The sequence below is a fragment of the Kiloniella laminariae DSM 19542 genome (assembly GCF_000374005.1).
Classification (GTDB): Bacteria; Pseudomonadota; Alphaproteobacteria; order Kiloniellales; family Kiloniellaceae; genus Kiloniella; species Kiloniella laminariae.
Genome location: NZ_KB893134.1, coordinates 459,809 through 574,808 on the forward strand (window position 1 = coordinate 459,809; position 115,000 = coordinate 574,808).

Genomic DNA, 115,000 nt, shown 5'->3' on the forward strand with positions numbered 1-115,000 from the left:
ATCGGCGCACTGTTTCATGAGCAGTTTGCCAATCGGGGTTGAGCCAGTGAAGGTCAGTTTCCGGACCAGGGTACTCTCAGTCATGGCTTTGCCAATCTGTTTGGCAACACCTGTAACAATATTCAGAACGCCTTTGGGGATACCTGCGCGGTGAGCCAGTTCTGCCAGGGCGAAGGCGCAAAGCGGAGTGTCTTCGGCAGGTTTGACGACCACGGTGCAGCCAGCAGCGATGGCTGGTGCACATTTGCGGGTGATCATGGCAATAGGGAAATTCCAGGGAGTGATTGCCGCGACGACGCCAATCGGCTCTTTGGTGACAACCAGACGTCGCCCGGGGAGATGTTCGGGGATGGTATCACCGTAGACCCGCTTGCACTCTTCGGCAAACCACTCGACAAAGGACGCGCCATAAGCCACTTCACCTTTGGCCTCGGCCAGAGGTTTTCCCTGCTCCATGGTCATAAGAAGCGCAAGATCATCTTGATTGGCCATAATCAGCTCGTACCATTTGCGCACGATGTTGGCGCGCTCTTTTGCGGTGCGGTCTTTCCAGCTGGCAAAGGCGGTCTGGGCTGCTTCGATGGCGCGATGCGTTTCTGCCTCACCCATGCGGGGAACCGAAGCTATGGTTTCGCCATTTGCCGGATTGGTAACAGGAAAGATTTCGCCGCTGTCAGCAGAAATCCAGCTGCCATCAATGTAGCATTTGTCTCGCAGTAATGACGGGTCTTTCAATTTCATAGCGGCCTCGCGCACAGGATTTAGTAAAAATGAGGAGCATCATAGGCACAGCGTTATGCGTTGGACAACGGCTATTCCCCTGTTTTCTGACTGTACGAGGGTAATATAGGCCAGTCTGCAAGTGCCGCAGGGCTGGGTTTCTCCTCGCTCAGGGCTTGAGGCCTTTGCTTTTTTGCTCTCTTGCGCTATACCAGTGCCGCGCTTTTACGAAAAACTGGAGCCATCAGCGCACTGTCAGGTTCCCCGGTCGCAGCCTACCCGGTAGAAAAACAAGGATTGGAATGTATGAAAACACTCGTCATCTGTTCAGGTGGCTTGGACTCAGTTACGCTCGCGCACAAGGTTGCTGCCGAGGCTGAGTTGACGCGCCTGATTTCTTTCGATTATGGCCAACGCCACAAGAAAGAACTCGATTATGCCCGCCGTTGCGCCGAGCGCCTGGGTGTCCCGCACAATATCATCGATATTGCCAATGTAGGCGCTCTGCTGTCGGGCTCTGCTCTGACTGATGATCTCGCAGTGCCAGATGGACACTACGCTGAAGAGAATATGCGTGTAACGGTGGTGCCGAACCGTAATGCCATTATGCTGGCCATTGCCTTTGGGGCAGCAGCAGCCGAAGGGGCCGATGCTGTCGCTGCAGCGGTTCACGGTGGGGATCACTTTATCTACCCCGATTGTCGTCCGACCTTTATTGATTCTTTTGAAGAGATGCAGCAGCATGCCCTTGAGGGTTACGCATCGGTGAAGCTCTATACGCCGTTTGTTCACAGCCCGAAAAGCGACATTGCTGCGGAAGGAGCCCGACTGGGAGTTCCCTTCGCCGATACCTGGTCCTGTTACAAGGGCTATGAGCAGCATTGTGGTCGCTGTGGTACCTGTGTTGAGCGGCGCGAAGCCTTCCATCTGGCCGGGGTCGAGGACCCGACGGTGTACCAGGACCCGGATTATTGGCAGGAAGCAGTTGCCCGCGAAGCCGCATCCCGTGTTGGAGAGGCGGAATAATGTACAGAATTTCCAAACAGTTTGCCTTTTCGGCATCGCACCAGCTTTTTGGTGTTCCCGAAGGCCATCCCTGTTCACGCTTGCACGGGCATAATTATATCGTCGAGATCGAGCTTTCCGGAGCAACACTCAATCAGGCCGGCTTTGTCCGGGACTATCTGGAACTGGGTGCTTTGAAGAGCTACATCGATGATGAACTGGATCACCGCCATCTTAACGAGGTGCTCGGAGATGATCTGGTGACGGCTGAACGGCTGGCAAAACACCTGTTTGACTGGGCTTTTTCCCGTTGGCCGGAAGTCACAGCCATGCGGGTGAGTGAAACGCCGAAGACCTGGGCCGAGTACCGGCCATGATCAGCCGTTGTTCCAATGACAATTCTTCTGGAATGAGACCTTCGGCGACGGAACGCCCCAATGCAGGTACGATCAGAGTTAGTGAAATCTTTGGCCCGACGGTTCAGGGCGAGGGTGCGGTGATCGGTCAGCCAACGGTGTTCGTTCGGACAGGTGGCTGTGATTATCGCTGCAGCTGGTGTGATACCCTTTATGCGGTTGATTCGAGCTTCCGTGAGTTATGGAGACCGCTTTCGCCAGAAGCGATCATGGCGGAAGTGAACAAGTTGTCGGGCAACAAACCGTTGCTGGTTTCCCTTTCAGGTGGGAATCCGGCGATTCAGCCGCTGGGCGGACTGATCGATATGGGGCATGAACAGGGGTACCGTTTCGCGCTGGAGACCCAGGGGAGTGTTACCAAAGAATGGTTTGCAAAGCTTGATAATCTGACATTGAGCCCGAAGCCGCCATCATCCGAAATGGAAACCGATTGGGATATTCTGAGTGCCTGCGTGGCAGCTGCGGGATCTGACACGGATACCGCGCTCAAGATTGTTGTCTTTGATGATGTTGACTACGCCTATGCAAAGGACGTCAGTCGACGTTATCCACAGTTGCCCGTCTTTTTACAACCGGGGAACCATACTCCGGGGACTGTTGATGACGAGGCCCCTGGGGTTGACATGAAGGGTATTCTGGAGCGGATGCGTTGGCTGGTTGACAAGGTCGTCGAGGATCAGTGGTTTGAAGCAACCGTTCTGCCCCAGTTACATGTGTTGATCTGGGGCAATGAACGTGGGGTTTAGCTTGTTCGGGATACTACGGGGTCGCAAGAGAAAACGAGACAGGCATAACCTGTTTAATGGAGTTAGATCAAAATGAACGAAGAAAACATCTACGCCAATCTCACCCAGCTGGGTGGAGAGAGCAAGTTACCCAATTCCCCTGAAGAAGCCGTCCTCGAGCGGGTGAGCAACCCGCAGAAGGGATCGGGCTATGTGGTCCGCTTTACAGCTCCGGAGTTCACCTCGCTTTGTCCAATCACCGGACAGCCTGATTTTGCCCATCTGATGATCGATTATGTTCCAGGTGACTGGCTGGTTGAAAGCAAATCGCTAAAACTGTTCCTTGGGTCGTTCCGTAATCACGGGGCTTTCCATGAAGATTGCACAGTCTCAATTGGCAAGAAGCTTGAAGACTTCCTGAAGCCACAGTGGTTGCGGATTGGAGGTTACTGGTATCCCAGAGGCGGTATCCCGATTGATGTGTTCTATCAGAGTGGTCCGGTGCCTGCTGGAATCTGGATTCCGGATCAGGGCGTTCCGCCCTATCGGGGCCGTGGCTGATCGTAAATAAATCGGGTTTGTTGATTTTTCTTTAGCAGCTTGGCCCGTCTGCATTGGGGCCAAGCTTGGTCTCCTCAGGCGAATGTCCAGACGAGAACAATGTGGCAAGAAGTGGGTGTGAAATCCAGTCCTGGTAAGGCCAGATCCGGAATTGCCCGGTTTCTTTGGTTTTTATGTGTTCGATATCGTGGTCCCAGACCCGTTCCCGGCAACAGAACAGCATATCAATATCGACGTCATTACTGGAGAGAGGCCAGATACAGCAGATAAACGGCAACTGTTGCTGACTATCAAGGAAAAACGAGGGATAGGCGACGGGCTCGCCACTGCTCAAGACATGCCGGTAAGCCATAAACATCTTGTTGAGAGAACCGGTTTCGGGGAATTCCTACAAGTATTCCCGGGTAAGCGAACGTCCGATCCGGGCCTGAATGTTCGAACCAAGAAGTCTTATCCTGAACTGCCCGGTCTTCCCGGTTTCGTTCTCGACATCAATCAGGGAAACATCCCCCAGCGCGTACCAGAAATCCAGTGGATCTAGATCCTTGCGGGAAGGAAAAGCTTTCCCGGATTTCTGCGTGCACCAGTAGTGGTGAAGTTTCTGCAGCTTTAGCATGCGGACCAAGTTATTGTTTTAATCCGCTGTCCTGTCAGGCGCAGCAAGATCTTTTGTGGCGAGCATCAGAACCGAGAAATGTAAACAGTTGGTAAAAATCGGACTGTTTTAATCCGATTTCCTCTTGAAATACGCGTTTTACTTCCTTTGATTGTATAAAGCAGAGGCTTTGCCGAGCATAACCTGTTTGTATCAGCATTTTATTTGTGGTCCGTGAGAAGTTCAGGCGGAAACAGCGACCTGTTTTTGTTGTCCGAGACCTTCGATTCCCAACTCCATTGTCATCCCCGGCTTGAGGAAAAGCGGGTCCGGCTTTAAGCCCATGCCCACACCAGCGGGGGTGCCTGTCAGGATAATATCCCCGGGCAACAGGGTCATGAAATGGCTGAGATGGCTGACAATAACTGGAACGGAATGGACCAGATTCCGGGTGTTACTGTTCTGGCGGCGCACGCCGTCGACCTCAAGCCAGATGTCGAGATTGTGTGGATCAGGTATCTCGTCCCGGGTTACGAGCCAGGGACCGAGGGGGCAGAAGGTGTCATGGCTCTTGCCTTTGACCCACTGACCGGAGCGCCGCATTTGAAAATCACGCTCGGAGACATCATTGGCGAGGCAATAACCCGCAATATGATTGATGGCATCGGCCTCAGTAACATATTTGGCTTTTGTGCCAATCACAATTGTCAACTCGACTTCCCAGTCGGTCTGGCTTGAGCCGCGGGGGATCTCCACATTGTCATTCGGTCCGCAGATGGCAGAGGAAGCTTTCATGAAAATGCGGGGTTCCGGGGTTGGCTGTGCACCGACTTCGGCAGCATGATCATGATAGTTCAGACCGATACAGATCACTTTGCTGACATTGTTGACGCAAGCCCCGATCCTTGGATTGCCTTCCACCAATGGCAGGTTTTGGGGATCTTTTGTCCGAAGCAGGTCAAGCGTCTGGTCATCAAGGCTTGCGCCATTAATATCTGGAACCACTCCTGAAAGGTCCCTGATTTCTCCTTCGGGGCCGACAAGCCCGGGTTTTTCCTGCCCCATAGGGCCGTAGCGCAGAAGTTTCATTTTCCCCTCCCTGTGATGTGGTGCTTCCAGGCCGGATAGCCTGTTGCCGCTGTTTCGGGCAATTCTGCTGTTATGACGAGGAGCTTGCCATGACATTTCAGACTTGCCACGAAAAATCACCTGTGACCAAAGGGATAAGCTGCAACAGCAACTGGACAGCCTGACTCCCCCAGCTGAATGCTGGTGGCGCCAGGCTGCCTTGATCAGAAGTCGATAACAACCTCGCCCAGTGGGTTGGAGCAGCAGGCCAGAATAAAACCGTCATCAATCTGGTCCTGGGTGATGCCGCCGTTGTGCACCATATGGATGTCACCAGAGACCTTCTTGACTTTACAGGTGCCACAAACACCGAACTGACAGGCACTGGGGATATGCAGACCGGTTTTCTTGGCAGCCGTCAGAATGGTATCGGACTCCTGGCAGCGGGTTTCTTTCTTTGAACGGGTGAAACTGACGCGGGAGGCGGCTTCAGCATCAATAATCACATCATCATGCTCGGGACGATCTGATTCTTCCTTAATCGGAGAATCAAAACTTTCCTCGTGATAGCGATCCATATCGAAACCGGCAGCATTGAGAATATCCCTGACCGCCTGCATGAAAGGGGCTGGGCCACAGCAGAAAATTTCCCGTTCCTGATAGTCGGGCGAGATCAGCTCAAGCATCAGCTGGTTTACCCGTCCGGTATAGCCCGTCCAGGCGCCGTAGGGGTCGGGTTTCTCGCAGGCAAAAGCGACCTTGATATCACCCAGGCGGGCACTCATGCTTTCCAGTTCCCGGCGGGCAATAATATCTGACGGGGTGCGGGCGCAGTGAATGAAATGGACGTCAGTGTGCAGTCCATAGTCGAACAGCCAGCGGGCCATGGAAAGGGTCGGGGTGATACCGGCTCCACCAGAAATGAAAAGGTATTTCTCTGCCATGTGATCGTGCAGGGTAAAGATCCCGGCGGGACCGTAGGCCTTGATCTGATCACCTTCCTTGAGGTTCTGGTGCAGCCAGTTGGAAACAAAGCCGCCTTCGGTCGCCTTTACCGTGATGGAGATCGAGAGCGGCCGGGAGGGGCTGGAGGATAGTGTATAGGTTCGCAGAACCGGCTTGCCTTCAATTTCCAGTTCAATGGTGATGAACTGGCCGGGAAGATAGCGAAACCAGCTGTTGTCCGTTGTCTGAAAGCAGAAGGTTTTAACATCGTGTGTGTCCTGGAGGATCATCACACATTCCAGCCTCTGAGAATGACTGTCCCAGGGGGTGGTTGTGTTTAAATCTCTGATTACCTGTTTGACAGCCATTGTCTCTAATTCCCAAATCGTCGCGGCCCTTATGGGCTTATTGTCAGTAGAAAGAGCGCAACCCGGGCTGCGTTCTTTGTTGTCTTTAGCGGTTATTGGCTGGCAGCAACCTGAAACCTTGCGGGATCAAAAAGCTGTTTCAGCATTTCCGAGCTGTACCAGTTAATGAAGTTGATCACGCCGAATTCGGCTTCCTGGGCATAGGGGCCGGGCTGGTAAGCACGGGAGTTGATCCCGAGCTGATTGTTTTCGGCCAGTTCCCGGTCCTGATGGTTGGTGGCATTCCAGACGGCAACCATTTTCTCGATGTCGTAGTCTTTGCCTTCAACCGCATCTTCGTGGACGATCCACTTGGTTGTGACCAGTGTTTCCTGTGGACCAACCGGCATGACGCGGAAGACAATGGAATGATCTCCCATAAAATGGTTCCAGGTATTGGGCAGGTGCAGAAGGCGCATGGAGCCCATATCCGGATCGTTCAGATCTCCCATCAGTTTCTGACAGGCGGGTGTGCCGTCCATGGTCATGGAGGTGGTGCCGTTTGCCAGCGGCATGCGCACAGCGCGGTACTGGAGGTTATGCGGTGTCGACTCGTGGGCAATGCCGAGCTGATCCCACTCCCGCGCCTTGCGGCTCACCAGCTGCTTGAATTCCGGGGTGGCTCTCGGGTCATCCGTGTTGTCAAATTCCAGCAGGCTGTTCAGCAGTTCCGGATGCGACCCGTTGCAGTGGTAACATTCCCGGTTATTTTCGATCACCAGTTTCCAGTTGGCCTTTTCCCGGATGGTGATTTCGTGGGCAACCTTGGCCCGGTCAAGGGCGTGAGGACGCAGGAAAGGCTCAACGGCCAGCTTGAAGCTGTCAAAAGCAGGCGGGTTTTCGGCAAGGCAGACGAAGATCATGCCACCCGCGATACCGATGTTTGCTTTTTTCAGCGGGTAATCGGCTGGTTTGAAACCCTCGCCCATATTGCCGGCAAACAGCAGATTGCCATCCAGGTTGTAGGTCCACTGGTGGTAAGGGCAAACCAGCTTGGCGGTACTGCCTTTTTCGGTCAGGCAGATTTTTGAACCGCGATGGCGACAGGTGTTATAGATGGCGTGGATGTCATTGTTGTCATCCCGGACGATAACCAGCGGGTCGTCGCCAATAGAGAGTGTGAAAAAGTTCCCTGGCTTGGGGATGTCGCAGACCAGTCCTGCAAAGATCCAGGACTTGCCAAACACATGGGTCATGTCGAGCTGGAAGAATTCCGGATCGTTGTAAAATTCACGGGGCAGACTGTAGTTTTGTTTCTTGCTGCGAAGCAGATCAAACATCGTGTCGTGGGCGGACATGCGCACATCTCTCATTCGTGCACCTTGAAGGGTGCGGTTGGGACTTGCAGCAGGAGAGAGGACACGTTGACAGCGGTATGCTTCGGCGCAGACCTTTGCCAGATCGTTCCAATCGCCCACCGCGATTATCGACTTTTCTGCAGGCTGGTTTCCGGACTCGAGAGGAGGGTCTTGTGCCCTGATCCGTTTCCTTCCCAGAGATATAATCTCCAGTGGCTCTGGCGGATCTTGTCCTCTCCTACCGTTGCGGGGGCAGTGTCGGCATCGTGCGGGGAGAGTTGCACACCGACTTCCCAATTATCCAGATGATCTCAACCGCTTGAAATGATCTGGCACCTGAAGGAGTTATCGTATTGTTGTTACCTGCTAGAATTTATGAGATTCCCTGTGGGGTTCATCTTGAAAAACGACGGGCTGACCAGCGTTTGCGACAAGGGCTGTTATTGCTGTCTTCAAAGGTCGTAAGCGTGGTAAAACAGGTCGCGGTTATTCATTGTTCAGGAATTTTTTTATGAAATCTCGACACCTGCCGATTTCGGCGCAGCTGCAGGATTACCTGATTGAGCAGGGTGTTCGCGAAGATGATCTCTTGCGGCGCTTGCGGGCGGAAACCCTGGCGATGAGATTCGGCCATATGCAGGTCAGTCCGGAACAGGGCCAGTTTCTCGCCTTTCTGATCAAACTTCTGGGTGTCACAACGGTTCTGGAAATCGGAGTGTTTACCGGCTACAGCAGCCTTTGTATGGCGCGGGCTCTGGATGATGAGGGATCGTTGCTCGGTCTGGATAATCAGAAGCGCTTTACCGATATTGCCGAGCAATACTGGGCAGAAGCCGGGGTAGAGGAAAAAATTGAACTCAGGCTTTGTGATGCGCTTGCCGAACTGGATCGGTTACAGAAAAAGGGGGCGACCTTTGACATGATTTTTCTGGATGCCGACAAGGAAAGGTATCCGGCCTATTACGACGCCTGTCTGGAGGTTCTCAATCCGGGGGGATTGCTGGTGATTGATAATGTGCTCTGGTACGGACATGTTGCCAATGCAACTACGACAGAACCGATTACCCAGGCGGTCCAGCAACTCAATCAGACGATTGTGTCGGACAGCCGTGTTGAAATGGTGATGTTGCCTTTTGCCGATGGCATGACACTGGTGCGCAAACCCTGAAATGTAACGGGGGTGTCTGTGACAGGTTAGCTCTCAAGCAGCTTTTTCAATCCGGCGACCACTCTGGCAAAAGCGGCTGCTGCCCTCGGGCTTCGGTGCCGCGCCCGGAGCCAGCCGTGCATTAGTCCGGGTTCAACCAGATATTTGGCCTTGCTCCCGGTGGCGATCAGCTTTCGGGCATAATCGGGCACATCATCGGCGAGAGGGTCAAGTTCGGCTGCACTCAGAAACGCAGGAGGAAGATTTGAGAAATCTCTGGCCTGAGCCGGAAAAAGACGAGGGTCTTTTTTGTCTGCATCGGTCACTGCCCGGCCCAGATAATACCGGAGGTAGATATCCATCTCTTCTGCGCTAAAGAGCGGCGCCTTGGCCTGGGTTATACGCGAAGGCAGGGTCTCGCTTGATAAAGCGGGATAGATCAACAGCTGGCCTTTCAGACCCGCAGTGAAACCGGGGACGGTGTTTCCCTTCTGTTGCTCTCGAAGCAGCAGGGTAAGGGCCGCGGCCAGATTGGCACCAGCGGAATCCCCGCCAAGCACAAGCCGCTGGATATCGACAGCAAACAATTCGGGTGCTTGCAACAGGCTGTGCAAGACTGTCCAGCAGTCATCAACAGCGGCAGGAAAAAGATGTTCGGGAGCCAGGCGATAATCGACAGCGATGACCTGGATATTGGCTTCTTTTGCCAGATCTGCCGCAATGGAATCGTGGCTTTCCAGGTCGCCGACAATCCAGCCGCCACCGTGGAAATAGAGCAGGGTCGGGCAGGGAGATGAAAGGTTGGCAGGACGATAGACCCGAACAGGAATATCGCCCGCCAATCCTCTAATGGCACTATTCTCGATCAGTAAACCTTCAGGATGCGGTGCCTGAAAGTGTTGAGCCATCCGGTTATAACCTTCACGGATAACAGTAAAATCGTTTGTTGCGGGTCCGGAAAAGCTCTCGGTTTCCGAAACAAAAATATCCAGCTCAGGATCCAGAAGGGTCGCCATTTATATCCAGATTACCCGATTAGAGAAGGCAATGTTTGGCAAAGTCTGTCGCTTCGTTGGCTGACCAGTCACCTTTGGGTTTTTCTTTCAGAGCATCACACCATTCCTGGCTGCCAACCTCGGGAGAGCAGGCGGAAAGGGCAGTGATAAAAAGAGCTGCGAGAGCAAGCTTAAGGTAGGTCATGGAATTTTCCCCGGAAGAAATGATAGTGGATTTAAAGAAATGATACTGGATTTATAGATGGTTGTGGTGAGGATAGTACGATAGTCCGCCGCAGGGCTCAATACCACTTCGGGGTAATACCTATCTTTACAGAGACTGTCTCAAGGGTGTTTTGTCTTTTGCCATAAAGGAATCTTTTCTCAGTTGGGCCTTGTGATAATCTGGCAGGATGGCAACAGCAAAAGCGCAGACAGACAAACGAATACTTAAAGTGATGCTCTTCTGTAAACGTGTCCTTCTTTGGGGCGTTTTGGGGCTGCTTCTCTGTGCCGGGGGGCTGGTTGTCTTTCGGGTCGATCTGGCGCAATGGGGCCTGGAGCAGACGGCTTTACAGGCAAAAGTGCCTGCCTTCTCTGCCCGGGTGACGGATATAAGCTTTGATCGTGTGGCTGTGGAAAATATAACTGCAGGGCAGGAGGAAGAATTCCGGCTCGGGTCGCTGGTCGTGAGTTTTGACTTGCTGGAATTATGGGAGGGAGGGCCGCTCCAGGTCGTGGCGGACGGGCTGCGTCTCAAGCTCGACCTGACGGGAAAGCAACCCTTTCTCGGGTCGCTGGAACCGCTGCTTGGAGGATCTGGCAGTTCAGGGGCTTCCTCGGATATTTCTCTGCCGTTCCGACCGGAGATCCGTCTGAATGACGGGGCGCTGGAAATCCTGTCGCAACAGGGGCCGGTCACTTTACCCTTTGCCGCAGAGCTTGTCGGAACCAGAGAAGAGGACATCCAGGGCTGGGTGAACTTTCTTGGGGGCGACTTTGCCGGGCATCAACCCGAGCGGCTGGATCTGGGGATGATCTTCAGCGCTTCGGATGTACAGCTTGACTGGGATATTGATTGGCAGGAACTCGGCCTGCAGGGCGAGGGAGCTGCGGCACTCTTTCTGGATGTAGCCGGGCTTGACAGGGCTGGAGCCAGCTGGAATGTGCAGGGAAATCTGACGGGCGAACTGCCGCTTGCCCTGTTTGCACAGGAAATGCCGGAAAACGTCAAGATCCGCTCTGCCGCTGCGACGCTTGAGCTGGATGGCACAGGCGTTATCCCGGTTAAGGGCGCACAGCCGCAGCAGTGGCAAGAAGCTCTGGTGCCCCTGCTGGAAGGGATAGGACAGGCCAGTGCTTCTTTGTCCGTGCATATCCAAAGCAGGGTTCAGCTTGATGACGGCGGCCTTCTGCTTGGCGATTTACCCCTCCTGTTGACGGCGGACCGAAAAACTTTCCAGATCGGGCTTTCGCAAGGAGCGTCGCTTGATTTTTCCGGTTTTGAAAAGATGCCTTTGCCGCCTGAGGTTCGGGATATACTCGGCCCAAGGGCCAGGATCGAAATCGCCAAGGACGAAACACAGCTGCTGGTTCCGCTGCAGGGCGAGGACCAAAGCCTTGCTCACCTCTCCGGACGACTTCGCGGGCGAGAAGATTTCTCTCTCGGTTTTCAGGTTGATGCTGCGGGAATTTTCAATCTTGCTGAAGGAAAGCTGCGTGAGCCCAGGGCAGATATCGAGATATCCGGAGACGCATTTTCACTCTCCCGTGCGGATGGCAGCAGGATAAAAGGACAAGGGTTGAAGGCGCACCTTTCCGCTGCTCGGGCAGAGGTGAGCGACGATAAACTTGATACAGGCGCGGCATGGCAAGGGGCATGGCAGATCGCGCTTGCCGGAGGGGAATTCCGCGAAGGGGCAAGACGGGCCAGCCTGTCCAAACTGGCGCTTGAGGGGAATTATCTTGCGGGATCTTTGCTCTCCCTTTCGGGCACGCGTGGAGGGCTGCAACTTGATGCGCTTTCTCTCCCGGATCTGCTCGAGCTGAAAAAACCCACCCGTCTTGAGCTGCAGGACCTTTCCCTGTCGGCTGGTCTTTCTGGCAAAGAAGATGCCGGGCCAGACCATAAAACTTTACCTGCTTTTCCTGAGATCACAGCTTCGGCGACGATAAAACAACTGGATCTGAACGTTCTTGCCGAGCCGCAGGAGGTAAGGTTATCCGGTATCGGGCTCGATCTTCAGGGAGACGTAACAGGGCAGTGGAAAGCAAAGTTTTCCAGCAAGGAAATCACGGCTCCGGCCCTTGAGGTTCAGATAATAAATCTGCAGGGACAGGCTTCGACAGATCTGGCTTTTGCGGAACCTGAGAAGGGGAGCGCAGTCTTTGATCTGGAGGCTTTGCCCTTTTCAACAACGCTGTCCGGGGGAGTTGAGAGTCTGAACCCGGAGAGATATTTCCCGCCCCTGACGTTCAAGGGGGAAAGCAAGGGCAACCTGAAGACCCTGAATGTTTCCGCGGCTGTGGCGCTGAGCGAAGGGGCGACATTGTTAAATGCAACGGGAAGCTTCGCACCAGAGAGGGGAGACGGAGAGTTTGATCTGACGCTGCCTAAATTGCTTCTGCTTGAGGGAGGGCTGCAGCCTGAAACCTTTTCGCCCCTGCTCTCGGGCATTCGCATTATTGATGGCAGCCTTGATGGACAGGCGAAGATCAGGCTTGCCAACGGGGTTCCTGATGGCGAGGGTTATCTGAACCTCGATCTGGCAGAGAGCCTGGTCAATGGCTTTGCCATGAAAGGTTTCGAGGGACGGTTTTTCTTTCAGGGCATTGACCAGCCGACTTTGCCGCCGGGCCAGAGTATCAGGATCGCGGAAATTGACGCAGGACTGCCTGTTACCGGGGTGGAGCTGCTCTGGGGCGCCTTTCTCGAAGAGGGCGAGCCGATTGTTGAGTTAAGGAAAGCAGGGCTTGAAATTACGGGCGGGACGCTGGCCCTGTCACCGGGGAAAATTCCCGTAACCGGAGAACGTCAGAGCCTTGAGTTACTGATTGAGTCTCTTGATGTGAAGGAGCTGTTTGAACTGATCGGTCAGGACAACCTTGGGGGAACCGGACGCTTGTCAGGAAGTATTCCAATGATCATTGAGGGTGAATATATCGCTGTCGGTCCGGGGCACCTTGCAACAGATGGTCCCGGCGTGCTGAGGATCAGATCAGAGATAATTGCCGATGCCCTCTCTTCCGGGGGTGAGCAGGTTGAACTGCTGGTCGAAGCCCTGAAAGATTTCCACTATAGCGAACTCACTCTTGATATCGAGAAACCTTTCAATGCGGCCAGCGAAGTAAGGCTCGGGATCAGCGGCGCCAACGAAAAGGTACTTGATGGCCATCCCTTCCGCATAAATGTCAATCTGGAAACCAGGATCGAACCACTGCTTGAGGCGCTGCTACAGGGGCAAAAGATATCGCAAGGACTGGTTTCCGGCTTCTTCAAACGGCCGTGATAGGGGAGATTCATGTGACTATTGATTTGGGGCGCCAGTTTCTCGGTTCATACAAGCGAATAACAGGCATTTAGAATGGCAAAAAAGCTATCCTCGTCCTTTCATGATTGGGAAATCACGGGGCTGGATATAAACAGGGAAAACAAGACGCTTGCGGTTAAGCTCTGGTTTCCAGATACAGATGAAAAGGTGCACTTGCTTCTTGAAGGCGTGAGCCGATTTTCTTGTTCAGGGGCAATGTTGCAAAATGTGATTCTTGATTTTTTGGTGTTTGAGAAACATTCTGAATCAAACTACCTCAAATATTGTTATAAAGTCTTAGATATTGATTCATCTGTTTTTTGTACCCATGGCTCAGATGAAAATAACAAAATTCTGTTCATCGAACCCTCAGTCGGAATGGAACTGGCATGTTGTTATCAATTGCTGACACAGGAAATAGAAGAGTTCCGATAAACGTAAATCTGGAATCGTTAATATTCTTATGAGACCACGATTACGATCAGTTATGCATCAACATCAGAGTTCTCGTGATGATGCCGAGGAAATCTTACTTTTTAATTCCATTAAAAAAGGGGGATTACCGGGAGAAATGGGGAGAAATAAATCTCCCCAAACCTGAAAATGCCTTTCCCTTGCCATATTTGAACGCCTATTGTTCTGGCAGAACGTTTTATTCTGAACAGAGGATACAGCCTTGGTCTGCCTTCAGAGAGATAGTTATTACAAGCGTTATCTGCTTTTGTGCGCGATGGCAGTTGCCATACAGGCCTGTACCCCGACGGTACAGGTGGCGGCACCAAAAGAGCCGATCACCATCAACCTCAACATCAAGCTTGATGCAGATGTCAGGGTTCGTCTGGAAGAAAAGGCGAAAGAAGATATCAACAACAATCCGAATCTGTTCTAGGTTGTGGCGCAGGAGATATAGATATGGTTCTACATGGCATGAAAATGTTGAGAGTTTTGCTCGTCGCTTTGGCCTTCACATCAATCAGTGCCCCTTCTTGGGCGCAGGATCTGGATGCCTTGCGTAGCAGTGGCGCGGTTGGCGAACGTTTTGACGGCCTGGCTGTTGCCCGGGATGCTTCTGCGGCCAGTTTTGTTGCATCGGTTAATGCTCAGCGGTCCAAAATCTATCAGGAACGGGCCGCCAAAGAAGGTGTCCCTGCCGAGCAGGTCGGGATGGTGTATGGCAAGGAGATCAGAGGTAAAGCTCCGGCAGGTACCTGGTTTTTGCTGCAGGATGGTTCCTGGGCGCAAAAATAGCGTCGCGGTGATGCGGCTGATATCGTCGGGTGTCAGAATTCTGGCAGATATGATTAAGCTTAAAAGGCTCCGTTGATTGGCGGGGCCTTTTTGCTGTCGAAAATCTGAAGCTTGATGCTGCGGTGCAATATTAATCTGTGCCGATTATTCATATATATTTTCACATTGAAGAACTGGTGGAACTTATACTTAGGTGCTCCCCAGCAGTATTTTGATTCTGTCTAATATTTAAAAAAATGTGTCGTTCGTGGCGTATAGCTTTCCTGCCTTTTCGGCCTAAATGGACTGTGAGAGGATATTTTGACCTTATTTTGAAGACATAATGGCACAGGTAATTGGTAAAATGCCTGCATTTACCATCATTAATTCTAAGGTTAAGTATAAGTAGCCTCTTTAATAGAAATAAATGCACCTTCCCGGGTTTTATTTGTCCCTTCTGCTTTTGCAGGAAAATTCGGGGAAACAGAAAGAGTTAAGCGCAGACGACGGTTGGTCCAACTGCACTCTCTGTCTGGGTGTGATAACGGCAGTGAGGATTAACGCAGTGGATATTCATGAGTATCAGGCAAAGGCTCTGCTTTCCGACTTTGGGGTGAACATTCCCCAGGGTGGGTTGGCCTACAGCCCGGAACAAGCCGCCTATCGCGCCCGCGAAATTGGCGGCGACAAATGGGTGGTCAAGGCACAGATTCATTCCGGTGCCCGCGGCAAAGCCGGGGGTGTGGTCTTCTGTGACAAGGAACAGGCGGTCTGGGATGCGGCAGACGATCTGTTGGGCAAGCGTTTGGTGACCCACCAGACCGGGCCAAAAGGCAAGGGTGTCTATCGGCTTTATGTCGAAGAGGCGACCCAGATCCGCAACGAGATTTATCTGGGTTTTGTGCTGGATCGCAGCAGCGACAGGATCCTCGTGGTTGCCTCGGCTGAAGGCGGGATGGAGATCGAGGAGATCTCGGCGAACCGGCCGGGCTCAATCGTGCGGATGTCGGTTGAGCCTGCGGTTGGCATGCAGGCTTTTCAGGCACGGGAGATTGCTTTCTCTCTCGGTTTGCCGGGCAGTCTGATCAACCAGATGGTCAAAACCATTATGGGCTGCTATCGCGCCTTCCGTGAACTGGATGCCACGATGGTCGAGATCAACCCGCTGGTTGTGACCGAGAACGAAGATATCATCGCGCTGGATGCGAAGATGACCTTTGACGACAACGCGCTGTTTCGTCGTCCGAATATCTCTGAACTGCGGGACAAGTCCCAGGAGGACCCGCGGGAAACCCGGGCCGCTGACCGGGGGCTCAGTTATGTCGGGCTTGATGGCAATATCGGCTGCATGATCAACGGTGCCGGGCTGGCCATGGCGACCATGGACATGATCAGCCATGCGGGCGGTGAGCCTGCGAATTTTCTCGATATCGGCGGTGGAGCTTCACCGGAACGGGTGGCCAAGGCTTTCAATCTGGTTCTGGCCGATGAAAACGTCCAGGCCATCCTTGTGAACATTTTTGCCGGGATCAACCGTTGTGACTGGGTCGCCCAGGGCGTGGTTCAGGCGATCGAGAAGATTGATCTCAAGATCCCTCTCGTTGTGCGTCTTTCCGGCACCAATGTCGAAGAAGGCCGTCGTATTCTGGAGCAGTGTCGCCAGAAGGTGATTACGGCGGATACTCTTGCAGAAGCAGCGGAAGCTGTGGTCGGGGCCTGGAAAAAAGCACAAGCGGGACAGAGGGGATAGAACAATGGCGATTCTGATCAACGAAAAGACCCCTGTGATCGTGCAGGGGCTGACAGGAAACATCGGCTCCTTTCACGCCAAGGAAATGATTGAATACGGCACCAATGTTGTCGGCGGAGTTACGCCGGGCAAGGGTGGGCAGATGCATCTGGGCGTTCCGGTGTTTAACTCGGTCAGCGAGGCGGTGCGGGAAACCGGGGCCGAGGCCAGCATCGTGTTTGTGCCGCCGCCCTTTGCTGCGGATTCAATTATGGAAGCTGCCGATGCCGGAATCCGGACCTGTGTGTCCATTACCGACGGTATTCCGGTGCAGGACATGATTACAGTCAAGCGCTATATGATGCGTTACAAGCGCGAGAACCGTATGTGCCTGACCGGGCCGAACTGTGCGGGAACCATCAGCCCGGGCAAGGCGATGCTGGGCATTATGCCGGGGCATATCTACAAGCCGGGCAAGGTTGGCATTATCGGACGTTCGGGCACGCTTGGCTATGAAGCGGCTTCACAGATGAAAGCCCTGGGCATTGGCATCTCGACCTCGGTCGGGATCGGGGGAGACCCGATTAACGGCAGCTCCTTCAAGGATATTCTGGAAAAATTCGAGGAAGACGACGAGACCGTCGCCGTCCTTATGATCGGTGAAATCGGCGGACCACAGGAAGCAGAGGCGGCGCAGTTCGCGAAAGAGAACATGCGCAAGCCTGTTGCAGCCTATATCGCCGGTTTGACGGCGCCCAAGGGGCGCCAGATGGGGCATGCAGGTGCGATTGTTACGGCATTTGGCGAAAGCGCAGGGGAAAAAGTAGAGATCCTGCGTCAAGCCGGTGTTCTGGTCGCACCGAACCCATCCGAAATGGGCTCGACAGTTGCCGAGCTCCTGACATCAGTCGGAGCATTCTAGCTTTAATTGATGTTCTTTTAGTCTGGGGAAATAACTCGGGGCGTGTGGCAGGTTCACACGCCCATTTTTCTTTTGGGCCCGTTGCCGCTTCTGGACATCTCAAGGGCAGGGTTCCCCGGAATTGTGACAGGACACGATAATTACTGACATAACGCTGTAATGCTTCTGTGCTCTTCCTGGAGGTTGTGACGTCCAATAAAAGACTACAAAGGGGTGCCGAAATGAAGGCGATAGAGGTAGAAATCAAATTGTTGTTCCAGCCGGAAGAGCTGGTTGTATTCCGTCGCTCGCCTTTTCTAAAAGATATAACGCTTGGCAAGGCAACGCTTCATCGCCTTCTGACTCGCTATTTTGATACAGCAGATCATACGCTGAAAGAGACAAAAATGACCCTGCGGGTTCGGCGCGAAAACGGGCAATGGGTCCAGACCCTCAAAAGCAAGGATGCAGATGGCGGAATTGTAAAGCAGCGGGCAGAGTTCACCGTACCAGCTGTTGCCGGGGAGCCAGACCTAGAGTTGATTGATGACAGAAAGTTGCGGTCAAAACTGGAAGGTGTGCTTCAGGGACAGCCGTTGGAGGAAATCTGTGTTTCAGATATCCGCCGCGTACATCGCTTGATTCAATACCGGGACAGTAAAATAGAAATGGCGATTGATACCGGGAATATCCGAGCAAAAGAGAAGAGCGAGGAAGTTTCTGAAATCGAGTTGGAGCTTCTCGAGGGAAGCGCTGAGGACATGCTTGATTTTGTCTCTTTGCTGCAGGAACACTGCAGCTTTGCAATTGGCACCAATTCCAAAGCCAGCCGGGGATTCGATCTGGCGCGTCACGGGCATGGAATTGAAGAAGGGCATGCTGATCTGCAGCGGGAGGTCAGCTTTAAAAAAGGCACGCCGGGATGGGCCGTGGTCCAGGAAGCTGTTCTGTCCGGGATCAAACAGTTGCTCGAAAGTATTTCCCGACTTCATGGCCCGGAGAGCCAGCAGGCGACCGAGGGTGTTTTTGTTGCGCTGTCCCGACTGGTGGTCGGGGTCATCGTTCTGAAAGATCTCTTCCCGAAAGAGGTCAGGAAGAAGGCCTTGAAACGGGATCTGCTCTGGTTGTGTAAGCTTGCCGGTTCTGTCCGGGATCTTGATTACCTGATTGACAAAAGACTGCTGCCCTTGTCGGCAGAGAATACCACTTGTGTCGAGCTTCCCCGCTTAATTGGGCTGGCAGGTGATCGTCGTGATCAGCTCCTGCGTGAACTCTCTGTAGCTGCGACCTCAAGCCGCTTTATTGAACTGGTTATCGCGCTTGAAAAACTGTTGGTGATCAGGGAAGGATCCCGGGAAGGGCAGCAGAAAATCAGCAAAACCTATGGCGGAATTTTGGGGGATCGACGGGCTGAAATTCTTTATGCGGTGCCAGGTGATGTTGCTCTGCTTGGCAGTGATATGCGCGATGCGATGCGGCAGGATGTTCAGTATCTGCGCTATTGTGCCGAGTTTTTTCAGCGCCTGTGGTCGAAGAAAGACGAAAATGCCTTTTTACGACGGTGTCGCAAGCTGGAGAAAAACCTGGATCTGTTCCACTCCCGCGAAACGCTTGCTCAACTAAAGCAGAGCTTGGAAAGTCTCATTCATGGTGATGCTGCTGAAGCGGCCCAATCTGACGGGATGGCGACTGCAACCCTGGACAGAGATGGCCTTGTGTTGAGCGAGGCCCTTCACCTGGCTGAGAAAAGCTACAAAGTGACACGTAAAAAAGACATGGCATCTCTTGATAAGGCTTGGCGCAAGTTTTCGACCTGTGAGCCTTTCTGGAAAGATTAATCCGGATTTTTAGATACCCATCAAAAGAGGACGCAAGGAAAAGTTCATTTTCCGTGCTTTTCGATCTCCAGGACAGTCATTCTGACTTGAGAGTTACATAAAAGCGCAACGTGAGGCTGCTATGGATTTTAGGGCCGGGAGTTTTGTTTCTACCTTCAGCGGAGGGTGAAATGAAAAGTTCCTGGCCCTAATTATTTGATAATGTGCCTGGCGGAAAAATGACCAATCAAATGACAGTTAACCTGCTTGAAGCCCCTGTGTTCCCAAAGGGGGCAAAGCAGGGCAGCTATGAAGAGGTGACGGAGCGCCCGGCTGCTGGCAAGTGGGTGGAAAACAAAGATCCGCGGCGCTTTATTAACCGCGAACTGTCTTGGCTTGCCTTTAATTCGCGTGTTCTGGAAGAGGCCAGTAATCGGCAGCACCCTCTGTTGGAACGCCTGCGTTTTGTTTCGATCTCGGCCAATAATCTCGATGAATTTTACATGGTGCGTGCGGCAGGCCTGAAAGGGCAGGTCGCTGCCGGGGTTACCAAACTCAGTCTCGATGGCCTGACACCGGAAGAACAGCTGATCGCGATCTCCCGGGATGCACGGGCTTTGATGGAAGAGCAGCAGAAAGTGTTGCTTGAAATTCTCGCGAACCTGCGGGAAGAGGGGGTGTTCCTGCTTGAGCAGGACGAGTTGACGGAGCCTGAGAAAGTCTGGCTGGGCGAATGGTTCAAGACCCAGGTCTATCCCGCACTGACACCCCTGGCTGTCGATCCGGCTCATCCTTTCCCCTTTATTCCGAACAAGGGGCTGGTTCTGGCACTGGAACTTCTGCGCTCGAAAGACAGCCATCTTCATAACGGTTTGATCCCGATCCCGCACAACATTAAACGTTTTATCAAGTTGCCGGGGGAGGGTTGCCGCTTTATTGCGCTGGAAACCGTGATCCGGCTGTTTTTTGATAAGATTTTCCCCGGCTTTGAGCTTTTAGGAGATGGTCTTTTCCGGATTATCCGGGATTCGGATGTTGAGGTTGATGAGGAGGCGGAAGATCTGGTCCGGACCTTTGAAAGCATGCTGCGCCGCCGCCGCAGGGGATCGGTTATTCGCTTGCAGCTACATTCAAGAATGCCGGAAAGCCTACGGAATTTTGTTAGCAAACAGCTTCATGCCGAGGAAACAGACGTCTTTGTTCTGGACGGCATGCTGGGTCTTTCTGATGTTTCCCAGATGATCATGTCAACCCGGCATGACCTGCTGTTTGAAAGCTACACGCCCCGTTTTCCCGAGCGGATCAAGGATTTTGGCGGCGACTGTTTCGCGGCAATCCGGGCCAAGGATTTTATTGTTCATCATCCCTATGAAAGCTTTGATGTCGTCGTTCAGTTTCTCAAGCAGGCGGCACATGACCCGAATGTCATTGCGATCAAGCAGACACTTTATCGGACCTCAAGCCAATCGCCCATTGTCAGGGCCCTGATTGATGCGGCGGAAGCAGGGAAATCGGTTACGGCCCTGGTTGAGTTGAAGGCGCGTTTCGATGAGGCGGCGAACATTCGTTGGGCCCGTGATCTTGAGCGAGCAGGGGTGCAGGTGGTTTATGGTTTTGTTGATCTGAAAACCCATTCCAAAATTTCGATGGTGGTTCGGGATGAAGAAGAGGGCCTGCGTACCTATGTTCATTTTGGAACAGGCAATTACCATCCAATCACAGCCAGGATCTATACAGATCTGAGTTTCTTTACCTGTGATCCGGCCCTGGCGAGAGATGCCAGTTGTCTTTTTAACTATACAACGGGCTATGCCGCGCCGGTGGGGATGGAAAAGCTGGAATTTGCCCCGGATACCCTGCGCCCCCGGATCATGACCGAAATTGCGGCAGAAATTGCCAGTGCCAAAGCAGGGAAGCCCGCGGCGATCTGGATCAAGGTCAACAGCTTGGTCGATCCGGCAATTATTGACGGTTTATATGAAGCAAGTGCCGCTGGTGTTGAGGTCCAGATTGTTGCACGGGGGATCTGTTGCCTCAGAGCCGGAGTGCCGGGGCTTTCAGAAAATATCCATGTGCGAAGTGTTGTCGGCCGCTTTCTGGAGCACAGCCGGATCTTCTGTTTTGGCAATGGCGATGCTCTGCCCTCGACAAAGGCCAAGGTCTATATCTCGTCGGCTGATCTGATGCCACGCAATCTTGATCGGCGGGTTGAAACCATGGTGCCGATTGAAAATGAAACCGTTAAACGCCAGATTCTGGATCAGGTCATGTATGCCAATCTGCACGATGAGGCGCAAAGCTGGATCATGCAGCCTGATGGTTCGTTCAAACGGGTTGAACCCGCAGGGCAGGGCTTTAGTGCCCATCGTTTCTTTATGACCAACCCGAGCCTTTCAGGGCGTGGCAAGGCCTTGAGAAAAGCCATGACCAAACGCCGAAGCAAAATGCCATAGGTTTTTCCCCAGGGCAGGATGCCTGAGCAAAGTTCTTCGCAAAGTTCTTCGAGGCAGGGATTATTTCCTCTGGGTACGTTGAATCGCCAGATCCCATCCCGAGAGGTTGTGTTCTCTGGTGTCGGCAGACATTTCAGGGACAAAGCGTCTTTGCAGATGCCAGTTCTGCTTGATGTCTTCCAGTGATTCGTAGATGCCGTGCTGCAATCCGGCGAGGTAGGCCGCACCGAGAGCGGTTGTCTCGCTGACCTCCGGGCGATCGACAGAGAGATTGAGTGTGTCGGCCAGAAACTGTAGCAGCCAGTCGTTGGAAACCATGCCGCCATCAACCCGCAGTTCTTTCGGCGTAAGCCCGTCATCGGCCATGGCCTGGAAGAGATCGCGGGTCTGATAACAGACGGCCTCAAGTGTTGCCCTGACAATTTCGGCCGGGCCACTGTCCCGGGTCAGTCCAAAGATTGCGCCACGGGCATGAGGATCCCAATAGGGCGCGCCAAGTCCGGTAAAGGCAGGAACCAGATAAACTCCCTTGTTATCGTTGAGGGAACTTGCAAGCGCTTCGGTTTCTGCTGCGGATTTGATGATTTTTAGGCCATCACGGAGCCACTGTACCGCCGCACCGGAAACAAAGATTGCCCCTTCCAGCGCATAGGAGGTCTGGCCTTTGACGCGATAGCCGATTGTCGTTAGAAGACGATTTTTTGAGGCCAGTGGCTTGTTGCCCGTATTCAGCAGAACAAAGCAGCCGGTGCCATAGGTGCTTTTGATTGACCCCGGTTCAAAGCAGGTCTGACCGAAGCTGGCGGCCTGCTGATCTCCGGCGATGCCTTCTACCGGGATCGGAGTGCCAAAAATCTCAGGAGCGGTCTGGCCAAAGTCTGCAGCAGAGTCTTTGACTTCCGGTAAAATCGAAGCCGGGATGTTGAACAGGGCAAGCAGTTCTGCATCCCAGGTCAGCTTGTGGATGTCAAAGATCATGGTGCGGGAGGCGTTGGTCACATCTGTTGCATGAACTGCTCCTCCGGTCAGGTGCCATAACAGGAAGGAGTCTACCGTGCCGAAAGCCAGTTCTCCCTTTTCTGCCCTGGTCCGGGCTCCTTCAACATTGTCGAGAATCCAGGCGATCTTGGTGGCGGAAAAATAGGGGTCAAGGAGCAGACCGGTACGGGCCGTGACCAGCTCCTCGTGTCCGGAAGCTTTGAGTTCCGAGCAATAATCTGCTGTTCTGCGATCCTGCCAGACAATGGCGTTGTAAACCGGTTTTCCAGTGGTGCGGTCCCAGACAATGGTGGTTTCACGCTGGTTGGTAATGCCAATGGTCGCAACCCTTGCGCCTTTTGCGGTCGCCTCATCGAGAGCCGCGCGGCTGACGGCCAGTGTGGAGGACCAGATGGTTTCAGGATCGTGTTCAACCCAGCCATCATCAGGATAAATCTGGGGGAATTCCTGCTGGGCCTTGGTCAGGCTTATGCCGCTTGTGTCGAAGACAATAGCGCGGCTGCTGGTGGTGCCCTGGTCGATGGAAAGGATGTACTTTTTGTCACTCATTAACTCTACCCCTTGGATTTTCAGCTTTACTTTCGTATGTTCGTTTACGAAAGTAAAGTGAACATCGGTTTCTTTTTGACAGGAAATCGGTAAAAAGAGAAATCATGATGTTCCCCTGTTGTTATAAACAGGCGCAATCAGGCGCAATCAGACGGGGGATATCAGGATCAATCTGAAAGAGGATGGCAGATGAATCTCAATAGTCTCAGTCGGCGGCAGCGCCAGATCCTTAAGCTGGCAAAGGATCAGGGGTTTGTGTCAATCGACGCCATGGCTCAGGATTTTGCTGTCACAACCCAGACCATTCGCCGTGATATTAACGAGCTTTGCGAAGCAAAGTTTCTCAATCGTTTCCATGGCGGCGCAAGCTTCAGTTCTTCGGTTCTTAATCTTGACTACAACCAGCGCAAAACCATCAATGCCGAAGAAAAAGAAGGGATTGCCCAGCTTGTGGCACAGGAAATCCCAGACAATGCTTCGCTCTTTATCAACATGGGAACAACCAATGAGTCAGTTGCCCAGGCCCTGATGCGTCACTCGGGCTTGCGCGTGATTACCAACAGCCTCAGCGTTGCTCATATCATGAGTCCGAATCCTAGTTTCGAGGTGATCGTGGCTGGTGGAGTGGTCCGCAGCCTTGATCGCAGCATCATTGGTGAGGCGACGATTGATTTCTTCCGCCAGTTCCGGGCCGATTACGGAGTTATTGCCGTCGGCGGAATTGATGAGGATGGAAGCCTGCTTGATTATAACTACGGCGGTGTTCGGGTTTCGCAGGCGATTATCGAAAATGCCCGCCATACTCTGCTGGTCGCGGATAGCAGCAAATTTGGCCGTAATGCGCTGGTCCGGCTTGGGCATCTGTCGCAAATTGATACCCTGGTTACGGATTGTTTGCCCAAAGGGCCTCTTGCTGCTGTCGTTAAGTCGCTGGAAATTGAGGTTCTTACGAAACCAAAGGCTCCCCAACCAAAAGACTGATCGTTTTCTGAGCCGATAGTGATAAACTGACTTAAGCACGTTTGTTTAATCATAAACGGAAAAAGTGCTTTAGCTATTTGGTTTGTCGCCTTCTCTTCTCTTTTGACGGTTTCCGGTCAAAAGGAAATTTTTTTAATCAGTCTCATCTCGGCAACTAGGCTCTTAATTACCCTTTTGGATTCTGCGTGATCTCTCTTTTTTCACGGTGTTGAAATTCAGTTTTGAAAAATTGAACCTGAAATGTTGGAGGGCGTTGGAAGAGAATTTCTGTTGAGGGATTGGTTTGTATCTATCTGATTTTAAATTGGTAATTTCATATTTTACCTAAAATTTTCTCTGATTTTCTTTGATTTATGGCGTGAATTTTCTGTGATGATTTTCTATATTTTTCATTAAATTTTCATTTATTAAAAAATATACTTGCGTTTAGGTTCGAAAGTGAACATTTATGAAGGCAAGAGATTGTCGTATCAAACACGTAAGGAACAAAAAATGGCAGTTCGCGTCGCTATTAATGGTTTTGGCCGGATTGGTCGCCTTGTACTTCGGGCCGTGATTGAATCCGGACGTGATGATATTGAAGTTGTTGCGATCAATGATCTGGCTTCGGCACAGGCAAATGCCCATCTGCTGAAATATGATTCCGTGCATGGACCCTTGCGCAAAGACATCAAAGCAGAAGATGGCGCGCTGATTATTGAAGGCAAGCGTATTGCGGTTCTTTCCGAACGCAACCCGGCTGATCTACCTTGGGGCAAGCTGGATGTTGATGTCGCTCTGGAATGTACCGGGCTGTTTACTGACCGGGCTAAGGCTGCTGCCCATCTTGAGGCCGGTGCCAAGAAGGTATTGATCTCTGCTCCTGGCAAGGATGCGGATCTGACGGTGGTTTACGGTGTGAACCACGACAAGATCAAACCTGAGCACACAATCGTTTCCAATGCGTCCTGCACCACCAACTGTCTCGTGCCTGTTGCGCATGTGCTCAACCAGCTTGTTGGGTTGGAAGAAGGCTTCGTGACGACAGTGCATGCCTATACCGGTGATCAGAATACTGTCGATACAATGCATAGTGATTTGCGCCGTGCCCGTGCTGCCGCACTTTCCATGATCCCGACATCAACTGGCGCTGCCAAGGCTGTTGGTCTGGTGCTGCCCGAGCTTTCCGGCAAGCTGGACGGCACATCGGTACGTGTTCCGGCGGCAAACGTGTCCCTGATTGATCTGGTATTCACTGCCGGGCGCGAAACAACCGCTGAAGAAATTAACCAGGCAATGCGTGTTGCGGCTGAAGGACCCTTGAAAGGGGTGCTGGATGTTAACGACGAGCCACTGGTTTCCTGTGATTTTAACCACTCGCCTGCGAGTTCGACCTTTGACCTGACCCAAACCCAGCTTGTGGGTAAGCGGACAGTTCGGGTTTTGAGCTGGTACGACAACGAGTGGGGGTTCTCCAACCGTATGGTTGACACTGCTGTCGCCCTGGGGCTTAGCCTCTAGGTCTACTTGATCAGGAGGAGGTAGAGGGCCTCCTCCTGATCATTTTTTTGCAGTGGAATTACGGGAAAACTACAGAAAGAAATTTATCAACTGGCACGTCGTAATCGCGTGCCAGTCTGCGTATGTCAGGATCGCTCAGGCGGCTGGTGATGATCTGACAATGTTATAGACAAGCGAGAGACAATGAGGACTGAAGATCTGTTCGACATCCTGGTTATTGGCGGTGGCATCAATGGTGTCGGTATAGCGCGGGATGCAGCCGGGCGGGGTCTGAAGACCCTGCTGTGTGAGAAAGATGATTTGGCAAGCTGGACTTCCTCTGCCAGTACCAAACTTATTCACGGCGGTTTACGCTATCTCGAGCATTACGAATTCCGTCTGGTCCGGGAAGCGCTGAAAGAGCGCGAAGTCCTTCTTGCTTCTGCGCCCCACATTTCCTGGCCGCTTCGTTTTGTGCTTCCACATAATAAAGATCTTCGTCCGGCCTGGCTTATTCGCCTGGGGTTGTTTCTTTATGATCATCTGGGCAAGCGGGAACGTTTGCCGGGCTCCTGTGGCGTTGATCTGACCAGGCATTGTGTCGGCACGCCCCTTGTTGATAACCTCACCAAGGGTTTTATCTATTCGGATGCCTGGGTTCAGGACGCGCGCATGGTGGTGTTGAATGCCATGGATGCCCGCAACCGGGGGGCTGAAATCCGGACACGCACGCGCTGTATCGGGGCGATCCGCCAGCAGGACCACTGGGAGGTAAAGCTTGTTGACGGTTTTACCAGCGAGATCTCGGTGGTCAGAGCAAGGCTGCTGGTTAATGCAGCAGGGCCCTGGGCGCAGGCACTGCTGACCGGGGAAATCGGCCTGAAAAGTGACAAGAGGCTGCGGTTGGTCAAAGGCAGCCATATTGTTGTGCCGCGCCTGTTCGATCATGATCATGCTTATATTTTCCAGAATCAGGACAAACGGATTGTTTTTGCGATCCCTTATGAAAATGATTTCACGCTGATTGGCACGACTGATGTGGATCATGAAGGTGATCCAGCGGATGTAAAGATCTCGCAAGAAGAGATTTCCTACCTTTGCCAGTCTGTAAGCTGCTATTTTAAACGGCCAGTGAAAGCTGCGGATGTTGTCTGGAGTTACGCAGGGGTTCGGCCTCTGTTTGACAATGGAGAAGCGGATGCGTCACAGACCACCCGGGACTATGCGGTTGAGCTTGAGAGTGAGCCAGGCAAAGCTCCTGTGCTCAATATTCTTGGTGGCAAACTGACGACATATCGTAAGCTGGCTCAGGCATCGCTAAGCTTGATCAGCGATGTCTTTGGAATTGCGGATAAAAGCTGGACGGCTGGTTCTATTCTGCCGGGCGGGGATATCCCGAATGAGGATGTAAACCTCTACATTGGGCAGATGATGGCCAGGTATCCTTGGTTACCGGTTAAACAGCTTGAGCGTTATGTGAAAACCTATGGGACCAGAGTGGAGCAAATTCTTGATGGGACAAGCTGTCTTGATGGTCTGGGGAGCTGTTTTGCCGGGGATCTTTACGAGGCTGAAGTTCGGTATCTGGTTGACGAGGAATGGGCCCTGACGAGTGAGGATATTCTTTGGCGGAGAACCAAGCTGGGTTTGCATCTTCCGCAGGACGTCGGAGGTGATCTGGATGACTGGCTGGCGCTCTATACAAAAAAACAGCTGCAGCTTGCAGCCGGATTTTCACTCGCATCATGAATGCGCTATGGAGTCTGCTGTGAGTTGAGCGTTTTCATAAAAAGGCTTCGCGAAAGATCAAGTTTTTGTAATAGAAAGCTGATATTGCACAGATTGCAGGATATACTCCTGCCTAGAAATAATAATAGAAAAGGTTGTTCGGGATGAAGCGCAAACACCTCTGCAAGATTGTTGCCACACTCGGCCCGGCAAGTTCGGATAAAGAGACAATTGCTGCGCTCTTTAAATCGGGAGTGGATACTTTCCGTCTGAATTTTAGTCACGGGACTCATGAAGATCACAAAAAGCGCTATGACCTGATCCGTGAAGTGGAGCAGGAAACCGGTCGACCAATTGCGGTGTTGATGGATTTGCAGGGACCAAAACTGCGTGTCGGTCGGTTTGCCGAAGGCTCGGCTGAACTGAAAACCGGCGCAAGTTTTCGACTGGATATGAAGGACGAGCTTGGTGATGCCACGCGGGCAACCTTGCCGCACAAGGAAATTTTTGACGCTATTGAAGCAGGAACCGATCTCTTGCTTGATGATGGTCGTATTCGTTTGCGGGTCCGTTCAGTCAAGGGTACCGAAGCTGAAACCGAGGTTGTTGTAGGCGGTGTCCTGTCAAACAATAAGGGCGTGAACGTCCCAGGTGTTGTTCTGCCTCTGTCTGCCTTGACGGAAAAAGACCTCAAGGACATGGAATTCGGGCTTGAGCTTGGCTGTGACTGGTGTGCGCTTTCTTTTGTTCAGCGTCCTGAAGATGTGATGGAAGCGCGCAAGCTGGTGAATGGCCGTGCGGGCGTGATGGCCAAACTGGAAAAGCCCTCTGCTATTGAGCAGCTCGAGGCGATTGTTGCCCTGACCGATGCGGTTATGGTGGCACGTGGAGATCTCGGCGTTGAGTTACCGCCGGAAAACGTGCCTGTCCTGCAGAAGCGTATTATCCGGATCTGCCGTGAATATGGGAAACCGGTGATTGTTGCTACCCAGATGCTGGAAACCATGGTTACCTCGCCGACGCCGACAAGGGCGGAAGCTTCTGATGTAGCAACAGCGGTTTACGACGGCGCGGACGCTGTTATGCTGTCTGCTGAATCAGCCAGCGGCGCCTATCCGCTGGAAGCGGTCAGCATGATGAACCGGATTATTGAGACCATCGAGCAGGACCCTCTGTACCTGAAGCTTGTTCATGCCGACGAACTGGAGCCAAACCCGACAGAAGCTGATGCGATCAGTGATGCGGCCAGCCAGGTTGCAGACCTGCTTGGTGCCAAGGCGATCGTTACCTTTACGACAACAGGCAGCACGGCTTTTCGTGCTGCGCGATGCCGCCCGAACACACCGTTACTTGGCTTGACACCTGACCTGAGGGTTGCAAGACGGATGTCTCTGATCTGGGGTGTGCATTCCGTGAACACCCGGGATGTTAACAGCTTTGCAGAAATGGTCGGGAAATCCACCCGGATTGCGCGCCGTGAAGGCTTTTGTGAAAACGGCGACAAGATTGTTGTGACTGCTGGTATTCCTTTTGGTACGCCAGGCTCGACCAACAATCTTCGGATTGCCACTGTTGGCCAGCATGAAAAAACGGATCCGAAAGATCGCTGATTGAATTCCGTTAGAGGCGACATGGTGAGTTAACAGGTAGTTCTCTGGTGATATTGATAAAAAGCGGCTTCTGTTTGAGGCCGCTTTTTTCTTACAGGCGATTAAGAGGAATTTTGAGGTAGTGATTGCCGTCAGCCTCGGCTGGGGGGAGGTCGCCAGCGCGCATATTTACCTGGATAGAGGGGAGCAAGAGAGCAGGCATGGCGAGTTGTCGGTCTCTTTCAGTGCGCATCTTGATGAATTCGTCACGGGTGATGCCGTTGTGGACATGCAAGTTATGCTGCTTTTGTTCAGCGATGGTTGTTTCCCACGCGATCTTGCGGCCATTGGGGGCGTAATCATGACAGGTGAAAAGTCGGGTACTGTCCGGCAAGTTGAAAATTTTCTGGATTGAATCGTACAGGGCGCCGGCATCTCCGCCCGGAAAGTCGGCTCTGGCCGTTCCAAAGTCTGGCATAAAGAGGGTGTCGCCAACAAAAGCGCAATCGCCGATTACATAGGTAATACAGGCAGGTGTATGCCCTGGTGTGTGCAGTACCTGGCAGGGAATGGTTCCCAGTTTAAAATCTTCTTGATCGGCAAAGAGATAATCAAACTGTTCACCGTTGGTCTGGAAAGCGGGTTCTGTGTTGTAGATAGCCTTGAAAGTTTGCTGGACGGCTGAAATTTGATTGCCGACGGCTGTTGTCCCGCCAATCATCTTCTTTAAAAAGGGGGCAGCAGAGAGGTGGTCGGCATGAACATGGGTTTCGAGAATCCACTGGCAAGACAGCTCTTTCTGCTGAATTGTCTGAATAATCGCATCGGCACTTTCGGTTGAGGTTCGGCCTGCGCTGGGGGCATAATCAAGCGCGGAGTCAATAATGGCACATTTCAGGCTTGCTGGATCCCAAACCAGATAGGAAAGGGTGTTACTTGCTTCGTGAAAAAAAGCTTCTATCTGGGGTGTCATTCCTGTCTCCGTTTTTCCCGGTAGTATATCAATTGACAAAAATATAGCAAATTTGATATGTATTGATTTATGAATTTATCGGATATGCAAAAATCTGTAGGTAAAGCAAGTGCCTTGCTGCGGGCTTTGGCCAATGAGCGTCGACTGATGATCCTTTGCCAACTGGTGGAGGGAGAGAAAACAGTCGGAGCATTGGCTGAAAACCTTGATATCGCCCAGGCTATGATTTCCCAGCAACTCTCGATTTTGAGGAGAGAGCAGCTGGTTTGTTTCAGGCGTGAAGGGCAGAGCATTTATTACAGACTCGACCACCCGGCAGCAGCAGGAATATTGCAGGTCCTCTACGATAGCTACTGTCCGAAATAGCTGTCAGGCATGTGAGATCCATTTTATCAGGAGCAGAGCGATGGAAAAGAAGATTGTATCTATTTCGCCACGGGATCTGGAGAAACGGTTGCTGGCTGAGGAGGTGGAGCTGATTGATCTTCGTGGGGGGCTGGAATTTGCCCAGGAACATATCAAAGGTTCCCGGCTGATCCCGCTTGATAAAATTGCGTCATATGATTTTTCCGATACTTCCGGCCAGGCTGCTGTATTCCTCTGCCGAAGCGGACAGCGAACCTTGATGGCCTCAGAGCTTTTAAGCCTGATGCCCTTTAAAGAGATTATGATTCTCGAAGGTGGTTTGATGGCCTGGATTGCGGCTGGTCTGCCGACAAAAAAATTAACAAAAGCCCCGATTGATATCATGCGGCAGGTCCAGGTTATTGCCGGAAGCCTTGTCTTGACGGGTATTCTGTTGGGTTTTGTGGTTCATTCAGGTTTTCTCTTCATCGCAGCCTTCGTCGGGGCTGGCCTGACTCTGGCGGGCTTGACAGGCTTTTGCGGAATGGCCCGTATTCTGGCGGTAATGCCCTGGAACAGGGTCAGCTCAGGTTGAAGAAAGTACCTTCCCCTAAGGTGGAACTCTTAATCTTTTCATAACCTACTGAGGGATAAAGTAGTTCGATGATTAGCGCCTGTAGGCAGGAAGGTGCATGGTGCCTTGATTCGGGGGAATGGGTGTCATGTTTAAGATGAAACTTGAAGAATGATCATGAATATAGGCTGACGCCTGTTGTCCTTTTGAGTGATGACGAGAATTTTTCCTCTGATTTTCTCGGAGTGTTACGGGATGCGGGTTTTCAGAATGTTTCCAGCTGCACGGGATCTCATTCGGATGAGAAGGCTGCTCCCGGTCTGCTGTTTTTTGATTCCGGAACCAAGCCGGGTCCCGCACGGGAGTTGCTCAAGCAGATTCTTGCCTTCCCTTCTGGGCAGCGGTGTCCGGTTGTCTATCTGGAGCAAGATGCCCAGAAGACAGAAGTAGACGGATCGGATCTGCGTTGTGATGACATTCTTCTCTATCCCCAGTCATTGTATCGACTTGAAACTTGCTGCCGAACTCTTTTGCAGATGGCACAAGAGCGCCAAATGTGGGAAGAGAAAAAGCGTCAGCTTGAATCTGAATTGGAGAAAAAATCAGAAAAAGCTGATCAGGCATTGATTTTACTGCAGCAGGCCGAGAAACGCTTGCTGCAGCAAAATCCTGGCCTGACGAGTCAGAACCAGGACAGGGATAATCTTGTTGCTGATATGAGCCATGAACTGCGGACGCCGCTCAATGCCATACTGGGTTTCTCCGAAATTATGAAGGAACAGGCCTTTGGAGCCCTGGGACATGAAAAATATCTGGGTTATGCGGGGGATATTCATAAAGCCAGCCAGCATTTGCTCGGAATCGTTAACGATGTGCTTGATATTGCCAAAGCTGATTCCGAAGGCCCGGTTCTCGAGCTTTCTGATGTTTCTGTAAAAGATGCCGTTTCTGACACCTTTCGTATGATGGCTGTTCTGGCTGAAGAGGCGGGAGTGGAACTCTCTTTTAATATACCGTCTGACTTCCCGGATTTGAAAACAGACGAGCGCCGCTTCAAACAGGTTCTGACCAACCTGGTTTCCAATGCTGTAAAGTTTACGCGCCCGGGAGGCCGAGTCTCGGTTGAGGGCTTCTATAGTGATGAAGACGGGGCTATTTTGATGATCATCCGGGATAATGGAATTGGAATGACCTCGTCGGAACTTGCTGTCGCGCTGACCCCCTATGGGCAGATAGAAAAAGCCCAATCCAACACGCATGTCAGGGGAACGGGACTTGGACTGCCAGTATCGAAAAAGGCTGTAGAAGCCCTGGGAGGAGATTTTCATATTACCAGTGAACCCGGCTTGGGAACGGCGGTTACTCTGAGATTTCCTTCTTATCTCGTTGTGGAATAAGCTGCCCGAAGAAACTTAATTTTGAAGTTTCTTCTTGCTCCGCAAAGTTCGGAGCCCTTTTTTTAGATCTTCATTTTTAGATGTGATTTCTGTCTCTGTGCTGGAATCAAGGCGCAGGAGCTTGTTTTTGTTTTGCTCTGCTTTCACCTGTTCAAGAGTCCGTAACGGCCTTGCAAGATAAGGGCTGGAAGTGACGGAATGAAAAGTTTTCATCATCTTATCCACAGATTTGTCCACAAGATGTGGTGTTGTGCCTGAACAGGTATACACAATTGAAGGGGAAAAACCAAGAAATAAACGCAAAGATGGTGTAGAATTGATTTGTCCTCCCTATGGGTGTGGTTTCTAGATTTTTCAGGGCCGGGGAGAGCGATTTTACTGCCTGCAGACTTGACCGGAGGTGGTTCTCCCACCAAATATAACAGGAGTTGTGGGGCTGAATGATTCAGACCATAGAAACAAGGGCCGCCTTTTGGGGGGCTTTACAGAGTTGAGCCTTGCTCTGCCGAGGAGGTAACGATGTCGCGTTTATCACTTTTTAACAGCCCTCTGATGCTTGGTTTTGAGCAGTTTGAGCAGGCCGTTGATATGATTACGAAAACTGCTGCCGATGGCTATCCCCCATACAATGTAGAAAAGATTGGTGAAAATCGAATTCGCATCACACTGGCTGTGGCGGGTTTTGCGCCTGAAGACATGCAGGTGCAAATTGAAAGCAACCAGCTTGTCATTCGTGGGAAGGCCAAATCAGACGATGACCGGATTTACCTGCACCGGGGAATTGCGGCCCGTCAGTTTCGCAGAGCCTTTGTTTTGGCAGATGGCATTGAGGTCCAGGATGCAACTTTGGACAATGGGCTGTTGCATATTGATCTGGAAAAGCCGCTTGTTGATGTTCCGATCAGGAGCATTGCAATTCAGACCCTGAAAAAGGCACCTAAAAAGACGATAATTGAAGAAAATTGATGTAAATTTCTAAAAAAGAAAACGAGTTGATGCTTCCTTAACATTAGGGAAGTATGGTGGCCTTTAGAACAGTTGCCTTTGAGCTGCACCCTGTAGCAGGCAGAAAGAAGTATGATGGTAAAGCAAGTAATTTCAGAGATTATGACTGAACAGGACATGACGGCCCTGGGATTGGAAGCTGTGGCTTATGTCAAGGCTGTCGATGTGGACGGAGAGGCTTGCTTTGGTATTTTTGCCGCTGATGGCACAGAAATCACAGTTGTAACCAATCGTGATGTTGCCTTTGCTGCTGTACGCCAGCAGGATCTGGAGCCCTTGAGTGTGCACTAAACCGTGACGCTTGGGCAGGGGTATTCTCTGTCCTTGTCCGGGAGTGCTTCTTCTGGCGTTTGGAATAAATTGATGTTTGAAATAAAAAAGGCCCCCTTTCGGGAGCCTTTTTCAGTTTATATCCTTATCAGGCAGCGTGACTTGTTGCAGTCGCACTCAGAAGAGCATAGATGCCGTCATCACTCTCTGTGCCCCGAAGTTTTTCGCAGGTTGCAGCATCTCTCAAGAGGCGTGACACTCTGGCCAAGGCTTTGAGATGGTCTGCTCCAGCGGTTTCCGGTGCGAGAAGAAGGCAAATGAGATCTACCGGTTGTTCGTCTATGGAATCAAAGTCGACTGGGCGTTCCAGCTTGACAAAGAAGCCATAGAGTCGATCAAGGTTTGGCAGTTTCCCGTGAGGAATCGCTATTCCTTGCCCGATACCTGTCGTGCCGAGTTTTTCCCTTTCAATCAGAACGTCAAAAATATCACGTTCTTCCTGTCCGGTAATTTCCGCGGCACGTTTTGCCATTTCCTGAAGCACTTGCTTCTTGCTGTTGGCACGCAAGCCGGCGGCCACAGCATTAGGGCCGATAAGGTCGGTTATTTCCATAGTACAATCAGGTCTTTAGCTGTTAATTTCTCTGACTTTTTGTTGGATCAACCCAGCCAATGTTTCCGTCAGAGCGACGGTAGATCATATTCAGACCACCGTGTTTGCTGTTGCGGAACATCATCGCAGGCAGATCTTCCAGGTCCATCCGCATCACGGCGAGACCTGCTGTCAAAGTCGGGATTTCTGTTGGCATTTCTGCCACAATCAAGGGGCTGTTGTCGTCGTTGTTAACGGCATCAACAGCGTCGTCTTGGTCTTCATCATGCTCGCCAGACAGAATGTAATGCTGGGCATGAGTTGCTTCCTTACCACCTTCTGCATGATCGTCGCGGAGCTTCCGCTTGTGACGACGCAGGCGTTTTGACAGGCGTTCAGCAGCCAGGTCAAATGCGGGATAGGGTTCGCCAGCCTCACCATTGGCTTCGAGGCGAATATTTTTGCCCACATGGGCAACAATTGTTGCCCGATAGAGATAGGCGTTTCTGGACAGGGTGACATTCACATCTATCGCGTCACCAAAATATTTATCCAGTGTTGAGGAAAGGTTTTCTTCGATATGTGTGCGCAGCGCGTCGCCGACGTCGAGCTGCTTGCCTTTAACGGAAAGCTGCATGTGAACATATTCTCTGAATTGTTAAGGGGTTTTGTGTAATGACAATCCGTGCCATTCATGCCCCGCTATCTGGGGCGGCACCATAGTGTCGTCGTCTATTGGAGTCAAGGACAGTAGGTAGAACCATATTTTCCCTCCCGTTTTCGTAAACGACCTATACAGTATATCACAGTCTTTGGCGCTGGGGAGACTTTGTTACATCTAAATTATAAAGAGAGTGATTTTTCCCGGCGTCTCTGTACAGATGATGAAATTCCAAGGGCTTCACGATACTTGGCCACGGTCCTCCGGGCGATATCGATCCCTTCCTGCTTCAGTTTGGTCACGAGAGCATCGTCGGACAGGATTTTTTTACTGTCCTCCTGATCAATCAGGTTCTTGATTCTGTCCCGGACTGCTTCGGAAGAATGGTTGTTCCCGTCTTCTCCGCCAATAGAAGAGGTGAAAAAATACTTCATTTCATAGGTGCCGCGCGGGGTTACCATATACTTGTTCGAAGTTACCCGGCTCACAGTTGATTCGTGCATCTCGATAACTTCGGCAATATCCTTGAGGGTCAAAGGTCGCAGAGACTGGACCCCCTTTTGCAGAAACTTTTCCTGCTGCCGGACAATTTCTGATGCGACCTTCATCACCGTGGTAGCGCGTTGGTGCAGTGCTTTTACCAGCCAGTTCGCCGACTGGATTTGTTCGGAAATATAGGTTTTCTCTTCTTTGGTCCGGGCGAGTTGGGACACGTTGTTGTAATAGTGATTGTTGATCAGGACTTTTGGCAGGGCGTCTGTATTAAGTTCAACATGCCAGCCCCCAGCACGATCGGGTTTGACAATGACTTCGGGGATCACTGATTCAACGTCGCTGGTGTCAAACGACGCGGCAGGTCGCGGGTTTAAGGCCCGGATTTCGGCGATCATATCGGTTATGTCTTCGTCATCGACATGGCAGACCTTGCGCAAGCCAGCGAGGTCCCTTTTTGCCAGAAGATCCAGATTGTCGAGCAAGGCCTGGATGACTGGATCAAGCCGGTTTTTCTCCCGGAGCTGGATCGCAAGGCATTCTGCTAGATCTCGGGCACAGATTCCTGAGGGGTCAAAAGTCTGTAGTGTTTGCAAAACACTTTCGATCAACTCGATTTTGCAGCCGAGCTGTTCTGCCAGTTCCCCAAGATCGGCTTTCATATAACCGGATTCATCAAGGTTATCGATCAGGTGCAGCCCAATGATCCGTTTGGTCGGATCGTCGATCTCCATCACCAGCTGTTCACGAAGATGAGCGCTTAGAGTAACGGTTTCTTCCAGACGATTTTCAAGCGAGAAGGACTCGTCGTCAAACCGGGTATTGCCGCCGGGACCCCAGCTGGAAAAGGAGGTGCTGTCCTCGCTCCACTGGTTGTCGGGACTGCTGTCATAATAGCTGTCGAAATCAGTGTCGAGCGGGGACTGGTTACTATCCGGCAGGGTTTCTGCGTTCCCGAGCTCAAGCGAGTCGGGGGAATTGCTGTCGTTGCCGGAAGAAGATTCTGCCGCGGCGTGCAGGTCCCCGGCCTCGCGTTCCTGCCTCTCGGCGTTACCCGTGCCATCATCCCTGTCTAAAAGCGGGTTCTGTTCCAGTTCCCGTTGAACATATTCAGCCAACTCTATATTCGACAGCTGCAGTAATTTGATGGCCTGCTGCAGTTGCGGGGTCATGACGAGGCTTTGACTTTGCCTCAGCTCAAGTCTTTGAGATACCGCCATAGGTTAACCTTTAGAGGCTAAACCTTTCACCTAAGTAAACGCGACGTACATCGTCGTTATTGACGATCTCGCCAGGAGTGCCTTCCATCAGCACCATGCCATCGTGAATGATATAGGCCCGGTCCACAATATCCAATGTTTCCCGAACATTATGATCCGTAATTAGGACGCCAATACCCCTGTCTTTGAGGTGCATGACCAGGTCACGAATATCACCAACTGCAATGGGATCAATCCCGGCCAAGGGTTCATCAAGCAGGATAAAGCTGGGATCGGATGCCAGTGCACGGGCAATTTCGACACGACGTCGTTCCCCGCCCGAGAGGGCAATGGCAGGTGTTTTGCGCAGGTGGGTGATGGAAAATTCGGCCATCAGGCTATCAAGTTTGGCTTCCCGCTTGCTGCGAACCGGCTCGACCACTTCCAGCACACCCCGGATATTCTGTTCCACCGTCAGTCCCCTGAAGATCGATGCTTCCTGAGGCAGGTAGCCAATGCCCATCCGGGCCCGTCGATACATGGGCAGATCGGTGATGTCCTGGTTGTCCAGGGTGACCCAGCCGGAATCCGGGGCAAGCAGTCCGGTGATAATGTAAAAACTGGTGGTTTTCCCTGCTCCATTGGGACCGAGGAGGCCGACAATCTCGCCGCGCTGGACCTTCATGGTCACAGCTCTGAGTACGGGGCGTTTCTTGAAGCTTTTACCAAGATTTGTTGCAATGAGCCCCTGATTGTCAGCAATCAAGGTTGGCTTGTTTTCCTGGCTCGCGGTGTCGGGATGCTTCTCAGTCATTAAATTTGTTTGCCGTTAAAAGTGGTGCCGCGTAAATATCTTGAATGTATCAGGGTTTCTTTTTCTTACTGGAGGGAAGGATGAGGCCTGTTACGGGTTTGCCACCTGCGCTGGTCAGCTTGCTGACACCTGTAGCAAGATTGAATTCAGCCTGATCCCCGTTCATCTGGTTTTCCCCCTGGGTTATCTTGACATTACCGATGAGGTTCGCCAACTCCTTCTTGACATAATAGATGCCTTTGTCACCGGTCGCGTATTCAGTTTTGGTTGCAACCCGGACATCACCAAAGGCGTCAATACGTTCGATTTCCAGTTTTTCCTGAGCATTTTTAACGAAGTGAGCCGTCAGAATATTACCGTGAACCCTTTTGTCTTCGCGGATCGCAACAGCATTGCCGCGGGCAACGGCGAGCTGCTTTGCTTCCCAATATTCCAGGCTATCTCTGGCCGTAATGGTATCGGCCCCACTGATCATGCGCAGGTCTTTGCCTGTGAGGACCATGACCTGCTGATCGATATCGTAAACGCCATTGTCGCCATAAGCGGTTTCCCCAGGTGAAATGATCTGAACGTTGCCAACGGCATCGACCCTGTAGATTTCGGTTCCGCCTTCTGCGCCTTCGCGGTAATGGGCGATCAGTTGGTCGCCACGAACCTCCAGCTCGCCCTGTGCCGCACGGGCGTTGCCACTGGCGACGTACTGTTTCTTGTCCCGGCGCCATTCAATCCCTTCATCGGCATTGATTTCAAGCGGTTCTTTGCCCTGACCCAGGCCTTCGGTCAATCCCTGCGCCAGAGATGCAGTGTGTGGTGCAAGTGCCAGGAAGAACGCGATTGCCGCTGTGACCGGAAGAATGGCCGATGTTAGGCGCCTCATTTTTTTAACGTCTCCTGTGCGTCGGAAAGAATGACCAGCCGGCTCTTTCCGGTGAAGGTGATACGCTGTCCCCGGTCTGTAATGACAAAGCCTTCTGACACGACTGTTCCGGCTGGACCGTGTCCGTTGACTTCACTCTGACCATAGGCCGAGCCTGCATTCACATCAATCATGGCTTCTTGGGTTATGATTTCAAAGCCTTGATCCTGAAAGATATTCACGTTTCCATCAAGGGTGAGGTATTTTGCATCCTTGTCGTAGAGCCCGGAACGGGCAGACAGTGCGATCCAGCTGCCGTCCTGTAAGGAAATATCTGCCTTGGGCAGTGTGAGGAAGATCTCGTTTTCCCGTTCGCGGGACTGTTCGGCCAGGTCGGCGATAATGGTGTAGGGTTGCTCCTGATCATCAAGACCAAGGTATTTGGGATTGAGCGCGCTGAGTGTATCAGGTGCATCGCCAAGAATGCTTTTGCCGATGGCTGTACCCTCTGCGATGACCTGTTCTTCAAGCTGGGGCCAGACGATAACCAGCAGGATCAGGATGATGGCAAAAAAAGGCAGAGCGATTTTGGCGATGCTGACAAAAACGCTGTAGCCATTTTTCCCAGAAAAACTGGGTGGTTTTACAGCTTCAGGGATAGTGACTGCCGCGGGGGAGGCGGTGGTGGCCGGCGCCTGGTTCTTTGCGGAAGTTTTTGAGGACATTTTTTCCATTGTGCCTCAGGCAATTCCGGCGCGAAGGCAGTCATGGATGTGAATGATACCGACTGGCCGCTGGTTGTCTGTGACAAAAAGGCTGGTGATGGAGCTTTCATTCATCTGTCCCAGTGCCTCGGCGGCGAGGGCTGCGGGGCGGGTTGTTTTGGGTGAAGCGGTCATCACGTCTTCGGCTGTCATGGCAAGGATGTCAGAATCCATATGTCGACGCAGATCTCCATCGGTCACAATGCCCTTTAAAAGGCCTGCGGCATCGGTAACGCCAATGCAGCCGAAAGCCTTTTGAGTCATGATGAGAATGGTTTCCGACATGCGGGTGTCACCAGAGCAGAGTGGCAGGTCTTCGCCGTGCATAAGGTCGGACACCTTGAGCAGCTTTGTCCCGAGTGCGCCGCCGGGATGGAAAACCTTGAAGTCCTGTGCCTTGAAATCCTTTTGTTCCAGCAAGGCGACAGCAAGTGCATCGCCCAGAGCGAGAGACATGGTCGTCGAAGTCGTTGGAGCAAGCCCGTGGGGGCAGGCCTCGGGCAGATTCGGCAAGATCAGAGCGACATCTGCAGCCTCTGCAAGGGCAGAAACTTTGCGGCCAGTCATGGCAATCAGGGGAATCCCATATCGACGTGTATAGGTGATCAGATCGCCCAGCTCGGCAGTGTTGCCGGAATTGGACATCGCCAGTACGGCATCATTGCGGGTGATCATGCCGAGATCCCCGTGGCTGGCTTCGCCGGGATGAACAAAGGAAGCCGGTGTGCCTGTTGAAGCCAGCGAGGCTGCAATTTTCCGGGCGATATGTCCGCTTTTTCCCATACCGGTAATGATCACGCGCCCGGTTACAGCCATCAGGATTTCGATTGCTTTCGTGAAGCTGTCATCAAGCTCCTGACTCAAGGTGTGTATGGCTGTGGCCTCCAGCTCAAGTACGCGCCGGGCCGAGATCAGGGCTTGTGAACTGTCAGATTTTTGTTGCGACATTTCTGGCTCGATATTGCGAACTCTATTGACCATTTTCTATACTTGCTACTCAGGCGCCCCACAGGAAGCGATGGTTGGGTCTATATCAGGACCATTGGTAACACGGAAAACATCAGCAAGTAAAACTGCCTCGCCGAGAAAATGCCGCTAAATGATGACCATATAAAGGCGGTCATCTGCGTGAAGATGTCTCAGGGGAGGGTATTTTTACGCGTGAGCAAAAATATCACTCTCCGGCCAACCGGCGAGATCAAGCTTTGCGCGCCAGGGGAGGAATTGAAAACAGGCACGGGCCATTTCCAGCCGTCCCTCGCGTGCCAGCCGCTGATCGAGGATCTCAACCATTTTATGGAGGTAAAGGACATCAGAAGCAGCGTAGTTCAGCTGATCCTGAGAGAGATCAGATGCCCCCCAGTCTGATGACTGTTGCTGCTTGGAGATATCGACACCAAGAAGCTCGCGGCAGAGTTCTTTGAGTCCGTGGCGGTCCGTGTAGGTGCGAATGAGTTTGGAGGCAATCTTGGTGCAGTATACGGGATTGCAGGTTACGCCGAGATAGCGTTCGATTGCGGCAAGATCAAACCGGGCAAAATGAAAGATCTTGGTGACATCCTGGTTGGTAAAGAGCGCGCGGAGATTGGGGGCGTCATAGTTGCCGTCTTTGAACTGGACGAGATGGCAAACGCCGTCTCCTGCAGAGAGCTGAACCAGACACAAGCGATCACGTGATAAATTGAGGCCCATCGTTTCCGAGTCAACAGCAACAGAGCCGCCAAAGTCTATGCCGTCTGGCAGGTCTGTCTGATGCAGATGGATTGTAACTTCACTCACGTATCTCTCCCGGGTTGCCGTATGGTGCAGGACTGTATGATGCCTGTTTCGCTTCGGTCTCGATTACAAATATGGGCTGCATTCTCTCTGGCGGGATGATTCTGTCAAGTGAACATCCGTCTTGTTCCTATGTTACTGCGGCTTGTTAGGAAAAAGCCAGCCCAATGCTGTATAGTAGGTCTTCACGAGAGGAACTGCAGGTTTGAACAGTTAACACAACGGCAGGGCGAAGATGCGAGAACTGAAACGAAGAGAAGAGCAGGTTGTTACAATATTTGGCGGATCGGGTTTTATCGGGCGTTACGTTGTGGCCGTGCTGGCGCGTGACGGATGGCGGATCAGGGTTGCTGTCCGGGACCCGCAAAAAGCGGCTTTTCTGAAAGCCTGTGGTGATGTCGGACAAGTTGTTCCCCTTGCGGTCGATGTATCCGACCCGGCATCAGTTGCCCGAATTATTCAGGGCAGTTCTGTCGTTATCAATTTGATCGGAATTCTTCTGGAACAGGGAAAGCAGCGCTTTGATCTGCTTCAGTCCAAAGTACCGGGTATTATTGCTGTGGCAGCACGGGAGGCCGGTGCGAAGGCCCTGATCCAGATGTCCGCCATTGGGGCTGATTTGAACTCGACATCCAGATACGGGCAAAGCAAAGCGGAAGGGGAGGCCGCGGCGCGGATGGCTTTTCCGTCTGCTGTGATTGTTCGACCCAGTATTGTTTTTGGCCCCGAGGATGATTTTTTTAACCGCTTTGCAAAGATGGCACAGGTCAGTCCGTTTCTGCCTCTGGTGGGCGGTGGGCATAACCGGTTTCAACCCGTTTATGTAGGGGATGTTGCTAAGGCTGTCCGGCAGATTGTTCTGCAGCCGGAAAAATATTCAGGAGAGATCTGTGAATTGGGTGGTCCGCGAGTGATGACATTCCGGGAGTGCCTTGAGTTGTTGTTGCGGGTAACCGGATTGAACAGATTATTGGTCAACCTGCCCTTCTGGCTGGCAAGGGTGATGTCGATTTTTATGACTGTTTTGCCAAACCCGCCTCTGACACTGGATCAACTGAGAATGCTTGAGAAGGACAACATTACGTCTGATCACGTGAAGAATTTTGGCGATCTGGGCATAAGGCCTGTAGATCCAATTTTAATCGTGCCTGGATATCTTTCGCAATATCGCCGTGGTGGAAGATAATTTCTGAATAAGAGTTTTAGTTTATATATCTTATTGAAATTTAATAAAAATAAAAGTCTCAAAATGGAACTAAATTAAGTAATTTTTATCAGGAATTTTGATTTTTCATTGTGTTATTTTGAGTGTTATTGACATTTAGGTCAAATATGATTACCTATATTGCCTATCGGTCAAAGCTATTCAATTAAAGAATCGGGTATCAAGAGGCGTAAAGCCCTTTGCAAGCTACGGTATGAAGCCTTGCGCCCGCTGCGGGAGAGATACATGTCTGACAAAATGCTGCAATTCGTCCGGCAAGGGCGAGAGATGCCTGAAAAGCGCGCTGTACCACAGCGACGTGAAGACTTTCGGGAAATTTACGATGCCTTTACTCCGGCTGCAGCTCAGACCCAGGCCAGCCGTTGTTCACAATGTGGCGTGCCTTTTTGTCAAATCCACTGTCCGCTTTCCAATAACATTCCAGACTGGTTGATGCTGACAGCCAATGATCGTCTGGAAGAGGCGTATGAACTATCCCAGGCGACCAATAATTTTCCAGAAATATGCGGCCGGATTTGTCCGCAGGATCGTCTGTGCGAAGGCAAGTGCGTTATTCAGCAGTCAGGCCATGGAACGGTCACGATAGGTTCTGTCGAAAAATATATTACGGATACGGCTTGGGAAAAAGGCTGGGTCAAGCCGGCAAAGCCGCAACGCGAGCTTGCAGAGACTGTCGCGATCATCGGCGCGGGCCCCGGCGGGTTGGCTGCAGCAGAACAGCTGCGCCGCAAGGGCTATCAGGTTCATGTCTATGACCGGTATGACCGTGCGGGTGGTCTGCTGGTTTATGGAATTCCAGGGTTCAAACTGGAAAAGAATGTGGTCGAACGACGGGTTGATCTGCTGGAACAGGCGGGTATTCATTTCCATCTGGGCCAGGATATTGGCGGGACAGTTTCCTTTGCTGATATCAGGAACAAACATGATGCCGTACTGGTTGCTACAGGTGTCTATCAGGCGCGGGATCTGAGCCTGCCCGGCAGTGAACTGCGCAATATTCTGCCAGCGCTCTATTACCTTACAGAAGCCAACCGGAAAGATCTGGGTATTGCTTCTGACCACATGAGTGATGAGCTGAACGCCCAGGGCAAGAATGTTGTGGTGATTGGCGGCGGCGATACTGCGATGGACTGTGTGCGTACTGCAGTTCGTCAGGGGGCCAAGTCGGTTAAATGTCTTTATCGCCGCGACAAGAGCAACATGCCCGGATCGGAGCGCGAAGTACAGAATGCGGAAGAAGAGGGGGTGGAATTTGTCTGGCTCTCGGCCCCGGAAGCTTTTGTCGGAGATGAAGTCGTCCGCGAAGTGCTGGCTTCAAAAGTACATCTTGGTATTGCTGATGCCTCTGGCCGTCAGGTGCCGCAGATTGTACCGGACTCCCGCGAAGCCATTCCAGCGGATCTGGTGATCAAGGCGCTTGGGTTCGAACCCGAAAATCTGCCAAAGCTCTTTAATGAACAGGGGCTGGAAGTGAGCCGTTACGGGACGCTGCAGGTTGATGAAACAACCATGATGACAGCTCTCGACGGTGTTTTTGCCGCCGGTGATATCGTGCGCGGAGCTTCCCTGGTTGTCTGGGCAATCAAGGATGCCCGGGATGCTGCTGAACAGATGCATGCTTTTATAAAAAACAAGAATACAGCTGCTGCTTAAGGAGAGAGTCCATGGAAAAGAATGATCCGATTGCCCGGTGGGAACAGCTGGCAGCACACTACGAGAAAAACGGCCTTTATAACCCGGAAGATGAACATTCTTCCTGTGGTGTCGGCCTTGTGGCCGCCATTGATGGCACCCCCCGACGTTCTGTGGTTGAAGCGGGTATCGATGCCCTGAAGGCGGTTTGGCACCGTGGGGCAGTTGATGCAGACGGCAAGACTGGCGACGGTTGCGGAATCCATGTAGAGATTCCCCAGGACTTCTTTCGCGAACATATTGAACGTATTGGCCACAAAGCAAAGCAGGGACAGCTGGCGATCGGGATGGTGTTCCTGCCGCGTACTGACTTTGCCTCTCAGGAACGCTGTCGCGTTATCGTCGAGCGTGAAATTCTGAATTTTGGTTACTCGATCTATGGTTGGCGACAGGTTCCGGTCAATACCTCAATTTGCGGGGAAAAAGCAGGTTTGAACCGGCCCGAGATCGAGCAGATCATGATTGCCAATTCTGCCGGGGTTGATGACGAGCGCTTTGAAACCGATCTCTATATTATCCGTCGCCGGATTGAGGCCGCGGCAGAGCGTGACTCGATCAAGGATTTTTACATCTGTTCGCTGAGCTGTCGGTCAATTATCTATAAAGGGATGGTTCTGGCCGAGAATCTCTCGGATTTTTACCCAGACCTGCTGGACGAGCGGTTTGTGTCCAGCTTTGCGATCTTTCACCAGCGTTTTTCGACCAACACCTTCCCGACCTGGCATCTGGCCCAGCCTTTTCGGGTGATTGCGCATAACGGCGAGATCAACACCCTACGCGGCAATGTGAACTGGATGAAGTCGCATGAGTGCCGGATTGATCATCCGAAGTTTGGATCCCACGTCGAGGATCTGAAACCGGTCATCCGTCCCGGCAGTTCTGATTCAGCGGCGCTGGATGCGGTGTTCGAGCTGATGATCCGCTCTGACCGTAGCCTTCCCATGGCCAAAACCCTTTTGGTGCCGGAAGCCTGGAGCAAAAATGATGCGGTGCCGCAACATCACAAGGAGCTTTACGCCTATTGTAACGCGGTGATGGAACCCTGGGATGGTCCGGCAGCGATCTGTGCTTTCTCCGGCCCCTGGGCATTGGCTGGGACAGACCGGAACGGCTTGCGTCCGCTTCGTTACGCAATCACCAATGATGGATTGCTTTTTGCCGGGTCTGAAACCGGAATGGTGCACATTGATATCAGCCGGATTATCGAGAAAGGTCGTCTTGGTCCCGGACAGATGATTGCGGTGAATTTCAAGGAAGGCCGTCTGTACAAGGATCACGAGATCAAGGACCGCCTTGCGGGCCAACAGCCTTTTGGTGACTGGCTGAAAAACATTATGGTGATCGAAGACCTGGTCAAGATTCACAAATACAGCCAAAAACCGCTCAATCGTGAAGAGTTGCGTCGTCGCCAGCTGGCATTCGGCCTGACGATCGAGGATATGGAGTTGATCCTCCATCCAATGGTCGAGCTGGCAAAGGAAGCTGTTGGTTCCATGGGCGATGATACGCCACTGGCCGTGCTTTCCGACAACGTTCGCCCGATGCACCATTTCTTCCGCCAGAATTTCAGTCAGGTGACCAACCCGCCGATTGACAGTCTGCGGGAAAAGCAGGTGATGTCGCTGATTACCCGTCTTGGCAATCTGGGCAACGTGCTGGATGAAGAAGAGGGGCAGGTAACGATCCTGCAGCTTGATTCCCCGGTTCTGACCAATTCCGAATTTGTTGCTCTCTCGAAACATATGGGCCGCAGCGTTGGGGTTGTCGACTGTACTTTTGATGCTAACGGCAAGCCGGGCAACCTGCGCAACGCCTTGCGCCGTATCCGCCGGGAAGCGGAAGAGTTCGTCCGCGAAGGTTTCGAGCATGTAATTCTTACCGATGAAACCCAGAGTTCCGAACGGATTGCGATCCCGATGATCCTGGCAACCGGGGCTGTGCATACGCATCTGGTTGCCCAGAAACTGCGGTCATTCTGCTCGATCAACGTCCGCAGTGCCGAATGTCTTGATGTGCATTATTTTGCCGTCCTGATCGGTGTGGGGGCGACGACGGTTAACGCCTATCTGGCGGAAGAAGCCATTGCCGACCGCCATCGTCGCGGCCTGTTTGGGGATCTCAGTTTTGATGATTGCATGAAGCGCTATACCATTGCTGTGGATGAGGGCCTGCTCAAGATCATGGGTAAAATGGGGATTTCGGTTATCTCCTCCTATCGCGGTGGTTATAACTTTGAAGCTTTGGGGCTTTCCCGCACGCTGGTCGATGAGTTCTTCCCGGGTATGCCAAGCCGGATCTCCGGAATTGGGATGAGCGGGCTGGAAGAGAAAGCGCTGGAGCTGCACAACAAGGCCTGGGGCGGAGATTCAATCGCATTGCCCGTCGGGGGGTTCTATCGCTACCGCGCCGGACAGGAACTCCACGCCTGGGAAGGTCAGCTGATCCATACCATGCAGACGGCTGTGACCAATGGGTCCTACTCGCTGTTTAAAAAATATACCAAGGGACTGCAGGAACGTCCGCCGATCAATCTGCGTGATCTGCTGGATTTCAAGCGCGATGCCAAGGGCGGATTGGATGTGGAAGATACTGAATCCATTACCTCAATCCGCAAACGCTTCATCACACCCGCCATGTCGCTGGGGGCGCTGAGCCCGGAAGCACACGGGACCCTGAATATTGCCATGAACCGGATTGGTGCGAAGTCTGATTCCGGCGAAGGGGGGGAAGTTCCTGAACGCTATGTGCCCAAAGCCAATGGCGATAACGAGAACTCTGCCATCAAACAGGTTGCCTCGGGTCGTTTTGGTGTGACGGCGGAATATCTCAACAAGTGTCGGGAAATTGAAATTAAGGTTGCCCAGGGTGCCAAACCCGGTGAAGGGGGGCAGTTGCCCGGTTTCAAGGTAACCGAGCTGATTGCCCGTTTGCGCCATGCCACTCCGGGTGTCACCCTGATTTCGCCACCGCCGCACCACGATATCTATTCGATCGAGGATCTGGCGCAGCTGATCTATGACCTGAAACAGATCAATCCTGATGCCAAGGTTTGTGTTAAGCTGGTGGCTCGTTCCGGTATCGGGACAATTGCTGCAGGTGTGGCCAAGGCCAAGGCTGACGTTATTCTGATCTCTGGCAATGTAGGCGGCACAGGCGCTTCTCCGCAGACATCTGTCAAGTTTGCCGGTATCCCCTGGGAGATCGGGCTGAGCGAAGTCCATCAGGTCCTGACGCTGAACGGTCTGCGTAACAAGATCACCCTGCGGACCGATGGCGGTCTGAAAACTGGCCGGGATATTGTCATCGCCGCCCTGCTCGGGGCTGAGGAATATGGTGTTGGTACGGCATCCCTGGTGGCCATGGGCTGTATTATGGTGCGCCAGTGCCATTCCAATACCTGCCCGGTCGGGGTCTGTACCCAGGATGACGATCTGCGGGCCCGCTTTGCTGGTACCCCGGAAAAGGTGGTCAATCTTTTCAGCTTCATTGCCGAAGAGGTTCGGGAAATTCTGGCATCCCTTGGTTTCAAAACCTTGAACGAGATTATCGGCCGTACTGATTTGCTCAAACAGGTGAGCCGTGGGGCGCCGCATCTTGATGACCTGGATCTCAACCCGCTTCTGGCACTGGCGGATGCAGGTGATTCCGAGCGGTATTGCACCGCCGTTGAGCGTAATCCCGTACCGGATTCACTCGATGCCCAGATCATCGAAGATGCGAAACCGTTTTTTGATGTCGGTGAAAAGATGCAGCTGCTCTATAACGTGCGCAATACTCACCGGGCGGTCGGGACAAGACTGGCGTCAATGATTACGCGCCGTTTTGGTATGAAAGGGCTGCAGCCGGATCATATTACGGTGCGGATGCGCGGCTCGGCAGGCCAGTCCCTTGGAGCCTTTGCAGTTCAGGGGATGAAACTGGAAGTTTTTGGAGATGCCAACGACTATGTCGGCAAGGGGCTTTCTGGCGGTACGATTGTGGTGCGTCCTCTGGCTTCAAGCAAGCTACAGACCCAGGACAACACCATTATCGGCAACACGGTTCTTTATGGTGCGACAGCGGGCAAGCTGCTTGCTGCAGGGCAGGCGGGCGAGCGTTTTGCGGTCCGGAACTCTGGTGCGGATGTGGTGGTTGAGGGCTGTGGCTCTAACGGTTGTGAGTACATGACGGGCGGAACCGCGGTTATCCTCGGGGATGTCGGTTTGAACTTTGGCGCTGGCATGTCCGGCGGGATGGCTTTTGTCTATGATCCCAACCGGTTGCTGCCGAAACGGATCAACAGTGATACGGTGATCTATCAGCAGATCGAAACCGAGCACTGGGAAGGAGTTCTTCTGGATCTGATGCGGGAGCACCAGCAAGAAACCGGATCGGTCTATACCGAACGGCTGTTGAATGACTGGCAGAGGATCAAGGGTGATTTCTGGCAGGTTATCCCAAAGGAAATGCTGGCACGTCTGGCGCATCCTGCTTCTGTTGAAACCGAACTGAAGACGGCCTGACAAAAGAAGTCATAAAGATGGAGCGTAGAAAAGGGTCGGCTGTCCGGCCCTTTTCTTTTGGGAGGTCAGGACTGGATTTCGGAAAGGTAGTTTTCAACTGCCTGGCAAAGCTTTGCGGGGATTTTTTCAGGGAGGTGAACCATCAATTCCTGAGCGCCAGATCGCTTGCCGCAGCCCGGGACGGGAGTAAAGCGTCCTTTATTGTCTGTAAATTCAAGTAGTCCTTCCCGAAAGCAGCGGTTCTGGGTTTCGCCTGTGACAGACATAGAGACGAAAGACAGACGCTGAAGATACTCTTCCGAGAATAGCAGCCAATGGAACCGTTCGGATTTTTCTGCGGTATCGGGCAGGCTCAGGCGTTTGATTTCCAGAATATTTACTGTCTCATTCGATAGATGAAAGAGCACTTTAAAGCTTTGTTTGTTCACGGTAAGACTCTGGCTATTGCAGTGGGTTTCAGCTGTGTTATTCATTCGCAACAAGAAGAGCGAATCGCTTGTCTAGAGTGCCTGTGTTCTTTTTGCTATCCGTATTTTCCGAGGTTTTCTCCTCGGGTTCGCAGGGTTATAGTCGCGGCAATGAGAACACTTTATCATCTTCCACTCGATCCGGGCTGTCGCAAGGTTCGCATGCTCTTGCGCGAAAAGCAGCTGGAATGTGAGTTACATGCAGAAAAGATCTGGGAACGGCGGGATGAGTTCTTGAAACTTAACCCCGCGGGTGAGGTGCCTGTGCTGGTCGAAGAAGACGGCACTACCATCACCGGTGGCGCTCAGGTTGTTGCCGAATACCTTGAGGAAGCCTATCCGGAGAATCCTCTGCTGGGAGACACACCGCTTTGCCGGGCGGAGGTTCGTCGACTGATTGCCTGGTTCGATCTGAAATTCTGGCGTGAAGTCACCGCGAATCTGGTCGAAGAGAAGATGCTCAAGCGCTTTCTCGGCCTGGGGCAGCCGAATTCTTCTGCGATCCGGGCAGGCCATGCAAATATCCACTATCATCTGGAATATATCGCTTGGCTGAGTGACAGAAGAAACTGGCTTGCCGGAGAAGATTTTTCCCTCGCCGATATTACTGCGGCGTCTCATATTTCGGCGCTGGACTACATTGGTGATGTGCCCTGGCAAATGCATCCGGGCGCCAAAGACTGGTATGCCCGGGTCAAGTCCCGTCCCTGTATGCGCGGGGTCCTCGGCGACACCATTGCCGGTGCGCCGCCAGTAAAACACTACGCTGATCTGGATTTTTAGGCAGAGCGGGGCTGACCAGATCAACTCCGCTCTTGATCAGAAAAATTCTGAATCAGTTCACGGTTACATCCAGCTTTTCAAGGTTGAGCTGAGCCGCATCGGCCGCGGGGGTGCCAAGAGCCTTGTTGACGATTCGGAGCCAGTCTTCCCTGGCACCGGCATCATCACCCTTGAGGCGTCGCAAAATTCCACGCTCAAGCAAAGCTTCCATGTTATCGGGGTTCAGGGACAGGGCTTTTTCTGCGTCTGTCATCGCGTCGGCATCATTACCGAGAAAACGTTTGGCCGAGGCGCGGAGAACGAGCACATCGTCGCGTTCCGGTTCAAGGCTATGGGCCACTTCAAGATCAATCAGAGCCTCGTCAAAGCGGCCCTGTTCTGCAAGAATTTCGGCGCGGTCGATATAATAATCTGTGCCGTCGGGATAGATCGTTATTGCCGTGCTCTGGACGGCAAAGGCCCGGTCAAGATCGCCATGACTGTACCAGGCACGACCCGCCTGATGCAGCAGCTGTGACTTGAGCAGGAGATCGTTGCTTTTCATGTCCTGCGCGAGTTTTTCCAGACGGGTTGCGGCAGCATCATAAATCTTGAGCGCATAGAGTGCCTGGGTCGCACAGTGTTCTGCTGCATAACCACCGCCCTGTGACGCCCAGCTTAGGGCAGCCTCGAAGGCGGAATCCGGTCGGCTCTCAACCAGTCTGAGGCAGGCTTCATACTGTTCTTCGTGGTTGATCGGGGCTTTCTGCTCTGCTGCCGAGGCACCTGAAGCTATTGCAATGGTTGTCAGAAACAGAACAAGGCTTGTTGAAATCCGGTTTTTTGTCATCATGGGCATATTTGGCTCATAGAACGTGATTTTGGCAAGGGGCACTTTTTTATTTCTGCGCGGAGCCTATAGTGTGATTCAGGCAATTTCGAGATCGACTTTTATGACAGAGACAAACAAGCATCTTTTCTGCTTCGGCCTAGGCTATTCTGCCCTGGTTTTTGCCCGCAGGCTTTTGGCAAGGGGATGGAAGGTGTCCGGCACGGTTCGCCCCGGAGCAGATAAGGACCGGGGCAAGATCGACAGCCTGCAGGCTGAAGGGATCACGGTCTGGCCTTTCGACCGGGAAGCGGTGATATCAAACGTGGATAAGGCATTAGAGGGCGTTACACATATCCTTACTTCCGTGCCGCCGGATGCTGAAGGTGATACCGTGTTTGATCACCATGCAACGGATATTCTGGCTTGTAAGAGTCTGAGCTGGTTTGGGTATCTCTCAACAACCGGTGTCTACGGGAACCGGGATGGCGGCCTTGTTCATGAAGAGGATTCTCTGCACCCCAGCAGCACCCGGAGCCAACGCCGGGCAAAGGCAGAGTTGCAGTGGCAGCAGCTTTTTCATGATGAAAATCTGCCGCTGCAGATCTTCAGGTTGGCCGGGATATACGGACCCGGACGTAGCCCGCTGGAGGGTTTGAGAAGTGGCAGGGTGAAGCAGCGTATCAATAAACCGGGCCATATTTTCAGCCGGATTCATGTGGAAGATATCGCTAACGTGCTTGAGGCCTCTCTGGAGAAACCGGATCCTGGTCGAATTTATAATGTTTGTGATAATGTTCCGGAAGAACCCTGGCGGGTGACCACCCGGGCCTGCGAGTTGATCGGGATCACTCCTCCCCCGCTGGTTGCTTTTGAAGAAGCCGAAATGACCCCGATGGCCCGATCATTCTGGCTGGATAACAAGCGGGTTGATAACAGCCGCATACTCCATGAACTGGGGGTTGTTCTCCAGTACCCGGATTATGAGACTGGGCTGCAGAGTCTCTTGTAGGCAGATTCAGCCTTGCTCAGGCGAGCTGATCTTCGATACTGCGGGTGCGTTCGGAAACCACATCCCCGGTATGGGCGGTGCTGACAGGTTCAATTAGCATGATCCAGCACTCTTCTGCCGCGACAGGATTGTGGAGAACGCCCTTGGGGACCACATGCATGTCGCCTTCTTCAAGGGACACAGCCCTGTTTTCGTACTGCATCACCAGACTTCCCTTCATGATATAAAAGAGCTCGTCCTCGTTATCATGTTTATGCCAGACAAATTCCCCCTTGAGTTTGGCAATCTTGACGTACTGGTCATTGACCTGGGCAAGGACTCTGGGGGACCAGTGTTCACTAATTTGATCGAAGTGCGTGGAGGGGTTGGTTACTTCAGCAAGTTTCATCTGGATTTCCTTATCATAACAAGAGGTCTCGAAGATTCAGAGTAGCCATTTGAAGAGGCCAAAGGCCAGCATGCCGACGATGATTGTGGTCAGGAGATCCTTGCGGACCAAGCCTGTGATCACAGCAACGACAGCAGCAAGAAGTGCCGGGTTCTCAAGGTTGAATTCAATAGCGTTGCTGTTGGGAATAAGCACGGCTGGAAAGATAATGGCCGTGAGGACGGCGGGGGGAACAAAATTCAAACCAGCCTTGGCCCAGCCTGGAAAGGAGAAATGTCCCGCAGAGGCAAGCAGTATATAGCGGATACCAAAAGTTACGGCGGCCATTCCGGCGATCATGAGGATTTCAGTCATTTGTTTTCCTCTTTTGTTTGCATTCCTGCTGTATCTGTCTCTTTTGATCTCGCGGTTTCCTTTTTTCTGCGGCTGGCAAGGTGAAAGGAAAGTCCGACGGCAATTGCCGAAATGGCAGAAACCATCAGGCCGAGCTTATGCGGCAGATCAGCGGTTCCCAATGACATGGCCCCGGCGACCAGCACACAGGCCAGCATGGGGCGTGTGGTGAGGTACGGTAAAACCATGCCGATGAAGGTCGCGGACATGGCAAAGTCCAGGCCCCAGCTGTTCATTTGGGGGAAAAGTTCGCCCAAGGTAATGCCAATAACAGTGCAGAGAATCCAGTTGCCATACATGGTCAGAAAAGAGCCGAGATAAAACCACTGCAGGGAACCAAGGCGCCAGTTCTCGTCTGATTTCCGGATCTTGTCGGCCAGAATGGCGAAACTTTCATCGGTCAGGCCAAAAGCAATAACAGCACGCCAGGGGCCGGGCAGATGCTTGACGTCATCAACGATTGCTGCGGAATAGAGCAGGTGGCGCAGGTTCACGATAAATGTCGTTGCGATAATGATCAGAGGCCCTGTTCCGGCGCTGAGCAAGCCAAGGGCAATGAACTGGGACGAGCCGGCAAAAACAAAAACTGACATGGCAATTGCCCCAAGCGAAGAGAGGCCACTTTGTTCAGCCAGGGTGCCAAAGATGATGCCAAAAGGGATCGCACCAACAATCATCGGGATTGTGGCGCGACTTCCGGCAAAAACCTCTTTGAGGCGGTTTGGGCAACTTTGGCTTGTCCCGGTGCTGGCAAGGATTGTCGGAGAGGTACAGGCACCCGGATCATGCAGGTTTGTCATGTCATATTTCTCGTTGGGTCTTGAATTGTATCAGAGCTAAAGGGTTAGGATCATGTAGATATCAGAGCGTTCGTATTCAGATTTCCCCAGGGGGTGTGCAGTTTCACAGAAGCCGAGTTTTCGATAGAGTTTCTGGGCATGGAGCAGTTTCCTGTTGCTTTCGAGGAAGACCTGTTTCGCCCCAAGTCGTCTGGCTTCGGCCAAAGTTTCCAGCATCAGCCGACGCCCTATTCCTTTTGACTGGGCAGAAGGCGTGACACCTGTTTTCGAGATTTCAAAAAGATCGTCACTGACCCGGGCCAAGGCGCAGGTGCCAACAGGAACGCCATTGATCAGGGCAAAGAAAATGGAGCCGCCACGAGAGAGGTAATAGCCCCCCGGATTGCCAAGAGACTCTTTATCGCGCTCGGCCTGCTGGTCGGGAAAGTAGTAATCTAGCCATTCCTGATTTAACAGCTTGAAGGCCTCGGCGTACTTCTGGTCCCAGTTGACAATGGTTATCTCGCCGTTAAGCCGGGGGTCATTGAGCCTCTCGAGGACCTGTTGACTGAGGGGTATTTCTCTCAGGCGTTCTTCAATTGTCAGAATATGTCCGGTCAAGGTCGCAGCCTCTATGCCCTCCTGCAGTTGATCTACTGCCTTGCTCAATTCTGCCCAGACGGGCTTGAGTTTGGGCAAGAGGCTTTTTGACTGCGCTGTGAGGGACAGTTTCTGGGTGCGCTCGTCTTCAGGGTCGGGCGTTTTAGTGATCCAGCCTTCCCGGATCATTTTCTGTGCCATCTTGCTGACCGCGGGATGGCTGACACATAAAGCTTCGGATGCATCTGTAACCGATACGGCCCCCTGTCGGAACAAGAGATAAAACAGCGGGAAGTGGCTTGGCTGTAAAGAAATTCCCGCTTTGTCATAGATTGTCGTGACCTCTTGAAACAATTGATCACTCAGTCTTTTCAAGCGACTGCCAAGGGAAAGGCTGCCAAAAGATGCCATGGTGTCCATGCAGGTTATCAATCCCGAATCCAAAACCAATTACGTAACTGATTACATAACTGGTTTTGGATTGATAAAATGGCAAGGCAAAAAATGAATCGAGAACGGGTTCCCGTTATCGAAAACGCGGTCCGGAATTTTGTTCAGGCTGAGTGAGCACAGGCCCGACGATCAAGAGTAGCGGGATTGCTCGTTGAACGATCAGAATTTCTGGTGGCTGATTTCCTTGACCACTTTGAACAGGCGCTGGAGATCTTCAGGTGTGGAGAGGCGGTGATCGCCGTTTTTCACCAAAATCACCTCGATATCATCACTTTGCAGTGATTCTGATATTCGTGTTGCTGTTATCCAGGGAACATCGAGATCCTCAATTCCCTGAATAAGCCTGACGGGACAGGAAATTTTCTGCTTTTGTCTTAAAAGCAGATGCTTGCGCCCTTCCTCAATCAGCTGGAGTGTAAGGGGATAAGGTGCATCCCCGTAGTCACTGGGCTGGTGGTAAACACCTTCCTGCAGCAGTGTTGCCTGAATCTCCGGTGAAAATTTTTGCCACATGAGATCTTCGGTAAAGTCTGGAGCAGCAGCTATTCCAACAAGACCTTTGATCCGTTCCTGTCTTTGTAAGGCGACGTTCAGCATGATCCAGCCACCCATGGAGGAGCCGATCAGGATCTGGGGTCCTTTGGTGAGTTGATCTACAACGGCCAAGGCATCCTGGCTCCATTGTCCAATGGTGCCGTCTTTAAAGAGGCCGGAAGATTGCCCATGGCCGGAATAGTCAAACCGCAGGAAGCTCTGTCGCCTGTCGCGGGCGAAATTCTCCAGTGCGACAGCTTTCGTGCCGGTCATGTCAGACATGAAACCGCCAAGAAACACAAGTCCGGGTAAATCCTTATCGCCTTCTGTCTTTATATAGGCTATACGCTGCCCATCAGGGCGTTCGAGAAATGCTGGTGGCTGGGTGCTGGACACTGTATTTTGAGCGGGCGTTATGATTTTGTCAGACATAAATAAAACAGGACTCCTGAAGTAACCGTTATGACGGATGGTTCTTACATTAACACTTTGTTATCGCAAGCTGCTACCCCCGAGCTTCCTGTTCTGGTCAAGCCGGATGGAACAGCCATGACCGTGCTCCAGGTGGTTCCGGCCATGGATTCCGGCGGAGTTGAGCGCGGGACGCTGGATATGGCCAAAGCTATTGTCGAAGCCGGTGGCAAGGCCATTGTCGCCTCGCGTGGCGGACAGCTGGTCACGCGCTTGAACATGGCGGGCGTTGAACATGTTGAGCTGCCGGTTCATTCCAAAAATCCCTGGACCATGTGGCGCAATACCAGCCGTCTTTTGAAAGTTATCCGCAAGCATGGTGTTGATCTTGTTCATGTAAGATCACGTGCGCCTGGACGGCCTGCCCAGAGAGCCGCCCGAAAGGCAGGGGTTCCTTTCGTTACGACAGTGCATGCGCCTTACAATATCGAAAACCGTTTCAAACGCTATTACAACTCGGTAATGACCCGAGGTGATATCGTGATTTCGATCTCTGAATTTGTGTCGGAATATATCCGGAGCAACTATGAGGTTGATGAGAGTAAAGTCCGGGTTGTTCATCGCGGGATGGATACAGACAGTTTCAGCCCCCATACCGTCAGTGCCGAACGGGTGATCCAGCTCTCGACCAAATGGCGCCTGCCAGACGGCGTGCCGTTGATTATGCTGCCGGGACGCTTGACCCGCTGGAAGGGGCAGGCAATTTTGCTGAAGGCTCTAACCCATCTGCACGATCTTGACCTTTGCTGTGCGTTGGTAGGTTCCGACCAGGGGCGGTCGGCCTATCGTGAAGAGCTGGAAAAAATGATTGCAGATTTAGGCCTGAGCGAGCGGGCTTTCATCATGGATAACTGTGATGACATGCCTTCGGCCTACATGCTTTCCGATGTGGTGGTTTCTGCCTCTACCGATCCGGAAGGCTTTGGTCGGGTCGTCAGCGAAGGGCAGGCGATGGGACGCCCCGTGGTTGCCAGTAATCATGGTGGGGCCAAAGAACAGCTGCTGCCGAACGAAACAGGTTTTCTGTTCGAAAACGGGGATGCCGAGAGCTGTGCAAGAGCTATTCGTAAAGCGCTAAGTCTCAATGCCCGGGAGAGGGAAATTCTTTCGCGTAAAGGGCAGGAACGGGTCCAGCAGTTTTTCACCAAGAAGCTCATGTGTGCCAAGACGCTGTCAATCTATAGCGAGCTTATCAATGCGAAGGGCAAGAAAGCAGTTTAGATCACTGCTTCGCCGATTGATTATCCAGGGGATTGACCGTCAACTTTTTACGCTTTCCGGTAATCCTCTGGTAACTCATTGATGAATTCCAGCGAGATGAGTTTCTTTCAGGTTTTTGCCGGGCAAAATCTCCAAGCTGAATAAGGCAAGTGTAAACCGGGCAGGGTTCGAATGGTTTCCCTGGGGCGCTATTAAAAGAATCGGCCTGTTTGCGCTGATTCCCCTGTGCTGTGCTTGACAGTACAGGGAAACATTCTACAGTGCCGAAACCCTATAAAATTTCAATTTCTTCTACGTAAAACAGTAACTGAGAACGGTTTCCTATGGTCACGATTACATTGCCTGATGAAAGTCAGCGCAAATTTGACGGTCCCGTCACAGGGCATGAGGTGGCTGCATCCATTGGTCCGCGTTTGGCCAGTGATGCTTTGGCTGTGGTTGTTAATGGCGAGTTGCGCGATACTTCCTATACCATCACCACCGATGCGACCCTGGAAATTGTGACCCGGAAACACGCCGAAGCCCAGGCGCTGTTGCGTCATGACTGCGCGCATGTAATGGCGGAGGCCGTGCAGGAACTTTACCCGGATACGCAGGTTACCTTTGGGCCTTCGACAGATACCGGATTCTACTACGATTTTGCCCGCAAGGAGCCTTTCTCGTCTGATGATCTGGAGAAGATCGAGGCGAAGATGCATGAAATCATTGCCCGGGATCTGCCTTTCGTCCGCGAAGTCTGGGACCGGGCGACGGCCAAAGAGTTCTTCCTTGCCAAAGGCGAGAAGTACAAGGCTGAACATGTTGACAATATTCCCGGTGATGAAGACCTCACGATCTATCGCCAGGGAGACTGGCTGGACCTGTGTCGCGGTCCTCATGCTCCCTCGACCGGGAAGATCGGCAAGGGCTTCAAGCTGATGAAGGTCTCCGGTGCCTATTGGCGTGGCGACAAGGATAATGATCAGCTGCAGCGGATCTATGGGACCTGCTGGTCTGACGAGAAGGAGCTGAAGAAGCACCTGCTCATGCTTGAAGAAGCCGAAAAGCGCGATCACCGTCGTCTGGGCAAAGAACTCGGCTTGTTCCATCTGCAGGAAGAAGCTGCGGGCTCCGTATTCTGGCACCCAAAAGGCTGGGCACTATATCGCTCGCTTGAAGACTATATGCGCAAGCGTCTCAACGTGGCGGGTTATCAGGAAGTGAAAACGCCACAGCTGATTGATCGCTCGCTTTGGGAGGCATCGGGCCACTGGGAGAAATTCCGCGAAGGCATGTTTATTGCCAGTTCCGAAGATGACCGCACTCTCGCGGTCAAGCCGATGAACTGTCCTGGGCATGTACAGATTTTCAAACAGGGTCAAACCAGTTATCGCGATCTGCCGTTGCGGATGGCCGAATTTGGTGCCTGCCATCGAAACGAGCCTTCAGGAGCACTCCACGGTCTGATGCGTGTCCGCGCCTTTACCCAGGATGATGCACACATTTTTTGTACCGAAGACCAGATCAATAGCGAGACAGTCATTTTCTGTGACTTGCTCAAGCTGGTGTACAAAGATCTTGGTTTTGAAGACATCGTTGTCAAATTCTCTGACCGTCCGGAAAAGCGTGCGGGTACGGATGAAAGTTGGGACAAGTCGGAGGCAGCCCTTCGTGAAGCTGTTGAAGAGGCAGGCCTTAGCTATACAATGAACCCGGGTGAGGGAGCATTCTACGGTCCAAAGCTCGAATTTGTGCTCAAGGATGCAATTGGTCGGGACTGGCAGTGTGGAACGCTGCAGGTTGACGTGATCCTGCCAGAGCGCCTTGATGCTTCTTACATTGGTGAGGATGACAAGCGTCATCGTCCCGTTATGCTGCACCGGGCGATTCTTGGGTCCTTCGAGCGTTTTCTAGCCATCCTGATTGAACAGTATGCAGGCAAGTTTCCACTTTGGCTGGCGCCGCAACAGGTTGTGGTTGCCTCGATCACGACGGATGCCAACGACTATGCGCTTGAAGTCCGGGACAAGCTTAAGGCAGCTGGTCTTCGGGTTCAGGCGGATCTGCGTAATGAGAAGATCAATTACAAGATTCGCGAACACAGTCTGAGCAAAACACCGGTTATTGCCGTTGTCGGACGTCGGGAAGCAGAGGAAGGGAAAGTTGCTCTGCGTCGTCTTGGTGGCAAGGACCAACAAATTATGACTTTGGAAGAGGCACTTAGCTCACTCGCAGAGGAAGCCAGGTCTCCTGCTGAAGGATAAGCGATAAAAAATAACTTTCTGGTTGCCGACCACTGGGGGTTATTGGCATTATGCCGGGCGTAATGGTAGAATACGGTCGGAATTTTTAAGATAATGATCTGCTGCTGGTGCCAGCTACCAGCGATTTTGGGATAACAGGAATAACGGGAGCACGACAATAGCACGCCCTCCAATGACAACACCCCCGCGCATCGATGGTCCGCGGGTAAATGAACGAATCACAGTCAATTCTGTCCGCCTTGTCGATGAAGAAGGCGAACAGGTTGGTGTGGTGTCAACAAGAGACGCGATGAAACGCGCGCTCGATGCCGGACTGGATCTTGTCGAAGTTTCTCCAAATGCGGAGCCACCAGTATGCAAGATCATGGACTATGGCCGTTTTCGTTTTGAGACGCAGAAAAAGAAAAACGAAGCTCGCAAGAAACAAAAGATTGTTGAGCTCAAGGAACTTAAGGTTCGCCCCAACATCGATACGCATGACTATGATGTGAAGATGCGGGCTGCGAACAAGTTTATTTCTGCGGGTGACAAGGTCAAGGTGACGATGCGTTTTCGTGGCCGTGAAATTACCCATCAGGACATTGGTCTTGATGTTCTCAAGCGTATCGAGACGGATCTTGACGAGATCGCTAAAGTCGAATTGCGGCCCAAGATGGAAGGCCGTCAGATGATTATGATTTTGGCTCCGAGATAAGAGCCAGATCTGGATCGTACAAAAAAAGCCGCTCGTTTCCGAGCGGCTTTTTTATTGCCTGTAAGGTATCGGTTTTGTCGATGGAGGGTATAGCTGTGAAAAAGGCTTCGCTTGTCGTAATCGGAGGCGGAATACTGGGCTGTTCAACGGCCTACCACCTTGCAAAGCAGGGCAAGGAGGACGTTCTTTTGCTGGAACGTCGGGATCTTGCTACAGCTTCCTCTTCGCAAGCTGCTGGGCTTATGTTCAGGATATCTTCTAAACCTGCTGTTGATTGTCTGAGTCGCAGGACATTTGAACTCCTGTCTGAATTGGAAGAAATCACAGGTGATGGCCTTGATTTTAAAGCTGTTGGCAGCTTGAGAGTTGCAGAGAGCGAAGCCAATAAAGCCAGTTTACTGAAAATTCTGAACCGCGCGGGAGCAGAAGGGATCTCTGTCGAAACGGTGGACCGGCAGTGGCGGTCTGAAATGTTGCCCTGGTTTTCTGCAGCAGATGATGCCCTGACGGTTTTTTTCAAAGAAGAAGGCTATATTGATTCCTATCGTTTGACCCGTGCCTATGCAAAAGCGGCAAGATTGTTCGGGGTGGAGATCAAAACGGGTGTATCTGTGCGGGGCATCAGGGTGGTAAATGGTGTTGTTACGGGTGTCGAAACTGACCAGGGGGTGGTTGCCTGTGACAGTGTTGTTGTCGCTGGTGGGTCCTGGTCGAATGATCTGACCCTTCCTCATGGTATTGCATTGCCGATGGTTCCCACCCGAAGCCACTTCTGGATCGCTGCAGCAGAAATAAATTTCGGAGAGCGCCAGCCAATGATGATACATGGAGATGCCGGGGCTTATACCCGGCCTGAGGTGGGCGGTCTGTTGCTTGGGGTTCAGGAGGCGCATTCCCGTACTTTTGATTATCGGCTTCTCCCGGAGGATATATCGTCTTTTGCCGTCACCGATGAGGGAGGCGAATGGGACGCCTTGATCGAGGCAGAGGCAAGAGTCTCAAACTTCTTCCCTGGTTTGGCAACGGCCCGTTTTGAGCACTATATGGCCGGACTCTCAGCTTACACCCCGGATGGTCACTTTCTTTTAGGGGCCGCAAAAGCCGTTCAGGGGGTGTTCGTAGCAGCTGGATGCTGTGGTTCCGGAGTGATGGCTTCGGGTGGTATTGGAGATGCTCTTGCCGAACTGATTACACAGGGGCAAAGCCAATATGACCTAGCGCCTTTTGATCTGCAGCGGTTTGGTGACGTGGCGCCTGCTTCAGAGGCATTTCAGCTTCTTTGTGCCAGTGCTCGGGCGAGAAAGGCGAAGTAAAGCCATAGGGGCCAAAATTCCTATTTTGGCCCCTATGGCTTTGTATTATTTTGCCTCGGTTCTCCAAAACTTCTTGTTAGCGGCTTCCCGTAACGACTGGAAGGCAACGTAGAGTGCCGGGATAAAAAGGATGCCGATGGATGTGGCAGCAACCATGCCTCCGAAGACTACGAAGCCGACAGCAACCCGGCTGGCAGCACCGGCACCAGAAGCAAAGATCAGTGGCAAGACCCCAAGGATGAACGAAAGAGCCGTCATCATGACAGCCCGGAAGCGTAATGAGGCGGCCTCAAGGGCAGCTTCACGGATAGCGAGGCCTTCTTCACGACGTACCTTGGCAAACTCGACGATAAGAATGGCGCTTTTACTGGCAAGGCCGATCAACATAACCATCCCGATCTGAGCGTAGAGATTGTTGTCGAGAAAGGGGAGCAATGCCATGGGCAGCAGAGCGCCGAACCCGGCAATGACAACCGATACAATGACCGAGAGAGGGGTAGTCCAGCTTTCGTACTGGGCCACAAGAAAGAGGTAGGCAAAAACCAATGCCAGAGAGAAGATGATGGCAATGTAACCACCCGCTTCCTGCTCCTGCTTGGAAGTCCCTGTCCATTCCAGACCGTAGCCATCAGGAAGGGCCTGCGCTGCAGCTCGTTCCAGTGCGGTGATCGCATCACCGGTACTGTAGCCTGTTGCAGGAGAGCCCGAGAGCGATGCGGAGCTGAACTGGTTGTATCTGGCGACAGACAAGGGGCCCAGGATCGGCTTTATCTCAACCAGACTACGCAGGGGAACCATATCCCCATTGGCATTTTTGACATGGATGCGGCCGATGTCATCTATGCTGTTTCGATATTTGGCTTCAGCCTGGATCTGGACCCGGTAAACCTTGCCATAGAGATTGAAGTCGTTGATGTAGGACGAACCAAGATTGGTTTGCAGGGTCGAGAAAATATCGGCGATTTCAATACCCAGAACTTTGGCTTTTTCTCTGTCTACCTCAAGAAAAAGTTGAGGTATGTTGGCTGAATAGGTGCTGAAAACATTGCTTAGTTCGGGTTGCTGATTGGCTGTAAAGGCAAGACTGCGTACGGCAGATGCCAGTTCCTGCGGTGTGCGGCCGAGATAATCCTGCACCTGGGCTTCAATCCCGCCGCTGGTTCCAAGTCCCATGATCGGAGGGAGCGGGAAGGCGAAGGCCTGGGCCGAGGCAATGCTTGCAAGTTTGGCGTTTATTTTGCCGAGGATCGCGTACCATTTTAGCTCCGGGCTCGTCCGCTCGTCCCAGTCGCTGAGGATAGGAATAAGCAGGGCAGAATTTGAGGCAGAGCCAGATAACAGGCTGAAGCCTGTAACAGAAATGACATCCGTTACACCTTCTTCAGCAAGAAGCATGTCTGTGATTTCTGCAGTCACCTCGTTGGTTCTCTCCAGAGAGGCACCGTCGGGTAGCTGTGCGTTCACAAAGAAAACGCCCTTGTCTTCCATGGGGATAAAACTGGTTGGGACAACTGAAAACATATAGCCAGTAACAACTGCAAAAATCCCGAGAACGGCCATGGAAAGAAGAATTCGACGTATCATCAGCGCCACGATACGGACATATCCGTTTCGGGTTTTGTCCACCATGGTCGCGAAGAGTTTGAAAATCCCGCGGGCTTCGCCTGAATCAGATTTTAACAGAAGGGCACAGAGTGCCGGGGAGAGGGTGAGGGCATTGATTGAGGACAAGACAACGGCAACCGAGATTGTCACCGAGAATTGTTTATAGAGCTCGCCCGTGATTCCGGGCATGAAAGAAACAGGAATAAAAACAGCCAGGAGCACCAGTGTTGTCGCAATAACCGGGCCTGTAACTTCTTTCATGGCCAAACGCGTGGCTTCGGGGGCAGATTTGCCGGTTTCCTTGATGATACGCTGTACATTCTCGACAACAATAATGCTGTCATCAACGACGACCCCAATTGCCAGGATAATGGCAAAAAGGGTGATCATGTTGGCGCTGAACCCAACTGCGTAGAGGACAGCGAAAGTCCCGATCAGCGATACGGGGATTGCCAGGGTTGGGATCAGGGTTGAGCGCCAGTCGCTTAGAAACAGGAACGTTACAGCAACCACCAGACCAAAAGTGATCATCAGTGTCTGGAGCACTTCCTCGATTGATGCCCTTACTGAATTGGTGGTGTCATAGAGAATTTTGTATTCCATTCCCTGGGGGAAGCTGACCGAAAGCCGATCCAGTTCGGCATAGATTTCATCGGCGACATCCAGTGCGTTTGCACCGGGCGACTGATAAACTGCAATGGCAGCGGTCGGGCTGTTGTTCAGCTTGGAAGCAGCTGAATAGCTCTGGGATCCAAGTTCGAGGCGTGCAACATCCTTGAGGCGGATAAAGGAGCCGTCATTGTTAGCGCGGACAATGATATCTTCAAATTCTTCGGGGGAGGTAAGTCGGCCTTTTGCCTGTAATGTGTATTGGAACTGGGGTGTACCTTCAAACGGGGGGGCACCCAGTTGTCCGGCAGTTGCCTGTATATTCTGGCTTTCAATGGCTGCGGCGACATCTTTTGTGGTCAGGCCGAAAGCTGTGAGTTTGTCGGGATCAATCCAGACCCGCATCCCGTAATCAAGGGCACCAAACTGGGATACACTTCCCACGCCGTTAATTCTGGCCAGATTGTCCTGGATATAAATTGAGGCATAGTTGCTGAGAAACAGGGTATCCTGGCTGTTGTCCGGCGAGACAAGATTGATGACCAGAAGCATCGAGGTTGATTGTTTTTGCGTGATAACACCTTGCCGGATAACATCCTGAGGCAGAGAAGCATTCGCTGTGGCGACCCTGTTCTGTACATTCACTGCAGCAATGTCAGGATCAGTGCCGACAGCAAAGGTTACTGTCAGTTCATAGCCCCCGTCATTGTTGCTGGTTGATGACATATAGAGCATGTCATCAACCCCGTTGACCTTTGCTTCGATTGGGGCTGCGACAGACTGTTCCACGACGGTGGCATTCGCACCGGGATAGGTGGCTGTAACCTTAACCTGCGGCGGAGTGATTTCGGGGTATTCGGCGACAGGCAGGCCCTTGAGGGCGATGATACCAGCAAGAACAATGACGATGGAGATGACGAGGGCAAACTTTGGACGATTGATGAAAAAAGCTGAAAACACGCTCAGGCTCCCTCTTCAATCGGGTTGACCTGCATGTCGGGTCTGACCTTCTGTATTCCCTGAACGATGATCCGCTCGCCCTTAAGCAGCCCGTTTGTGACCACCCAGTCATTCTCAATCTGTTCACCGACTTCGATTCGCCGCACCTCGACCTTGTGGTCCCGGTTAACAGCTAAAACAAAGTAGCCCTGCTGATCTTTCTGAACGGATGATTGGGGGATGACGAGGGCTGGACGGGTTTCTTTTGCCCGGACGGCAACGTTCACAAATTGCCCAGGCACCAGAAGATGATTTGGATTGGGGAAAACAGCCCGGGTGGTGATCGAGTTGGTGTTTTGGTTTACTTCCGTGTTGATGAAATCAAACTCACCCGGGAATTCATAGGCTTTTCCATCAGACAAAGTAAGTGTCGGGGTGACTGTCGGTTTAGTGATCGAGCCATTTCGACGAACCTCAAGGATGATTTTGTCACTGACAGGAACGTTTACATAAATCGGGTCCATACTGGTAATAGTCGCCAGCGGTTCGCTGCCCGGATTGACCAGATTTCCGACACTATAGCGGGAGCTGCCGATCTGGCCGTTGATCGGGCTGTGGATTTCGGTGTAGCTCAGATTCAGCTCTGCCTTGCGAAGAGAGGCTTTGGCCTGCATGACACTCGCCTGGGCAGAGGTTTCATTGGCGAGCGAGGTATCAAGTGATGCTTCTGAGACGACTTTCTTTTTTCTCAGCTCTTCTTTGCGACTGAGATCTGAACGGGCATTTTTCAAGGTTGCTTCTGCACCTGCCAGATCTGCCTGGCTTTGAGCTACGGTGATTTCATAGGGAGCTTTCTCAAGGACATAGAGCAGGTCTCCTTCTTTGACGAGAGCCCCTTCAGTGAACAGGCGCTGTTCAAGAAAACCTTCCACTCTGGCCTGAATGAAAACTTTTTCCTTGGCTTCGACCCGACCGATAAAGCTGAGTTCCGGAGCGATATCCCGCTCGGTAACGGTGGTTACAGTCACACTGGGGAGGGGGGCTGCGCTCTCTTGGGCCAAGGTCTGTGTACTATGGAGAAGGTTGGTTGCTGCTGCAGAAATCAGAGCTGCCAGACTCCAGGGGGTGAATTTGCGCATGGGTTTCTCTCGCTGTTGTCGGTCTCAGAATCTGACTTTTTGTAATAACTGTCCGGGATAAGTATTGTCTTGAAATTATATTTCAATACCCTTCGGTATGTTTTGTGTGGTTTTGCTGTTGCGGAAATAAGACTATACATGATCAAACGATGAAAATTGTTCTTAATTTTCAAGAACGATTTCGAGCAGGATCTATTCAGTCCAGCCGGGGCTGTGGGAATGTCGTCGTTCCAGAATCTTAAGTCTCTTGCCTTTGTGGGGAAAGGGTACTATAAACCCCGCCATTGTCGGGTGGCATGTGCCAAAGGGTATGCCTAGTCACTCTGAAAAGAACCTGTTATTTAAAGGAAAGAAAATGCCCAAACTTAAGACGAAATCTGGCGCGAAGAAACGCTTCCGCCTGACCGGAACTGGTAAAGTCGTTGCTGCCCAGGCAGGGAAACGGCACGGGATGCGCAAGCGTTCACAGACAATGATTCGTAACGCTCGCGGGACGACAACTCTCTGTGAATCAGATGCTCGCATCATCAAACGTAATTTTCTCGTTAACAGTTAAGGTTAGGGAAGTAGCAATATGGCTCGTGTAAAACGGGGCGTGACTGCGCGCGCACGCCACAAAAAAATTACTAAACTTGCTCGCGGCTTCCGTAGCCGTGGTAAAAACGTCTTCCGGGTTGCCGTACAGCGGCTGGAAAAAAGCTGGCAGTATGCTTACCGCGATCGTCGCGTTAAGAAACGCACTTTCCGCGGTCTGTGGATCCAGCGTATTAACGCCGGTGCCCGCATGCACGGTATGACCTATTCCCAGTTCATGAATGGTGCCAAGAAAGCCGAAATCGGTCTTGACCGTAAAATTCTGGCGGATCTTGCTGTTCGTGAGCCAGCAGCTTTCGCAGCTGTCGTGGAAAGAGCAAAAGCAGCTCTGGCGTAATTAAAAGCGCCAGGCTCTGCGATAGGTGACTATCCGAAGGCAGCATCCGGTATCCGGATGCTGCCTTTTGTCTTGGTTGCCCAGATAACCCCGAAGCCTGTTTTCCCGGGCTGTTCCCTTGTTCTGCCCACCGCGTGTGGTGGGCTTCATGATGTTGTTAGCGCACAATGTTCTCTCTCCGAACCTTTGTTTCCCTGCTGTTTGGCCTGTTTTTTCTGACAAGTTGTAATGAGGGTGAATATTCCCCTGATACTTTTGTCGTGCGGCAGAGAACGGTGGACGGGCAGACAATAGGAGATCTGGTTGAGGAACTTGCGGGGCGAAGCGGGAAAGTCACTTGGCTCTCCGAGCCTTGGGATGCTAAACAGTCTGAAGAGGTAATCCGGGTCACGGCAACGGTTCGAAAAGAACTGGACGGTATCGAGCGAGAGCTGATTTTGCTCTATCGTTTTGACAAAATTTCCCGGGATATTGTCCTGGATCAAGTCCTGTTTGATGGCCGGATACAGAGTATTACCGGTGGTGCGATGGCCATGTTGGCGATGAAGCTTGAATAGAGATAGAGGGGGAATTCCCCCGCGACTGGAAGTAGTGGAATGGAAAATCTGGAAGAACTCCGTGGTGCCTTGCTGCAGCGGGTAGAAGAAGCAGCCGACCTTGAGGCTCTTGACAATGTACGGGTACAGGCTCTGGGTAAAAAGGGCGAGATCACTCAGCGGATGAAAACCCTGGGTGGCCTTGATCCTGAAGCGAGAAAAGCTGCCGGGCAGGCCTTTAACCTGATCAAACAGGATGTGGCCGATGCCCTGGATCGTCGCAAGGAAATCCTGCATGAAGCGGCTTTGTCTGAACGTCTCGCCCGTGAGACTATTGACGTTTCCTTGCCTGCACGCCCGGTCACAATTGGAAAAATGCACCCGATCAGCCAGACACTGGAAGAGCTGGTGGCGATCTTTGGCGAGATGGGGTTCTCTGTCGCACAGGGGCCGCATATCGAGGATGATTTTCACAATTTCACGGCCCTGAATATTCCGCCAGAACATCCCGCACGTCAGGAGCTTGATACCTTCTATATGCCCGAACGGGAAGATGGTACCCGTTCGGTACTGCGAACCCATACATCTCCTGTGCAGATCCGGGCTATGCAGAAGACGACCCCGCCGATCCGGATTATCGCACCGGGCCGTACCTTCCGTGCTGATCACGATGCGACACACTCCCCGATGTTTCATCAGGTAGAGGGACTCGTGATCGATGAAAAAACCAATATGGGACATCTCAAGGGTGTTCTGATCGAATTCTGCCGGGCCTATTTCGGAGTAGAGGATCTGCCTCTGCGTTTCCGCCCGAGCTACTTCCCTTTCACAGAACCTTCTGCTGAAGTGGATATCGGCTGCAGTCGTGCAGACGGGCAACTGAAAATCGGGGCTGGTAATGACTGGCTCGAGATTCTCGGCAGCGGGATGATCAATCCGAAGGTTCTTGAAAACTGCGGCATTGATTCAACCAAATATCAGGGATTTGCCTTCGGGATCGGGATCGAGCGCCTGGCCATGCTCAAATACGGTATTCCCGATTTGCGGACTTTCTATGAAACAGATCTGCGCTGGATGAAACACTATGGGTTCCTGCCCATGGAAATGCCCAGCATGGTACGTGGTCTGTAAGGAAGGATTGAGGTAATGAAATTCACATTGAACTGGTTGAAAGATCACCTCGATACAGATGCTTCCCTTGAAGCGATTGTCGAAAAACTTTCTCTGATCGGCCTTGAAGTTGAAGGCGTAGAAAACAAGGCTGAAGAGCTGAAAGCCTTCAAGACAGCGCGCGTTGTCGAAGCGGTGCAACATCCCAATGCGGATAGATTACGTGTCTGTCAGGTGGAGACTGCTGAGGGGACGAGCCAGGTGGTTTGTGGGGCCCCCAACGCCCGTACAGGTATGATTGGTGTGTTTGCGCCAGTTGGCAGCTTTGTGCCGGGGATCGATCTGTTGCTCAAGCCTGGCAAGTTGCGCGGGGAAGAGTCCAACGGAATGTTGGTTTCCGAGAGAGAAATGGGGCTTTCCGACGAACACGACGGTATTATTGATCTGCCTGATAATACCAAAATCGGCGTGCCGCTGGCGGAAATTCTTGGCCTTGATGATCCGGTTATCGAAATTGCGATTACACCGAACCGCGGAGATTGTCTGGGGGTGCGTGGTGTGGCACGTGATCTGGCTGCGGCCGGGTTGGGTAAACTCAAGCCACTGAAAACTGAAAAACTTGCCGGAACCTTCAACAGCCCGATCAGCTGGAAGATTGATGCTGAAGTAGCAGACAAGGTACCCTATGTTGCCGGACGTTATTTCAAAGGGCTGAAAAATGGCCCAAGCCCCAAATGGGTTCAGGATCGTCTGCGCGCGATTGGCAACCGTCCGATCTCGGCACTGGTTGATATCACCAACTATGTTTCTTTTGATCTTGGCCGACCATTACACGTGTTTGATGCAGACAAGTTGTCTGGTGATCTGGTTATGCGTAATGCAAGGGATAACGAAGAATTCCTCGCCCTTGATGACGAAACCTACAAGCTTGCTGATGGCATGGTTGTCATCGGGGACAATACAGCTGTCCAGGGCATTGGCGGCGTTATGGGCGGCCTGAATTCAGGCTGCAGCGAGACAACCAGCAACATGTTCCTGGAAGTAGCCCTGTTTGATCCGGTTTCTGTTGCGGTCACCGGGCGCAAGACCGGAATTAATTCCGATGCGCGCTATCGTTTCGAGCGCAGTGTTGATTCCGCTTCGGCTGACTGGGGTATTGATGTTGCGACCCGGATGGTGCTTGATCTTTGTGGTGGTGAGGTAAGTAGCCTGACCTCTGCAGGTGAAATCCCTTCTGCCAAACGTGTTCTTGAGTTGCGTCCGGAACGGGTCGAACAGCTTTGCGGTGTTGCGATCGCCAAGGAAAAACAGGTCGAAATTCTCTCCGTCCTCGGCTTCGAGGTCGAGGAAAAGGATACTGTTCTCTCGGTTGCGGTGCCAAGCTGGCGCAATGATGTGGAGATGGAAGCCTGTCTGGTTGAGGAGGTTCTTCGTATCCATGGGTACGAGAATATTCCCGAACTGCAGATGTCGAGTGATCACTATCTGCCACAGGGTGTTCTGACCCTGGCCCAGCGCAGAGTTTCAAATGCGCGGACGGCCTTGTGCTGGCGCGGGCTTGACGAGGCCGTTACCTTCTCTTTCGTGTCCCGTGCGCAGGCTGATCTTTTTGGCTCTGTCCCTGATTGTTTGCGGGTGGCCAACCCGATCTCGACAGATCTGGACACCATGCGTCCCTCTGTCCTGCCGACGCTTTTGGCTGCTGCGGCAAAGAATACAGACCGTGGGTATAGCGATAATGCCCTGTTTGAAGTCGGACCACAGTATCAGGATGATACAGCAAAAGGGCAGCTGGAAATGGCCTCTGGCCTGCGCTCGGGCAAGGCTTCAGAACGGCATTGGGAAAACGCACCGCGCCCGGTTGATCTTTTCGATGCCAAGGGGGATGCGCTTGCCGCACTCTCAGCTGCAGGGGCCCCGGTAGACAATCTTCAGGTCTTTACAACAGCGCCTTCCCACTACCACCCCGGTCGTTCAGGAGCTTTGGGGTTGGGTCCGACGAATGTGCTGGCCTATTTTGGGGAATTGCATCCTCGGGTTCTTGGAGCCATGGATATCAAAGGCCCGGTTGTGGCATTTGAAGTCTTCCTCGAGAAGATTCCCCAGCCCAAGGTTAAAAAGGGCGAGTCCAGCAATATCAAGCCGGCCCTGGTCCTGTCTGCCTTCCAGCCGGTCGAACGTGATTTTGCTTTCCTTGTGGATGATACTGTTGAGGCAGGAAGGTTGCTTCGGGCGGTAATCGGTGCAGACAAGAACCTGATCAGCAATGCTGTTCTGTTTGATATCTATACCGGAAAGGGTGTTGAAGAGGGGAAAAAATCCCTGGCGGTAACGGTTACTCTACAGCCAAAGGATCATACCCTGACAGATGAGGAAATTGATGCGGTTTCCCAGAAAGTTCTGGCTCAGGCGATGAAGGCGACAGGGGCGGTCCTGCGCAGCTAAGCCGATAGTCCGGCAGAATTTGTCGAGTAGGAAAGCCCCGGTTGTGATGAACAGCCGGGGCTTTTATTTCCTATGGTCGATCACAATTGCGCGATTGAGGATAGGCGACAAACTAACGGTTTGAACTTTAAGTTGTTATTGAATTTCTTCCGATGAGACGAGGATCATTTCGGCTTTGCTGTTCCTGTGAGCAGAGGCTCATAAGTGTGTTATACTATTTGTGACTAACCAGGGGGTGATCTGGGGGAACGTCGCTAGGAGACACTTATGTCATTACCTGCAAAAGACTTATCTCACCAGAGTACGGTCCGTGAAGCTGTCGGCGTTTTTCATACAGCAAAAGAACTGGAAGCAGCTGTTGATGCCCTCTTGAGTGCCGGTTTTGACCGCTCTGAGCTTAGTTTGTTGGCGAGTGAGAACTCTGTAAATGAAAAACTGGGTCATCGCTATAGTTCGGTCGCTGAGCTGGAGGATGATCCTGATGTCCCCAGAACCGCCTATGTGGAACAGGATTCAATCGTGGAAGGCAAGACGGCACTGATTGGTGGTCTGGCCTATATTGGGGCCGTGGTCGCGGCCGCGCCTGTTGTTGCTTCTGGAGGTTCTCTGGCTGTTGCGATAATTGGTGCTGTTCTTGCTGGTGGCTCGGCGGGTATTTTTGGCACCTTTGTTGCCGAGTGGATCGGCCATAAACATGCCCAGGACATAGAAAGCCAGCTCGAACATGGTGGTTTGTTGCTGTGGGTAACACTCAGGGATGCTGCCCACGAAGAAAAGGCACTGGCTATTCTGGCCGCGCAGGGAGCAGCGGATGTCCATTGTCACGATCTTCCCGCCCCGGATGATCCTGCTGACAATCCCCTGTCAGGTGTCACAGTGGATCCTTTCTTGCCCGGCGCCACCATCTGACTGATATCACGCGGAATAGCAGGCAGTGGAAGAGCTATGTGACCTCTTCTGGCAGGGCCGTATTTTCAAACACGTCTCATGTGAAAAATCGTGCAGTATCAACGCTGTCTGAATTTGGGATATTTTTCCTCTCGGCAAAATATTCCTGTGAATGATTATGGTAACTCGTTGATTTATATCTGTTATAAAATGGTCTGAAACTTGCTTTGCACTGTTAAATCGTTTTGCAAGGTGGGTTGGTGTGAGTGTGAATCTCGATGTCGTTTCTTTGAGCAGTGTATCTGGTTATGGAAGCCAGGGGCTTGGTGCTCCCGTTCCCACGCCGGATACGTCTGTTTCCGGACAGACAAACAAAGCTGCAGAAGACAAGGGGAAAGAAGATCGCTTTTCCTCGGCCTTTAAAATCACGCTTTCCGAAGAAGCCAAAGCCCTGATTGCGCGAATGGAGGGGGCTGTCAGGCAACCTGGTGATGTTCGCTTTGAAGATCTTTCTGCCGAAGAACAGAGCAGGGTTCGCTCTCTGGAACAGCAGTTAAGCCAGATTTATGGAACTTTACCTAACCGCAAACTGGATGAAGAGCAGAAAGCTGCTGTGGGCGAGATCCATGTGGAATTAAACGAATTGCTCGGGTTTCGACCAAAGGTCATAGACCCTTCGCATCATACCCTGGTACAGCGTCTGGAGCAGGAAGCAGACAGACTGTTATCTGATCCGGCAAAGCTGCTTTCGGAAACTGAAGAACGTCAGTTGGCCGTGATTTATTCTCATCTGGAGAGTTTGCAGGGGGTTTCCTCTGTCAGCTATCAGACTCCCGAACATCTGTCGGAAGAGGTTGCCAGTCTGCAATCGCGGCTTGACCAGATCTATGGCATTAGTGAAATCAAGTTGCCAAATTCTGATGAAATGAAACAAGCGACCCAGATCTTCAAGGATCTGGCAGGCATCTATGACGGTGCATTCAAACGGATGATGAAGCTGGACGGTCCAGAATAATTCCCTGAAACTTCCTTCTGCAATTTTTCCCCTGTCTTTATCGGTATCGAGAAGAGGACTTAAAAGGGGGAGCTTACATTTGGCCTTTTCGATGAGTGGCTATTGGAAAATTCACTTTTAATCTGTTCCATGCTCTCATGATCCGGGGATGGCAGCTGTAAGGGGAGGGTGATGGTGACCGTTGTTCCCTCTCCAAACTTGCTCTCTATCCTGAAGGTGCCGTGATGCAGGGTGACAAGGCTCTTCGTGATATAGAGACCAAGGCCGGTGCCCTCGTGTTTTTTACGTAAAGTACTTTCTCCTTGATAAAATGGGGAGCCGACGAGAGGGAGTTGATGTTCAGGAATGCCGAGGCCAAAATCTGTAACCGTTATTTTTAACTCGTCTTTTGCCGTTTCTACGGCCTTGAAGAGGACTCTGGAGCCGGTGTGGGAAAACTTGATTGCATTTGCGATGATATTCAGCAGGATCTGCAACAGGGCTCGATGATCTGCCGGGATCGGTGACAGGGAATTCGAGATTTCTGTCTCAACCTGTAATGAGCGGTTTTCTGCCCTGGGGGCGAGCATACGTATTGCCGAAGCCGCGACTTCGGCGAAATTGATATCCTCCATTTCCAGAAGATAGCCCCCAGCCTCGATCTTTGAAATGTCCAGAATATCCGAGATTAAACTGAGAAGATGTGTGCCGCTGTTATAGATATCTTCCGAGTATCCCTTGTACTGTTGCTGTTCTATAGGGCCAAACATTTCATTCCGCATCAGATCTGAAAAGCCGATAATAGCGTTCAGAGGCGTTCTCAGTTCATGGCTCATGTTGGCAAGAAACTCGGATTTTGCCTGATTGGCCGCTTCAGCCTCTTCCTTGGCACTGATCAGATGTGTTTCAATCTGGCGTCGTTCCCGTATTTCGAACAGGAGGGACAGCAGGTGTGTGACCGAGGCGGTGAAACTGATTTCCTCAAGCGGCCAGTTGTAGGTTTTGCGTGTCCTCTCAACAGAAATAATGCCGATCAGTTCATTGTTCTGAAACAGTCCGGCATCGAGAATAGACTGTATGTTGTATTCTTTTAGATAAAGATCCAGAAAGCCAGTCATCTTGCTGTTGGACAGGCAATCTTCTTCAGCAAGAATTCTTTTCTGCTGCATAAGCTGGTAATAGTCCTCACAGCCTGCAACGGGAATGGTTGATGGGGGGGAGCTATGCCTGTCTTCATCTGCTTCGTAGACATTGTGGCACTCCAGCTGCTGTTTTTCTTGATTGAGAAACCAGATTGAGGTCCGGTCTGAGCGCAGGGTAAGGCAGACTGTTTTTGTCACCTCCATTAAAGCCCGGTCATCATTGTTCTGGTAGAAAATATTGTTCTGGACCAGGGATTTAAGTGCATTTATCTGTTGCTCGTTCCGCAGTTTTAACAGCTGTTGCCTTTCGTGATCTCGCGAAAATATACCCAGAATGGAGTTGCCTCTCCGGAAGATCAGAAGGCAGAGAATAACGGCGAGGACAAGTGCTCCGGCTGTCCAGTATAAACTTTTGTGCAGAAGAATGGTTCCGGGCAGATCAAGATGCCAGTCCAGAATGCCAATTACCTGGCCACTGGAATCCGCCATGATGAAGCCATTCGTGATTGTATTTTTATGATCTGCTGTGAAGTGAAAATCGTGTAATCCAAGGAACGTGACGAGGTCGCTTTCTGGCGAGAGATCTATTTCCTTGAGTAACACCAGGTATCCTCTGGGGGTTTCCGGATTGGTGAAATCAATTTCCCGAGTATCAGAGGTAATTAGATTCAATCCGACCATGTAGAGCTGATTCTCTATTTCAAGAAAATCGGAAATCTGGCGGGTCTCTTCTGACAGGTTTTTTGTTTCGAGAAAAAGCTTGTCCAAACTTTCTGAAAAGGCTGTGGTTGCGAAAAGGGGTGAGTTTTGAAAACCGACAGATTGAAAGATTTTTTTGCCCTGGGCATCCAGGACCAGAGAGCCGGAAATTTCGAATGTCTGTTCGAGATATTCGCCGATATTGTTTTTTGCCCATTCCGGATCAAGCTTCATGACCAGCTTTGAATAGGAATCGTCCCAATAGCTGTAGTCGTAGGTAAGGCGTTTATGGGATAGAAGATTTTTTTGAAGAGAGGCCTTTACCAGTCGAATATAATCCTGACGGGTTATTTCGTCCTGCTGGTTCGCACTATAAAAAACGACACTGAATACAATGGTTATGAATAAGCCAACCAGAAGTAGAATCTGGAAGAAAATTCCGTATATGAGACGCCGGTAATGATCCATAAATTTTAACCTTGGTCAGTCCCTTTTAATAACTATAACAGAGATTGGTGTTTATCGGGGTCCCTGCTGGTATGAGAAGTCGTGAGGAGCCTAAGCGACTTTTTCTTCCATGAAAAAATCAAGTGATCGCCAGCGTATCCTCCAGTTTTTTCTGTTCTGTCGTATCTTGTATTCGAATAGCTTGTGGTCTCTGAAATGAGGCGACGGCCTGACTTTCATCTGGAACAGATCGGTTAGACCGAAAGGTGACAGGAGTTCAATCTGCCCGGCATTATTAATCCGGGCAGCGATGGCAGTTGCTGTTTCCGGCCAGTGTCTGAGAGCATCTGAACAGTCCAGATAAGGTCGATCACGATTGACCAGATGCATTCGGGCCTGATTTTTTACGGACCACTTCCCCAGTCCTGTCTTGCTCTCGGGCAGTTGTTGTTGCAGTCGATTCTCGATTTCCCGCTCGGTTTTTTGCCGGGTGTCCTGGGGGGAAAAATAGATAACATCCAAATCGTTACAAAGTGGAGATTCTTCTATTCCCGACAGGGCATCCCAAACAGAATTGCGGATAGCCCCAGCTGCGACCCAGCCCTGGGGGAAGACGATATGCAGGCATTCGAGCACCTGTCGATGAAGCTGGCTTTCTCGCAGGTGTTGAAGCAGTATTTCCCTGTAACGGGCTTCTTCTTCTGTTGTCTTGGTCATCGGCCGTGTCTCACGAGCTTCTGGACTGGGTACGCCAGCGCTTGAGTGCGTACTGAATGTGATTGCCATCAAAGCGGTCTTCCTGCCAGTTTTTGGCAAAGCTGGCTGTATTGCTTTCCGGAAGCTCGGAAGCTGCAAGTTCGTGGAATCTGATCCTGGTCGGAAAATTCACCCCCTCTCCCACAACAATAGCTTCCTGATTGCGCAGAGATGGAAGGGACTTCAGCAGGCTGGAAGAACTCTGGGGCAGAGTCCGTTGCACAAACATCTGGTCCCGTTCATTGCTCATCCTGAGCGAGAACATGGTGTTGCACTGTGACAGGATGGTTTCGGAAAGTTCAGAGGGTCGTTGGGTGATCAGGCCAAGAGAAACACCATACTTTCTGCCCTCCTTGGCAATCTGCTCAAGCGCCCGTCGGGTTGGTTCAAAGCCTGAACTTCTGTCAAAAGGCACATAGCGGTGTGCTTCTTCACAGACAATCAGGATCGGGATCGGATCGTGACGATGTCCCCAGACGGCAAGATCAAAAATTGTTCGGCACAAAAGGGAAACCATAACGTCAACGATTTCCGAGGGGACACCAGAGAGATCAAAAATGGAAACTGGCTTTCCTTCATTGGGAATGCGCATCAGCTTACTGAGCAGGAACGCCATGTTGTCACGCAGGGCGACATTGCCAAACATGAAGGCATAGCGCCGATCATTCCGGAGATTATCCAGCCGGGTTTTCAGACGCATATAAGGAGCCAGCTGCTCAGGTTTGCCGAGTTGCCCCATCATTTCATCAATGCGATGGACCATGTCCGAGAGCTTGTAAGGGACGGGTGTGTCGACTGTCAGGGTATTGACGTCAACTTCCTGGCTGCCCCAGGCAAGTTTTGCTGTGAGGATCGCATCCTTCAGGATGCCTGCCTCAATGTTGCGTGCAGCGGGTTCCTTGCTGCAGTAGATCTCGACCGTTTCTTCGAAATTCAACAGCCAGTAAGGCAGCTTCAGGGAGTCGGGGCTCAGGCACTCAGCCCGTTTTTTAAAGGCAGAAGAATATTCATTGTGGGGATCGATCAAAATGATGTGACCGCAGGGGTGGCTGTCGAGAATTGATTTCAGGATGACTGTGAGTGAACAGGATTTCCCACTGCCTGTGGTGCCGAGGATGGCAAAGTGTTTTCCAAGCAGGGCATCGGTCATGATATAGGCGGGCAGTTTTTGTTCCTGCGCCAGGGCACCGACAACAAAACAGGGTTTGTCAGGCCGGGCATAGATCTCGGCAAGTTCCTCCTGTCCGACCATCTCGACTTCTGAACCGAGGACCGGAAAGCGGGAAACGCCGCGCTGGAAACCGGGAATGTCACCAGGCCCTGGAGCACTCAGCTTTTCACCCAGAAGATCAATCGACATGATCTTGGCATCAGAAGGGCTGGGAGGCATGGAGGGTGTGGGGATCGCCATGTCACTGATCAGGCCGAAAGCAATGGCGGTATCACTTTCGATCCGCACCATTTCCCCGATAGATGGCAGGTCGATATTCGGCGCAACGCTGGCGGTTATACTGTCGCCACTGATGGAGGTTACAAAACCGATTGGGGCTGAACTCACTGTATGATCCCTAAAGTATAATCCTGAAAAACAAACATGATTTCCTGAATAATACCCGGGAAAAGTTTACAGGGGCTTTATCCTCGCGATTGAAGTTATCATGAGGAAAGAGAAGAGAAGCGGGATATCCTTTGTCACCTGAGGGGAATATTCCAGCGGCGGGTTCTGTCCCATGCAGAGATCCATTGCGTCATGGCTTATAAAAGCTTATCTTCCGCCGAATTATTGACAGGCATCGAAGCAATGACCGACCAGAAACACATTCGTAATTTTTCTATTGTTGCCCATATCGACCATGGGAAATCCACGCTGGCTGATCGACTGATCCAGATGTGTGGTGGCTTGACCGAGCGCGAGATGCAAAGCCAGGTTCTCGACAGCATGGAACTGGAGCGTGAGCGTGGTATTACCATTAAGGCACAGACCGTCCGGCTGCAATATAAAGCCAATGACGGCGAAGTTTATCAGCTGAACCTGATCGACACGCCTGGACACGTGGATTTTACCTATGAGGTCAGCCGTTCTCTGGCAGCCTGTGAGGGATCGATTCTTCTGGTGGATGCATCGCAGGGCGTGGAAGCCCAGACCCTGGCCAACGTCTATCTCGCCATTGATAACAACCACGAAATCATTCCGGTTTTGAACAAGGTTGACCTTCCTGCAGCCGAGCCGGACCGGGTGCGTGAACAGATTGAAGAAGTTATTGGTATTGATGCTTCAGAGGCTCTGGTTGTTTCAGGTAAAACCGGTGTCGGCGTTGCCGAAGTCCTTGAGGCTGTTGTGCACAAGCTTCCTGCGCCGCGGGGAAACCCCGAAGGCAAGCTCAAGGCTTTGCTCGTGGACAGCTGGTATGACAGCTATCTTGGTGTGATCACGCTGGTCCGTGTCGTCGACGGTGTTCTGCGGACGGGTATGAAGATCCGTATGATGGGTAATGGTACCACGCATCTGGTCGATGCTGTGGGGGCCTTCACGCCCAAAATGACCAAGTTCAAGGAACTGCACGCGGGTGAAATTGGCTATATCACTGCGGGTATCAAGACCATTACCGATACCAAAGTCGGGGATACCATTACGGATGAAAAGAACCTGGTCGATACACCGCTTGCCGGGTTCAAACCATCCATCCCCGTCGTGTTCTGTGGTCTTTTCCCGATCGATGCCAATGACTACGAAGATCTGCGTGACAGCCTGGGTAAGCTGGCTCTGAACGATGCCTCGTTCCATTACGAACCGGAGTCTTCTGCTGCGCTCGGGTTTGGCTTCCGTTGTGGCTTTCTGGGGCTTTTGCACCTTGAAATCATTCAGGAGCGGCTGGAGCGCGAGTTCAACCTTGACCTGATTACCACGGCACCGAGTGTTGTCTACAAGATCCATATGAACAACGGCTCGGTAATGGAGCTGCACAACCCGGCTGATTTCCCGGATGTGGTCAAGATCGACCACATTGAAGAACCCTGGATCAAGGCGAACATCCTGCTCCCGGACGAGTTTCTCGGCCCAGTGCTGAAGCTTTGCGAGGATCGCCGGGGTATCCAGCAGGAGCTGACCTATGTCGGCAGCCGGGCGATGGTGGTGTATAAATTGCCGCTGAACGAAGTGGTGTTTGATTTCTATGACCGTCTCAAGTCGATTTCCCGGGGGTACGCCAGCTTTGATTATACGCTGGATGGATACGAGGAAAACGAACTGGTCAAGGTCGCTGTTCTGGTGAATGCGGAACCCGTGGACTCTCTGGCGATGATCGTGCATCGCAGCCAGGCAGAGCCTCGCGGCCGTATGCTTTGCGAGCGTCTCAAGGATTTGATCCCGCGCCAGCTGTTCAAGATTGCGATCCAGGCCGCTATTGGTGGCAAGATCGTGGCGCGTGAAACCATTTCAGCCATGCGCAAGGATGTGACAGCTAAATGTTACGGCGGTGACGTATCGCGTAAACGCAAACTGCTGGACAAACAGAAGGCGGGTAAAAAGCGCATGCGCCAGATCGGCAACGTCGAAATTCCCCAGTCAGCTTTCCTCGCGGCTCTGAAAATGGGTGATGACTGATCCCTTGCCGGATTGGATGAAATCTGAAGCCCCGATTGTGGAAACTCCGGTTTCTTGTGCAGTCGGGGCTTTCTTTATGGGGATTTAACGACGGCGCCTTGGCTGATAGATGCTACTGAGAATGGTGAACAATCCGCCAAGGATGGTGCCGATCACCACTGTGGGTAAAAGCGTAATCGGGAAAAGTACATATTGCCAAAGGACCTCCGAGACGTGCCGTTCAATGGCGCTCTGGACCAGAGGCTGGGAACTGGGGTGGACTGCATACCAGTTCTCGCCAAGTAATGAGAAGTGAAAACTCCCCTGCTCGACAAAGATGAAGATGTCAAAAGCAACCGATACAACGGCAATGGCAAGAAACAGCCATCCCAGAAGGCGGAAAACTACGGCCATATATCAGGGCTCCCTTCTTGCCGAAGGCACAGGAGTGAAAGTGGACAACTGTAAAACACTATAACATTAAATAAGGCTTTTGTTTAAGGAAAATCAAGGCTTAGGGAAAGTCGCCGCCGTTCAAATTACGGTGTTCAAAAGAGCTAAAAAAACAGTTGCATCCCCCGGCTATTCCCAGTAAGTTCCGCCTCGCACCCATGGGTGCCTTGTAATGCTGGAGAGGTGGCCGAGTGGCTGAAGGCGCACGCCTGGAAAGTGTGTATACGTTAATCGCGTATCGAGGGTTCGAATCCCTCTCTCTCCGCCATAAACGCAAAAAGCTCCCGACGGGGAGCTTTTTGCGTTTATGGGACGATTTCCCAATTCAAAGAAATAGATATGGAAAAAAGACCCGGTTGGGGCAACTGAATCTTTTTTTAGGCTTAAGAGGATCTTCGAAGTTTCCTCAGATCTTCTGATTTTCCAAAGGTTTAAACCCTGGTCTCCGAAGATCACAAACTGCAGCGTTTTTTTATGAATTTCTGGCTTAGTGCCCGAAGGAAATTTGAGATGCCGTGACGCTACTTATCATTCCGCCAGTGTTAACGGCGCAATAAATTGATCTAGGTGGTCGCGTGACCTCATCAACGCTGCGACTTACCCAGTTTCTAAGCTCCATAGATTTCAATGATTGTGACAATGCGCGATCAGTTATTGTCGGTAAACTTCTTTTGATTTCATTGAAGTGTCTCGGAGTGTGAAGCGCAGTCAAAACAGGGAGGGTCCATGAACGACGAAGCAAGCCCTGATCTTCATCTGTAGAAACACCCCAAATTTTATTGGCGAGGGCTGCGGCGGTAACCCCGTGAGGTGTGAGCCGAAATTCCGGCCGTAACGGATGTCCATATCCGGGGTTTCGCTCCAACAGCCCAAGGGAGATTAGGTGGTTCAGACTTTGAGAGAAGGCAGTTCTGCTTGCTCCGGTCGCAGCCAATAGCGGTGCTTGCCGTCCGGCAACGCCTTCGTGCAGATTTGAAAGTATCGGTATCGCCCAGGTTTTGGACGTTAGGTTGACAAATAATTTAATGTACATAAAGTATAGTTAATATATTTTTGGCAATAAGGAAAGCCTATGTCGCTCATTTCTGTAGATAAAACCATCACTATTGCTCTTTCTGTCAAGGATCGTCATGCCAGCGCCGACTGGTATGGCAGCACGCTGGGATTTGAGACGCTCTATCATGCCGACGAAGCGGGATGGTCAGAGCTTCAAACCAATACACCGGGCGTAGCAATTGGTCTCGGCGAGCATACTGAACCCGTACCCGGCAACTGCGTTCCAGTATTTGGGATCGCTGATTTGGATGCCGCACGACAAAAGCTGGAACAGGCGAATGTGAGATTCGATGGCGCAACCGACGTCATCGAAGGAATGGTGAAGACGGCAACGTTCTATGACCCAGACGGCAATGCGTTAATGCTCGCAGAAGACCTGACGGGAGGGGGAGCTTAACACACTGGTTGGTTCGTACTTTTACTCGACTGGCGTAGACAGCCGTCACGACCTCACGCTACACGCAAGATGTGCGGTGTCTCACTGCGGGCGGCTGAAGCCGTCTTCTGCTTTGGTTGCTTTGCTATAGCGCACTCGTTAAATGCCTCAGCAGCGTGATTTTTTAAATAGTCTTTCCGGATAAGCCGTACGCATAAAAAAGACCCGGCTGATACAGCCGGGTCTTTTTTATTCAGACGCAAACACTAGTCTCTGAAGTTCACAAACTGCAGCGGTTGTTCGATATCCATGCCCTTGAGCATGGCGATGGCTTCCTGGAGGTCATCACGTTTTTTGCCATTGACCCGGACTTCATCACCCTGGATTGATGCCTGGACCTTGAGTTTGCCCTGTTTGATCGCTGTCGTGATGGTTTTGGCCAATTCGCGGTCAATACCCTGTTTGATGGTGATGGTCTGGCGGACCTTGTTGCCCGAAGCAGGTTGAACTTTGCCATAGTCCAGCGCTGCTGCATCGACGCTGCGGCGGGTCAGGTGACCTTTTAACAGTTCATGCATCTGCTGGAGCTTGAGATCATCATCAGCCAGAATGGTAATGACTTCATCCTGTAAGGTAATCTCGCAGCTTGAGCCTTTGAAATCGTAACGTGTCCCAACTTCCCGGCGTACGCCGTCAAGCGCGTTGTTTACTTCTGGCATGTCCGTTTTTGATACGATGTCGAATGACGGCATGAATACTGGTCCTTATCTGGTCTTGAGCCTGTTGCCTCTCGGAGGAAATGCCAAAGCCCGGACTTTCAGGCAGACGACGGTTCCTGCTCGAGACAGTAAAGGCGAAGAATAGCGGATACCCGCAGTCGAAAAAACAAAATTTATCAGAGTGCGGGTTCAAGCCGAAACGGCCTTAAGGGAACGCCCATTGGGGCGCCCCCGGGTTTTGTAATGTTTGAGATGAAACCACAAGCGCTCTGTCTGTAAAAAAAACGGTCAGGGGCTACAATATTGTGCGCACGGATGTGATGAAGTTATCGACCTCATTACGCAGTATTTCCCCCTGCATCGATAACTCTTTCGAGGCTGACAAGACATCCCTGGCTGCATTGCCTGTCTCGACTGACCCCTGGGTTACCCGCTGGATGTTGCTGGTAACTTCCATCGTTCCGGCCGAAGCCTGTTCGACATTACGGGCGATCTCCCGTGTTGCCGCGCCCTGTTGTTCAATCGCAGAAGCGATTGTTGAGAAGCTGATATTCACCTGCTCAATCACTTTCTGGATACGAGAAACGGCGGTAACAGCGCTGTTTGTTGCCCCCTGGACAGCTGTGATCTGGAGAACAATTTCTTCGGTTGCTCTGGCGGACTGATTGGCCAGACTTTTGACTTCGGAGGCGACAACGGCAAATCCCTTGCCGGCCTCCCCGGCTCTGGCTGCTTCAATGGTTGCATTCAGGGCCAAAAGGTTTGTCTGGTCGGCAATGTCCTTGATCAGTTTCATGACCTCGCCAATTTTCTGGGAAGACTGCTCAAGGTTGCCGATCATCCGGACGGTGTTTTCGGCCTCGTTTACCGCTTCGACAGTAATGCTTGAGGACTGGGAAACCTGCCGGGTGATTTCCTGAATGGAGCTGGAAAGTTCTTCTGCAGCAGAGGCAACCGTCTGAACGTTGGTGGCGGCTTCCTCGGCAGCAGCGGCAACGGAGGTTGCCTGTTCACTGGTCTGGGTTGCGGTGTGCCCCATTGTTTCTGATGAGGCGTTCAGCTCGGTAGAGGCCGAAGCGACGGTACTGACCACGTTGGTCATGGAGGACTGAAAATTGTCAATAATACCCGAGAAAGAAGTGACCCGGCTTTCCATGGAATCCATGGCGTGGTTGATTGTTTTACTGGCTGATGCAAAAGAGCCGACCATACCTTTTTCGGAAATGCGCCGGAAATATTTGTCCTTGCTGACATATTCCAGCGAGGCGGTTGCTTCGCGCATAAAGGCGTCGGTTCTGTCGATAAGCAGGTTAATGACGTTCATCACTTCTGACATTTGCCCGGTTTCCTGAATGCCGGTGATTCTCGCTTCAAAATTGCCATCGGATACGGCTGTGCAGACATCGAGAATTTTTTGCAGATCTTTGCTGTTTCCGAGTGAAATCATGCTGCTTCTCCCCGACTGTTTATAATTCTGGCAATGAACTCATCATATTCCTGGCCTTTGCTCTGTAACTGATCAGTAAGGGCTTTATAGGATTGCTGGAGACCGGTTTTCCGGTTGTCCTGCTGTTCGATGTTCCACAGGCTTTTGTAAAGCGGGATTATGGTCTGATCCAGTACCTGACGCTCAGGAACGCGTCGATTGGAGTGGTATCCTACAATCCGGTTTTTGCTGTCCAGGCTTGGGGTGACATGGGCAATAACCCAGTAGTGGTCCCCGCCCTTGGTCCGGTTGATGACATAGGCGAATATCTCCTGTTTTTTTTCAAGGGTTTCCCAAAGGAGTCGGAAAATGGCCCGTGGCATGGATGGGTGGCGGATAATACTGTGTGGCTGACCGAGGACTTCGGCTTCCCTGTAGTCAGCAATTTTCAGGAAAACCCTGTTGGCATAGGTGATGTGGCCTTTAAGATCCGTTTTGCTGACGATGATCTCGTCGTCTTTGAAGAAGCGTTCTTTGCCAGTGAGTTTCGGGTTGTGCATGATTATCCCCTCTTGCCTGGATAAAGCTGGCTGTCTGGAAAGTGAGGAGGCCTCTTTCTTGGACAATGACGTACTCTGACTTTACCAGATAACTTTTATTGTTACGGGCAAGGGATGTCAGGGAAACGACCAGCAATCTTGGTATGAAATGATACAATCAGAGGTCAATTTTCTGATTGTAGGAATGGTGAGCTGCTTTTCCTTGGAAACTCTCTACCCTATGAATAACTTATTGTAGCAAAAAGTTTAAGAGAGCATGTATCGCATGTGATGCTGCAATATCAATGAAATATTTTGCTACTTATGGTATATTAACATGATTTTTTTGTAATACAAATGTTTGAAGCGTTGCTCAGTACAGCTTGTAAGAGATATTTCCTAACTATTGATAGTTTTTCCAAGATTTTTCAAGTCATCAGGGGAATTAGCTGGCTGTGGAAGCAGGTTTTCTATTCCAGCACTTTTGGCCAATTGTGATCCCCGGACTGGATATAGCCCGGAATGTCTTTTTCCCAGCGTTTTTGAATGTCCTGGCTGTAGTTGAGATAAAGCTTGTCCCCAACAATTCTCCAGGCATAAGGATCTGTCGAAGCTGTATCACCATGAGCAACAGCCCAGGCACAATAGCCGCCATATTGCGGGGCAAATTTCTCGGGCATACTTTTGAAGGCACTCAGGTTGTCTTCTGTTGAAAAGTACCACTCTGCGCCCATCCACTCATAGCTCAGTTTCTCTGTACCTTTAACGGGTTTCCCTTGGGCAAAATAAGCAACGGGATCGTAGCCGTTAATGGCTACCGCAGAAAAAAGGCCGGTGTAAACAGGGTTTTCTGCAGCATCCGATATGGCAGGCAGAGAGCCTGACAAAGCGAAGATCGCAGCTATCGAGAGAAAGTATCTTCGAAGTTTTGACATGGTAAAAGCCTCCCTGAATGATCTTTCTTCAAAGATAGTGCCTTTGGTCTTCAACTGCATATCACATTCAATTGAGGCTTATCAGAAACAGTCATCGAAACTCCTTAAAACCGTAATGGGCTTCGCGTAGCTATGTCATCCGGCGAAGTCTCTTTTCTGGATGATAAAACTCGAAAAGACCGGCTTCGACGCGATGTTCAGGAATGTTGAAGAAGAGGTCTGTATGTTGGCAATGATCCGTGCCCGGATTGATATCAAGCTGTTGTTAACCCTGATATCGGTTCTTGTTCCGCTCATGGTGCTTCTGGTGGGGGCCTATGACCAACTGATCAAGCAAATTATGGAAAAAGAAGATGCCCGTGCTCAGCTTTTGCGCTCGGTTAACCAGTCACTTCGGATGGAGATTATTGATCTTCAGAATGAATATCTTTCGATTGCCGGATTTTTGGAACTTGATGCGCTAAAGGCCGTGGACAATTGGGCCAGTCAAGAGGGGGTGACACCGCTGGAGCATCAGGGCCGGGATGCGTTATTAGTTCGCTATAAAAAACGTAACCAGAGACGGGATCTGGGAAAAAGAGGGATTCTTCTGGTTGATCAGAGTGAGGGTGTCTCTGCTGTTTCTTATGGTGTGTTTTTGGAAGGGGAATTCCAGGGCAGGGTGAGGGAACTGAGATTTCCGGCTCTGACGCTTGCCGAACTGGAACAAAAGATTAACCGAATTACAGAAGAAAATACGGGTGCAGATGCCCTGATGACCAAGGTCTCACAGGTCAAGGGGCAACTGGCAAACAAGAGTCTGGAGGCGGAGCTCAAGCGCGTGGCTTTTCTCGCGGATGTTGATGAAATCAAACGCATGGACAGAGACGTGGAACTCTTTGCTGAACAGGCAATCCTGGTTGTTGCGGCTCTGGGGCTGGTCACAATTCTTCTGGTGCTTGGNGCTATCTATGGGGTGGGACGCAAGCTGGTCACTGGATCGTTGGTGCGTCTGCAGGCAGCATCTCGGGCGATAGCAGAAGGCGAAAGTGTGCGGCTTGACGAGGTAAGCCGATTGGATGAAATAGGGTCTTTGGCGAGAGGGCTGATTCGCTTCCAGGAGGCACGGGAAGAAGCCAGAGTTCTGCGCGATGAAAACGAAGCCCAGCGGTTGCGGATACAGCTTGCCATGGAAGAACGTCTGACTCTGGTTGCCTCTCAACTGGAGAGCGGGATGAACTCAAGCGTTCGAGACGTGACTGTACATGCTGATACATTGATGACCATGTCTGACCAGCTGCAGAGTTTTGCCTCAAGCGCCACCTTGAGGGCGGGCGAAGCTACGGATCTGGCGGGCGTGAATGCCCGGATGGCGGGGGAGGTTATGGATCTGTCCCGAAACCTGTTGTCCTGTAGCGAGGAAATGACTCGTGCTGTGCAGCATCAGCGGGATTTAACCCTGCTGGCCACAGGGGAAACCCGAACTGCAAATACGACGGTTCACCGCCTGCATGAAACCGCAGTCCAGGTCGAAGGTATTGTCGATATGATCCAGAAAATTGCCGCCCAGACGAACCTGCTGGCGTTGAATGCCACGATTGAAGCTTCCCGGGCCGGTGCAGCAGGGGCGGGCTTTGCCGTGGTTGCCGGGGAAGTAAAAAAGCTGTCAGCTGAAACATCACAGGCCACAGAGGCCATTGCCCAGCGTGTTCGGGCGATATGTGAAGTCTCTCAGGAAACCGCAACAAACATTCGTCAGGTTGAGGGACGTATAGAGGAAGTCGAGCAGTCAATGCAGGGGGTTGTTCAATTGTTTGATGTACAGAGCAATGCCGCGAATACCATCGCCCGCTTTGTGGAGGACAGTCTGGAGAATGCCAACCGGGTTTCAGGCAGCAGCAGTGCAATGCAGGAAGCTTCTCACACGACAGGAAATGCGACCCAGCAGCTTCATGAGGCATCAACACATATTAAAAATGCCCTGTCTCATATGCGCGATGATCTGATGAATATCATGCGGGCGGCCTCGTCACCGATCTGATCTTCCTGATCGGTTTTGCAAGCTTAACAGTCGTCACTGATCGCTTTTATATGTAGTATTCTCCGTTCAATACAATCAAGGGGAGTGCTGTCATGAAACTGATTCTGGGGCCGGTGTTAAGCTTGCGCAATACTTCACGAATTCACTGGAGTGTATCGGTTCTTCTCGTCACCAGTGGGGGAGTACCTGACCTTGAAATTGTCTCTGGCAGGGCTGAGCGGGGTGCTGTTCAAGAACTGCTCAGCTTCAAAGAACAGATCGTTTATCGCTTTGACCTGCGGGTCGACCTGGACGCTGCGCCAGGGCAGGTCACCTATGGTTTTGATGGAAAAAGCTGGAGCTTCAGCGTGCCTGCCGCAGGAGCTGATCCCCAGATGGTTTTTGTTTCCTGTAATGGTTTCTCGGCACCGAGTGAAATCAAGAAAGTCGATGACAAGAACGGCATGTGGAAAGTCTTGCTGAACCAGCATCGCAATACTTCCTATAATCTGATGATCATGGGCGGAGACCAGATCTATGCAGATGAGATCTGGGAAAAATGCCCCGACATTAAAAAGTGGGTTGAACTGCCCCGTCTTGAGCGGCGTGCGCGCAAATTCACTGCAGTTATGCGGTCCCAGGTCGAGCGGTTTTATTTTGAGCTCTATTGTCTGCGCTGGAAACAGTCCGAGGTCAGCGAGGCTCTGGCAACTATCCCCACAGTAATGATGTGGGATGATCACGATATCTTTGACGGCTGGGGATCCTACGCCCCTGAAGACCAGAACTGTCCTGTCTATCAGGGAATTTACGAAGAGGCGCGAAGGCATTTTGCGGTGTTCCAGCAACAGTTGCCGGATGTCGGGGGCGAACAGCACCCCGGTAGTCTGGGTACGGCCGGATACAGTACCGTCTTGCGGGCCGGAAATTATCTGATCCTTTCGCTGGATGCCCGCAGTGAACGCAGTCAGAAACAGGTTTTGTCACGGGAAAGTTGGGACAGGATCTGGAGCTGGCTGGAAAACTGTGATTCAGCTCAAGAAAATGGTCCAAAACATCTGCTGTTTGTTGCGCCAGTACCGATTGTCCATGCTGACTTTGGTCGTCTGGAAAGCCTGTTTGGCTGGTTCCCGGGGGATCAGGAACTGGAGGATGACCTGAGGGACCACTGGCAGAGCCCGCCGCATCGCAAGGAACGTCTGCGGACAATCCACAGAATGTTTGACCTGATGGAGAAAAAAAGCTGCCGGGTGACTATCCTGTCAGGCGATGTTCATGTTGCCTGCCTCGGTGTAATTGAAAACGAAAGGGGAGCTTCGGGTCAGGGACGCGAAAAGGTCATCAACCAGCTGACCGCTTCGGGTATTGTGCATCCCGCACCACCGAAACTGATGGGATGGCTTCTAAATAGACTGAGCGATGAAGTTGAAACAGTGGTGCAGGGGATAACGGCCCGTATGATGGAGCTGCCAACCAAACGGGCCAAGTACATGCTGGCGCGAAATTTCCTGAGTCTGGAGCCGGATGACCAGTCCCGCCTGTGGGCAAACTGGTATGTTGAGGGGGAAGAAGAGGTGATCACCAAGGTTGTCCACCCCATCCTTTCCGAGTAAGTCCTGACTTTGTAGCGGCCTATATCAACAGATGATAGCTATCAAACGGAACGCTGGACGTAAGCCTCGATCATCGGGTGTGCCGGACGTCTGACATAAGCGGGATCGGTGATCCCGCGCAGGACAAAGTCGGCCGTGGTCCGGTTACAGGCGACAGGGGTTTCATAAAGCGTGGAAATCCGGATCAGGGCTTTGACATCGACGTCATGGGGCTGTGGTGTCATCGGGTCAACCAGGAAAAACAGGGCTTCCAGATCGCCGGTAGATATCATGGCGCCGATTTGCAGGTCCCCTCCCAGCGGGCCGCTTTTAAAACACTCGATATCAACACCCTTGAGATTTTCCGAAAGGACACGCCCGGTTGTGCCTGTTGCGACGATCCTGAAGTTCCGTAACAGATCCTGGTTTTCCATGGCCCATTCAAGCAACACGGGTTTCATCTTGTCATGGGCCACCATGGCAATCGTACGTTTGGAACCGCTGTCCTGGTTCGAAGGCATCAGGTATCTCCTTGTTCTTTCAGATATAATATCGCGTTAATATTGCTCGCTGTCCAAGGATTCTTGGTTTGAAATAAGCCAGTCGCGTACTTTTTCGGCCTGAGGGCTCAACGGTTTATGGTTGGGCCAGAGCACCCAGAAATTTTCACCGAAATCCACGGGTTGATCATCGACCAGTTCGAGCAGACCATGATGGACGAGATGATCGACCAGATGCCACCACCCCAGCGCAATGCCCCCTCCGGCAAGAGTGGTTTGTATAACAAGGGCATAGTCGTTGAAGCGCAGTCCATCCCTGTTGTCTTCCCACGCCATGCCTTTGACCTTGAACCAGGTGTCCCAGTTCGGGCGATCCCGATAGGGTTCTTCGAGGTGAAGCAGACGATGTTTTGCCAGATCCTGAGGGGTTTTGGGTGTTCCATATGCTGAGAGGTATTTCGGACTGGCGATAGGATAGACGACCTCTTTGGCGATCTGGATGGCATCATGACCAGGCCAGACCCCGTTCCCGCGCCGGATGCCCAAGGGAATCTCCTCTGCAGCGGGGTCAACATCCTTGTCCGTTGTCTGCATTCGTATGTCGATATCAGGATGATGCTGGCTAAAGGATGCCAGGCGGGGAACCAGCCAGTAGTTGGCAAAGGCAGTCGAGCAGGACAGGGTGACGTTGCGATCACTTTCTGATCTGGAGAGTTCCTGGGCAGATCTGTGAATGTGCCCCAGCCCCATGGTAACGTCGCTGTGAAAGCGTTGTCCGGCTTCAGTTAGCTGTACGGATCGGTGCCCGCGGTAGAAAAGCGGGGTGTTCAGAGCACTTTCAAGCTGCTTGATGGCATAGCTGACAGCGGCCTGGCTGACATTCAATTCCTCGGCGGCTCTGGCAAAAGACAGGTGCCGACCTGCGGCCTCAAATGAAAAAAGGGCCGTCGGGGACTGAATAAGATTTTTAAGTTTTCGCATAAATTTAACTTGGGCAAAGAGTAAGAATTATAAGGCGTCACAACTATATTGCATAAGTATAACGTGTGTATACCGCTATTGAAAAGGGTGACGCAGGTTATGGACAGGGAACTCGGGTGTATAAAAGAAGCAGAACGACTGGCTCCTGTAAAACAGCGCGGGCGCGCGGCACGGCGCGCAAGCCGAGCCGGGGGCGGGGAGCAGAACAGCCACCTCAAGACGCCTTTTATCACGCGGAAAATCCCGACCTATGATCTGGCCAGCGAAGAGAGCCTGATCAAAATCGAACAGGCGGCAGATACTATTCTTGCAGAGCTCGGTATAGAGTTCAGAGAGGATCCTGAAACGGTCGCCCTGTTCAAAAAAGCCGGGGGTCAAGTCACCCCGATATCCGAGGATATCTGGAACATTAAATTTGAACCGGGCATGGTCAGGGAAATCCTGAAGACGGCGCCGGAACGTTTTACCCAGCATGCCCGCAATCCGGCTAATTCCGTGGATATTGGCGGAGATGCCATGGTCTTTGCGCCGGCCTATGGATCACCCTTTGTTATGGATCTGGACCGGGGACGGCGTTACGGAACGATTGAGGACTTCGAGAATTTTGTCAAGCTGGCGCAATCCAGCCCCTGGTTGCACCATTCCGGCGGGACGATCTGTGAACCAACGGATGTCCCGGTCAACAAGCGTCATCTGGATATGGTTCTGGCCCATATGCGCTATTCGGATCGTGCCTTTCTCGGCTCGATTACGGCACCAGAGCGTGCAGAGGACAGCATCGAGATGTGCCGGGTTCTCTTTGGCACTGATTTTGTCGCGCAGAACTGCGTGATCATGGGCAACTTTAATTCGACTTCACCACTGGTCTGGGACGGGGTTTCAACCAGGGGCATCCGCGCTTATGCCGAAGCGGGACAGGGCTCTATCCATCTGCCCTTTCTGCTCGGTGGTGCAGTTTCACCCGTGACAATGCCGGGGGCTGTTGCACAGGGGCTGGCAGAATCCATGGTTGGCTGCGCTCTGACCCAGCTTGTCCGCCCGGGCGCACCCGCGATTCTGGCCTCGTTCCTCTCGTCTTTGTCTTTGCGGTCAGGCAGTCCCACTTTTGGCACACCTGAACCTGCTTTGGGCAGTCTGGTTATGGGGCAGCTTGCCCGGCGCCTGAAGTTGCCGCTGCGCTGTGCGGGTAATTTTGCCACTTCAAAACTGCCGGATGGTCAGGCAACGACACAGGGGATGATGTCGATGATGTCAGCCATTCAGGGCGGGGCAAACTATATTCTCCACTCGGCGGGATTTCTGGATGGGCTTTTGTCCATGTCCTATGAAAAGTTTGTCATGGATACCGATATCTGCGGGGCGCTGCATGCCTATCTCAATGGTTTTGAAGTGAATGATGATACCCTTGGCATTGATTCTCTGCGCGAGGGAGGACCCGGTCAGCATATGTTCGGGACAGCCCACACCCTGGCGCATTATCAAACGGCTTATTGGGATACGGATCTCAATGATGACCAGCCCTTTGAAAGCTGGAGTGAACAGGGCGGAGAAGATGCAGGGATCAGGGCCAACCGGAAATGGAAACAGATTCTGGCAGACTATCAGGCACCGCATATGGATCAGGACAAAGAAGAGGCCCTGCTGGATTTTGTCGCGCGAAGGAAGAGCGAGATGACCGATGCCTGGTACTGATCTGCAGCTTTGACGAGAAACCAGTATGAAGATTACTGACATTAAAGTAACCCATGTAAATGTTCCCTTTGATGCGCCGTTCTGGTGGTCAGCAGGATTGTATCCGGGGGCTTCCAAATCGATTGTCGAAGTCTTTACCGACGAGGGAGTGGTTGGCTTGGGGGAAGCGCCCTGGTGGCATCTGGGGGAAGTGATCAAGCAGGATATCGCGCCGCTGTTGATCGGGGCTGACCCGCTGGATCTGGCAGAGTGTGAAGCCCGCTGTGTGCCTCCCTGGCAGATTACGGCCAATACGGGAGAGAATGCGATCACGATCGCTTTTGGTGCTCTGGAACTTGCGCTTTGGGATATCCGGGGCAAGGTTATGGATATGCCTCTCTACAAGGTGCTGGGTGGGGCTGTGAGAAAAGATATTCCCTTTACGGAGTACTTTGCCTTTCGGCCCAAAAATGACGGCGCGGGTGGAGAGATGACGCCGGAGGCGATTGTCGATTACTGTCTGCGAATGAAAGAGGAGCACGGCTCCAGCTATTTTGAGGGCAAGCTTATTCTTGGCGACCCTCAGTTGGAAATCCGGACTGTCCGGCTGCTTCGTGAAGCTTTGGGGCCGGATGCCATGCTGCGGCTTGATTCAAATATGCAGTGGTCCTTGACGACGGCGCGCTGGGTTTTGAGGGAGATCGAGCAATACAACATCCGGAATTATGAAGATCCTGTTGCAACCTTTGAAGAGATGGCCGAACTGCGCAAGCATTCAATCATTCCCTTTTCGACCCATGTTCCTGATTTACGCCGGGCCGTGGCCCTGGGGGCGCCGGATTATTTTGTCTGTAACTTTGCCGCGCTCGGCGGGATCGCGAAAACAATGAAGTTTGTTGCTGCCTGTGAAGCCATGGGAAAGGGGTTTTGGTGTTATTCAAATGATCTCGGCATTATGACTGCGGCCTATCTGCATGTTGTTGCGGCGACTCCCTGGATAACGGAACCCTCGCAGTCTCTGTTCCGCTGGCAGACGGGTGACGTCATTGAGCAGGGGCCCTTCCGCCAGAAGAACAATACAGTTCGGGTTCCGGAACTGCCGGGCCTGGGGGTGACGCTGGACCCGGATGCCCTGCAGCGGTGGCATCAGCATTTTATTGATCATGGCCCCATGAGCCATTTTAATGACCCCCATAATCCGGGGCGCTTTCGGCAACTGCCATTGAATTAACTGTTGATGAATTAACAGGTTGAAATAGGGAAGTCATACCTAAGCGCCTGATTGTGGGCAGGGGTGTATCGAGATTATCTGAAAACCCGGGCGGAGTACTTTTTGCCTCGGGCATGTGAAAAAAGCAGGAGAGTATAAATTGGCCAGTAACGATCCCTTGTTGCAGCCCTATAAACTGAAACACCTCACCCTCAAAAACCGGATCATGACCACCAGTCATGAACCGGCCTATCCTGAGGATGGCATGCCCAAGGAACGCTATCGGGCCTATCATGAAGAACGGGCCAGAGCCGGAATTGCCATGACCATGACCGCAGGCTCTGCTGCTGTGTCCCGGGACAGTCCGCCGGTGTTTAACAATATCCTTGCCTATAAGGATGAGGTTGTCCCGCATATGAAACGGGTCGTGGATGCCTGTCATGAACATGGCTGTGCCGTGATGATTCAGTTGACCCATCTGGGGCGACGCACCGGCTGGAACAAAGGGGACTGGCTACCCGCTGTATCGCCGTCGCATCACCGCGAGGCGTCACACCGTGCCTTCCCCAAGAAAATGGAAGACTGGGATATCGAACGGATTGTTTCCGACTATGCCGATGCGGCAGAGCGAATGCAGGCAGCCGGACTGGACGGGATCGAGCTTGAAGCCTACGGCCATCTGATGGACCAGTTCTGGTCCCCCCGGACCAACACCCTTGAGGGGGCTTATGGTGGGGATCTGGAAAACCGGATGCGTTTTTCAATGGATGTTCTGGGGGCTATCAGGGAGAGGGTTGGGCAGGAGTTTATTGTTGGTATTCGTTATACAGCGGATGAGGTGGTCGGGGATGGTATCTCGGCAGAAGAGGGAATAGAGATTTCCAAACGCCTGAAGAATTCCGGGCTGGTGGATTTTCTGAACGTTATTCGCGGCCGGATTGATACCGATCCGGGTTTGACGGATGTTATTCCGGTGCAGGGAATGCGCAGCGCCCCGCATCTGGACTTTGCCGGGCAGGTGCGCGCAGCCACAGGAATGCCGACGTTCCATGCGGCGCGAATCCCCGATGTGGCCACAGCGCGGCACGCGGTATCAGCGGGCCTGATTGATATGGTGGGCATGACCCGTGCCCATATGGCTGACCCCCATATCGTTCAGAAAATTATGGAAGGGCGGGAGCACGACATCCGGCCCTGTGTCGGGGCAACCTATTGCCTCGATCGGATCTATCAGGGCGGAGATGCGCTTTGTATTCATAATGCGGCCACGGGGCGTGAGCTGACCATGCCACATGTTATTCCCCGCGCCAGAGAACTTAAGAAAGTGGTGGTGGTTGGTGCTGGCGCTGCCGGGCTTGAAGCAGCAAGAGTTGCGGCTGAACGGGGGCATGCCGTTACGGTTTTTGAAGCCGCGTCCCAGCCGGGCGGACAGATCAGGCTCACAGCCCAGACCCCGCGGCGGAGCGAGATGATTTCCATCATCGATTGGCGAATGGCTCAGTGTGCCGCCAGGGATGTGGAATTCCGTTTTAACAGCTGGGCCGAGACGGGAGACATTATCGCAGAAAACCCGGATGTGGTAATCATTGCTACTGGTGGCCTGCCCCATACTGAGGTTCTGGAACAGGGCAATGATCTGGTGGTTTCAAGCTGGGATATTCTCTCGGGCGATGTCAAGCCGGGACAGAATGTTCTGGTTTATGATGATGCCGGGGATCATGCCGGGCTGCAGGCGGCAGAGAAAATTCTCGAAAGCGGGGCGAAGCTGGAAATCATGACGCCGGATCGCAGCTTTGCACCGGATGTGATGGCGATGAATCTGGTGCCCTATATGCGCGCCATGCAGGACAAGGATGTCATTTTTACTGTGACCTACCGTTTGCTGGCGGTGAGCCGCAAGGGGAATGAGCTGCTGGCTGTTGTGGGAAGTGACTACAGTGATCTGCGCAAGGAACGCAGTTTTGATCAGATCGTGGTCAATCATGGCACCATTCCGCTGGATGATCTCTATTTTGATCTCAAATCGGGCTCTGCCAATCTCGGGGCCGTTGATCAGGCAGCACTGATCGCCGGAAAACCCCAGGGCCTGCAGAATAATCCTGCTGGAACCTACCAGCTCTTCCGGATCGGAGATGCAGTATCCGCCCGAAATACCCACGCTGCGATCTATGATGCCCTGCGTCTGGTAAAGGATATCTGAGAAGGGAGAGGTTTCGAGTTATCTGTCTGTTCCGCTCTGGTTTTTGAAGTGGAACAGACAGGGGCTTATATCAGGCTCAGGAGTGTGGAAGATCCGCGACAAGCTTCCCGTGAATGACCAGTCGGGCGGCTTCCAGATGTTGCAGCAGTAACTCTGAAGCCAGTGCACCGTCCTGGGCAAGGCAGGCGTCAGCCAGTTTGCGATGTTCTGTATTACTGCGGGAGCGGGATTCTGACTCCCGGCGATGGAGCCGGAGGTAACGTTCAGAGGCATTGTAGAGGATCGAGAGGAAACGATAACCAAGTGTGTCTCTGGCTCCGGAGAGGATAACCTCGTGGAACTGCCGGTTCAACTGTCCAAGTTTTTCCGGGTCATTGCTGATTGCTTCCTGCTCGACCAGAGAATGAGCTTCTCTGGTATCCCGCGGAGTCAGGTTCGGAATTGACTGGCGAAGCAGGTGTGGCTCGAGAATTTTTCTCAGTTCGAATATCTCGTTCATCTCTTCAATCGACCCAGGCAGGACACGGGCACCGCGGTTTCTTTCAAACTGGACCAGGTTCTCTCCTTCAAGCGTCCGCAAGGCTTCGCGAACCGGAATCTTGCTGACGACAAGAACGTCTGCAACGCTGTCCTGGCGGATCAGGCTGTGTGCCGAAAGAACACCGGAAATAATTGCTTCACGCAGAACATCCGAAACAAAGACTGGGGTAGAAACAGTGTCGTTTCGAAATCGTAGTGCCAGTTGTTTGAGTGCCGGAGCGTCAAAACTCATTGATTGATCCAGTCTCCATTGGGGGCTCTAGTTCAGATGAATAAACAGTTCTGTACCCAGGTCAGAGCCCGAGAAGGACCTGCCCTGTAAAGCGTGTGATTGTTTCATGATATGGCAACTGGAGGAGTTTAAGTCAAACATCTGCTCTGGAGAAGAGGCGAGAAAAGGAAAGGTGTCTGCCTGGATTAAAGAGCTTCAGGAAGCTGCGAGTTGTCTTTTGCGCCATTCCAGCCCGATCAGGCTGCCGGTAATAATCACTGTTGCGCCGATGACAGTGGTCCAGCGCAAGGGTTCCCCAAAGGCGAGAATGCCGATGACTGCTGAAAAGGCTATGGAGCTGTAGCTCAGAGGGGTAAGAAGGATCACATCAACTTTTCTATAGGCGAAGAGGTTGAGTGATTGGCCGACGATGGCAATCGGGCCCATAAGCAAGATTGGCCACCAGTCCGCCAGATCGCCCCAGTGCCCCCAAAGCAGCGAAGGAACCGCGAGCAGCGCTGTCGCCATTCCGTTTACATAAAGCAAGGTAATGGGAATTGCTTCGCGCCGACTGACGAACTTGATGATAATGATTTCTGCTGCCATGCAAAAGGTACCAAGCAAGGCGATGAGAGATGCGGGGTGAAGCAGATTTTGACTGTCGCCATTACGACTGCCATAGGCAACAAGAACGGCGCCAGCAATAGAGGTTGCGACAGCAAACCAGTGGCGAGGAAAAACCTTTTCACCGAGCAGCACACCAGCAAGCAACAAGACGATTGCACCTTTGGAGAAACTGATGGTTATCACATCGACCAGCGCAATCTGTGTTGCCGCTATGACAACACAGGCGACTGATCCAATTCCTGCCAGCATCCGCCCAAAATGAACAAAAGCGTACTTGCTTTTCAGGCTGTTACCCCGGGATTTCCAGGTGATGGCCGCGGGCAGTAAAAATAATAGGCCGCCACAATAGCGAATAAAGACGATTTGATACCAGGGGAGGGAAACTTCGGCGCTTTTGGGAAAAGCAAACATGCAGGAAAACAGCAAGGCTGCGAGCAGCACAGCCAGCATAGCCTGGACAGTCGGGTTATTTTTGACAAGGGCGATGTACATTGCTTTTTCCTGAGTTTCTCGCTTTGAAATTGTCAGATGGCCATTTCAGGATTGAGGATAGGCCTGTACAATTATGAATTAAATTAATTAATATGAATTACTGACATTCATAATTGTACAGGCGTGATTATGTTGAAAACAGGATATGACTGGGATGATATCAGGGTTTTTTTAGCGGTTTATGAGGCGCGTTCCTTTTCGGCTGCGGCTAGGAGCCTGGGGGTGAGCCAGCCAACTATTGGTCGGCGCATCAAGTCACTGGAACAGATTCTCAACAATCGCCTGTTTGAGCGTTTGGCGGAAGGTCTATCCCCTACTGAAGCGGCGGTTTCCCTCGCGAGCAAGGCTTTCCCCATGGCGGAAGCAGCTGAAACCCTGACGCGTCATAGTGCTTTGCTCAGTGAGGAGTCTGTGGGTTGTGTGCGGATCTCCATGAACGAACAGGCAGCGATGCTGCTGGTCGACCGGGTGGGAGAGATAAGACTGGCTCTGCCTGGGATTGAGCTGGAGCTGGTAACAACACATATCGAGGCCAGCCTGTCGCGACGGGAGGCGGATCTCCTGATTCGTTTTTGTAAACCAAACCGGGGAAATCTTTATGGGCAAAAGCTGACCGAGATGTCTTTTGCTGTTTATGGTTCAGTAAAGAGCTCTGTGGCACCGCTTAAAGATGATGAAAATCTGCAGAACTGGGCAAGACGCAACGAGACACGCTGGATAGGCTGGGATGATGAGCATAGCTATCAGCCGGATGCGGCCTGGATGAAAACAAAATTACCCTCTATCAAACCGATGATCCGAATTAATCACGCGATGATGATGGAGGCTTTGTTGAAGCAAGGGGAAGGTGTGGGGCTGCTTCCTGTGGCTGTGGGTGACTGTAATCCCGATCTGGTGCGTTTGACGCCGGATATTCCTGATCTCGAGGTTAGCCTCTATCTCATTGTTCATGGCGATCTTCGCTTCGTGCCGGCAATCAGATCTGTGATGGGACAGCTGCGCGAGGTTTTTTCTTCATAAAAGAGTCATGCCGTCTTCATGCGCTTGATACCTCTTTTGAGAGAACATTTGTCTGCGGCACTTGTTTTGGCTGTGATTCTCCAGAGAGGAAACACTGATGAAATCCTTTCCATTACACGTTCTTTTCCTTTGTGAGGATAATGCGGTTCTAAGTCCGATGGCTGAGGTGCTTTTGCGGGATCTCGGCGGAAAACAAGTACGGGCATTCAGTGCTGGCACACATCCTGCTGGGATTATCGCGCNAGAAGTGACCAGACTGCTTGATGATCTGGGGCATGATTCTGGTGAGCTTTTTTCGAAATCACTTCGCCTGTTCACAGAAGAAGGGGCACCGCATGTTGACCTGGTGGTTAATATATCTTCTGCGAGGGAGAGGTCTTCTTCGGCAAGGACGGTTCTCGGGCCTGTTGGAGCCTTGAGGGTGCACTGGGATTTATCCCTTGTAACGAAGGCAGCGCCTGAGCAGCTTGGCAGAGGAGCGCTGGCGTCGTCTTTTTCGACACTGGGGGGAGCCATTCGGCAAGTTCTACAGCCCAGTTGGGATGATTTGACCACCCGTGATATCCAGCGGCTGTTTCAAGTGGCGGGTCTCGCTGGATCGAACCTGGTTTACGCCTGAAGACTCTTCCCGGTTTTGGAACTTATCCGGAGAAAGGAATTGGTCGAGAGGCATCTTGGTTAGAATAAATTCATATCAGGAATTCATGTCAGGAATTTTTTAACCCGAGAGATGCCATCCCCTTTTTCAAGGCGCCGCCGAACTGGCGGATCAATCTGGTGTTTTCTGAAAAAGGGGAACTGACCCAGGCGAATTGATGTACCACAGCCGGGCTGAAGCGACGGGATGTCAGATCGAGAATCTGGAGATATTCAGCCGCCATCAGCTGGTTGACAATGGCAATACCCATGCCTTCCCGGACCATGCGGCAGGCTGGTCCGACCCCGCCGACCTCGATGGTGAAGTTGGCACGGATTCCGACATCATTGAAGGCCAGTTCTATCTTTTCCCAATACTCCAGTCCGCTTCCCAGTCTGATCATGGGTGTTTGCCCAATATCCGTCGGTTTTAACTGTTCCTTTGAGGCCAAGGGGTGGGCTTTTGGCATCACCACAACAGAGGGGGCATCACAGACAGGATGAACGAGTACCCTGTCATCAAGCACCGGAAGTTTGGTGATGCCAACATCGACAATACCTTCGGCGACATCATTGATGATCTGTTGGTAGGGGAGAAACTGTAAGGCCAGGAGCAGGCCAGGGTTGTTTTGCTGAAGGTTCTTCGCGATTCCCGGCAGGAAGGTCATACTCAGAGAACGAGGCGCGGCGATCACAAAACGTTTCTGCCCTCCGCTATTCCCCTGTGCTGAAAAAGTCTGGTAGGCCTCAAGCAGACTTCTGGCGTGTGAAGCCAAGGCGGTTGCTCTTTCGGTAGGATGAAGACGGCCATTGGCTCTTTCAAACAGGACTCCACCCAGAGAATCTTCCAGCCGTGAAATGTTCGCCGAGACAATGGACTGTGATTTGCCTAGCGCTTTGGCTGCCTTGACAGTAGAGCCGTGTGTGTAGACGGCAAAGAAAGCACTTACCTGGGCAATAGAAGGTTGGGTCATGTCATAACTCTATCTCAAAATACGATAGAGTTATGACATATTCTAGTAAGATTGACGATTGATATTGTTCGTCGTACCTCTTGAACACAGGGAGGCACAGATGGCCGCATATCTATTACAAAGACTGATCCAGGCGATATTCGTTCTGCTCTTGGTGTCGCTGCTCATTTTTATGGGCGTATATGCCATTGGCGATCCGATCGAATTGCTTGTTTCTCCTGACTCTACTGTAGAAGACATCGAGCGAGCCCGTGCGGCTCTGGGGCTGGACCAGCCTATCTGGACGCAATACCGGATCTATCTGATCGGGTTGCTCCAGGGGGATCTTGGTGATTCTTTCGTCTATAACCAGCCTACAATCCAGCTGATCCTTCAGCGGTTGCCTGCGACTGTCGAGCTGGGGCTGGTTGCTTTCTTTTTTGCGCTGGTCATGGGGATTCCCCTTGGATTGATCGCAGGGTATTACGCTGACAAGTGGGCTGATCATGCGATTATGAACGGCTCTATTTTTGCCTTTTCCCTACCGAACTTCTGGCAGGGGCTGTTGTTCATTCTGTTTTTCTCGGTATGGCTGAACTGGCTGCCTGCGGGCGACAGGGGAGAAGTTGACCAGTTTCTGGGTGTCGGTAGCAGTCTGGCAACAGCAGATGGGTGGCGGCATATTTTTCTACCTGCCTTTAATCTGGCCCTTTTTAACGCCGCCTTGATTGTCCGTCTGACGCGTTCGTCAATTCAGGAAGTAATGTCGAGCGAATATATCCGCTATGCCCGGGCCAAGGGTTTGAGCAATCGCCGCATCCTGCTGCGGCATGCTTTTCGGAATATCCAGATTCCTCTGGTCACGGTTCTGGGGCTGGAATTGGGGAACCTTCTGGCATACGGCATCATTACAGAGACCGTTTTCGACTGGCCAGGCATGGGGCAACTGCTGATCAATTCTATCCGTCTGAATGATCGTCCGGTAATCGTCGGTTATCTGCTGGTCGTGGTTGCTATGTTTATCCTGATCAATGTGGTTGTGGATGTGCTCTACACCCTGCTGGATCCGCGGATAAAAATCAGCGGGAGCAAATCATGAGTCTTTCCAAAACCAGGAAAAGCCCTGTTGCCGGGGAGCAGGAAAAGGTTTCGTTCCTGAGCAGCCTGTTTGATCTGCTTCGGCGACAGAGTGTATTTTCCCTGCTGTGTCTTGTCATTTTCCTGCTGCTGATTCTGGCCGCGATATCCGCGCCGCTGATCACCCCGCAAAATCCCTATGACAATGCCCAGGTCGATTTCTTCGATGCAAATCTTGCCCCCGGTTCAATGTCAGGCGATGGACGGTTTGTTTATCTGCTAGGCAGTGATGCTCTCGGACGGGATCTCTATTCAGCGATTCTCTATGGGCTTAGAACCTCCCTGTCGATCAGCGGTATCGCGGCACTGCTGGCGCTTGCCATCGGTACCCTGGCGGGGTTGGCTGCAGCCTACTTCAGAGGAATGACAGATACGCTGATCATGCGGGCGGTTGATATCAAGCTTGGCTTTCCGACGATTCTGGTAGCAATGGTTATTATGTCGATCTTCGGTGCAGGCTATTTCAATCTGGTTATTGCCTTGGTTCTTGCGCAGTGGCCCTATTATGCACGCACAGCCCGATCCGTTGCTCTTGTGCAGATGGGGCAGGAGTACATAGAGGCGGCCAGGTGCCTTGAACTTCCGGTCCACCGTCTCATTCTTGTGCACCTCCTGCCGAATAGCCTGCCTCCCCTGCTTGTTGTTTTTACTCTGCAACTGGCCCATGCCGCGGCGATCGAGGCATCATTATCTTTCCTTGGGCTTGGAGTTTCGATCGAAGCACCGTCTTTGGGGCTATTGATCGCAAATGGATCCAAAGAGATTCTTTCCGGTCATGCCTGGCAACTGATCTATCCGGGACTGGCTCTGGTTTTACTGATCTTTACCGTCAACATTGTCGGGGATCGCCTGCGCCGTATCCTTAATCCGAAAGAAAGGGGCTAGGAACATGGCTGAACCGATTTTAGCTGTTTCCGGACTTTGTACCGAGGTGGTTTCTGACGAAAAGATTGCCCGTATCGTCAGGGATGTCAGCTTTGATCTTTACCCGGGAGAAATCCTCGGTGTTGTAGGGGAATCAGGCTGCGGCAAATCGATGATGGGTTTCGCGTTGCTGAACCTGCTTGATCCTCCCGCTCGTGTTGCCAGTGGATCTGTCTCCTTTGCTGGAAAAGATATCACCCGGCTGCCTGCTGAAGCTTTACGAACGATAAGGGGAAACCGTATCGCAATGATCTTTCAGGATCCCATGGTGTCATTGAATCCGGTACTGACAATCGGAGAGCAGATGATGGAGGCGGTTCTGGCCCATCAGAAAGTATCCCGTAGCGTAGCAAAAGCCAGAACTATCGAGGCGCTGGAGATGGTTGGTATCCCAAAACCAGCGGAGCGTCTTAAAGCCTATCCCCATGAGTTTTCCGGCGGTATGCGCCAGCGTGTGGTGATTGCGACGGCTTTTCTGAACAAGCCTGACATCATCATTGCGGATGAACCGACCACGGCACTTGATGTGACGATCCAGGCACAGATATTGGCCGAAGTACAGAAAATGGCGGCCCAGAACGGAACTGCTGTAATCTGGATCAGTCATGACATGTCTTTGCTCTCGGGGCTGGCAGACCGGGTAATGGTGATGTATGCCGGACAGATAGTTGAATCCGGATCAACCGCCTCGATTATCGAACAGCCAAATCATCCCTACACCCGGGCCCTGATGGGGGCCATTCCTGTGCCGGGACGTGAAAAGCTCGAGATATTGCGTGGGTTCCCTCCTAACCTTCTCGGTGAGTTTACCGGTTGTGCATTTGCACCCCGTTGCCCTTTGGCAAGGGATCACTGTGATCTTGAGCGACCAGAAGCGCGAGGACCCGAGCTGACCCATGCCCGTTGTCACTATCCGTTGCAAGAGGGGGCACATTCATGAGCACGACACTTCTTGAGCTTTGTGATGTATCACGGGTCTTTACCCGGAATGATGGCGCCTTCGACTCGCTGGCACGGCGGCTGGGGGTCGGACGGCCACTGGAAAATCTGGTGGCAGTTGATAACGTGTCGATGGTGGTGAACCGCGGCGAAACGGTTGGTATCGTCGGTGAGTCTGGTTGCGGCAAGTCGACCCTTGGCCGGGTTGCCGTGCAGCTTCTGGCCCCGTCATCCGGGAAAGTTCTGTTTGAAGGTAAAGATATAGCGACGCTACCTGTCGAAGAAGCGCGCCGTGCCAGGTTCAAATTACAGATGGTTTTCCAGAATCCCTATACCAGCCTGAACCCGCGAAGAAGAGTGGGGGAGACTGTCATTGAAGCCGCTGTCTCGCACGGACTTGTTGCCAAGGCAGATGCCCGAGATGCAGCAATCAAAGCAATGGGACGTGTCGGTCTGAAGCCTGATTTCATCGATCGTTTCCCGCATGCCTTGTCAGGTGGTCAGAGGCAGCGAGTCGGTATTGCCCGGGCACTGGCAGTTGATCCGGCCTGTGTTGTTTTTGATGAGGCGGTTGCGGCTCTGGATGTTTCCATCCAGGCACAGATCCTGGAGTTGTTGGTCGAGTTGCGACAAAACGCTTCCTTTGCATCTGTTTTCATCAGCCATGATCTCAATGTGGTGCGCTACATCGCTGACCGCGTTGTGATTCTCTATCTTGGCCGTGTGGTCGAAACTGCTTCTACAGCGACTTTGTTTGAAAAACCCCATCATCCCTATTCCCAGGCGTTGATGGCGGAAGCACCAGAGCTGAAAGCGCAAAAGAGAATTTTCACCCCAATTGTCGGGGAGCTGCCTTCGCCACTCTCTCCACCATCAGGCTGCCAGTTCCACCCCCGTTGTCCCCATGCCATGCCCCGTTGCAAGACAGAGCAACCGGCTCTGCGCCAATTGGGGGACGGACATTTTTCAGCCTGTCATCTCGACATGGGGCAAGCAGATGAGAAACACGCAAAATAAGATGAAGAACGGAAAGTCGTAAGGGATGCCTGGCTTGAGAAAGCCAATTGAAAAAAGTGCGGAGAAAAACCGCTCCGAGCATGAACCAGAAGGGAGCAAGACCATGATAACCAGAAAAAAATGTGTACTAGGAATGGCATTACTGGCGTTGCCAGGCTTGTTGTCATCAGCCTCAGCCGACACTCTTCGGCTTGCCTTGGCGGGTGAACACCAGTCCGTTGATCCGCATTTCTCGAGAACGTCGCCGAATCAAAATACAGCATCGAACATCTTTGAGACACTGGTGAGTGTCGATGAAAAAATGCAGATGGGTCCTTTGCTGGCGACATCCTGGGAAAATATCAATCCGACGACCTGGGAAATCGAGCTAAAGCAGGGTGTAACTTTCCATGATGGGAGCACGTTTGATGCAGCAGATGTGATCTCGTCAGTCGAAAGAATTCCAAATGTCGAGGATTCCCCTTCTTCCTTTATCAGCCTGGTATCCAGTATTGCCTCGATCGAAGCACTGAGTGATCACAAACTCAGGGTCACAACCAAGGCACCTGCCCCGGATTTCATGGAACAGATCGGTGGTGTTTATATTATTCCTTCCGAGCTGGGCGTGACCATCAAAAGTGCCGATTTTGACGCAGGCAAAGCTACCATTGGAACCGGCCCCTACAAGTTTGTTTCCTGGACGCCAAATGAAAGCCTGATACTGAAGGCGAATGAGCAATACTGGGGGGAAGTCCCGGGTTATTCGGACGTGGTAATTCGCTATATTCCGAATGCTGCTTCACGTGTTGCGACGTTGATGGCGGGTGATGTTGATGCAATTGATCAGGTGCCACCCTCGGATGTTGCTGTGGTCAAGGCCCGTGACGGGCTGGAGATCAGCAGTTCGATTTCGGGAAGGATGATCTATCTGCATCTGGATTCTGACCGGGATAAGACGCCTTTCATCAAGGGGATGGACGGGGCAGAAATCAGCAACCCGTTGCGAGACAAGCGCGTACGGAAAGCCCTGTCCTTGCTAATCGATCGAAACCGGATCGTTGAACATATCATGGATGGTCGGGCTGTACCGACAGGTCAAATGGTTCCGGAGAGCTTTATCGGTTACAACCCGGAGATCCCGACACCTGCCTATGATGTGGATGGGGCAAAAGCCCTGTTGGCTGAAGCTGGGTATCCGGATGGTTTTTCGCTGACCATCCACGGACCGAATGATCGTTACGTAAATGACGCCAAGGTTATTCAGGCACTTTCCCAGCTTTTTGCGCGTGGTGGGTTGAAAAGCTCTGTCGAGGCTATGCCGAAGAGCATTTATTTCAAGTCGGCATCGAAAAGAGAATTCAGCGTGTTTCTTGTCGGTTTTGGAACCACTTCCGGCAATTCAAGCCGTGGATTGGAACAGGTTCTTTCCAGCTATAACAAGGAAGCGGGGATTGGCACATTCAACCGTGGGCGTTTTTCGAACCCCGCTTTTGATGATGTGATGGCCCGGGCAACCGCAACTTTTGATGATGATGAGAAAGAGCAGCTGCTCAAAGAAGCCGCAACGATTGGGTTTGTTGAAGAGCAGGGAGTTCTCCCGCTCTACTTTGAAGAGCTGATCTGGGCCCATTCGAACAGAGTTGCGTATAAAAGCGGCCCCGTAGAACGGACTCTCGCAGCCGACTTCAGTCCGGTTCGCTGATCAGGGGATCTCCGCGACCCTGTCAGTGGGAGCATAGAGACGGGGACCACTTTGGCCCCCGTTCCTCCTGATAAAACTCTGTTCATCGGATATCCGATTTTTCAACTGGTTAATTTTACAGAAGGCTGTGTCGTGAGAAACCTTACTGCTGAGGCATTGTGATCCATGGAGCGTGATTCTTGTCCCCCGCATGCGATGCCATACGAATTCACCAGAATGGTGACAATGCGCGACGGTATCACTCTGGCAACAGATGTTTATCTGCCAGAGGAAAATTATTGCGGGCCAATCCTGATCGAACGGACCCCCTATAACCGCAGAGGTGTTTCCGGATCGGAAATTTGTCTGGAGAGCGGAGTTTCCCTGACACGTGTGGAATTGGCGCGGTGGTTTTGTGCCCGGGGATATGGTGTGGTGATGCAGGACGTCAGGGGACGTCATGGCTCGGAAGGAATCTTTTCCAAATATATAAATGAAGCCGATGATGGCTTTGATAGCTATGCCTGGATTGTTGAACAGCCCTGGTGTGATGGACGGATCTGTTCGATGGGGCTGTCTTATGGTGGACATACCCAGTTGGCAGCCGCCTGCGCCACTGCGCCGGGGCTTTCAGCGATGTTCCTCGATACAGGCGGGTTGTTGGATGCCTATGAACACTCGGTTCGTTACGGTGGGGCATTTGAATTAAAGCAGCTTACATGGGCGTTCAAACACGCTCGTCAACATGCTCTTGATCAAGGGGATGGGGAAGCTGTTACCTATCTTGAATCACTGGATTTAGCCGAGGAAGTACTGAAGGCGGATTGGCAGAGAGGGAAGTCCCCACTGGCTGTTGTACCAGAATACGAGGCCTATCTGCTTGATCTTTGGGAACAGGAAACGGCTCGACCTGAATGGTTGGGTGCCGCGACCTGTGCCGACCGTTGGATTGACCGGATTCCTGATGTTCCCGTGTTTTTGCTTGGCAGTTGGAATGACCCCTATGCCCAGTCAATGAATATCCTTTTCAAGGAAATGAGTCAGAGGTTTTCCTGCCCGGTCCAACTGTTGATGGGGCCCTGGCTTCATGGGCGGCGAAACCAAAGTCATGCTGGAGCAGCTGATTTCGGAGCAACGGCCTTGTTGAATAATCTGACAGGTAGAAGTTTTCCCGAGTTGCGTCTTGCCTGGTTTGATTTTGCTCTTGGAAAAACCGGACGCCCCTGGCAAAGCGAAAATGTCTATTTTGAAATGGGGGGGGGAGACTGGTCCAGAAGGCACAGTGGGCATCTGGATGTGTCAGGCCGCTGGCTTTCAAGCCCTACAGCTCTGACGGCACCGGAAGAACGGGTGTTTTATCCTGATGAAAAGGGTGTCTTGAAAACCCCTGTCGATCTTTCAATCACAGAGGTATCCTCCAGAGCATATTCTCTGACTGTGAGACCGGATAATCCCTTTCGATCCATTGGGGGGGCAATTACCTCTGGAGCGCCGATCATGGAAGGAGGCATGTTTCTCTATTCTGGAAAGGCTGATCCTGACTCGCCTTTCAATCGGCAGGATATTCTTGTGTTTGAAACGGCGCCACTAACCGAAGATCTTGTGATATCCGGTACAGCCTTTCTTGACTGTCAGGCTTGTTCCGATGCTCTGGATTTCGATCTGGCTGTCTTCCTTTTTGAAAAAAGAGATCTGGGGGAAAGCGGAGATTTTTCAGCGGTAAACATTACTGACGGCATTCAGCGGGCGCGCTTTGCGGATTCAGCAAGGAAAGGTCTTGCTTTGTCACCGGGTGAAAAGATCAATCTCCAGGTCAGGTTGATGACAACGGCTTATCGCCTGAAAAAGGGCTCCAAATTGTTACTGCTTCTTACAGGTGCAAATTTCCCGCGGTTTGATGTAAATACCGGTACCGGGCGGAGTATGCCAGCAGAAACAGGGGACTGGAAATCGGAAATAGGGACCACTCTTGCTGATATAAAGCTGAAAATTGAGACCAAGGAGGGAGTCCCCCTGTTCCATTTGTGAAAACAGGGCTGAAATGGTTATTGCTTGGTTTTTCTGTTTTATAGCGTCAGGCATATGGCTGTGCTGCCTTAAAAATTGCTGCTGGACTGGTAAGACATAGAATTTACCGACACAGAATTTACAGGTACTGGAATATTTCGATATTCATGATTAATAAACCACAAGGTCTTGTGCTATAGTTTGCTGAACAAGGAAGAATGAGGAGGGTCAGTAATGGTGTTTTCCTGTGATTTCAATACCGCTCTTTTCCAGAGTGATAGCGGTTCAGGAACTGAAACAACAGGCAATTTTCTGGGAACAGCAGGCGGCGCCGTCAAGGATGTTCTCGCTGACAAGGGGGGAGACATTCACACCATAGGTCCGGATCATACGGTCCAGGAAGTGGTTGAAATGCTCAATTCTTTCAAAATTGGCGCGCTGGTTGTCGCGGATGCGGAAAACCGCCCGATAGGCATTGTATCTGAACGTGATGTGGTCAAGGGAATTGGCGACGAAGGTGTCGCGTTGTTCCAGAAAAAAGCCAGTACTATTATGACGGCAGACCCGAGCTGTTGTAGCCCGGATGCCCGGATTCATGAGGTCATGCAGAAGATGACAGACGGGCGTTTTCGACATATGCCCGTGGTTGTGGACGGCAAACTCTGCGGGATGATCTCTATCGGGGATGTTGTCAGGAAGCGCTTGCAGGAGCTGGAGTACGAAAACCAGCAAATGATGGCTTTTATGGCAGGTTAACGATACCGATCTTTAATACGACTGCGCTGGGATTTCGTGGTCCCAGCGCAGAAGTGTGAAAGGTATTACCTGATCAAGTCAGATGACGTGATCAGGGTATGTTCCGGGTGTGAACCCAGATCAGGCCGCCTTCTTCAACTGGTGCCTGGGTTCCGTCGGGAGCAGGAAGGGTTTTTCCTGTATCAAGCAGGGCTGCAAAAACCCACCAGCCCGCTTTGGGCATGGCATAGTGAAAAACACCGTTTGCATCTGCCCGGAGCGTCTGGGTAATAAACGGGGTTGCCGGGGTTTTAACTTTCCCCTCTCCACGGTATTCGATCTCAATGATCGCATTCCCTTCGGGAGTTCCGTTTTTCATCACCTGTCCCGAGAAAATATTTCCGGTCCAGAGACCATAGGGGCGGCTCAGGGGCATGATCTCGACAGGGAGTCCGACTGGCGTTTCCCACCCGTTTTCCAGACCATAGGCATTCACGATCACCTTGGTGTGGTGGATGATCATGGTTTTCTCTTCTGCTTCCCAATAGGGGGTGGGGCTGGCGTAAAAAGTATAGTCTCCTGCCCGGCGAATACTGTAATCGGCAGTATAGCTTTGGGCTTTCCCTGGGTTTAAGGCCATGGGCAGGGTTTCGGCGACCAGCTGCCCGGTCAGATCCTGTTTTCCATCAACTGTTTGTACACCAAAGCGCTCGAGACGCTCGATATTCATCAAGGGACCGCCTTCCATGGGGTGGGTAAAGCGGATGTCAAAGGACAGCTGGCTTTCCCCGCTTTTGGTAACGAGGGCAGTTGATGGTACCAGTTCCAGAAAATGGGCGCTGGCTGGGGAAATGCTTCCCAAAAAACCTGCAAGTAACAGGATGGAGTGTCGTGGAAAAAACATGGTTCGCGCTCTGTCAAAAAGATTAATTAGAACGACAGGAACGCACTTTACCGGCGTCCCTGCCAAACGACAGGCACGCCACACGACGGAAGGTCCGCCCCAATGAAAGACCCCGTTCATCGGACTGGTGACGTTATGGCGGCAGGTTTCCTGACTGACAGTTTGACGGAACCGTTGGATAACCGAGATTCTGGTATCCGTGAGAACCAGCTGACTGAACACAGTTGCGGGGGCAGCTACGGCTGAAAGTCCCCTGATGGGCAGACTCCTCCGTATTCCCTTTTAATCACCGGGCTGAATTTATGCCCGGTCAACCGACACGGGCGCAGTTTGCTGGGGTAAAGGCCGGGGGTCAAGCGGATTTACCAAGTCCGGCTCTGGGCAGAGCGAGATGTGGTGTTGTATTCGGCTTCTATAGAATACCGCGTGTTGTTTTGCTGTCGGCGAGCAGGGCACGGGTCTGTATGGAGGCAAGATCTCTCGCCCAGGAATCTTTGGCGTTGGGAAAAAGACTGTAGAAACCGATATAGCCAGCATAGTCGATCACTGCATAATTTCTGGCGGCTTCGGGTGTCAGGTCGGAAGCGCGTTCATACATACTTGCCATGAGATCCAGGCGTATATTGTCGACCTTTTCTACAGAGCCGCGAACTGCTGGATCGGATTGGGCCCAGGTCCGCATAGCGATGTCAGCGGCAAAATCTTTCTCGAAGGCCAGGGTAAAGAGCATCTCATATTGCGCTTCGGGATCTTCCACGTCTTTCACAGCTTCGAAGAGATCGCTGGTATAGTCTTTTTCCCAAAAGGCGAGAAGGGACAGCTTGAATGCTTCCAGATCTTTGAAGTGGTGATAAAAACTTCCTTTTGTCAGCTTCATTTCCTTGCAGAGACGTGCAATGGTCAAGGCCCAGGGGCCTTCCTGTGCAAGGAGGGTCAAAGCTGTTGCAAGCCAGCTCAGGCTGCTGGCGGAGGGGAGAGCGGGTGTCATTTATCGAGGTCACTATTCTGAAAAAAAAGCATACCGGGTAGTATGGTTATTTTTGATAATTTTCCAAGAACTCCTTGTTGAAGCTTGCCACTTTTTTCCTGTCCGCATAGACTGCGCCGCATGCATGGTTCCCCAAGGGTGAAGCCGCCCGGGGATTAAAAGGGAACACGGAGGAGTCTGCCCATCAGGGGACTCTAAGCTGTGGCTGCCCCCGCAACTGTAAACGGTGAGCTCTCGTCAGCGACGACCACTGGCCATAGGCCGGGAAGGTTTGATGATTGAGCATTGACCCGCGAGCCAGGAGACCTGCCAGCATAACGTCACGAAACCGAAGGGCGGGGAGCACCATCGGGACGGACATCCGTTTGTGGCGTGCCTTTGAGCCGAGTTGTCGAAACAGAATCTTCCGGAAGGATCCGGTGGTTCTGTGGATGGCGGGATGTCTTTCGTGGCCACCCTTCATCCTGCGACTCAATCAGGAACGTTGCCGCCAGCCTACACAGAGCTGCTGGGGGCTAAAGGGTATGAAACGAGATGAACAAGGTTTTCTTTGCCGGACTTCTGCTTGCCGGAACGACTATTCTAACGTCTGCTGCGCAGGCACACTTCCAACTGCTTTTTACCCCTGAGACTATGCTGGAAAAAGGCGGTGCGGTTACTCTGAAAATGCCCTTTACTCATCCGGCGGATTCCGGACATGTGATGGAAATGGGAAATCCGCTTGAATTTTACTCGATCCACAAGGGTAAAAAGACGGATCTGCTTGGCGATCTGAAGGAAATCACCTGGACCAGTAGTGAAAACACGGGAAAAGCCTTTGAGGCAGAACTCAAGCTCCGCGGACTTGGTGACAGTGTGTTTATTTTGGTGCCGTCCCCCTATTATGAAGCCAGCGAAGATGTCTATATCCAGCAACTGACAAAGTCCTATATCAATGTTGGAGATCTTCCGACTGACTGGGACGGTGAACAGGGCCTGAAAACGGAAATCCGCCCGCTTGGTAAGCCTTATAACGTTATCGCGGGCGGAACTTTTTCCGGTGTTGTTCTGTCCGAGGGCAAGCCAGTACCTTTTGCTGAAATTGAGATTGAATACATGAACTTTCCGGCGGAGCCGGAGAGAAACCGTTTCTCTGAAACTGCTCTGATTTCATCACCAGCTCATGCACTGCGTGCTGATGCTTCCGGAACCTTTACCTTTGGTGTGCCCAAAGCAGGGTTCTGGGGCTTTGCTGCGTTAGGTGCGGGACCGGACAAGGAATATGAAGGTAAAGAGCTGTCACAGGATGCGGTGATCTGGATCCAGGCCCGGGATATTGACTAGAAAGAGAGTGCGCTATGCATATTGTTGATGGTGCCCTTTCAAATCCTGTGCTGATTGGAGGCGGTCTTTTGGCTGCCTCCGGCGTTGCTTACAGCCTTAAGAAACTTGAACCGGAAGACTTGCCACGTGTTGGGGTTCTCTCTGCCGTATTTTTTGTGGCGTCGCTGATTCACGTCCCCCTTGGTTTTTCTTCCGTTCATTTGATCCTGAACGGCTTGCTCGGGATTATTCTGGGTTGGGCTGCGTTCCCGGCTCTGGCTGTAGCCCTTTTGCTTCAGGCAGTGTTTTTCGGTTTTGGCGGACTTACGGTTCTTGGGGTGAACGCGGTGAACATCGCTTTCCCCGCCGTGTTGGTATATTACCTCTGCCGCTGGGGGCTTTCAGCTGAAAAGCACTTACTTGCAAAGCGGGTTGCCGATGGTCTTTTTGGTGTGTTTTTCCTGCTCACGATCTGGGCGGGTTTCGCACTTTACCAGCTATACCAGATTGAAGGGGGCAGCTGGAGTGTAACGGTTAACAGCGTTTCTCTGATCCTGTTTGCTGTTGTGATGGCCTATGGGTATTTCCTCTATCGGCGTGGAACCTTGTCCGTGGCAGGCTTCTGGGGGTTCCTTGGTGGTTCCTTGTCGATTTTCCTGACGGCAGTCATGGTGGCGATCTCTCTTGCCCTGTCGGGGGAAGAGTTTGGTAAAGCAGCCGAATTTGTCATTGTTGCCCATTTTCCTGTCATGGCTGTTGAGGGGCTTTTGACAGCCGCAACAATTCAATTGATCACCAAAGTCAAACCGGAGCTGTTACATGCCGTTCGATAAAACAAAGTTGCCTGGTTTGTGCCTTGCCCTTCTTCTGGGGGTAACCACTGCCACTTCCGCCTGGGCGCACAAGATTATTTCTGCTGCCTACCCTGATGGTGACAAGATCGAGGGTGAAATCGGCTTTTCAAACGGGGATATGGCTGGAGATGTTCTGGTCGTTGTCAGCGATGCTGATGGCAACAAGCTGGGAGAGACAACTACAGACGAAGATGGTTTTTTCACCTTTATTGCCACCGCAAGAGTAGATCATCATTTTCGGGCTGACCTGAGCGCCGGGCATATTGCGAGTTTTGTTGTCACTGCGGATGAACTCCCCGAGACACTGAATGGGGCCGATGGGACAGCGAAGCAAGTTGCTGTCGCGGACGCCGGTGATTCTGCGGCTGCAGGTATGGCTCCGACATCCCCTGCTGTTGCATCGGGAACGATCATGGATGAGGAACTGCTCAAAAGTGTTGTTGGCAAGGAAGTGAGCAAGTTGCGCAAGGAACTCGCGCTTTTTAAAGAAGAACGCCGCTTTCAGGACATCCTGGGGGGGATCGGGTATATCCTCGGCATCTTCGGTATTGCATCTTTTCTGCTCGGTCGGCGCAAGCCTGTGAAGGATCAATAAAATGACGCAGGTACTCGGGGAAGTTTCCAGATCCTGGACACTGGACAAGAAACAACAGACGCAGGAGGCCTTCCTTCAGAGTCTTGATCCCCGGGTGCGTCTGCTTGTCTGTGTTCTCTTCTCCTGTGTGGTTTCTGCTTTACACGATATGACGGCGCTGACTCTTGCTCTTGGAATTGGTCTCGGATTATCGCTCTTTGCCCGACTGCCGATCTGGACAACCGTGCGCAAAGTTGTGGTGGTTGATTCTTTTATTCTGGTGCTGGTATTGACGCTGCCCTTTACCATGCCGGGAGAAGTGATTTTTTCTTTCTGGGGCTGGGAAGCAAGCAGGGAAGGGGTGTTCAGGGCAGCAGAAGTCGGCCTGAAAGCAAATGCCATTCTTTTTTCCCTGATGGCCCTGATCGGGATCATGGAGCCCTCGGTACTGGGGCATGCGCTTTATCGTTTAAAGGTTCCGATCAAGCTGGTTCACCTTTTTCTTTTCACGGTGCGCTACATCGATGTGTTCTACAAGGAATACAAAACCATGCGTATGGCGATGAAAGCCAGGGGTTTTGTCCCCCGTACGGATCTGCATACCTTGCGCTCCATCGGATATCTTGTCGGGATGATGCTGGTGCGGAGCCTGGAGCGCTCGGACAGGATCATGGAGGCCATGAAATGCCGGGGATTCGATGGTCGCTTCTATATTCTTGATACAATGAAATCAGGTCAGCGTGATCGGGTATTTGCAGCTGTGGCAGCTGTGGCACTATTAGGGCTTCTGGCCGTGGGATATCTTTAATGTCGTTGCCTCTGATCACATTACGGGATTTGCATTTTTCCTATGCGGGGGGACTGGAGGTTCTCAAGGGGGTGGACTTTGCGTTGCACCCTGGAGAAAGAGTTGCACTGACAGGCAGCAATGGTGCAGGGAAAAGCACCCTGCTGCGGTTGATTAACGGGTTGGAAAAACCGGATCAGGGGCAGATTGAAGCCTTTGGAGCTTTGCGCCAGCAGGAGAAGGATTTTCGAGAGGTGCGTATCCGGGCCGGGCTGGTGTTCCAGGACCCGGACGATCAGTTGTTCTGCCCTACTGTGGCGGAAGACCTTGCCTTCGGTCCTCTGAATCTTGGCAAGTCGCATCAGGAAGTAATGGAGATTGTTGGCCGGACCCTTTCGTTGCTGCATCTGGAAGATCTGGCCCACCGGATCACCCATAAACTCTCTGGCGGACAGAAGCGCCTGGTTGCTCTGGCAACGGTGATGGCTCTGGAGCCGGATGTTCTGCTGCTTGATGAGCCAACCAATGATCTTGATCGGGGAACCAAGCAACGCCTGATTACGATTTTGACTGAATTGCCTTTGGCCATGATTATTGTGTCGCACAACCATCATTTCCTGAACCGGGTGGCAACCCGGCAGGTGGAGCTTTCCGAAGGCCGGCTTTTTGAGGCGACCGGGGAAGAGGTTCTTGCCCGGGAAGGCTGAGTTTCAAAACCGCCTTTTTTCTGCCTCTCAAGTGCCTTTTTGTCTTGCGATCTTTCTGGGTGAAAGGGTCGGAATCTTCTCTTTATTCCTTGATGGCATAGAAAGTTGAAGTGTTATGTAAAACACGAGGGCAACCGAAGTTTGATCTGGCTTAATAGTTCCAGATAAAAATATTCAATGGGCTCAATGTTCTAATTAACTTTTAACTTATTATGGCCTAGGATAAGGAAAGCTTCCCGGAGACCTACCTGTAAGTAGAGAAAGGCAGTCCGTTGTCTGCGGCGTCCTCAATTTTTCGTACCCTGTTAAAAGTTCCACAAGCATTTGTTTCCATTCTGATATTGTCGTTGTTTTCGAGCCTGTCCTTGGCCCAGGAGACACCAATTTTCCGGATTGGTACGGGGGCGACGGTTGGGAACTACTTTCCGATTGGTGGTATAATTGCCAATTCCATCAGTAAACCGATCGGGTCGAGGGACTGTGACAAGGGCGGCAACTGCGGTGTTCGTGGACTCCTGTCCAACAGCGTGGCAACCGAGGGTTCTGTCGCCAATATAAACGGGATTGCGGATGGGTTGCTTGAAGGCGGGTTTGCACAGGCTGATGTTGTCTACTGGGCTTTGAAGGGCGAGCATATCTTTCGGACCCGGGGCGCTGTTGGCAATATCCGAAGTATTGCCAATCTTTATCCTGAGGCCATGCATCTGGTTATCAGTAATACCAGCGGTATTCGATCAATCGAAGATCTCCATGACAGGAAGGTTTCCCTTGGGCCTGTCGGATCCGGATCAAATGCCGGTGCCCAGTTGCTGCTGGAAACCAGGGGGGTCCGGATTGCAAAAGAGAACCTTTCATATCTGAACGATAGTGAAGCTTACGAAGCAATGCTCCAGGGTGATATTGATGCCTTTTTTACCATCGCGGGAATTCCTGCCCGGCTGGTCAAGGCGCTGGCCGATCAAAGTCGTATTACCCTCTTGGCTTTGAGCGAGGTGGACCTTGATGTGCTGCAGGAGATTTACCCATTCTTTTCAGCAGGAGTCATCGAGGTCGGCACCTATCGCAATGTTCCCAACACTCCTGCTTTGCTGGTTCCGGCACAGTTTCTGGTGCGGGAAGACCTGGATGAGGAACTGGTCTACGGCATTACCAAAGCGCTGTGGCATGAGAGCACTCAGAAAAAACTTAGATCTGGTCATGAGCTGGGGCATATGATTATGATCGAAAAAGCCCTCGATGGCCTGATAATGCCTTTGCATCCCGGGGCCGAACGTTTTTATCGCGAAATCGGGATGATTGCGGATCAAAGTGTCGCAGAAGAAGAAACAGACGCATTGGAAGGAGAGGCAGAGGTGCTGAAGGTGCAAGATGACGCGCCAGCGGCAGAGGTTCCTCCTGCAGAATAATACTTCTGAATATCATCATTCTTACTGGCCGCTGGCGGTCTTTCCTTTGAGAGTACAGCTGTTAGTCTGTAGTCCTCAGTCTTGGCGATCACCAAGACCGAGATGACCTTTTGTCACGTCTATCCGGGTGCATTTTCCTATTCACGGAGAACCATCTGACATAAACTGGCTTTGTTTTTTATAATGTTTTTATCTATCCCGCTATTTATCCCTCACCAGACAGACCGAGAAGGTTCGTAATGAGTTTCCAGCTGATCGATAGTTCTGACAAGCAGACTGTATCTCTTTATTTTATCAACAAAGCCGCTCTTGAAGGTAAGCTCGCGGAAAAGGGACAGGTGGGTTCCTGGCTTGGCGCGTGCAAATTTTCTGCAGAAGAAGGATCTTTCTGCCTTGTGCCTAACGCTGCAGGGCAGATCGAGTGTGTTTTTATCGGCCTTGGGGATGAGGAAAATCCCGGTATCTGGACACTCGCGGGGTTGAGTGAAAGCCTGCCAGCCGGGTCATACAAAATTGCAGATGAACTCGCTTCGGAACAGGCCAGCGCTATCGCGTTGGGCTGGGCATTGGGAAGCTATCGTTTCACTCGTTACAAGGAAAATACCCGTGAGCAGGCCACGCTGGTCTGGCCGGAAAGGGCGGATCGTACAGTAGTATTATCCCTTGCAGCTGGCGCACAACTCACCCGGGATCTGATCAACACACCAAGTAACGACATGGGGCCAGAGGAACTGGCAACGGCAGCTTCGCAGCTGGCGGGTGAATACGAAGCCGGGTGTAATGTCATTGTCGGTGAGGATCTCCTGAGCGCCAATTATCCGGCCATTTATACCGTCGGTATGGCTTCGGATCGGGCACCAAGACTGATTGATCTGCGCTGGGGCGACAAGGGCCCCAAGATTACACTGGTTGGCAAAGGGGTCTGTTTTGATACCGGTGG

The 115,000-nt window shown here is 52.0% G+C and carries 105 protein-coding genes, 1 tRNA gene and 3 riboswitches (2 of these 109 cut by a window edge); of the genes, 63 read left to right on the plus strand and 43 right to left on the minus strand.

Annotated features, from left to right (window positions below; genetic code table 11):
• Positions 1-741, minus strand: partial view of an NAD-dependent succinate-semialdehyde dehydrogenase gene (locus tag B152_RS0102235; RefSeq protein WP_020590747.1) — the 5' portion only. It extends 711 nt beyond the left edge of the window; 741 of the gene's 1,452 nt are visible here — the first part of the coding sequence; it begins with the start codon at positions 739-741; its stop codon lies off the left edge, out of view.
• A 285-nt stretch (positions 742-1,026) separates the two neighbouring features.
• On the opposite strand from B152_RS0102235, the gene queC reads away from it, so the two are divergent.
• The 4 genes from queC (at position 1,027) to queF (ending at position 3,427) form a co-directional block, all read left to right on the plus strand.
• Positions 1,027-1,746: a 7-cyano-7-deazaguanine synthase QueC gene (gene queC, locus B152_RS0102240; protein ID WP_026261209.1), complete on the plus strand. Its 720-nt coding sequence runs from the start codon at positions 1,027-1,029 to the stop codon at positions 1,744-1,746.
• Positions 1,746-2,102 carry a 6-pyruvoyl trahydropterin synthase family protein gene (locus B152_RS0102245; protein WP_020590749.1) on the plus strand — a complete coding sequence of 119 codons (357 nt, stop codon included), beginning with the start codon at positions 1,746-1,748 and terminating at the stop codon, positions 2,100-2,102. Before queC ends, B152_RS0102245 begins: the two co-directional genes overlap by 1 nt.
• Positions 2,099-2,887 carry a 7-carboxy-7-deazaguanine synthase QueE gene (queE, locus tag B152_RS0102250; protein ID WP_020590750.1) on the plus strand — a complete coding sequence of 263 codons (789 nt, stop codon included), beginning with the start codon at positions 2,099-2,101 and terminating at the stop codon, positions 2,885-2,887. The genes B152_RS0102245 and queE overlap by 4 nt, the downstream gene beginning before the upstream one ends.
• A gap of 72 nt (positions 2,888-2,959) precedes the next feature.
• Positions 2,960-3,427: a preQ(1) synthase gene (gene queF, locus B152_RS0102255; RefSeq protein ID WP_020590751.1), complete on the plus strand. Its 468-nt coding sequence runs from the start codon at positions 2,960-2,962 to the stop codon at positions 3,425-3,427.
• A gap of 31 nt (positions 3,428-3,458) precedes the next feature.
• On the opposite strand, the gene B152_RS0102260 is transcribed toward queF, so the two are convergent.
• The 5 genes from B152_RS0102260 to B152_RS0102280 all read right to left on the minus strand — a co-directional run bounded on the left by B152_RS0102260 (position 3,459) and on the right by B152_RS0102280 (position 7,755).
• On the minus strand, positions 3,459-3,785 hold the full coding sequence (locus B152_RS0102260) for a hypothetical protein (RefSeq protein ID WP_020590752.1): 327 nt from the start codon (positions 3,783-3,785) through the stop codon (positions 3,459-3,461).
• 30 nt (positions 3,786-3,815) lie between these two features.
• A complete protein-coding gene (locus B152_RS0102265) occupies positions 3,816-4,043 on the minus strand; it encodes a PAS domain-containing protein (protein WP_020590753.1) in 228 nt (75 codons plus the stop codon).
• Between the two features lie 222 nt (positions 4,044-4,265).
• Positions 4,266-5,111, minus strand: a complete 846-nt coding sequence (locus B152_RS0102270) for a fumarylacetoacetate hydrolase family protein (RefSeq protein WP_020590754.1) — start codon at positions 5,109-5,111, stop codon at positions 4,266-4,268.
• A gap of 203 nt (positions 5,112-5,314) precedes the next feature.
• Entirely contained in the window at positions 5,315-6,403 is a 1,089-nt protein-coding gene (locus B152_RS0102275; RefSeq protein WP_026261211.1) for an FAD-binding oxidoreductase, read from the minus strand.
• A gap of 92 nt (positions 6,404-6,495) precedes the next feature.
• Complete coding sequence (locus B152_RS0102280) at positions 6,496-7,755, minus strand: aromatic ring-hydroxylating oxygenase subunit alpha (RefSeq protein WP_033405606.1); 1,260 nt, start codon at positions 7,753-7,755, stop codon at positions 6,496-6,498.
• Positions 7,756-7,865: 110 nt separating this feature from the next.
• Positions 7,866-8,095: riboswitch (cobalamin riboswitch) on the minus strand.
• Positions 8,096-8,251: 156 nt separating this feature from the next.
• Here B152_RS0102280 and B152_RS0102285 point away from each other — a divergent pair.
• Positions 8,252-8,908 carry an O-methyltransferase gene (locus B152_RS0102285; protein ID WP_020590757.1) on the plus strand — a complete coding sequence of 219 codons (657 nt, stop codon included), beginning with the start codon at positions 8,252-8,254 and terminating at the stop codon, positions 8,906-8,908.
• Between the two features lie 26 nt (positions 8,909-8,934).
• Here B152_RS0102285 and B152_RS0102290 read toward each other — a convergent pair whose 3' ends face one another.
• Complete coding sequence (locus tag B152_RS0102290) at positions 8,935-9,903, minus strand: alpha/beta hydrolase (protein ID WP_020590758.1); 969 nt, start codon at positions 9,901-9,903, stop codon at positions 8,935-8,937.
• A 19-nt stretch (positions 9,904-9,922) separates the two neighbouring features.
• Positions 9,923-10,087, minus strand: a complete 165-nt coding sequence (locus B152_RS25725) for a DUF3012 domain-containing protein (RefSeq protein WP_020590759.1) — start codon at positions 10,085-10,087, stop codon at positions 9,923-9,925.
• Between the two features lie 208 nt (positions 10,088-10,295).
• On the opposite strand from B152_RS25725, the gene B152_RS0102305 reads away from it, so the two are divergent.
• The 8 genes from B152_RS0102305 to B152_RS0102340 all read left to right on the plus strand — a co-directional run bounded on the left by B152_RS0102305 (position 10,296) and on the right by B152_RS0102340 (position 21,539).
• Positions 10,296-13,391 (plus strand): intermembrane phospholipid transport protein YdbH family protein, encoded by a 3,096-nt coding sequence (locus B152_RS0102305; RefSeq protein ID WP_083921775.1) that lies wholly within the window; start codon positions 10,296-10,298, stop codon positions 13,389-13,391.
• A gap of 75 nt (positions 13,392-13,466) precedes the next feature.
• Positions 13,467-13,847 (plus strand): hypothetical protein, encoded by a 381-nt coding sequence (locus B152_RS0102310; protein ID WP_020590762.1) that lies wholly within the window; start codon positions 13,467-13,469, stop codon positions 13,845-13,847.
• Positions 13,848-14,142: 295 nt separating this feature from the next.
• Positions 14,143-14,301, plus strand: coding sequence for a YnbE family lipoprotein (locus tag B152_RS25730; protein ID WP_020590763.1), 159 nt, complete (start codon positions 14,143-14,145; stop codon positions 14,299-14,301).
• A 23-nt stretch (positions 14,302-14,324) separates the two neighbouring features.
• The gene (locus B152_RS0102320) at positions 14,325-14,660 is read left to right on the plus strand and encodes a YdbL family probable chaperone protein (RefSeq protein WP_020590764.1); all 336 of its coding nucleotides are present in this window, start codon (positions 14,325-14,327) and stop codon (positions 14,658-14,660) included.
• Between the two features lie 544 nt (positions 14,661-15,204).
• Positions 15,205-16,389: a malate--CoA ligase subunit beta gene (locus tag B152_RS0102325; RefSeq protein ID WP_026261213.1), complete on the plus strand. Its 1,185-nt coding sequence runs from the start codon at positions 15,205-15,207 to the stop codon at positions 16,387-16,389.
• Positions 16,390-16,393: 4 nt separating this feature from the next.
• Entirely contained in the window at positions 16,394-17,290 is an 897-nt protein-coding gene (gene sucD, locus B152_RS0102330) for a succinate--CoA ligase subunit alpha (RefSeq protein WP_020590766.1), read from the plus strand.
• 221 nt (positions 17,291-17,511) lie between these two features.
• The gene (locus B152_RS0102335; protein WP_020590767.1) at positions 17,512-19,107 is read left to right on the plus strand and encodes a CYTH and CHAD domain-containing protein; all 1,596 of its coding nucleotides are present in this window, start codon (positions 17,512-17,514) and stop codon (positions 19,105-19,107) included.
• A gap of 218 nt (positions 19,108-19,325) precedes the next feature.
• Positions 19,326-21,539: an RNA degradosome polyphosphate kinase gene (locus B152_RS0102340; protein WP_020590768.1), complete on the plus strand. Its 2,214-nt coding sequence runs from the start codon at positions 19,326-19,328 to the stop codon at positions 21,537-21,539.
• A gap of 60 nt (positions 21,540-21,599) precedes the next feature.
• Here B152_RS0102340 and glpK read toward each other — a convergent pair whose 3' ends face one another.
• Positions 21,600-23,087 (minus strand): glycerol kinase GlpK, encoded by a 1,488-nt coding sequence (gene glpK, locus B152_RS0102345; protein WP_020590769.1) that lies wholly within the window; start codon positions 23,085-23,087, stop codon positions 21,600-21,602.
• 189 nt (positions 23,088-23,276) lie between these two features.
• On the opposite strand from glpK, the gene B152_RS0102350 reads away from it, so the two are divergent.
• The 4 genes from B152_RS0102350 (at position 23,277) to pyk (ending at position 28,885) form a co-directional block, all read left to right on the plus strand.
• Positions 23,277-24,068: a DeoR/GlpR family DNA-binding transcription regulator gene (locus tag B152_RS0102350; protein WP_020590770.1), complete on the plus strand. Its 792-nt coding sequence runs from the start codon at positions 23,277-23,279 to the stop codon at positions 24,066-24,068.
• Positions 24,069-24,560: 492 nt separating this feature from the next.
• A complete protein-coding gene (gap, locus tag B152_RS0102355; protein WP_020590771.1) occupies positions 24,561-25,568 on the plus strand; it encodes a type I glyceraldehyde-3-phosphate dehydrogenase in 1,008 nt (335 codons plus the stop codon).
• A gap of 183 nt (positions 25,569-25,751) precedes the next feature.
• Positions 25,752-27,296 carry a glycerol-3-phosphate dehydrogenase gene (gene glpD, locus B152_RS0102360; protein WP_020590772.1) on the plus strand — a complete coding sequence of 515 codons (1,545 nt, stop codon included), beginning with the start codon at positions 25,752-25,754 and terminating at the stop codon, positions 27,294-27,296.
• Positions 27,297-27,439: 143 nt separating this feature from the next.
• Positions 27,440-28,885 (plus strand): pyruvate kinase, encoded by a 1,446-nt coding sequence (pyk, locus tag B152_RS0102365; RefSeq protein ID WP_026261214.1) that lies wholly within the window; start codon positions 27,440-27,442, stop codon positions 28,883-28,885.
• 91 nt (positions 28,886-28,976) lie between these two features.
• On the opposite strand, the gene B152_RS0102370 is transcribed toward pyk, so the two are convergent.
• A complete protein-coding gene (locus B152_RS0102370; protein WP_020590774.1) occupies positions 28,977-29,837 on the minus strand; it encodes an MBL fold metallo-hydrolase in 861 nt (286 codons plus the stop codon).
• Positions 29,838-29,921: 84 nt separating this feature from the next.
• On the opposite strand from B152_RS0102370, the gene B152_RS0102375 reads away from it, so the two are divergent.
• The 5 genes from B152_RS0102375 (at position 29,922) to B152_RS0102400 (ending at position 33,449) form a co-directional block, all read left to right on the plus strand.
• Positions 29,922-30,203 (plus strand): ArsR/SmtB family transcription factor, encoded by a 282-nt coding sequence (locus B152_RS0102375; RefSeq protein ID WP_245549919.1) that lies wholly within the window; start codon positions 29,922-29,924, stop codon positions 30,201-30,203.
• A gap of 40 nt (positions 30,204-30,243) precedes the next feature.
• On the plus strand, positions 30,244-30,777 hold the full coding sequence (locus B152_RS0102380; RefSeq protein ID WP_020590776.1) for a rhodanese-like domain-containing protein: 534 nt from the start codon (positions 30,244-30,246) through the stop codon (positions 30,775-30,777).
• Positions 30,778-30,920: 143 nt separating this feature from the next.
• Positions 30,921-32,153 (plus strand): sensor histidine kinase, encoded by a 1,233-nt coding sequence (locus tag B152_RS24890; protein WP_020590777.1) that lies wholly within the window; start codon positions 30,921-30,923, stop codon positions 32,151-32,153.
• Between the two features lie 519 nt (positions 32,154-32,672).
• On the plus strand, positions 32,673-33,119 hold the full coding sequence (locus B152_RS22210) for an Hsp20 family protein (RefSeq protein ID WP_020590779.1): 447 nt from the start codon (positions 32,673-32,675) through the stop codon (positions 33,117-33,119).
• A gap of 111 nt (positions 33,120-33,230) precedes the next feature.
• Complete coding sequence (locus B152_RS0102400; RefSeq protein ID WP_020590780.1) at positions 33,231-33,449, plus strand: DUF1150 family protein; 219 nt, start codon at positions 33,231-33,233, stop codon at positions 33,447-33,449.
• A 127-nt stretch (positions 33,450-33,576) separates the two neighbouring features.
• Here B152_RS0102400 and ptsN read toward each other — a convergent pair whose 3' ends face one another.
• The 8 genes from ptsN to B152_RS0102440 form a co-directional block, all read right to left on the minus strand.
• Positions 33,577-34,041, minus strand: a complete 465-nt coding sequence (ptsN, locus tag B152_RS0102405; protein ID WP_020590781.1) for a PTS IIA-like nitrogen regulatory protein PtsN — start codon at positions 34,039-34,041, stop codon at positions 33,577-33,579.
• Between the two features lie 22 nt (positions 34,042-34,063).
• On the minus strand, positions 34,064-34,657 hold the full coding sequence (hpf, locus tag B152_RS0102410) for a ribosome hibernation-promoting factor, HPF/YfiA family (RefSeq protein WP_020590782.1): 594 nt from the start codon (positions 34,655-34,657) through the stop codon (positions 34,064-34,066).
• A 206-nt stretch (positions 34,658-34,863) separates the two neighbouring features.
• Positions 34,864-36,393 carry an RNA polymerase factor sigma-54 gene (gene rpoN, locus B152_RS0102415; RefSeq protein WP_026261215.1) on the minus strand — a complete coding sequence of 510 codons (1,530 nt, stop codon included), beginning with the start codon at positions 36,391-36,393 and terminating at the stop codon, positions 34,864-34,866.
• Between the two features lie 10 nt (positions 36,394-36,403).
• Positions 36,404-37,186: an LPS export ABC transporter ATP-binding protein gene (gene lptB / locus B152_RS0102420; protein ID WP_020590784.1), complete on the minus strand. Its 783-nt coding sequence runs from the start codon at positions 37,184-37,186 to the stop codon at positions 36,404-36,406.
• Positions 37,187-37,235: 49 nt separating this feature from the next.
• Positions 37,236-38,063 carry an LptA/OstA family protein gene (locus tag B152_RS0102425; protein ID WP_020590785.1) on the minus strand — a complete coding sequence of 276 codons (828 nt, stop codon included), beginning with the start codon at positions 38,061-38,063 and terminating at the stop codon, positions 37,236-37,238.
• Positions 38,060-38,767, minus strand: coding sequence for an LPS export ABC transporter periplasmic protein LptC (gene lptC / locus B152_RS22215; protein WP_157230778.1), 708 nt, complete (start codon positions 38,765-38,767; stop codon positions 38,060-38,062). The genes B152_RS0102425 and lptC overlap by 4 nt, the downstream gene beginning before the upstream one ends.
• A gap of 15 nt (positions 38,768-38,782) precedes the next feature.
• Positions 38,783-39,787 carry a KpsF/GutQ family sugar-phosphate isomerase gene (locus B152_RS0102435; protein WP_020590787.1) on the minus strand — a complete coding sequence of 335 codons (1,005 nt, stop codon included), beginning with the start codon at positions 39,785-39,787 and terminating at the stop codon, positions 38,783-38,785.
• A 174-nt stretch (positions 39,788-39,961) separates the two neighbouring features.
• Positions 39,962-40,585, minus strand: coding sequence for a ribonuclease D (locus B152_RS0102440; RefSeq protein ID WP_020590788.1), 624 nt, complete (start codon positions 40,583-40,585; stop codon positions 39,962-39,964).
• 232 nt (positions 40,586-40,817) lie between these two features.
• Here B152_RS0102440 and B152_RS0102445 point away from each other — a divergent pair, with 232 nt between their 5' ends.
• The 3 genes from B152_RS0102445 (at position 40,818) to gltB (ending at position 48,001) form a co-directional block, all read left to right on the plus strand.
• Positions 40,818-41,768: a complex I NDUFA9 subunit family protein gene (locus tag B152_RS0102445; RefSeq protein ID WP_020590789.1), complete on the plus strand. Its 951-nt coding sequence runs from the start codon at positions 40,818-40,820 to the stop codon at positions 41,766-41,768.
• Positions 41,769-42,032: 264 nt separating this feature from the next.
• The gene (locus tag B152_RS0102450) at positions 42,033-43,460 is read left to right on the plus strand and encodes an NAD(P)-dependent oxidoreductase (protein ID WP_020590790.1); all 1,428 of its coding nucleotides are present in this window, start codon (positions 42,033-42,035) and stop codon (positions 43,458-43,460) included.
• A gap of 11 nt (positions 43,461-43,471) precedes the next feature.
• Positions 43,472-48,001: a glutamate synthase large subunit gene (gene gltB, locus B152_RS0102455; RefSeq protein ID WP_020590791.1), complete on the plus strand. Its 4,530-nt coding sequence runs from the start codon at positions 43,472-43,474 to the stop codon at positions 47,999-48,001.
• 65 nt (positions 48,002-48,066) lie between these two features.
• On the opposite strand, the gene B152_RS0102460 is transcribed toward gltB, so the two are convergent.
• The gene (locus tag B152_RS0102460) at positions 48,067-48,429 is read right to left on the minus strand and encodes a hypothetical protein (protein ID WP_157230779.1); all 363 of its coding nucleotides are present in this window, start codon (positions 48,427-48,429) and stop codon (positions 48,067-48,069) included.
• Between the two features lie 150 nt (positions 48,430-48,579).
• Here B152_RS0102460 and B152_RS0102465 point away from each other — a divergent pair, with 150 nt between their 5' ends.
• A complete protein-coding gene (locus tag B152_RS0102465) occupies positions 48,580-49,251 on the plus strand; it encodes a glutathione S-transferase family protein (RefSeq protein WP_020590793.1) in 672 nt (223 codons plus the stop codon).
• Positions 49,252-49,303: 52 nt separating this feature from the next.
• On the opposite strand, the gene B152_RS0102470 is transcribed toward B152_RS0102465, so the two are convergent.
• On the minus strand, positions 49,304-50,089 hold the full coding sequence (locus B152_RS0102470; protein ID WP_026261217.1) for a tetratricopeptide repeat protein: 786 nt from the start codon (positions 50,087-50,089) through the stop codon (positions 49,304-49,306).
• 94 nt (positions 50,090-50,183) lie between these two features.
• Here B152_RS0102470 and B152_RS0102475 point away from each other — a divergent pair, with 94 nt between their 5' ends.
• Positions 50,184-51,071 (plus strand): SDR family oxidoreductase, encoded by an 888-nt coding sequence (locus tag B152_RS0102475; protein ID WP_020590795.1) that lies wholly within the window; start codon positions 50,184-50,186, stop codon positions 51,069-51,071.
• A gap of 16 nt (positions 51,072-51,087) precedes the next feature.
• Here B152_RS0102475 and B152_RS0102480 read toward each other — a convergent pair whose 3' ends face one another.
• The 5 genes from B152_RS0102480 to B152_RS0102500 all read right to left on the minus strand — a co-directional run bounded on the left by B152_RS0102480 (position 51,088) and on the right by B152_RS0102500 (position 54,650).
• On the minus strand, positions 51,088-51,459 hold the full coding sequence (locus B152_RS0102480; protein WP_020590796.1) for a cupin domain-containing protein: 372 nt from the start codon (positions 51,457-51,459) through the stop codon (positions 51,088-51,090).
• 36 nt (positions 51,460-51,495) lie between these two features.
• The gene (locus B152_RS0102485) at positions 51,496-51,813 is read right to left on the minus strand and encodes an AzlD domain-containing protein (protein ID WP_020590797.1); all 318 of its coding nucleotides are present in this window, start codon (positions 51,811-51,813) and stop codon (positions 51,496-51,498) included.
• Positions 51,810-52,652, minus strand: coding sequence for an AzlC family ABC transporter permease (locus tag B152_RS0102490; protein ID WP_020590798.1), 843 nt, complete (start codon positions 52,650-52,652; stop codon positions 51,810-51,812). The genes B152_RS0102485 and B152_RS0102490 overlap by 4 nt, the downstream gene beginning before the upstream one ends.
• Before the next feature lie 36 nt (positions 52,653-52,688).
• The gene (locus tag B152_RS0102495) at positions 52,689-53,651 is read right to left on the minus strand and encodes a bifunctional helix-turn-helix transcriptional regulator/GNAT family N-acetyltransferase (RefSeq protein WP_020590799.1); all 963 of its coding nucleotides are present in this window, start codon (positions 53,649-53,651) and stop codon (positions 52,689-52,691) included.
• 192 nt (positions 53,652-53,843) lie between these two features.
• Positions 53,844-54,650 carry an alpha/beta fold hydrolase gene (locus tag B152_RS0102500; protein ID WP_020590800.1) on the minus strand — a complete coding sequence of 269 codons (807 nt, stop codon included), beginning with the start codon at positions 54,648-54,650 and terminating at the stop codon, positions 53,844-53,846.
• Positions 54,651-54,680: 30 nt separating this feature from the next.
• On the opposite strand from B152_RS0102500, the gene B152_RS0102505 reads away from it, so the two are divergent.
• From B152_RS0102505 to B152_RS0102520, 4 genes are all read left to right on the plus strand, one after another.
• Positions 54,681-55,910, plus strand: a complete 1,230-nt coding sequence (locus B152_RS0102505; RefSeq protein WP_020590801.1) for a glycosyltransferase family 4 protein — start codon at positions 54,681-54,683, stop codon at positions 55,908-55,910.
• Positions 55,911-56,233: 323 nt separating this feature from the next.
• The gene (gene thrS, locus B152_RS0102510) at positions 56,234-58,153 is read left to right on the plus strand and encodes a threonine--tRNA ligase (protein WP_020590802.1); all 1,920 of its coding nucleotides are present in this window, start codon (positions 56,234-56,236) and stop codon (positions 58,151-58,153) included.
• Between the two features lie 172 nt (positions 58,154-58,325).
• A complete protein-coding gene (gene infC, locus B152_RS0102515; protein WP_020590803.1) occupies positions 58,326-58,847 on the plus strand; it encodes a translation initiation factor IF-3 in 522 nt (173 codons plus the stop codon).
• 95 nt (positions 58,848-58,942) lie between these two features.
• Complete coding sequence (locus tag B152_RS0102520; protein ID WP_157230780.1) at positions 58,943-60,160, plus strand: NAD(P)/FAD-dependent oxidoreductase; 1,218 nt, start codon at positions 58,943-58,945, stop codon at positions 60,158-60,160.
• 45 nt (positions 60,161-60,205) lie between these two features.
• Here the strand turns inward: B152_RS0102520 and B152_RS0102525 are convergent, their stop codons facing one another.
• Together B152_RS0102525 and B152_RS0102530 are read right to left on the minus strand one after the other, a co-directional pair.
• Positions 60,206-63,334 carry an efflux RND transporter permease subunit gene (locus B152_RS0102525; protein ID WP_020590805.1) on the minus strand — a complete coding sequence of 1,043 codons (3,129 nt, stop codon included), beginning with the start codon at positions 63,332-63,334 and terminating at the stop codon, positions 60,206-60,208.
• Positions 63,335-63,336: 2 nt separating this feature from the next.
• The gene (locus tag B152_RS0102530) at positions 63,337-64,452 is read right to left on the minus strand and encodes an efflux RND transporter periplasmic adaptor subunit (RefSeq protein WP_020590806.1); all 1,116 of its coding nucleotides are present in this window, start codon (positions 64,450-64,452) and stop codon (positions 63,337-63,339) included.
• A gap of 355 nt (positions 64,453-64,807) precedes the next feature.
• Between B152_RS0102530 and rpmI the strand changes: the two genes are divergently transcribed.
• From rpmI to B152_RS0102570, 7 genes are all read left to right on the plus strand, one after another.
• Complete coding sequence (gene rpmI, locus B152_RS0102535; RefSeq protein ID WP_020590807.1) at positions 64,808-65,008, plus strand: 50S ribosomal protein L35; 201 nt, start codon at positions 64,808-64,810, stop codon at positions 65,006-65,008.
• Positions 65,009-65,026: 18 nt separating this feature from the next.
• Positions 65,027-65,383 (plus strand): 50S ribosomal protein L20, encoded by a 357-nt coding sequence (rplT, locus tag B152_RS0102540; RefSeq protein WP_020590808.1) that lies wholly within the window; start codon positions 65,027-65,029, stop codon positions 65,381-65,383.
• Positions 65,384-65,550: 167 nt separating this feature from the next.
• Positions 65,551-65,940 (plus strand): hypothetical protein, encoded by a 390-nt coding sequence (locus tag B152_RS0102550; RefSeq protein ID WP_020590810.1) that lies wholly within the window; start codon positions 65,551-65,553, stop codon positions 65,938-65,940.
• Positions 65,941-65,979: 39 nt separating this feature from the next.
• Positions 65,980-67,050 carry a phenylalanine--tRNA ligase subunit alpha gene (gene pheS / locus B152_RS0102555; protein ID WP_020590811.1) on the plus strand — a complete coding sequence of 357 codons (1,071 nt, stop codon included), beginning with the start codon at positions 65,980-65,982 and terminating at the stop codon, positions 67,048-67,050.
• A 15-nt stretch (positions 67,051-67,065) separates the two neighbouring features.
• On the plus strand, positions 67,066-69,474 hold the full coding sequence (gene pheT / locus B152_RS0102560; protein WP_020590812.1) for a phenylalanine--tRNA ligase subunit beta: 2,409 nt from the start codon (positions 67,066-67,068) through the stop codon (positions 69,472-69,474).
• Positions 69,475-69,741: 267 nt separating this feature from the next.
• Positions 69,742-70,383 (plus strand): hypothetical protein, encoded by a 642-nt coding sequence (locus tag B152_RS0102565; protein WP_020590813.1) that lies wholly within the window; start codon positions 69,742-69,744, stop codon positions 70,381-70,383.
• Between the two features lie 241 nt (positions 70,384-70,624).
• Positions 70,625-71,377, plus strand: a complete 753-nt coding sequence (locus B152_RS0102570) for a hypothetical protein (RefSeq protein WP_020590814.1) — start codon at positions 70,625-70,627, stop codon at positions 71,375-71,377.
• Positions 71,378-71,436: 59 nt separating this feature from the next.
• Here B152_RS0102570 and B152_RS24895 read toward each other — a convergent pair whose 3' ends face one another.
• The 3 genes from B152_RS24895 to B152_RS0102585 all read right to left on the minus strand — a co-directional run bounded on the left by B152_RS24895 (position 71,437) and on the right by B152_RS0102585 (position 75,958).
• Positions 71,437-73,665, minus strand: a complete 2,229-nt coding sequence (locus B152_RS24895; protein ID WP_020590815.1) for a sensor histidine kinase — start codon at positions 73,663-73,665, stop codon at positions 71,437-71,439.
• A gap of 90 nt (positions 73,666-73,755) precedes the next feature.
• Positions 73,756-74,361: a nucleotidyltransferase family protein gene (locus tag B152_RS22225; RefSeq protein ID WP_020590816.1), complete on the minus strand. Its 606-nt coding sequence runs from the start codon at positions 74,359-74,361 to the stop codon at positions 73,756-73,758.
• Positions 74,362-74,371: 10 nt separating this feature from the next.
• Positions 74,372-75,958 carry an ATP-binding protein gene (locus tag B152_RS0102585; protein WP_020590817.1) on the minus strand — a complete coding sequence of 529 codons (1,587 nt, stop codon included), beginning with the start codon at positions 75,956-75,958 and terminating at the stop codon, positions 74,372-74,374.
• Between the two features lie 243 nt (positions 75,959-76,201).
• Here B152_RS0102585 and lepA point away from each other — a divergent pair, with 243 nt between their 5' ends.
• The gene (gene lepA, locus B152_RS0102590; RefSeq protein WP_026261220.1) at positions 76,202-78,004 is read left to right on the plus strand and encodes a translation elongation factor 4; all 1,803 of its coding nucleotides are present in this window, start codon (positions 76,202-76,204) and stop codon (positions 78,002-78,004) included.
• 84 nt (positions 78,005-78,088) lie between these two features.
• Here lepA and B152_RS24900 read toward each other — a convergent pair whose 3' ends face one another.
• Positions 78,089-78,397: a hypothetical protein gene (locus B152_RS24900; RefSeq protein ID WP_020590820.1), complete on the minus strand. Its 309-nt coding sequence runs from the start codon at positions 78,395-78,397 to the stop codon at positions 78,089-78,091.
• Positions 78,398-78,613: 216 nt separating this feature from the next.
• Here B152_RS24900 and B152_RS0102605 point away from each other — a divergent pair.
• A tRNA-Ser gene (locus B152_RS0102605) sits at positions 78,614-78,704 on the plus strand.
• Between the two features lie 219 nt (positions 78,705-78,923).
• Here the strand turns inward: B152_RS0102605 and B152_RS26595 are convergent.
• Positions 78,924-79,469: a winged helix-turn-helix transcriptional regulator gene (locus B152_RS26595; RefSeq protein ID WP_083921777.1), complete on the minus strand. Its 546-nt coding sequence runs from the start codon at positions 79,467-79,469 to the stop codon at positions 78,924-78,926.
• A gap of 39 nt (positions 79,470-79,508) precedes the next feature.
• Here B152_RS26595 and B152_RS0102610 point away from each other — a divergent pair, with 39 nt between their 5' ends.
• Positions 79,509-79,889 carry a VOC family protein gene (locus B152_RS0102610; RefSeq protein ID WP_020590821.1) on the plus strand — a complete coding sequence of 127 codons (381 nt, stop codon included), beginning with the start codon at positions 79,509-79,511 and terminating at the stop codon, positions 79,887-79,889.
• A gap of 245 nt (positions 79,890-80,134) precedes the next feature.
• Here the strand turns inward: B152_RS0102610 and B152_RS0102615 are convergent, their stop codons facing one another.
• Positions 80,135-80,587, minus strand: a complete 453-nt coding sequence (locus B152_RS0102615) for a YajQ family cyclic di-GMP-binding protein (protein ID WP_020590822.1) — start codon at positions 80,585-80,587, stop codon at positions 80,135-80,137.
• On the opposite strand from B152_RS0102615, the gene B152_RS26165 reads away from it, so the two are divergent.
• Positions 80,586-80,732, plus strand: a complete 147-nt coding sequence (locus B152_RS26165; protein ID WP_020590823.1) for a hypothetical protein — start codon at positions 80,586-80,588, stop codon at positions 80,730-80,732. The two genes, B152_RS0102615 and B152_RS26165, sit on opposite strands and share 2 nt — an antisense overlap.
• Before the next feature lie 150 nt (positions 80,733-80,882).
• On the opposite strand, the gene B152_RS26495 is transcribed toward B152_RS26165, so the two are convergent.
• The 3 genes from B152_RS26495 to B152_RS0102630 all read right to left on the minus strand — a co-directional run bounded on the left by B152_RS26495 (position 80,883) and on the right by B152_RS0102630 (position 83,487).
• Positions 80,883-82,034 (minus strand): methyl-accepting chemotaxis protein, encoded by a 1,152-nt coding sequence (locus tag B152_RS26495; RefSeq protein ID WP_020590824.1) that lies wholly within the window; start codon positions 82,032-82,034, stop codon positions 80,883-80,885.
• Complete coding sequence (locus B152_RS0102625; protein WP_020590825.1) at positions 82,031-82,573, minus strand: PAS domain-containing protein; 543 nt, start codon at positions 82,571-82,573, stop codon at positions 82,031-82,033. The genes B152_RS26495 and B152_RS0102625 overlap by 4 nt, the downstream gene beginning before the upstream one ends.
• A gap of 449 nt (positions 82,574-83,022) precedes the next feature.
• On the minus strand, positions 83,023-83,487 hold the full coding sequence (locus B152_RS0102630; protein WP_020590826.1) for a YHS domain-containing (seleno)protein: 465 nt from the start codon (positions 83,485-83,487) through the stop codon (positions 83,023-83,025).
• Between the two features lie 1,402 nt (positions 83,488-84,889).
• Between B152_RS0102630 and B152_RS26600 the strand changes: the two genes are divergently transcribed.
• Positions 84,890-85,507, plus strand: coding sequence for a methyl-accepting chemotaxis protein (locus B152_RS26600; protein ID WP_425402021.1), 618 nt, complete (start codon positions 84,890-84,892; stop codon positions 85,505-85,507).
• A 92-nt stretch (positions 85,508-85,599) separates the two neighbouring features.
• Positions 85,600-87,099 (plus strand): alkaline phosphatase D family protein, encoded by a 1,500-nt coding sequence (locus tag B152_RS22235; protein ID WP_020590828.1) that lies wholly within the window; start codon positions 85,600-85,602, stop codon positions 87,097-87,099.
• 41 nt (positions 87,100-87,140) lie between these two features.
• Here the strand turns inward: B152_RS22235 and B152_RS0102645 are convergent, their stop codons facing one another.
• A complete protein-coding gene (locus B152_RS0102645; RefSeq protein WP_020590829.1) occupies positions 87,141-87,599 on the minus strand; it encodes a methylglyoxal synthase in 459 nt (152 codons plus the stop codon).
• A gap of 36 nt (positions 87,600-87,635) precedes the next feature.
• Positions 87,636-88,559 (minus strand): LysR substrate-binding domain-containing protein, encoded by a 924-nt coding sequence (locus tag B152_RS0102650; protein WP_020590830.1) that lies wholly within the window; start codon positions 88,557-88,559, stop codon positions 87,636-87,638.
• A gap of 99 nt (positions 88,560-88,658) precedes the next feature.
• On the opposite strand from B152_RS0102650, the gene B152_RS0102655 reads away from it, so the two are divergent.
• The 3 genes from B152_RS0102655 to B152_RS0102665 all read left to right on the plus strand — a co-directional run bounded on the left by B152_RS0102655 (position 88,659) and on the right by B152_RS0102665 (position 93,640).
• Entirely contained in the window at positions 88,659-90,251 is a 1,593-nt protein-coding gene (locus tag B152_RS0102655; RefSeq protein WP_020590831.1) for a trimethylamine methyltransferase family protein, read from the plus strand.
• 25 nt (positions 90,252-90,276) lie between these two features.
• A complete protein-coding gene (locus B152_RS0102660; protein WP_020590832.1) occupies positions 90,277-91,461 on the plus strand; it encodes a mandelate racemase/muconate lactonizing enzyme family protein in 1,185 nt (394 codons plus the stop codon).
• Positions 91,462-91,600: 139 nt separating this feature from the next.
• Positions 91,601-93,640 (plus strand): FAD-dependent oxidoreductase, encoded by a 2,040-nt coding sequence (locus B152_RS0102665; RefSeq protein WP_020590833.1) that lies wholly within the window; start codon positions 91,601-91,603, stop codon positions 93,638-93,640.
• A gap of 76 nt (positions 93,641-93,716) precedes the next feature.
• Here B152_RS0102665 and B152_RS22240 read toward each other — a convergent pair whose 3' ends face one another.
• Both B152_RS22240 and B152_RS0102675 read right to left on the minus strand, forming a co-directional pair.
• A complete protein-coding gene (locus tag B152_RS22240; RefSeq protein WP_020590834.1) occupies positions 93,717-94,412 on the minus strand; it encodes a GntR family transcriptional regulator in 696 nt (231 codons plus the stop codon).
• A 195-nt stretch (positions 94,413-94,607) separates the two neighbouring features.
• Positions 94,608-95,510, minus strand: coding sequence for a DMT family transporter (locus B152_RS0102675; RefSeq protein ID WP_020590835.1), 903 nt, complete (start codon positions 95,508-95,510; stop codon positions 94,608-94,610).
• Between the two features lie 129 nt (positions 95,511-95,639).
• Here B152_RS0102675 and B152_RS0102680 point away from each other — a divergent pair, with 129 nt between their 5' ends.
• Both B152_RS0102680 and B152_RS24905 read left to right on the plus strand, forming a co-directional pair.
• Positions 95,640-96,530: a LysR family transcriptional regulator gene (locus B152_RS0102680; RefSeq protein ID WP_020590836.1), complete on the plus strand. Its 891-nt coding sequence runs from the start codon at positions 95,640-95,642 to the stop codon at positions 96,528-96,530.
• 97 nt (positions 96,531-96,627) lie between these two features.
• Positions 96,628-97,149 carry an arsenate-mycothiol transferase ArsC gene (locus B152_RS24905; RefSeq protein WP_020590837.1) on the plus strand — a complete coding sequence of 174 codons (522 nt, stop codon included), beginning with the start codon at positions 96,628-96,630 and terminating at the stop codon, positions 97,147-97,149.
• Positions 97,150-97,237: 88 nt separating this feature from the next.
• Here B152_RS24905 and B152_RS0102690 read toward each other — a convergent pair whose 3' ends face one another.
• Positions 97,238-98,140 (minus strand): LysR family transcriptional regulator, encoded by a 903-nt coding sequence (locus tag B152_RS0102690; protein ID WP_020590838.1) that lies wholly within the window; start codon positions 98,138-98,140, stop codon positions 97,238-97,240.
• Positions 98,141-98,240: 100 nt separating this feature from the next.
• Here B152_RS0102690 and B152_RS0102695 point away from each other — a divergent pair, with 100 nt between their 5' ends.
• From B152_RS0102695 to B152_RS0102725, 7 genes are all read left to right on the plus strand, one after another.
• On the plus strand, positions 98,241-99,218 hold the full coding sequence (locus B152_RS0102695) for an ABC transporter permease (protein WP_020590839.1): 978 nt from the start codon (positions 98,241-98,243) through the stop codon (positions 99,216-99,218).
• Positions 99,215-100,141, plus strand: coding sequence for an ABC transporter permease (locus B152_RS0102700; RefSeq protein WP_020590840.1), 927 nt, complete (start codon positions 99,215-99,217; stop codon positions 100,139-100,141). Before B152_RS0102695 ends, B152_RS0102700 begins: the two co-directional genes overlap by 4 nt.
• A gap of 4 nt (positions 100,142-100,145) precedes the next feature.
• Positions 100,146-101,120, plus strand: coding sequence for an ABC transporter ATP-binding protein (locus tag B152_RS0102705; RefSeq protein ID WP_020590841.1), 975 nt, complete (start codon positions 100,146-100,148; stop codon positions 101,118-101,120).
• Positions 101,117-102,136, plus strand: coding sequence for an ABC transporter ATP-binding protein (locus tag B152_RS0102710; protein ID WP_020590842.1), 1,020 nt, complete (start codon positions 101,117-101,119; stop codon positions 102,134-102,136). Before B152_RS0102705 ends, B152_RS0102710 begins: the two co-directional genes overlap by 4 nt.
• A gap of 103 nt (positions 102,137-102,239) precedes the next feature.
• Entirely contained in the window at positions 102,240-103,817 is a 1,578-nt protein-coding gene (locus B152_RS0102715; protein WP_026261224.1) for an ABC transporter substrate-binding protein, read from the plus strand.
• Between the two features lie 165 nt (positions 103,818-103,982).
• Complete coding sequence (locus tag B152_RS22250) at positions 103,983-105,824, plus strand: CocE/NonD family hydrolase (protein WP_083921778.1); 1,842 nt, start codon at positions 103,983-103,985, stop codon at positions 105,822-105,824.
• 213 nt (positions 105,825-106,037) lie between these two features.
• On the plus strand, positions 106,038-106,559 hold the full coding sequence (locus B152_RS0102725; RefSeq protein ID WP_020590845.1) for a CBS domain-containing protein: 522 nt from the start codon (positions 106,038-106,040) through the stop codon (positions 106,557-106,559).
• A 91-nt stretch (positions 106,560-106,650) separates the two neighbouring features.
• On the opposite strand, the gene B152_RS0102730 is transcribed toward B152_RS0102725, so the two are convergent.
• Together B152_RS0102730 and B152_RS24910 are read right to left on the minus strand one after the other, a co-directional pair.
• Positions 106,651-107,442 carry a DUF4198 domain-containing protein gene (locus tag B152_RS0102730; protein WP_020590846.1) on the minus strand — a complete coding sequence of 264 codons (792 nt, stop codon included), beginning with the start codon at positions 107,440-107,442 and terminating at the stop codon, positions 106,651-106,653.
• 123 nt (positions 107,443-107,565) lie between these two features.
• A riboswitch (cobalamin riboswitch) is annotated at positions 107,566-107,776 on the minus strand.
• Between the two features lie 78 nt (positions 107,777-107,854).
• A complete protein-coding gene (locus B152_RS24910; RefSeq protein WP_020590848.1) occupies positions 107,855-108,430 on the minus strand; it encodes a TetR/AcrR family transcriptional regulator in 576 nt (191 codons plus the stop codon).
• A gap of 107 nt (positions 108,431-108,537) precedes the next feature.
• Positions 108,538-108,758: riboswitch (cobalamin riboswitch) on the plus strand.
• Positions 108,759-108,964: 206 nt separating this feature from the next.
• On the opposite strand from B152_RS24910, the gene B152_RS0102745 reads away from it, so the two are divergent.
• From B152_RS0102745 to B152_RS0102775, 7 genes are all read left to right on the plus strand, one after another.
• Positions 108,965-109,753, plus strand: coding sequence for a DUF4198 domain-containing protein (locus tag B152_RS0102745; RefSeq protein WP_020590849.1), 789 nt, complete (start codon positions 108,965-108,967; stop codon positions 109,751-109,753).
• 14 nt (positions 109,754-109,767) lie between these two features.
• On the plus strand, positions 109,768-110,565 hold the full coding sequence (cbiM, locus tag B152_RS0102750) for a cobalt transporter CbiM (protein WP_020590850.1): 798 nt from the start codon (positions 109,768-109,770) through the stop codon (positions 110,563-110,565).
• Positions 110,552-111,181 (plus strand): hypothetical protein, encoded by a 630-nt coding sequence (locus B152_RS0102755; protein WP_020590851.1) that lies wholly within the window; start codon positions 110,552-110,554, stop codon positions 111,179-111,181. Before cbiM ends, B152_RS0102755 begins: the two co-directional genes overlap by 14 nt.
• 1 nt (position 111,182) lies before the next feature.
• Positions 111,183-111,968 (plus strand): cobalt ECF transporter T component CbiQ, encoded by a 786-nt coding sequence (gene cbiQ, locus B152_RS0102760; protein WP_020590852.1) that lies wholly within the window; start codon positions 111,183-111,185, stop codon positions 111,966-111,968.
• Positions 111,968-112,654, plus strand: a complete 687-nt coding sequence (locus tag B152_RS0102765) for an energy-coupling factor ABC transporter ATP-binding protein (protein WP_020590853.1) — start codon at positions 111,968-111,970, stop codon at positions 112,652-112,654. The genes cbiQ and B152_RS0102765 overlap by 1 nt, the downstream gene beginning before the upstream one ends.
• A 272-nt stretch (positions 112,655-112,926) precedes the next feature.
• Complete coding sequence (locus B152_RS22260; RefSeq protein ID WP_020590854.1) at positions 112,927-114,060, plus strand: TAXI family TRAP transporter solute-binding subunit; 1,134 nt, start codon at positions 112,927-112,929, stop codon at positions 114,058-114,060.
• 239 nt (positions 114,061-114,299) lie between these two features.
• Positions 114,300-115,000: the 5' portion of a leucyl aminopeptidase family protein gene (locus B152_RS0102775; RefSeq protein ID WP_020590855.1), read on the plus strand. The gene runs 676 nt beyond the window's last position; only the first 701 of its 1,377 coding nucleotides appear in the window; its start codon is at positions 114,300-114,302; the stop codon falls past the right edge of the window.

Coding starts and splice junctions, on each gene's coding strand:
- B152_RS0102690 (WP_020590838.1), bottom strand. CDS start 98,140: ATGACCCAACCTTCTATTGCCCAGGTAAGTGCTTTCTTTGCCGTCTAC.
- B152_RS24895 (WP_020590815.1), bottom strand. CDS start 73,665: ATGGATCATTACCGGCGTCTCATATACGGAATTTTCTTCCAGATTCTA.
- B152_RS22240 (WP_020590834.1), bottom strand. CDS start 94,412: ATGAGTTTTGACGCTCCGGCACTCAAACAACTGGCACTACGATTTCGA.
- B152_RS0102310 (WP_020590762.1), top strand. CDS start 13,467: ATGGCAAAAAAGCTATCCTCGTCCTTTCATGATTGGGAAATCACGGGG.
- B152_RS0102370 (WP_020590774.1), bottom strand. CDS start 29,837: ATGACACCCCAGATAGAAGCTTTTTTTCACGAAGCAAGTAACACCCTT.
- B152_RS0102725 (WP_020590845.1), top strand. CDS start 106,038: ATGGTGTTTTCCTGTGATTTCAATACCGCTCTTTTCCAGAGTGATAGC.
- B152_RS0102710 (WP_020590842.1), top strand. CDS start 101,117: ATGAGCACGACACTTCTTGAGCTTTGTGATGTATCACGGGTCTTTACC.
- B152_RS0102630 (WP_020590826.1), bottom strand. CDS start 83,487: ATGTCAAAACTTCGAAGATACTTTCTCTCGATAGCTGCGATCTTCGCT.
- gltB (WP_020590791.1), top strand. CDS start 43,472: ATGGAAAAGAATGATCCGATTGCCCGGTGGGAACAGCTGGCAGCACAC.
- B152_RS0102650 (WP_020590830.1), bottom strand. CDS start 88,559: ATGCGAAAACTTAAAAATCTTATTCAGTCCCCGACGGCCCTTTTTTCA.
- thrS (WP_020590802.1), top strand. CDS start 56,234: ATGGTCACGATTACATTGCCTGATGAAAGTCAGCGCAAATTTGACGGT.
- lptC (WP_157230778.1), bottom strand. CDS start 38,767: ATGTCCTCAAAAACTTCCGCAAAGAACCAGGCGCCGGCCACCACCGCC.
- glpD (WP_020590772.1), top strand. CDS start 25,752: ATGAGGACTGAAGATCTGTTCGACATCCTGGTTATTGGCGGTGGCATC.
- B152_RS0102645 (WP_020590829.1), bottom strand. CDS start 87,599: ATGCCTTCGAACCAGGACAGCGGTTCCAAACGTACGATTGCCATGGTG.
- B152_RS0102765 (WP_020590853.1), top strand. CDS start 111,968: ATGTCGTTGCCTCTGATCACATTACGGGATTTGCATTTTTCCTATGCG.
- B152_RS0102695 (WP_020590839.1), top strand. CDS start 98,241: ATGGCCGCATATCTATTACAAAGACTGATCCAGGCGATATTCGTTCTG.
- B152_RS0102530 (WP_020590806.1), bottom strand. CDS start 64,452: ATGCGCAAATTCACCCCCTGGAGTCTGGCAGCTCTGATTTCTGCAGCA.
- B152_RS0102245 (WP_020590749.1), top strand. CDS start 1,746: ATGTACAGAATTTCCAAACAGTTTGCCTTTTCGGCATCGCACCAGCTT.
- B152_RS26600 (WP_425402021.1), top strand. CDS start 84,890: ATGACTCGTGCTGTGCAGCATCAGCGGGATTTAACCCTGCTGGCCACA.
- rplT (WP_020590808.1), top strand. CDS start 65,027: ATGGCTCGTGTAAAACGGGGCGTGACTGCGCGCGCACGCCACAAAAAA.
- B152_RS22225 (WP_020590816.1), bottom strand. CDS start 74,361: ATGACCAAGACAACAGAAGAAGAAGCCCGTTACAGGGAAATACTGCTT.
- B152_RS26495 (WP_020590824.1), bottom strand. CDS start 82,034: ATGATTTCACTCGGAAACAGCAAAGATCTGCAAAAAATTCTCGATGTC.
- B152_RS0102475 (WP_020590795.1), top strand. CDS start 50,184: ATGACAGAGACAAACAAGCATCTTTTCTGCTTCGGCCTAGGCTATTCT.
- B152_RS0102485 (WP_020590797.1), bottom strand. CDS start 51,813: ATGACTGAAATCCTCATGATCGCCGGAATGGCCGCCGTAACTTTTGGT.
- B152_RS0102700 (WP_020590840.1), top strand. CDS start 99,215: ATGAGTCTTTCCAAAACCAGGAAAAGCCCTGTTGCCGGGGAGCAGGAA.
- pyk (WP_026261214.1), top strand. CDS start 27,440: ATGAAGCGCAAACACCTCTGCAAGATTGTTGCCACACTCGGCCCGGCA.
- B152_RS0102320 (WP_020590764.1), top strand. CDS start 14,325: ATGGTTCTACATGGCATGAAAATGTTGAGAGTTTTGCTCGTCGCTTTG.
- B152_RS22210 (WP_020590779.1), top strand. CDS start 32,673: ATGTCGCGTTTATCACTTTTTAACAGCCCTCTGATGCTTGGTTTTGAG.
- pheT (WP_020590812.1), top strand. CDS start 67,066: ATGAAATTCACATTGAACTGGTTGAAAGATCACCTCGATACAGATGCT.
- infC (WP_020590803.1), top strand. CDS start 58,326: ATGACAACACCCCCGCGCATCGATGGTCCGCGGGTAAATGAACGAATC.
- cbiM (WP_020590850.1), top strand. CDS start 109,768: ATGCATATTGTTGATGGTGCCCTTTCAAATCCTGTGCTGATTGGAGGC.
- rpmI (WP_020590807.1), top strand. CDS start 64,808: ATGCCCAAACTTAAGACGAAATCTGGCGCGAAGAAACGCTTCCGCCTG.
- B152_RS0102450 (WP_020590790.1), top strand. CDS start 42,033: ATGTCTGACAAAATGCTGCAATTCGTCCGGCAAGGGCGAGAGATGCCT.
- B152_RS0102285 (WP_020590757.1), top strand. CDS start 8,252: ATGAAATCTCGACACCTGCCGATTTCGGCGCAGCTGCAGGATTACCTG.
- B152_RS0102350 (WP_020590770.1), top strand. CDS start 23,277: ATGAATCTCAATAGTCTCAGTCGGCGGCAGCGCCAGATCCTTAAGCTG.
- B152_RS22235 (WP_020590828.1), top strand. CDS start 85,600: ATGAAACTGATTCTGGGGCCGGTGTTAAGCTTGCGCAATACTTCACGA.
- B152_RS0102655 (WP_020590831.1), top strand. CDS start 88,659: ATGGACAGGGAACTCGGGTGTATAAAAGAAGCAGAACGACTGGCTCCT.
- B152_RS0102340 (WP_020590768.1), top strand. CDS start 19,326: ATGACCAATCAAATGACAGTTAACCTGCTTGAAGCCCCTGTGTTCCCA.
- B152_RS0102305 (WP_083921775.1), top strand. CDS start 10,296: ATGGCAACAGCAAAAGCGCAGACAGACAAACGAATACTTAAAGTGATG.
- B152_RS0102755 (WP_020590851.1), top strand. CDS start 110,552: ATGCCGTTCGATAAAACAAAGTTGCCTGGTTTGTGCCTTGCCCTTCTT.
- B152_RS0102435 (WP_020590787.1), bottom strand. CDS start 39,787: ATGGTCAATAGAGTTCGCAATATCGAGCCAGAAATGTCGCAACAAAAA.
- B152_RS0102745 (WP_020590849.1), top strand. CDS start 108,965: ATGAACAAGGTTTTCTTTGCCGGACTTCTGCTTGCCGGAACGACTATT.
- B152_RS24910 (WP_020590848.1), bottom strand. CDS start 108,430: ATGACACCCGCTCTCCCCTCCGCCAGCAGCCTGAGCTGGCTTGCAACA.
- B152_RS0102660 (WP_020590832.1), top strand. CDS start 90,277: ATGAAGATTACTGACATTAAAGTAACCCATGTAAATGTTCCCTTTGAT.
- B152_RS26165 (WP_020590823.1), top strand. CDS start 80,586: ATGTCCGTTTTTGATACGATGTCGAATGACGGCATGAATACTGGTCCT.
- ptsN (WP_020590781.1), bottom strand. CDS start 34,041: ATGGAAATAACCGACCTTATCGGCCCTAATGCTGTGGCCGCCGGCTTG.
- B152_RS0102335 (WP_020590767.1), top strand. CDS start 17,512: ATGAAGGCGATAGAGGTAGAAATCAAATTGTTGTTCCAGCCGGAAGAG.
- B152_RS0102470 (WP_026261217.1), bottom strand. CDS start 50,089: ATGCCCATGATGACAAAAAACCGGATTTCAACAAGCCTTGTTCTGTTT.
- B152_RS0102480 (WP_020590796.1), bottom strand. CDS start 51,459: ATGAAACTTGCTGAAGTAACCAACCCCTCCACGCACTTCGATCAAATT.
- hpf (WP_020590782.1), bottom strand. CDS start 34,657: ATGCAGCTTTCCGTTAAAGGCAAGCAGCTCGACGTCGGCGACGCGCTG.
- lepA (WP_026261220.1), top strand. CDS start 76,202: ATGACCGACCAGAAACACATTCGTAATTTTTCTATTGTTGCCCATATC.
- B152_RS0102705 (WP_020590841.1), top strand. CDS start 100,146: ATGGCTGAACCGATTTTAGCTGTTTCCGGACTTTGTACCGAGGTGGTT.
- gap (WP_020590771.1), top strand. CDS start 24,561: ATGGCAGTTCGCGTCGCTATTAATGGTTTTGGCCGGATTGGTCGCCTT.
- B152_RS0102495 (WP_020590799.1), bottom strand. CDS start 53,651: ATGGACACCATGGCATCTTTTGGCAGCCTTTCCCTTGGCAGTCGCTTG.
- B152_RS0102465 (WP_020590793.1), top strand. CDS start 48,580: ATGAGAACACTTTATCATCTTCCACTCGATCCGGGCTGTCGCAAGGTT.
- B152_RS0102445 (WP_020590789.1), top strand. CDS start 40,818: ATGCGAGAACTGAAACGAAGAGAAGAGCAGGTTGTTACAATATTTGGC.
- B152_RS0102675 (WP_020590835.1), bottom strand. CDS start 95,510: ATGTACATCGCCCTTGTCAAAAATAACCCGACTGTCCAGGCTATGCTG.
- queF (WP_020590751.1), top strand. CDS start 2,960: ATGAACGAAGAAAACATCTACGCCAATCTCACCCAGCTGGGTGGAGAG.
- glpK (WP_020590769.1), bottom strand. CDS start 23,087: ATGAGTGACAAAAAGTACATCCTTTCCATCGACCAGGGCACCACCAGC.
- B152_RS0102490 (WP_020590798.1), bottom strand. CDS start 52,652: ATGACAAACCTGCATGATCCGGGTGCCTGTACCTCTCCGACAATCCTT.
- B152_RS0102260 (WP_020590752.1), bottom strand. CDS start 3,785: ATGTTTATGGCTTACCGGCATGTCTTGAGCAGTGGCGAGCCCGTCGCC.
- B152_RS0102280 (WP_033405606.1), bottom strand. CDS start 7,755: ATGAGAGATGTGCGCATGTCCGCCCACGACACGATGTTTGATCTGCTT.
- B152_RS0102680 (WP_020590836.1), top strand. CDS start 95,640: ATGTTGAAAACAGGATATGACTGGGATGATATCAGGGTTTTTTTAGCG.
- B152_RS22250 (WP_083921778.1), top strand. CDS start 103,983: ATGGAGCGTGATTCTTGTCCCCCGCATGCGATGCCATACGAATTCACC.
- B152_RS0102270 (WP_020590754.1), bottom strand. CDS start 5,111: ATGAAACTTCTGCGCTACGGCCCTATGGGGCAGGAAAAACCCGGGCTT.
- cbiQ (WP_020590852.1), top strand. CDS start 111,183: ATGACGCAGGTACTCGGGGAAGTTTCCAGATCCTGGACACTGGACAAG.
- B152_RS0102425 (WP_020590785.1), bottom strand. CDS start 38,063: ATGAGGCGCCTAACATCGGCCATTCTTCCGGTCACAGCGGCAATCGCG.
- queC (WP_026261209.1), top strand. CDS start 1,027: ATGAAAACACTCGTCATCTGTTCAGGTGGCTTGGACTCAGTTACGCTC.
- sucD (WP_020590766.1), top strand. CDS start 16,394: ATGGCGATTCTGATCAACGAAAAGACCCCTGTGATCGTGCAGGGGCTG.
- B152_RS0102400 (WP_020590780.1), top strand. CDS start 33,231: ATGATGGTAAAGCAAGTAATTTCAGAGATTATGACTGAACAGGACATG.
- B152_RS0102625 (WP_020590825.1), bottom strand. CDS start 82,573: ATGCACAACCCGAAACTCACTGGCAAAGAACGCTTCTTCAAAGACGAC.
- B152_RS25725 (WP_020590759.1), bottom strand. CDS start 10,087: ATGACCTACCTTAAGCTTGCTCTCGCAGCTCTTTTTATCACTGCCCTT.
- rpoN (WP_026261215.1), bottom strand. CDS start 36,393: ATGGCGGTATCTCAAAGACTTGAGCTGAGGCAAAGTCAAAGCCTCGTC.
- B152_RS0102500 (WP_020590800.1), bottom strand. CDS start 54,650: ATGTCTGACAAAATCATAACGCCCGCTCAAAATACAGTGTCCAGCACC.
- B152_RS26595 (WP_083921777.1), bottom strand. CDS start 79,469: ATGTACATTAAATTATTTGTCAACCTAACGTCCAAAACCTGGGCGATA.
- B152_RS0102550 (WP_020590810.1), top strand. CDS start 65,551: ATGTTCTCTCTCCGAACCTTTGTTTCCCTGCTGTTTGGCCTGTTTTTT.
- B152_RS25730 (WP_020590763.1), top strand. CDS start 14,143: ATGGCAGTTGCCATACAGGCCTGTACCCCGACGGTACAGGTGGCGGCA.
- B152_RS0102275 (WP_026261211.1), bottom strand. CDS start 6,403: ATGGCTGTCAAACAGGTAATCAGAGATTTAAACACAACCACCCCCTGG.
- B152_RS0102715 (WP_026261224.1), top strand. CDS start 102,240: ATGATAACCAGAAAAAAATGTGTACTAGGAATGGCATTACTGGCGTTG.
- B152_RS0102290 (WP_020590758.1), bottom strand. CDS start 9,903: ATGGCGACCCTTCTGGATCCTGAGCTGGATATTTTTGTTTCGGAAACC.
- pheS (WP_020590811.1), top strand. CDS start 65,980: ATGGAAAATCTGGAAGAACTCCGTGGTGCCTTGCTGCAGCGGGTAGAA.
- B152_RS0102610 (WP_020590821.1), top strand. CDS start 79,509: ATGTCGCTCATTTCTGTAGATAAAACCATCACTATTGCTCTTTCTGTC.
- B152_RS0102565 (WP_020590813.1), top strand. CDS start 69,742: ATGTCATTACCTGCAAAAGACTTATCTCACCAGAGTACGGTCCGTGAA.
- B152_RS0102265 (WP_020590753.1), bottom strand. CDS start 4,043: ATGCTAAAGCTGCAGAAACTTCACCACTACTGGTGCACGCAGAAATCC.
- lptB (WP_020590784.1), bottom strand. CDS start 37,186: ATGACTGAGAAGCATCCCGACACCGCGAGCCAGGAAAACAAGCCAACC.
- B152_RS0102380 (WP_020590776.1), top strand. CDS start 30,244: ATGGAAAAGAAGATTGTATCTATTTCGCCACGGGATCTGGAGAAACGG.
- B152_RS0102505 (WP_020590801.1), top strand. CDS start 54,681: ATGACGGATGGTTCTTACATTAACACTTTGTTATCGCAAGCTGCTACC.
- B152_RS24900 (WP_020590820.1), bottom strand. CDS start 78,397: ATGGCCGTAGTTTTCCGCCTTCTGGGATGGCTGTTTCTTGCCATTGCC.
- queE (WP_020590750.1), top strand. CDS start 2,099: ATGATCAGCCGTTGTTCCAATGACAATTCTTCTGGAATGAGACCTTCG.
- B152_RS0102730 (WP_020590846.1), bottom strand. CDS start 107,442: ATGTTTTTTCCACGACACTCCATCCTGTTACTTGCAGGTTTTTTGGGA.
- B152_RS0102375 (WP_245549919.1), top strand. CDS start 29,922: ATGCAAAAATCTGTAGGTAAAGCAAGTGCCTTGCTGCGGGCTTTGGCC.
- B152_RS0102615 (WP_020590822.1), bottom strand. CDS start 80,587: ATGCCAGAAGTAAACAACGCGCTTGACGGCGTACGCCGGGAAGTTGGG.